Below are 114,684 nucleotides of genomic sequence, written 5' to 3' on the forward strand. Positions count from 1 at the left end.
ATAATTAAATAACAAATTATAGTGTCGCTCATCGTGAACCAGAAATAATAACCCGGAGCGTCACCATGCTGAAAACTGAAATGATCGATAAGCTCAATGCGCAAATGAACCTCGAGCTTTTTTCATCCCTCCTCTACCAGCAGATGAGCGCCTGGTGCAGCTACCACAGCTTCGAAGGTGCGGCCGCGTTTCTGCGTCGTCACGCTCAGGAAGAGATGACCCACATGCAGCGTCTGTTTGATTATCTGACAGATACGGGCAGCCTGCCGCGCATTGAAACCGTGGCATCCCCTTTTGCTGAGTATAATTCTCTCGATGAACTTTTCCGCGCCACCTACGAGCACGAGCAGCTGATCACGCAGAACATTAACGAACTGGTTCATGCGGCGATGACCAGCCAGGATTATCCAACCTTTAATTTCCTGCAGTGGTACGTCGCTGAACAACACGAAGAAGAGAAGCTGTTTAAATCTGTGCTGGATAAACTATCTCTGGTAGGGAAATCCGGCGAAGGTCTTTACTTTATTGATAAAGAACTTTCCACGCTAGATACTCAAAATTAATTTCTACGCGGTGCCGGTTTCCGGCACCGCGTTAATTTACCTTCCCTCCCCCGCATCGAAATACCCATTTTATTCCCTGTACGCCCTGTTTACGTCACGCCTGAGCGTCGCCCCACGTGATAGAATTGCCGGCAGCGCGATGCGTAAACTTTTCATTACACCACTTGTAACGGTGATTTGACGAGTTACGGCTTTTCCCTTACTCTGCGCCGCAGATTTTGTCGCGGTTAAGCATTGTTGTAGAGGAAAGCGTGAAAAACAGAACCCTGGGAAGTATTTTTATCGTCGCCGGAACGACGATTGGCGCAGGAATGCTGGCCATGCCGCTGGCAGCCGCGGGCGTGGGATTTGGCATGACCCTGCTGCTGCTGGGTACGCTCTGGGCGCTGATGTGCTACACCGCCCTGCTGCTGCTTGAGGTTTACCAGCACGTCCCCGCCGACACCGGTCTGGGTTCGCTTGCGTCGCGCTATCTGGGACGCTACGGCCAGTGGATAACCGGCTTTAGCATGATGTTCCTGATGTACGCCCTGACCGCCGCCTATATCAGCGGCGCCGGGGAACTCATCGCCTCCAGCGTCAACGACTGGTTTGGCTCTGACATTACCCCTGCGACGGGCGCTATCTTCTTTGCGCTCATCGGCGGCGGCGTGGTCTGCGTGGGTACATCGCTGGTCGATCTGTTTAACCGCTTTCTGTTCAGCGCCAAAATTCTCTTCCTGATTATCATGCTGGTGCTGCTGGCCCCGCACGTGCACAAGGTCAACCTGCTGACGCTGCCGCTGGAAAAAGGGCTGGCGCTTTCCGCGATCCCGGTCATTTTCACCTCGTTTGGCTTCCACGGCAGCGTGCCGAGCATCGTCAGCTATATGAACGGCGATATCCGCAAGCTGCGCCGCGTCTTTGTTATCGGCAGCGCGATCCCGCTGATCGCCTATATTTTCTGGCAACTGGTGACGCTGGGCAGCATTGACTCTTCAACCTTTATTGGGCTGATGGCGCAACACGCCGGCCTGAACGGTTTTCTGCTGGCACTGCGCGAGGTTGTTACCTCCCCGCACGTGGAGCTGGCGGTACACCTGTTTGCCGACCTGGCGCTGGCAACCTCGTTCCTGGGCGTGGCGCTCGGCCTGTTTGATTACCTGGCCGACCTGTTCCAGCGTCGCAATACCGCGGCCGGACGGTTGCAGACGGGGGCCATCACCTTCCTGCCGCCGCTCGCTTTTGCGCTGTTTTATCCACGCGGGTTTGTGATGGCGCTGGGGTATGCGGGGGTAGCGCTCTCTATCCTGGCCCTGCTGCTCCCTTCCCTGCTGGCGTGGAAAAGCCGCCAGCAGCATCCTCAGCAAGGGTATCGCGTGGCGGGAGGAAAACCGCTGCTGTGCGTTGTGTTTGGCTGCGGGGTGGTGATTATTTTGGTGCAAGTGTTGATTGCAGCCGGGATGCTGCCGGAAGTGGGATAACAAAGGTTTAAGGGGAAACTATCCGCTTTCATAGGGAAAGATTCCCCTTTAATAAATCCCTTATATCCTGATCATAACCATCCGGTGTGCTGTCGTTAAAATCATTTGTTCATTCATCATCACATCCCCATGTGCTCATAAGCTTTGTCACCATAATACCAGGTAAACAATGCCCCCATCCCAAGGAATAAACCTATTAACAGAACCGCCATTATCGTTATAAACCAGCCGGACAGAGTTTTACCGGCTTCATCAACGCTGGCAATGCTTAACATCAGCCCAAAAAACAACATCAGACCGCCAATCCCGCCAGCTTGCCACGGCAGCGTATATCTTTTTTCTTCGGGGTAATCGGGTTGGCAGGTCAACCGGGAGGATAGCGCGGCCATGGCAAAATGGTTCTGTGCGGACGCGGCCACAAGCTGATCGCCCTGCCCATACATAACCGCATCAGCGGCCAGCGCCAGCATCAGCCACTGATAACCGGCAGAGCGCTCACCGAGCGATGCCTCAAGCTCCAGCCTGTCCGGCACTAAGTTGTTCTCGTCCAGCACTTCCAGCAGCGGATACTTCTCTGTGCGGGATAACCCGGTATACCAGAGTTGCTTAGGCTTGCTGACGGTTTCTGTCCTCAGATAAACGGGCACTTTACTTTCTACGTCTGTGACACCCGTCATCGGCTGATAAAAATAAACCGGTTTTTCTCCTGCTGTTTTGACGTAGTCGTTCGTGAAGAAAAGTGCCGTAACATTTTCCATCTGTTTAGATGCTTCTTCGTCAGAATGCAGATCGACACAGATAAGCAGCCGTTGAACGACGTAGCTTTTCGACAGATTTAGCCATTCCGTGACTTGCGTATAGTCCGGGCATTCAGGTAAAAAAGTGATTTTCTTCGTCGCGATCGCAGAACGTTCAAGCATGCGCCGGAGTTCATCGCTACAGGATTCATCCCCGCCTCGAACCCACACCAGCGCTTCAATCTGCTGGTATCGAGAAAGTTTCCCTGCCATGGGCTCCAGAACGCGGGATACTGCCTGCCCGGCCTTCGTGAAATCGAACGATTCTTCCAGCTCGGTTTTCAACGGCATTTTAGCGGCCAGCGGAAACTCTCCCTCAAGTTTCAGCATTCTCAGTGCCAGTTCCTTTGTTGCCTTTGGTGGAGTGAGTACGGACCAGCCAGCAAGGGTAATGTTCCCCCTGGCGAAGCTGACAACCTTATATTCCTGCCGGGCGGCAATCAGCAGCCTCGTTTCCATGTAGTGCCTCATGCCGTGATACACGACAGACCACATCTGAACGAACCCCGTCAGAAAAACAACCGGAATAACCGCGGACTGGGCAAGAAAATCGAGATCTACATGTTTATTACCCGGCCAGGTGACTGTCCGAACAGCAATACAGATAATCACGACGATCACATATAAGATAAAAACTGCCATTTCCCGCCGCTCACCAGCGGGTCATTGAGTGGAATTACGCCGTTCATTAGTATCCTTTCCTTCCTGCATCCATATCGCAACGCATATGATCCCAGCCGGTGTAGCCTTTTACTTCCGGTATTTTGTCAGGCTGATTTTGCCAACTGGCCTGAAGTTCCTGAACGGTATCTTTTAGCCCTTGTTTAGTCATATAAACCATTCCCCAGGCCCACCCCGCAGTTCCGGGTTTTATATCTCCTTTTGTTCCATCCTCAAGCTCATATTGAATGCCCGCCCCTCCAGGCAAAATACGCGGGTCATCAAACGGTTTTGACGACATATACAGCCGGTGTTTCGTCTGTAAAAAACCCTGATCGTTGACGACGGTGAAAGAAATAATATCGTCGTAAGGAGGTGATGAATCACCATTAGGTTCATTTTCGCTGGGAGCAAACGAAGAAGGATACCAGGTTTGCCCATAATCTTTCGAAACCATAGCCCCAGGAGAATCCCAGGTCGGAAGCGCAATGTAACGTTCTGATGGATGCACATATTTTTTGGTAAATATCCGGTAAAACTGGCTGACTGGCTCCGTGTGGATACCCCGCTGTGTATCCGTGTACCAGAGTTCACCCTCGCAGTCCCATCCCTTCAGCTCCAGATAACGATGGTCATCGAACCGGTACACCACCTGCGTGGGCGGCTCTGAGGCATTGCAACCTGCGGCCTCCAACACTGCCGCCAGGGCAATACCTGCTATACGTTTTATCTTCATGCTTGTCTCCCTGTCACGATTCCCACCACTCTTTAGCACGCGCAATCCCCAGCTCTCGGTCAGATTTTGCCTTCGGCATGTCCCATTGCAGATTTGCGACTTCCTGATTGCCCACGGCTAAATCACGGGACGGGATGACTTTTGTGGCATTGTTAAACTGGTTGACCACGCCAAAATCGTCTGTAGGTAAAGCACCTTCTGGCTTGTTCATATGGTATTTGGTTGGCGCATCTGGTAGTTTTCCCGTCCGGTAATAATCTACATCTGGCTTGAATCCATTCAACGGGTCACGCCAGTCGGCACGGTGCAACAGGTCTTCCCAGAATTTACCCGCTTTATAGTCGAATGCCCGGCACTGGCCGATTGCCAGGTCAAACGCCATCGCATGAGACGGCGCGTACTCACTCGCCACAATAGAAGAATGCTGGCTGTAACTGACTGGATCTGCCTTCATCCATTCCTTTTCCAGTTCGTCGCGGGGACGAAGCCAGGTCAGCGTGACGTTCAGAAAGTCCTTCGTTCCTGTCACCACCCCACGAATCACCCTGGTGTCATACCCGATACGCTCTTTCATCCCGAGTGTTTCGACCTGCAGCTCATCGTTTGTCAGTATATGGCCGGGACTCCAGCTGACGCCCTGGTAACGGCTGACGGCATACGTGGCGCTCTCCGTCAGTTTGATGGTATGGGCTTTTGCAGAATACGAAATGTAAGCGTCAGGGCTGTCCGGGTCGATATAATACGTGTACGGTTTGTCACTCGTTTTAGGATCATTATCCGGATGGTTATTCTGCCCCTGAAGTGCAAAGATAAACGTCTCAGGCAGCTCTTCACCGTTCACGACAACACCTGATCCTGACGTGGGGTAACTGGTATTCGCGAGGCTGCTGTAACCCGCATCCCCCGTCATGCGCTTAGGCAAAGTAAACTCTTCTCCTGTCGGAGCCAGCCCAACCTCACCATGCTGATAAAAAACTCTCTGATATAAGTTTGGGATACCGGTGGCGATGGTTTTGGGGATGCCCCGCCAGCCGAAACCCTGAACGTTTGTCAAAGACACAACACCATCATCAGGGCAGAAGTAGTTATAGACTTTCCCGTTATTATCCCGGCAAAACCTGGCGTCTTTGCGCAATGGATTATCGGACGGTTTACGCAGCGTACAGGCCCCTTCCATTTCCTTCAGCGCAGCGTCATCAAGCACACCGCCTTTGTAATGCGTTGCCATCAGCCGACAGAAATTTTTAAACGTATTCTGCCGGGCTTTATCTGTCTGGTGGTGGCCTGGCTGAATATTTTCCGCGGAGCGGGATTCCAGTGAATACGGGGAATGATTCAGGATGACACAGTTCGCAGGATCATAACCCGCCTGCTTCACCAGCATATTGGCGAGCATGGTGATGATGGTGCCCTGGCTATGCGCCACTACGTTAATCACATCGTTTCTTGTCACCAGTGGTTCACGTATTTGCAGAATCAAATCAGCGAGGCGCTGAGCGGCAAAAAACTGGTAGATGCGGTGCGGGTTTTCGTAAATAGGATGAGTGAAGTCCCCGTTATTTGCGTGTAATGACAAAAAACCGACGGCAGACAGAGCCACCCCTCCCGCCCCCGGCCCCAGCATGTCGGGAATATTGGTTGTGGCGTTCGCGAAGGTGCCGCCCCCTTTGGCAAAGTTCGCTTCCAGCGCATTACCAAAGTTATCGTTCTGGTACTTAAACGCACCTTTTCCGTCATTACCCAGATCGGCTTTTTTATCAGCATTATCTTCCTGATAGGCATCGTACGGCAGGTGAGCCTGGTCTTTCAGCTTACCCACTTCATCCCGGTACCGCTTCTGATCTGCTTTATAGTCGTCATGCGTAACCGGCTTATACCCCCAGTAAAACGGGATAACCGGTGAACGGCCGGGACGGGTGATTCTGTAGTCCCCCCATTCATGGGTGTAAAAATCTGTGCGGCCAAGACGTTTACTCAGGCCCGCGATAATGCCCTTCTCCTGGTTCTGGTACGCTTCGCCTACATCATTCACGCCGTGGACCAGAATAACGATCCCCGGCATCGGGCGCGGTACGCCCACACGGCAGGTCTGAGCGACTTCCCCCAAATCCCTGTGTACAGGAATATCCCCTTCTGATATTACCCGTGGCGCATACGGGCTTTTTCTGGCTTCCGTCATTCCATTAACTCCATTTTGTAGGTATCCAGGTCATCGGCATCGAGTAACGATGAATGACCGTTGCTGTCCCTAACGCCCTCAACCACGTTTCCGGCCGAGCTGGTCAGCCTGAATTTTTTGTTTGCGAGAATTTGTTCCGGGTCATCTCCGGCGTGCAGCAGGTAGCGGAATTTGAATGCGCCCTTATTGAACGGCGGGACCGTGACCTGCGCGCTTTCCGGACCGTCATACTTCAGGTTGGGTCCTTTCAGTTCGATTCCCGTTGGCGAGAAGATGGTGACCAGTCCGTTCGGACTGACTCGGATCCCGCCACCGCCTCAGACCAGCTGTATGCCCTGTTTGGCGCTGCCGTTCAGCTGCCCGGCGGTGCTCGCCATCGTGAAATCTTTCTGCGAGAGCATGTGCATGGCACCACGCTGGGCCTGCGTCGTGATATCCCCGGCACCGGCAATCATCTGGATGCCGAGCTTGCGAACGAACAGCGAGAGTTTTTCCCCCACGGCCAGCGAGAATTTTTTCACCACGTTCACGCTGGCATCCTGACCTGCTGTTGCGATCAGGTCTTTCCCGGCGGACAGCTGCAGGCTCTGCGGGGTGACGTGCGCGGCACCTTTTTCGGCATACGCCAGAATGCCCGGCCCTGTCAGCTGGCTCAGCACCCGGGACAGCTGGTTTTGCCGATCGGTATCCACATTCCCGGCACCGGCCGTTAACGCGCTTTGTTGCAGCGTCATCGCCAGCGACAATGCTTTTTCCAGCTGCGCGATGGCGGCCGTCATATCCAGCTGTTGGCCCTGCGCGCGGGGCTGGGCCTCTGTGGTAATGAGTACCCCTTTGGCGGCACGCAGCGCCATCCAGTCATCGGTGCGGGCTTCCACGCCCTGCCCGCGTTTTTTCCCCGTGGAATCGACCAGGTGGCCGACGCTGACCTGTCCCTTGCCGTGCTCCGTGGAAATCTTGATATGTTCCTCACCCCGGCGATCCTCAAGGCGGATTTTGTTCGAGGCGGCCGTGCGGATCACGTTGCGGGTATCGTTGCGGTTTGTGACCAAATCCGGATGGCTGCCGTCATGCATGACGTGCGCGATATACGGCCTGTCCGGGTCGCCGCCTTCAAAGGCGACTGCCACCTCCGTTCCGTCCAGCAGCGGGAAGTGAAAACCAAACACATCCCCGCCGTACGGTCTGCCCAGACGCATCAGCGCACTTTCAAAGCCGTCACGTTTTTCATCAAGGTCAAAATCAAACTTCACGCGGTAGCGGCCCTGTGCATCGACTCCGGCATACGTGGGATCGCGATTAATGGCCGCCACGCGGCCGGGCACGGTTCCGGCTATCACCGGACGCGGCAGATAGTCCGGACGGTAGCTGTAGCCGTGCAGATAGGGAATGCCCTTCAGGATGGCGCGATAGTGCTCCGCGCGGCTGCCGGAGAGCGTCATCGTGGTGACAACGAATCCGGGCTTAAATCCGGCAGGAATATCGCCTGTCAGGTTAAACATCACGCCCGGCAGCAGTTCCGGATCGCTGGTCGTCAGCCCCAGCACGCTCTGATTGTTCAGCAGACGCTCATAGCGCAGGCGCGCGTAAAACGTAGCCGTTTCCGCCTCCTGTCCATAAAAGTCGCCTTCATTCAGAAAATGATCGGCGTAGTGATACTCTTTGCCGCGGGTTATCCCGTCAGGAATGCCGTTGTCAGTAAGGGTTTTATCCGCCTGCGGAGAAAACGGATCGCGATAGTTGTAGGTGCGGACCAGCACGTTTTCGGGAATGAGCTGGTAGCGCTCTTCGAGCCCGGTAACATACTCTTCATGACTGGTCATGCCCGAATTACGGACGTATGGCAGCTTTTTATCGCTGAATACGTAGCGACGGCCCCCGTCGCCAAAAATCACCACCGTTTCGGCCGGTACCTTGTCGTGATTTTCAAAGCGAAACCAGATCCCGACTTCGTCCAGCAGGCGGCGGATAAACTGGAGATCGGTTTCTTTCCACTGGATAACCATTTCCCGCAGCGGATAGCTGAAGCTCAGCTGGTCGAAATCGATGTTGTAACCCTGAAAATACCCGCTGTCCTTCATTAACTTCGTGACGAGCTCAGGCACGGTCATGTCCATGTACACGGCCGAACGGTAATTTCGGTCCATCAGCGCCAGTTCATGCTCCAGCACACACTCATACAGCGTTTCATCGGCGGACGACTTCAGACGGGAAAATGACGTGATTACGCCATTTATCTGCCGCACCGGCAGCCAGGGATCCTGATGATGCCAGCCTGCTCTCGGATTCGGGGCACGCAGAATAAACTCGGCTATCTGGTTAAGGACGTCTTTAACCGCGATGTTCGGTGTTGGGCTGGTAAAGCGAATAGTATAACGGTAAGGTTTACTGAGTTCTTCTTCCCCGCTAAACGAGTGAACATCAGATAAAACGGTTTTATTTCTGGGAAAATAAAGTAAATAACGATTCAGTGTATCCTGATATTGAACCGTGTCTGATTGCCCTGCCATCGTCAATTATCATTTTGAACAACCGATAAGGTTAATCAAAATATACGCCTGGAGACCGAACATTAAAACCTTATTTCACAGAAAGGGATAAAGGATTTAATTTATTCAACACGCAAATAATCGCAAAATAAACATTCATGAATTAAATGAAAAGATAAAATAAATACCAGAAAGATATATGACAATCCAAGAATACAACTAAGCACTTCGGGGTGTAGAGATCAAAGATATTCGATGAGCAACAATAGACATTCAGCTTATTCACGGTCTGATACGCCTTGCCATATAAGGGGCCTCGACGGCCCCTTATCTCGTTCACAGGTTAAGAACGTATTACCTTCTACTGGTCTTAAGGTGAACGAACAAAGCCACAAAAATGTTTCAGTGCAAACAGCAGCTCTTAAACTTCTTCCCGCTGCCGCAAGGACACGGATCGTTACGCCCGACCTTCGTGCCGTTCACCGTCGGCTTCTTCGCTTCCGGCTGCTGCGGGTTGTTTACCCAGTAGTTATACAGGCGCAGCGCCGCAGGCTGGATGCTTTCGATGCTGGAGATGTACTCCTCTTCGGACAGTTCATCCAGCTTCTCGCTGTTCTCTTCCGTCCCGTGCAGGGCAATCACGTCAAGATCGGCCTTCAGGGCTTCCGGCAAGGCTGACCAGTCCGTCAGCGCCACGCCGCGCATATAGCCATAGCACCACTCTTCCACCACGGTATAGCTCTCACCGTCCACGTCGTTATAGCCGAACATCGGTTCAAACTGATCCGGGTACTCGCTCAGGCGCTCGGCAATATCGTTCATGTGCTTAAAGCAGAGATCGATAAAACGGTTCATCTCACGATCGTTTTTCCAGCGCGGAATGTACTTCTCGCCACCCCACACCGCCACCAGCCAGGCATCTGGCTCAACGACAACAGGACCGGAAAGCACTGCGGTAAGCATGCCGTCCAGTTCGGACACGTCAATCACGGACGCGTCATCATGACCGTAAGACATTAACGTCTCTTCAAGCCACGCCATTTCGCTTTCATTCAATGGGCCTTCAGTCATCGCTGATACTCCTGCAAAAAAGGAAACGATCCTAACACATATCTCACGCCTCTCCGGGCTGAAGTTTAGGTCTTTATTGCTGCAAAAACGTGCAAATCGTGACCTTTGCACAACTTATGGGCTTTATTGTTAACGATATGTGATCTCCGCTGTAATTTCTTCTCCTCCCGCAAGGCGGCATAACGCGGCGCTCTATACTCAAACATGTCGCAAGCTCGTCAATGGGTTAACCATTCTGGCAACATTTTTGCTTAACGTTCTTCGCGCGATCCTGCGCAGGGAAATCTCGCCGTATATGCAGGATGCCGTCTGTATCTTGTTCGTTTAGTGCATTTTGTTCTTGCTCGTGTTTCGGATTGGCTGCGCCGTCGGGCGTTCGGGTTTACGCCGTGGTGCAAAAACCTCTTTGCTAAGGAACATAATAATGTCGCTGAAATTAATCAGAACTCCTCTTTCTCTTGTGTTGGCCGGTTGTCTGGTGACGGCGTTTTCCGCCCGGGCAGATATTGTGATTGGCGTGGCCGGGCCGTTTACAGGTCCCAATGCGACCTATGGCGATCAGTACTGGCATGGCGCAACGCAGGCCGCTGAAGATATTAATGCCGCAGGCGGTATTAATGGCGAGAAGATCAAACTGGTTCAGGGGGATGACGCCTGCGAGCCCAAGCAGGCCGTCGCCGTCGCCAACCGTTTAGTTGACCAGGATAAAGTCAACGCCGTGGTCGGCCATTTCTGCTCCTCTTCCACCATGCCCGCCTCCGAGGTGTATAGCGATGCGGGCATTATCGCCATCACCCCAGGCTCGACTAACCCGCTGATCACCGAACGCGGCATGAGCGACATGTTCCGCATGTGCGGCCGCGATGACCAGCAGGGCCAGGTGGCCAGCGACTTCATCATCGACAAGCTGAAAGCCAAGCGCGTGGTCATCATTCACGATAAAGACACCTATGGTCAGGGTCTGGCTGACGCCACCAAAGCGGCGCTGGCGAAACGCGGCGTTCAGGATGTGATGTATGAGGGGTTATCCCGCGGTGAAAAAGACTTTAACGCGCTGGTGACGAAGATCGGCGCGCAAAAACCGGAGGTCGTATTCTTCGGTGGCTGTCACCCGGAAGCCGGCCCGCTGGTTCGCCAGATGCGTGAACAGGGCGTGCAGGCGAAATTCTTCTCCGGCGACTGTATTGTCAACGAGGAGATGGTGACCGCCGCGGGTGGCCCGCAATACACGAACGGCATTTACATGACCTTCGGTAAAGATCCGCGCCTTATCCCGGACGGTAAAGCGGTTATCGAGAAATTCCGCGCCGGTAAATTCGAGCCGGAAGGTTACACCCTTTACTCCTATGCCTCCGTACAGGCCATAGCCGCGGCCTTCAAGGCCACCGGCGGCAAGGACTCCGCCAAAGCCAGCGAGTGGCTGAAAGCCAATTCCGTCGACACGGTGATGGGCAAAAAAGCCTGGGACAGCAAAGGCGATCTGAAAGTGTCTGACTACGTGGTTTACCAGTGGGACGACAAAGGAAAATATAAGGAAGTGCAGTAACGGGACGGAGTCACGCTCAACGTCGGCGGGTTTGCCCGCCGGCGCGTAATAAACATCAGTCTGCGCGCTTCGCGCAGCCTATAAAACGAGCGCGCTAAGATGAGTACATTCTTCCTGCAACAGTTAATCAATGGTTTAACGCTGGGCTCCGTCTACGGTTTAATCGCCATCGGCTACACCATGGTGTACGGCATTATTGGGATGATCAACTTCGCCCACGGCGAAGTGTATATGATCTCCGCCTATCTCTGCGCCATTGGCCTGGCGCTGCTCTCGTTCTTCGGTCTGCAGTCGTTCCCACTGCTGATCCTCGGGACGCTGGTGTTCACCATTGTAGTAACCGGGGTGTACGGCTGGACCATCGAGCGTATCGCCTACAAGCCGCTGCGCAACTCCACGCGCCTGGCGCCGCTGATCTCCGCCATCGGCATGTCGCTTATCCTGCAAAACTACGCTCAGCTGAGCCAGGGTCCGCGTCAGCAAGGAGTGCCGACCATGCTGGACGGCGTGATTCGCCTGCATCTGGGCGACGGGTTCGTACAGATAACCTACACCAAAGTGTTTATTCTGGTTGCCTCGTTTGCCGGCATGCTGGTGCTCACCTGGATTATCAACCATACCCGGCTGGGCCGGATGTGCCGCGCGGTACAGCAGGATCGTAAGATGGCCTCCATTCTGGGCATTAACACCGACCGGATCATTTCGCTGGTCTTTGTGATCGGCGCGGCGATGGCCGGTCTGGCGGGGGTGTTGATCACCATGAATTACGGCACCTTTGATTTCTACGTCGGGTTCGTGATCGGCATTAAAGCCTTTACTGCAGCGGTGCTCGGCGGCATCGGCTCCCTTCCCGGCGCCATGCTCGGTGGCCTTATCCTGGGCGTGGCGGAAGCCCAGTTCTCAGGCATGGTGAACTCGGACTATAAAGATGTCTTTTCGTTCGGCCTGCTGGTCATGATCCTTATTTTCCGTCCCCAGGGCCTGCTTGGGCGCCCGATTGTGGCCAAAGTGTGAGGGAGAGAATGATGACATCACACGGTTTTTCACTTAAACGCTGCATGCTGGACGCGATTTTTTCCGGACTGATTGCGCTGATTATTTTCGGCCCCATTGCGGGCGTGGTGCTGGACGGGTACAGCTTTAACTTCGCCGGGCAACGGCTGGCCTGGATGGTTGGCATCGTCATGTTCGGGCGTTTTCTGTTGAGCGTCTTTTTAGGTACCGCCGCGGGCGCCCGTTTCCAGGCGCGCTTCGAAGCCGATAGCGCGGGCGTATATGTCCGGCCACCGGAATATAAAAGCCGCATGCGCTGGATTATTCCTTTGGTAATTGCCCTTGCGATTTGCTTTCCGTTTGTCGCCACTAAATATGTGCTGACCGTCGCCATTCTCGGGCTGATCTACGTGCTTCTCGGTCTGGGGCTGAATATCGTCGTGGGTCTGGCCGGCCTGCTGGATTTGGGATATGTCGCGTTCTACGCAATTGGGGCGTACGGTCTGGCGCTGGGATACCAGTATCTCGGCTTAGGCTTCTGGAGCATGCTGCCGCTGGCGGCAATCATGGCCGCCGCCGCAGGCGCCCTGCTCGGTTTCCCGGTACTGCGCATGCACGGTGACTACCTTGCCATCGTCACCCTCGGGTTCGGGGAGATCATTCGCCTGATACTGAACAACTGGCTGACCTTCACCGGCGGCCCAAACGGCGTCTCGGCCCCTCCCCCCACCTTTTTCGGTCTGGAGTTTGGACGACGCGCGAAAGAAGGCGGCGTGCCCTTCCACGAATTTTTCCACCTGACCTACAACCCGAACATGAAGTTTATTTTTATCTACGCGGTACTGTTCCTGGTGGTGATGCTGGTGCTCTATATCAAGCACCGCCTGACGCGGATGCCGATTGGTCGGGCGTGGGAAGCGCTGCGTGAAGACGAAATTGCGTGCCGCTCGATGGGGCTGAATCATGTTCTGGTTAAGCTCTCCGCCTTTACGCTGGGCGCGTCGACCGCGGGCATTGCCGGGGTGTTCTTCGCCACCTATCAGGGGTTCGTGAATCCCACCTCCTTTACCTTCTTTGAATCGGCGCTGATCCTCGCCATTGTGGTGCTGGGCGGGATGGGCTCGACGCTTGGCGTGGTGCTGGCCGCCTTTGTGCTCACGGTAACGCCGGAACTGCTTCGCAGTTTTGCCGAGTACCGCGTCCTGCTGTTTGGCATGCTCATGGTGGTGATGATGATCTGGCGTCCGCGCGGTTTGATCCGCATTAACCGCAGCGGGTTTGCCGTGCGTAAGGGCGTCGCGCCATGAACGGAACGATATTACGCGTTGAACATCTGATGATGCACTTCGGCGGGATTAAGGCGCTAAACGACGTCAACCTGGACGTGCAGCGTGGCTCAATTACCGCCCTGATTGGGCCAAACGGGGCGGGGAAAACAACCGTGTTTAACTGCCTGACGGGCTTCTACAGGGCCTCCGGCGGCAACATTTTATTTAATACCCGCCATAAAACGACCAACGTTATTCAGGTGCTCGGACAAAAATTCCAGCCGGGAGACTGGATTAACCCCGCGCAGTTCGGGCAGCGTCTTTTCTACAAAATGTTCGGCGGAACGCATCTGGTCAACCGCGCAGGGCTGGCGCGCACGTTTCAAAATATCCGTCTTTTTCGCGAGATGTCTGTCGTAGAAAACCTGCTGGTTGCGCAGCATATGCGCGTTAACCGCAATCTGCTTGCCGGGATCTTAAATACGCCGGCATACCGGCGGGCGGAAAGCGACGCCCTGGACAGGGCCTTCTACTGGCTGGAAGTGGTGGATCTGGTGGAGTGCGCCAATCGCCTGGCGGGAGAGATGTCGTACGGCCAGCAGCGGCGTCTGGAAATTGCGCGAGCAATGTGCACCGGGCCGGAAATGATCTGTCTGGATGAACCCGCCGCCGGGCTTAACCCGGTTGAAACGCATAAGCTCAGCAGCATTATTCGTTTTCTGCGGGATCATCATGACATCACGGTATTACTGATTGAGCATGATATGGGGATGGTGATGGAAATTTCGGACGACATTATCGTGCTCGACCACGGCGATGTCATCGCCAGAGGTAAACCCGAGCAGATCCAGCATGACGAAAAGGTTATTGCCGCCTACCTGGGTACGGATGAAAGCGAGGTCACCCTATGAGCGAACCGCTGCTGGCATTTCGCGAGGTGGATGTGTTTTACGGCGTCATTCAGGCGCTGAAGCAGGTCTCACTCGAGGTGAATAAGGGGGAAACCGTGGCGCTGATTGGCGCAAACGGCGCGGGTAAATCGACATTGCTGATGTCCATCTTTGGTCAGCCCCGCATCCGCAGCGGGCAGATCCTGTTTAGTGGTGAAGATATCAGCCATAAATCCACCCACTACGTCGCGTCCGGCGGCATTGCGCAGGCGCCGGAAGGCAGACGAATCTTCCCGGATATGACCGTTGAAGAGAATCTGCTGATGGGGACCATCCCCCTCGGCAGCCAGTTTGCCGCTGAGGATATGCAAACCATGTTCGACCTCTTCCCGCGCCTCAAGGAGCGACGCAAGCAGCGCGCGATGACCATGTCCGGCGGGGAACAGCAGATGCTGGCGATCGCCCGAGCGCTGATGAGCCGTCCGAAGCTGCTGCTGCTGGATGAGCCCAGCCTGGGCTTAGCCCCGATTGTGGTGAAACAGATCTTCCAGACGCTGCGCGAGCTGGCCCGCAGCGGTATGACTATTTTTCTGGTGGAGCAGAATGCGCATCACGCGCTGAAGCTTTCCGACCGCGGGTATGTGATGGTGAACGGACAGATCCGGCTGAGCGGCAGCGGTGAAGAGCTGCTGGGGAATCAGGAGGTGAGGAAGGCGTATTTAGGTGGGGTGTGATTTGATATCTGCCAAATGGGCTGATTCCGTGATGGATCATTTCGGCACATATGGGATAGAAGAACGGGAGTATACGTTAGTCGATATCGCCTCTTTGTTTGGATTGCTTCCGGCAATTCTTACAGGTTTGTTAGTAAGAAACGTAGTAAAAAGAATGTGATTTATGAGCCTTCAGGCTTAGCCGCGAAGGCTTTTTTGACCCGGAAACGCAAAACCCCGAAAGTTGGATACCTGACTTTCGGGGTTCACTTCATTTCGGTGGTTACACGATAACGTCGTTAAATAAAACTATCGTCGTCATTGCTGTAGTCGTCATCTACATCGTCATTCTGCCAGACGTCGTTATTACTGCCTAACGGATCGTTCTGGTTGAGGAAACGGGTGTCAGAGATGTTATTAACGTCGCCGTATTGATTACCGACAAACGGTTCGCCACCGACGGGCATTGTCGGTTCTTCGATGATGTTCACGATCTCTTCCGGCCGCGACTGATGGAACATGCTGGTAAGCATCTCGGCAAGCGCTATGCCACCGGCCACGCCAGCGGCTGTCTGGAGCGCGCCAGCCATAAAACCGCCGCCGCGAGTAGCTGGCGCCCGAGAGTAATCCTGCGCCGGTGGCTGTTGCGGCTGGGCATTCCAGCTGTTGTCAGGCTGCGGGTTACTTTTCCCGCCACCAAACAGGCCGCCGAGGAAACTGCCGCCCGTCGAGGGTTTGCTTTTTTGCGCGGCTAATTCGCTTTCAAGCTCCTGAACCCGGGCCTGCAGACGTTTCAGCGCCGCTTCCTGAATCAAAATTGACTGCGCCATATAGTAGGTGGCAGCAGGTTGCTGTCTGACAAATTCAGCGATCTGACGCTCCGCATCTGCATCCCGTTGGCTGTTTTGTTGTCCGGCCTGTTTAAGACGCTCGAAAAGGCCGTTGATAAGCTGCTGTTCTTCATATTGCATGACAATAACCTTCCGCTCTCCAGGGTGGATACCAACCAGTTTATCAGCGGCGGCAACCTGTGTCTGACGAGTGAAATGTTTGTTTAAGATTGGTTGCAGGTTAGCTGAAAATCGCCCTGCTTTCTGGGATTTTTATTAGAGAGTCAGGCTTAGCATTCTGGTATGGCAGCAAATTCTCTGGTACAGCAGGATCGGGATGATGATGAGATACGCTCACTTCGCGCTAAACTGGAGGCACAAAAAAACCACCTTTCGGTGGTTTCACGACACTGCTTATTGCTTTGATTATTCTTTGTTTCCCATGGTAGCCGGAGTGGGACTTGAACCCACACAGCGCGAACGCCGAGGGATTTTAAATCCCTTGTGTCTACCGATTCCACCATCCGGCCAGGGAAGAAAGTGGAGGCGCGTTCCGGAGTCGAACCGGACTAGACGGATTTGCAATCCGCTACATAACCGCTTTGCTAACGCGCCGTAAAACTTTTCAAACTGACACCCGCTACTGCGCATGTCTTTAATCTGGAGCGGGAAACGAGACTCGAACTCGCGACCCCGACCTTGGCAAGGTCGTGCTCTACCAACTGAGCTATTCCCGCATGTCATCAAGTAAACATCTAACCACTTGATTTCATTATCGTCCGGCTTGCTGTGCCGCCGTTCGATGCGTTGCATTCTACTGATATGACGTTATGAGTCAACGTTATTTTTTGTATCCCCGGATCGTTTGCTGAAAATTACGGCGAAACGATCACTGATCAAGCAAATCCCCGCGCGCAGCGTTCAAATATTGCAGCATTGACCACAACGTCAGCACTGCCGCCACCCACAGGAGGCCAATCCCCGCCCACTCAACCCAGGCGTTTGGACGCCAGAGCATCCAGACCAGCGCCGCCATCTGCGCCGTCGTTTTCACTTTGCCAATCCAGGAGACCGCCACGCTGCTGCGTTTCCCCAGTTCCGCCATCCACTCGCGCAGCGCAGAGATAATGATCTCGCGGCCGATCATGGTGGCCGCAGGCAGCGTCACCCACCAGGTGTGATAGTGCTCGGCCACGAGCACCATGGCGATCGCGACCATCACTTTGTCCGCCACCGGATCGAGGAAGGCGCCGAAACGGGTGCTTTGATTCCAGCGGCGCGCCAGGTAGCCATCAAACCAGTCTGTTACCGCTGCGATAAGGAAGATCAACGCGCAGGCAAAGGGTGCCCAGACAACCGGCAGGTAAAATGCCAGTACAAAGAACGGGATGAGTACAACACGAAAGAGGGTGAGCAACGTAGGGATATTATATTGCATAGTGACGGTAACTATTTGTTGTCAGTAAAATTTAGCTCTATGTTGCTACAGAGCCCTCAATGTTTCAACGAGTAGTAGATCTTTTCTGCCAGCCCTTGCGAAATACCCGGCACTTTTGCAATTTCCTCCATGCTGGCGTTGAGTAATCCTTGCAATCCGCCCATATATTTCAGCAGCATCTGGCGACGTTTTGGCCCCACGCCTTCAATCGTTTCCAGGCTACTGGTGTTTTTCACCTTCGCCCGTTTTTTGCGGTGACCGCTGATGGCATGATCGTGTGATTCATCGCGAATATGCTGGATGACGTGCAGCGCCGGGGAGTCCGGCGCCAGGCTGAAGCCCTCGCCTTCCGGCTCGAAGAACAGTGTCTCCAGACCGGCCTTACGATCTGCCCCTTTTGCGACACCCAGCAGCAGCGGATGGTTTTTATCCCAGCTGACATCAAGCGATTCAAATACCGCTTTCGCCTGGCCGAGCTGCCCTTTCCCGCCGTCAATCAGGATCACATCCGGGATTTTGCTCTCTTCTATGGCTTTACCATAGCGACGACGCAGCACCTGATTCATGGCCGCATAGTCATCACCTGGCGTGATCCCGGTGATGTTATAGCGGCGATACTCGGCTCGCAGTGGGCCATTCGCATCAAACACCACGCAAGACGCCACCGTCTGTTCCCCCATCGTGTGACTGATGTCGAAACACTCCATCCGTTTCACTTCCGGAAGCTTCAGCAGCGCCGCCAGGGCCGTTAATCGCTGGTTCACCGTCGACTGCTGCGACAGCTTAGTGGTGAGTGCCGTCGCTGCGTTGGTTCGTGCCAGCTTCAGATAACGCGCACGATCGCCGCGCGGTTTTGTTTGAACATTGACCCGACGGCCCGCCAGTTCAGAGAGCGAATCGGCCAGCAGGGTTTTATCGTCAAGATTAAAATCGAGGAGGATCTCAGAAGGCAGCGTGCGCATCTGGCTTCCCTGCAGATAGAACTGGCCGACAAAGGTTTCCACCACTTCACCCAGTTCGGTACCGCCGGGCACTTTCGGGAAATAACTGCGGCTGCCGAGCACTTTGCCCTGGCGAATAAACAGCACGTGCACGCAGGCCATCCCGGCGTCAAAGGCTACGCCGATGACGTCGAGATCGTCACCGGTATTCGAGACAAACTGTTTCTCAGTGACTCTGCGCACCGCCTGGATTTGGTCGCGGATTCGCGCGGCCTCTTCGAACTCGAGTGCGGCGCTGGCTTTTTCCATGCGCGCGATCAGCTGCGTTAAGACCTGATCGTCTTTTCCGGCTAAGAACAGGCGCACATAATCCACCTGCTGGGCATACTCTTCTTCACTTACCAGCCCTTCCACGCAGGGCCCCAGGCAGCGTCCAATCTGGTACTGCAGGCACGGGCGCGAGCGGTTACGATAAACGCTGTTTTCACACTGGCGGATCGGGAAGATTTTTTGCAGCAGCGCCAGCGTTTCACGCACGGCATAGCCGTTAGGGAACGGCCCGAAGTATTCGCCCTTAGCGTGTTTTGCACCGCGGTGCATGGCGAGGCGCGGATGGGTGTCGCCGCTCAGAAAAATAAACGGGTAGGATTTATCATCACGCAGCAGAACGTTATAGCGCGGCTGGTAGAGCTTTATATAGTTGTGCTCAAGCAGCAGCGCTTCTGTCTCGGTGTGCGTGACGGTGACATCAATATTCTGAATGAGTGAGACCAGCGCTTCGGTCTTACGGGAGGCCAGGTTACTGCGAAAATAGCTGGAGAGGCGTTTTTTAAGATCTTTTGCCTTCCCCACGTAGATAACCGTACCGCCAGCGTCATACATGCGATAGACGCCAGGCTGGCTGGTTACGGTTTTCAGAAATGCTTTTGAATCGAACACATCACTCACTGACTTAACAACGTCTCCGCATTACACAAACCGTGCCGAATGGCCAGGTGCGTCAGTTCAACGTCACCATGAATGTTCAGTTTACTGAACATCCGGTAACGATAGCTGTTCACCGTTTTCGGGCTAAGATTCAGCTGTTCCGAGATCTCATTTACCTTCTGACCTTTGGTGATCATCAGCATAATCTGCAATTCACGCTCGGACAAACTGGCAAACGGTGATTCGGTTTTCTCGGGCTCGATCTGACTCAGCGCCATCTGCTGGGCAATGTCGGAAGCTATGTAGCGCTGTCCGGCAAACACGGAACGGATTGCATTGACGACTTCCTGCGGCGCAGCACCTTTACTCAGGTACCCCGCTGCACCCGCCTGCATCACTTTCGCGGGCAGTGGGTTTTCGGTATGCACGGTCAGCATGATGACTTTGGTATCAACAAATGTACGCGCGATTTTGCGTGTAGCTTCAAGACCACCGATACCGGGCATGTTCATATCCATCAGTACCACATCGGCCGAGTTTGTGCGGCACCATTTTACCGCATCTTCGCCGCAGCACGCTTCACCGGCAACTTTAATACCTTTAATATCTTCAAGAATGCGTCGTATCCCTGCGCGCACCAGTTCGTGGTCATCAACAAGAAGGACGTTGATCAAAGGAAATGTCTCCAGAATAGGGATAACGCTACTGAGTGATAATTTGGTTTATATTAACGGTTTTCCTCGCAAGATTAAAACGTTAAAAAACCGGCTATTCGATTTTGCTCTCGTTTTTGGAAATTAGGCTGTACAGTCCGTGGAAAAAGAGACCATGCATTCAGGGCTTTTGCAGCTTTTTTTAAGCATCTGTATTCAAAAAGTTACAAAAAACTTGCAGGCTTTTCCTGCAAAAAAACAGATCTCAAATTTTTGTAACAATAATTAACGGCAAGCGAGCCGGGCATAAACAATTAATAGCCTTTAACGGCGGTTAAGTTTACCGGTACGTTCTGTTTACGCAATTAAACATCCACGTAAAAGTACAAAAAACAACCACTGCATTTTTTGCTTCAGCTTGTGGTATACTCCGCCGCCTTGACTTTCGTCGTCGCGCTTTAGCGCCGTTTAATAATGAGGAAAATAAATGAGCACACCTGAATTTGCCACTGCGGAGAATAACCAGGAACTGGCACAGGAAGTAAACTGCCTGAAAGCATTGCTAACGTTGATGCTGCAGGCGATGGGCCAGGCTGATGCCGGTCGTGTGATCATTAAAATGGAAAAACAAATCGCGGAGATGGAAGACCAGGCTGAATCTGCGGTATTTGCTAACACCGTTAAGCAAATTAAACAAGCCTACCGCCAGTAACAAAAAACGGCTGGATGCAGTGCATCCAGCCGTTCCCTCGTCTGTCACGCAGAACGTATTATCCTGTCAGATCAGCCCCGTTGCCGCCGCGTAACACGCAATCTGGGTTTTGTTAGGCGCATTGAATTTCTTCTGCATATTTTTCTGATGGAAGTTAACGGTATTCTCAGAGATAGAGAGAATGATCGCTATTTCCGCTGACGTCTTCCCTTCCGCAGTCCATTTCAGAATTTCGCGCTCGCGTTTGCTGAATTTCATTTCGGGTGGCATGACCATCTCATCTTCAAAACGCACCAGAGAAGTTAAGGCCATTTGCACAAGCATTTGCAACCGCAGTTCTATTTCCTCACGGGCAAAAGGCCCTTCCAGTAGACTAGTACGAGAAACAGACAGGAAGCCAAGCGCATGATTAGGCAACATCAGACACTGCGTTATTCCCTCGCGTAAACCGTGGTCCTGCGCGCTGTGCCATAATTCCTGCGCGTCAGCGAATAATGCGTCTGTCCAGGGTAAATGACCCTGAATGAAATTCTCCGGTTTTAAGACGGGATCAATAGCGAAATAGTTCGCGGATTGATATTGCGCCATCCACTGCTTTGGGTAAGTGGTATGCACAGAGATCTTAGGCCGGGTAAACGGCACGGGATGGCGCACGCAGAGCGCGTAACAATCGAATTCAAGCGTCTGAGTTTGTCGCTGTAATTCCTGATATACCTCGTCGACACAGGTCAATTCCTGAAACCGGAGGGAGCAATCCCGTCGCCAGGTGAAAAAGTCTGAATCCTTCATACTTACTAAATGAAGCCTCTGAAAAAATAATCATTATTATGGTGAATATAACCTAACACATAAAACTTTTTTCTAACTACAAAATATCGGCAATAGCACAATTAACTTTACTATTGATAAGGTTTATCCGAGCTGGATGGAATAAAAAAACAAACGACAGCCCCCTAAGGGAGAATAATTTGCTCCAGCCTAAATTTCTGGAGCAAATTAGTGCAAAAATGCTACTGCATAAGGAATTTTTCAAGGAACTGACGGGTTCGCGGCTGTTGAGGGTTAGCGAACAGGCTTTTCGCCGGCCCCTGCTCCACAATCCGCCCCTGATCCATGAAGATGGCTCTGTCAGCAACATCGCGTGCAAAGCTCATTTCGTGCGTCACGATCACCATCGTCCGTTTTTCCTGCGCCAGCTGGCGAATGGTGTTCAGCACCTCACCCACCAGTTCCGGATCGAGCGCAGAGGTCGGTTCATCAAAAAGGATCACGTCAGGGCGCATAGCCAGCGCGCGCGCTATCGCCACACGCTGCTGTTGTCCGCCAGACAGACGGCGCGGATAGCTGGTCTCTTTCCCCGCCAGCCCAACTTTGGCGAGCAGTTCACGAGCCCGCGCAGTCGCTTCCTCTTTTGGCTCACCTTTAACGATAACCGGCCCTTCGATAATGTTCTCCAGCACCGTGCGGTGCGGGAAGAGGTTAAAGTTCTGGAAAACGAAGCCGACATGCTGGCGCAGACGGCGAATCAACCCTTTCTGCTGGCTGATGGATTTCCCGGTATCAATCGTTATGTCCCCTACCCGAATGGTGCCACCTTCCGGCTGTTCTAACAGGTTAATACTGCGCAGCAGCGTCGTCTTTCCCGAACCGCTCGGTCCGATAATCGCCACCACTTCACCCTGCTCGACTTCAAGATCGATCCCGTGGAGCACCGTTTGACCGTGGAATTTTTTCACCAGGTTTTTGACGTCGATAGCACTCATTTTGGATCACGCTCCTGGCGGTTAAGCTGGTTTTCGAAGTAGTTTTGCAGAGCAGACAGCACCGTCGCCATCACCCAGTAAATCAGCGAGGCGGCCAGATACATGGTAAAGACTTCAAGCGTGCGCGAAGTAATGAGCTGCGCCTGACGGAACAGTTCCGGTACCTGAATCGTTGCCGCCAGGGACGTATCTTTCACCAGGCTAATGAAGCTGTTACTCAGCGGTGGAAGCGCCACGCGTGCCGCCTGCGGCAGAATGGCTCGACGCAGAGTCTGCCATGGCGTCATCCCGATACTGGCCGCCGCCTCCCACTGCCCTTTGTCAATGGAGGAGATCGCTGCTCGCAGGGTTTCTGACGTGTACGCCGCGGTATTGAGCGACAGACCAATCATCGCTGCCGGAATCGGATCCAGCTCGATACCAAACTGCGGCAAACCGTAGTAGATCATAAAGAGCTGGGCGATAAGCGGCGTGCCGCGAAATACGGAGATATAAAAGCGCGCCAGCCAGCGTACCGGCAGGATGGGTGACATGCGCATTAGTGCCAGCACAAATCCCAGCACCAGCCCGAAGAACATCCCGCCGATACTGAGCTGTAACGTAAATACCGCACCTTTTAGCAGATACGGCAGAGAATCAATAACCAGTTGAATACTTTCTTGCATTATTATTTTTCGACCTGATTTTTAGACATGAGGATGGTAGGCAAACAGCGCAGGCGCCCCGCCGGTATGGACAAATAAAATCGGCCCTTCATCCTTAAAGCGTTTCTGCGCAATGCCGTCAATCAGTCCGGCCATCGCTTTGCCGGTATAGACCGGATCGAGCAGTATCCCCTCGAGGCGCGCCAGCAGCTTCACCGCTTCCATGCCCTCTTCGTTAGGCGTACCGTAACCCGGCGCAAAATAGTCGTCCCAGAGCAGAATATCGGCCTTTGCCTTCAGCTCCAGCTGCGCGGCTACCGCCTGCTGTAAAGTGACCACTTTTGGCTTCTGGTCCGCGACGCTGCGGGACACCGTCACGCCAATCAGCTCGATGTCCGGCAGCAGTTGCTCCAGCCCCACCGCCAGCCCGGCATGCGTGCCCGCGCTGCCGGATGCGACAACCACGGAGGAGAGACTCACCGCACCCTCGCACTGCTGCGCGATTTCCAGCGCACTTTCCACATACCCCAGCGCGCCCAGCGCGTTCGAGCCGCCGACGGGGATAACGTAGGGGCGGAAACCCTGCGCTTCCAGACGCGTCGCCAGCTCATCGAGCTGAGCGGTCGGGTCGGTCAACGCATCGACCATCTCAACCTGCACGTTAAACAGGTCCAACAGCAGGCGGTTGCCGTTGGTGAGATAGTTTTCTGCCCGCGTGCCAATCGGGTTTTCCAGCAATGCCACGCAGTGGAGTCCGAGCTTTGCCGCCACTGCCGCCGTCTGACGAACGTGGTTGGACTGGATAGCCCCGGCGGTAATGAGCGTATCCGCGCCTTCGCGCAGTGCGTCAGCCGCCAGAAACTCCAGCTTGCGCAGCTTATTGCCCCCCATCGCCATCGGCGTCACGTCATCACGCTTAATAAAAATATCGCGGCCTAAATAATCAGAAAATCGCGGCAGGTACTCCAGCGGCGTTGGCGCGCCGATAAACTCCAGGCGGGGAAAGCGCGTTAAATTCTGTAGTGGCATGGGTTCTCCGGTAACTCAGACAAAATGTGATATTTTTCATTATGCACGCAGACGCGTAAGAAATAAAAAAGGCGCTTTTAAAAGCGCCTTTTTTTACGTCAAAAGACTTATTTGGTTACGTCTGCACCGAACCACTTCTCGGAGAGCGCCTTCAGGCTGCCGTCTTTTTGCATGTCAGCAATCGCGGAATCAATCGCTTTGACCAGGTCTTCGTTACCTTTACGAACGGCAACGCCGGATTCCTGACGAGAGAACGCATCACCCGCTACTGCCAGGGTATTGTTGGTTTTCTTCACCAGATCCAGCGCGGCCAGGCGGTCAACCAGAATGGCGTCGATACGGCCCACGCGCAGATCCTGGTATTTCGTCGGGTCATCATCATAGGTACGGATATCCACGCCCTGCACGTTCTGGCGCAGCCATTCTTCGTAGTTGGTACCCAGACCGACACCGACTTTCTTCCCTTTCAGATCCGCAGCCGTTTTGATGGAGCCTTCGTTGCCTTTCTTCACCAGCGCCTGAATACCGGACACGGTGTACGGCGTAGAGAAGTCATATTTCTTCTTACGCTCGTCAGAAATGGTCACCTGATTAATCACCACATCAATACGTTTGGAATCCAGCGACGCCAGCATACCGTCCCATTTGGTCGGTTTCAGTGACGCTTTAACGCCGAGGTGCTTCGCCAGTTCTTCAGCAAACTCCACTTCAAAACCGGTCAGCTTACCGTCATCGCCCTGGAAGCTGAACGGAGGATAGGTTCCTTCCAGCCCGACCAGCAGCGTACCGCGCTCCTTCACTTTATTCAGCAGGTTTTCTGCGGCGAACGTTTTCACGCTCATGCCCGCAACCAGCGCAACGGCCATAACACCCATCAGCGCCTGACGACCCAGAAGTGCAAATTTCATAAATACCCCGATATAGTGGAATTTTTACGTAGTGTAGAGAAATCGCCTGCCACGTCAAAGGCGACTGCGCTACATCTTATTCTTTTTTAATATATATCAGAAGTTGTTCCGGCGTGGGCTTTCTGCTTTATGGCACCCGGCATTTGCACCTTGTATTGCGCATACTTGCGCAGCGCAATTCGGTAGTTGTTGGTGCTGGTCGCAGGCAGCCACGGCTCCAGATTTTCATCCAGATAACCGGTTTTAAGCAGATCGCGAGAAATATTGTTTACGGTCAGATGTTGCCCAAGGCGGCGCAGGCGAACGACATATTCGCGAACGGTGCCGTGGCTCATCTCCGTTTGTTCAAACAGAAACTGCTTGAAGCCGATAATATCGAAGAAGTCGCTTTGCTCTTTGCAGTGGAGATCACCACAGAAACGGCAAAGCGCCACCCACTCTTTTTGCTCTTCGAGCCATGCTGCTTCGTCCATCAACGTGTCGAGACGCGAAATCGCAATCTTATTGACGATTTCGCCCCGGCGAACCAGCGTGATACGATCGAGTAACTTGTTACAGTGGGCGCAATGCGTCTGGCTGTGTTTAAAGTCTTTCAGGTAGCGGCTTAAAGGCCGTCTTTTAGATTGCTGCACCGTCATGATAACTCCTGGTTGTCAATACGTTGTGCGGCATTTTTAAGGTGAATCAATCACCTATAACTTACCCAGCTTGGTTCGTAAGCGTTTAATGGCCTGGCTGTGCAGCTGGCTTACCCGCGACTCTCCCACCTCCAGAACAGCGCCAATCTCTTTGAGGTTAAGCTCTTCCTGGTAATAAAGGGTCAATACCAGCTGTTCGCGTTCAGGCAGAGCTTCAATAGCCTCCATGACGCGCTGGCGTAAATTCCCTTCCATTAAATGGTGTAACGGGTTTTCCTGCTGGTGCTCGTCCGTCACCAGCTCGATGCTATCGCCATGCTCTTCTCGCCACTCGTCATAAGAGAAGAGTTGGCTATTATTGGTATCGAGCAACATCTGACGATACTCTTCAACAGCAATGCCAAGACGTTCCGCCACTTCGGTTTCCGTTGCGTTACGTCCCAGTTCCTGTTCCAGCTGCCCCATCGCATGCGCCACTTCGCGCGCGTTACGGCGAACACTGCGCGGCACCCAGTCGCGGCTGCGCAGCTCGTCCAGCATCGCACCACGAATACGCTGAACTGCGTAAGTCGTAAATGCCGTTCCTTGCAGAGCGTCGTATCGGTCAACTGCATTCAATAACCCGATACCGCCCGCCTGTAGCAGATCGTCGAGTTCCACGCTCGCCGGCAAGCGCACCTGGAGGCGCAATGCTTCGTGACGCACCAGCGGGACATAACGCTGCCACAGCGAGTGTTTATCCATTACACCTTCAGCGGTATAGAGTGAATTCACGATAAACAGCCCTGCGTTAGTTGAGTTATCGGCATGATTATCCGATTCTGCAGGGCGTTCAATTGGATGAAAAAGGGGGATAAAGTGAGGTTATTCTGAGGTTGCCCACAACAGGGGCAACTTTTCTGCCTAAATTAACAGTTGTAACAATGAAAGATCGTCGCCCAGTTTGACGCTATCTATATGTTGATGAAAGAGCTTTCCCGCTTCCTGATTATGCTGGCTAAGGGAGTGGAAGCTGTAAATAACATCAATGATATTATCTTGTTCAATTTTCCCCGCCACGATCGCCTGACCGGCAAGTAACGTTTTAAGAAAATAGAACTCCGCAACGATTAAATAAAGGTTATTCAACATGCTGCGGCCATTGTTCTGCGGGAAGCCCTGCTCCCACAGTTTGTATTTAAAAAAGTTCTTAAATAAATGGTCATTGGTGGCAAGGTAACTGCCCGCTACATCGCGCCAGACGGACTCGATGTTCTCCATGACCTTCTCTGCCGGCACGGTGTCACCCGCAGACTCAAATTGTTGATAAAGCTGAGTAAAATAACGGTTTAATACCGCACCGCCGCGGGCTGTCACTTTCTTCGTGAAGTAGCTCTGGATGAGCGAAATTAACGCGAACTTCAGACTGTAGTTCTGATTAAAACCGCCTAATTCCGTTTTGATTTTACCGCTCACCAGTTCGTTAACCAGCGAGAAATAGACCGTTTCGAGCGTGCCGATATTCTCTGCGATATTATCGAGCTTTTCAGCCACCATCAGGAATTTCACTACGGCGTAAACCTGTTCTTCAACGCTGACGCCCTCAACGCTGAAAATATTCTGGCAGAAGAGATTGATGACTTTTGCCTTTAAATCAATCATCGGCGCAGTATTGACGTCCTGCTGGACGCTGATGGATTCCATCATCGACATAGACTCCCGATCGTTCAACAGAAGTCGGGTCACTTCCGGACACGAGAGGTTCAGCGATTTTTCGATTTCATTTTTATAGACCCGGTTTGTCCGCGGAAACGACGAACAGGTTGGGCTTAAGGCCTGGGCACCCATGGCGCTATGAATAGAACAGAGTTTTTCCTTATCCATAAACGGGCAGTTTTTACTTTCCGTATGGAAAATCACTTCGCCCCAGTTGCCATACTGTTTTTTGGTGACTTTTATTGCCGTTTTCGCCGTATGACGAATGGCGGCATTTTTACTGTTCAGATAGCGATTAACGGAGGATTTATCAAACGCGATGGTCCAGCCCTGACAACAATGTTCACGGCATTCCCCACCGACACATGAAAAATCTGCGACCAGCTTTGGTTGAGTGACACTGATTTGTTTCACAGGCGGATTCTCAAATAGCAGAGATAAAAAAACCCCGCCGAAGCGGGGTTTCACGCGTAAAATTAACGCAGCAGAGACAGAACGGTCTGTGGAACCTGGTTTGCCTGAGACAGAACAGAAGTACCAGCCTGCTGCAGGATCTGCGCGCGGGACATGTTGGAAACTTCAGTTGCGTAGTCAGCGTCCTGGATACGGGACTGAGCAGCAGACAGGTTGGTAGAGGTGTTGTTCAGATTGTTGATTGCAGAGGTGAAACGGTTCTGCACAGCACCCAGTCCTGAACGAGCGGTATCAACTTTAGCGATAGCTTTGTCGATGGTGTCCAGGTCGGTAGCGGTCATTGCTTTCAGGTCGATAGCGTTCACGCCCAGAGTAGTAGAGTCAGCTTTAGCGCCGCTCAGATCCAGGTCGATGGTGTCGCCATCGTTCACGCCAACCTGAATTTTAACTTTACCAGTACCACCACCAGCAGTACCGTCCAGCAGTTTGATGCCGTTGAAGTCAGTTTTGCCCGCAACTCGGTCGATTTCAGCCAGACGAGCGGTAACTTCATCCTGCAGAGAAGCCAGGTCAGTCGTGCTGTTGGTGCCGTTGCTTGCCTGAACAGCCAGCTCACGAACACGCTGCAGGTTGTTGTTGATTTCGTTCAGAGAACCTTCAGCAGTCTGCGCCATGGAGATACCGTCGTTGGCGTTACGTGCAGCCTGGTTCATGCCTTTGATCTGAGAGGTCATGCGGTTTGCAATCGCCTGGCCAGCAGCATCGTCTTTCGCGCTGTTAATACGCAGACCGGAAGACAGACGCTCGATAGCAGTGCCCAGAGAAGACTGAGATTTGTTCAGGTTGTTCTGAGTGGTCAGGGACAACAGGTTAGTATTGATAACTGCCATAATTTTGTTTCCTTCAAAAATTGGGTTTTAGGTCCGGTGCCTAACACTCACAGCGTCTCTCACCGTCAACAAGGTTATCGACGGGTCCCCAAAAGACTTTAGAATCAATTTTCAAAAAATTACAACACACTGATTATTAATGATTTTATTTTTAAAAAAACAATTAAGGTCTGCCAGAGGCTTATTATTTACGCTTTTTTAACGCGCAAAGAGATGACAAAAAAGGCACACACTTATTCGTGTTTTCAATGCACGGATAATGACCCTAAAGTGCAATCCTTTCATTTACCCCGCCAGGACGTGCCTATTCTTTGGATTATTTTTTTCTCACGATCGTAAACTTTTGCTTTAAGAGGCCGATAAGAGTCCTGAACTACTTTCGTATTTTAAGGAAAATATGCATGGCTACTATCAGTAACCTCGGGATAGGTTCTGCAGGACTCGGGGATTTATATAATCAGTTGGATGCAGCAGAAAGAACCAAGCTGACGACGATTACTTCCCAGCAATCAACGTATAACGCACAGTTAAGCGCTTACGGCAAACTGCAGAGCGCCATGACATCGCTGCAGACTGCCACCGCTGCACTGGGTAAAGCAACCACCTGGAACTCAACGTCCGTTAGCAGTACCAACACGGCCTTTACCGCCACGACAACGGCTGACGCGTCCGTGGGTTCCTTTGTTGTCAACGTCAACCAGGTTGCCAAGGCACAGGCACTCACTACCGGCTCCTATGCAAACAACACGGATCTGCTGGGCGATACGACAGGTACGACGCGTAAAATCACCATCACCCAGCCGGGCACGAAAACGCCTTTAGAGGTCACCCTGGCGGATGGCGATACGTCTCTGGCCGGGATCGCGAGCGCCATTAATAAAGCGAACGGCAACGTCACCGCCAGCGTCATTAAAGCGAAAGACGGCGATTACCGCCTGATGCTGTCATCTAAAACCACCGGTACGGATGGTGAAATGACGATCAGCGTCACTGGCGACGATAAGCTGCAAAACGCAATTGGTTACAACTCCACCACAAAAACGGGCGCACTGACGGTTAACACCGGAGCTCAAAACGCGATTGTGGTAGTGAACAGCATTTCGATTGAGCGCCAGACGAATACCATTACCGATGCCCTGCCTGGCGTGACTTTCTCGCTGAAAGCAGAAAGCAAGGCAGATGAAACATTAGAGGTGACTCGCGCAACGGATGCTAACCAGAAAGCGATCACCGACTGGGTCACTGCGTATAACTCGCTGCAGTCCACCATTAACAGCCTGACGAAGTATGTTCCGGTTGATGCAGGCGCCGGCAGCCAGTCAGCCAGCAACGGGGCACTTGTTGGCGATGCAAACGTGCGCGGGATCCAGTCTCAGCTGCGCGGCCTGCTGACCGAAGTGCAGAGCGGCTCGGTACAGATCATGGCCCAACTGGGAATTACCCAGGACCCGGTAAAAGGTTCTGACGGTACCGTCGGTAACCTGAAAGTCGATACCGATAAGCTGAAAAAAGCGCTGACCGATAACCCGAACGCCGTACAGCAGTATTTTGTCGGTGACGGAAAGAAAACCGGTATGGCCACTCAGATGAACAACACGCTGACTACCATGCTCAGCACCAGTACCGGCAGCGCCGGGGTGATCCAGAACGCGAAAGACGGGATCAACAAAACGCTAAAAACTCTGGGTGAGCGTTACGATGCTATGGAAGCCACTATTGATGCCACCATGGCGCGTTACAAAACCCAGTTCACCAGTCTGGACGTATTAGTCACCAAAATGACCAATACAGCCAACTACCTGACCCAACAGTTCTCACAAAAATAGTCGTAGCCTTCAGGAGTGGATATGTATAAGACCTCTGGTGTTCAATCCTATCAGCAGATAGGAGTCGAAAGCGCAGTCATGAATGCCAGTCCACACCAGCTGATTGTCATGTTGTTCGACGGGGCGCATAGCGCCCTTGTTCGTGCGCGTTTGTTCATGGAAGCCGGACAAATTCGTGAGAAAGGCGAAGCGTTAACGAAAGCCATCAATATCATCGACAACGGTTTAAAAGCAGGACTGAACATGGAGGTTGAGAGCGAGTTGTCCGGTAATCTTGCCTCCTTGTACGAATATATGGTTCGACGTTTGTTGCTGGCGAATGTCAGTAACGACGTAGACGCAATTGTTGAAGTCGAGGGTTTATTAAACAACATTGCGGATGCGTGGAAGCAAATCGGCCCCAATGCGTCCTCTATTTCAGGATAATTTTGATGAATAATCCCAGCGCAGCGCTTAGCCACTGGCAGGCGTTACATGCTCAGAGCATTGCTATGCTCAATCTCGCACATTCTGGTCAATGGGATGCGCTTATCGAGCAGGAAATGCATTACGTTCAACTGGTGGAAAAAATTTCTCAGACCCCCATCATGTCATGCCCTCCGGCTCAGGTTGAGCAAGCGCGTGCGCTGCTGGAAATGATCCTTGAAAATGAGAATGCGCTAAAGGCACTGCTGAAAGTCCGCATGGACGAACTGCGCAATCTGATTGATCAAACCGGTAAACAGCAATCCATCACGTCTACCTATGGAAAGCTGTCAGGGAATATTCTTTATCCAGAAAGTTTGACCCGCGACACACAACTATGATTTCTTCATCCATACTCCAGAAGTCTGCCAATGGCTTCTGGAGCAAGGATGATGAAAAACCCCACCCTGTTACAATGTTTTCACTGGTACTACCCTGCTGGCGGTGAATTGTGGCGTGAGGTCACGGCGTTAGCTCCCAATCTTAACGAAATCGGCATCAACATGATCTGGCTGCCGCCCGCCTGTAAAGGGGCATCCGGCGGGTATTCTGTCGGCTATGACACCTATGACCTGTTCGATCTTGGCGAATTTGACCAGAAAGGCAGTATCGCCACGAAATACGGCGACAAGGCGCAGCTGCTGGAGGCCATTGATGCCCTCAAAAGCAATGAAATTGCCGTGCTGCTGGACGTGGTGGTCAACCACAAAATGGGCGCCGATGAAAAAGAGCCCGTGCGCGTTCAGCGCGTGAACGAGCAGGACCGCACGCAAATCGATGACGAAGTCATTGAGTGCGAAGCCTGGACTCGCTACACCTTCCCTGCCCGAGCCGGGCAGTACTCACAGTTTATCTGGGACTACAAATGCTTCAGCGGCGTCGACCACATTGAAAACCCCGATGAAGACGGCATCTTTAAAATCGTCAACGACTACACCGGCGAAGGCTGGAACGATCAGGTTGATGATGAGATGGGCAACTTCGACTACCTGATGGGCGAAAATATCGACTTTCGCAATCACGCCGTGACCGAGGAGATTAAATACTGGGCCCGCTGGGTCATGGAACAGACGCGCTGCGACGGTTTTCGTCTGGACGCCGTCAAGCATATTCCCGCCTGGTTTTACAAAGAGTGGATTGAGCACGTCCAGGAAGTCGCCGACCAGCCGCTGTTTATCGTGGCGGAATACTGGTCCCATGAGGTGGATAAACTTCAGGCCTATATTGACCAGGTCGAAGGCAAAACCATGCTGTTTGATGCCCCTCTGCAGATGAAATTCCACGAGGCGTCACGTCAGGGACGGGATTACGACATGAGCCAAATCTTCACCGGCACCCTGGTAGAAGCCGATCCGTTCCATGCGGTCACCCTCGTCGCGAACCATGACACCCAGCCTTTGCAGGCGCTGGAAGCCCCGGTCGAAGCCTGGTTTAAACCGCTGGCGTACGCGCTGATCCTGCTGCGGGAAAATGGCGTGCCGAGCGTCTTTTATCCGGATCTCTTCGGCGCCAGCTATGACGACGCGGGAGGCGACGGTGAAACGTACCATATAGATATGCCCGTCATTGAGCAGCTTCACGAGCTGATCCTCGCGCGCCAGCGTTTTGCCCACGGCGTGCAAACGCTGTTTTTTGACCATCCTAACTGCATCGCCTTCAGCCGCAGCGGCACGGAAGACGATCCCGGCTGCGTGGTGGTGCTGTCGAACGGGGACGACGGCGAGAAGGTGATTTGCCTGGGGGAAAACTACGGCAACAAAACGTGGCGGGATTTTCTCGGCAATCGCGAAGAAACCATCACCACGGCGGCGGATGGCGAAGGGACGTTTACCTGTAATGGGGGAAGCGTCAGCGTTTGGGTAATAGAGGATGCGCTGTAGAACGGGAAACGTGCGGCCTGATGCCCTCACCCCGTCCCTCTCCCACAGGGAGAGGGCGCAAACACCAAAAACGGCAACGAGGTTGCCGTTTTGCGTTTACCCTTAGGGTAGTTTACTCTCCAGCGGATTCTTGCTCAGGTAATCGGCACACTCAACCGTTGGACGGTCGACCTTCTGCAGCTCCAGCCCGTCGTACTCAAGTGTCGATCCCTCACGCTCCAGCGGATAGATATCCAGCTTACGCGTCACGTTGTAATAACTGTCTGAACGCAGCATGATTTTACCCGGCACGGCAATCACGCGCTGCCACTGACGGCAGTCCAGCGTATCGCCCTCTTCCGTCACCACCAGCGTGGCAATCGCCTTCGGGCTGACCATGTTGCTCTGGGGCCCTTTCGACTGCCAGTATCCCGCCAGATTTGCCGGGACAGGATGCTTGATCACGTCGTTATAGTTATCGACCTGAACGCACCCGGTCAGTGCCAGCAGCGCGCCAGCAATTGCTATTTTTTTCATCATCTTTCCTGCATTCGAAGAAAAAAATATTGTGGCATTAAAGCGCTGCGGCTGCCAGCGAAGATCGACAGGTCTGAAACTATACCTATCACGCACTCCCCTGAGGCTCCTGTCTACCACTTGCAGACAAAAACCCCGGTTATATGGGGTTTCGCAAGGAGTCTGAAGGATAACTAATACAGGCTAGAGACGAACGTGTTTATCGGCTCCGGCAACAAATCCTGCGGGTGATCGCCACCGAAGGTAGCCCACTTGCTTTTGCCGTTGATAATGGTCGATGCTACCCGATTATTGGATTCAGCATTATAAACAGTGATTTTCACTTCAATCTTGTCAGGAATGCCAGACCACTCAGTTGCGCGATCTTCCCAATGCAGTATCTGCGGAACCACATAATATCCGCGGCTGATTGAATGGTTAGCTTTCAGACATGTAACATCATCACAGTCAGCAAAAACAGTAACATTATCGGAATGCCGTAAAAATGCCGCTTTTACAGCGTCGGCCGTTGCTCTGCCAGAACCTGAATATGTGTGAGTCTCATAAACGCCATCAGTTGGCTGAGAAATCACAACCGAGACATCTTTTACCAGGTGCTCTGTACGCTCCTGAATATTATTTGTGCTGTATTTAGCGGAACAACCTGCCAGTAAAATTGCGGAAGAAACCAGAAACGCTCTTTTCACTTTTCTATCCCTGTAAAATAAAGGAGTTACATTTTATCAGGGCAGTCCCGGTAAACATAAATCTGCATCATGAAGACGTAACATAACGCGAGATATGAACCAGAGAGTTCAGTTCTGGAAGGCAAATGAACAGATGAGGCACCTGTCCAGAACCAAAACGAAGAGGATTTGCCCCGCTCATGCCCCACATCGTGGGTAGGGGCGGTTATTAATTATAAATATCATTAGGCTAGTTAACCTAAACCTGCATCCCCATCACTTCCTGATACGCCGACACCAGCTTGTTACGCACCTGGATCCCCATCTGCAGGGAAACCGAGGCTTTTTGCAGATCGGTCATCACATCATTCAGCGCCACGCCCGGCTCACCGAGGGTGAACTTCTCAGCCTGAGTGCGCGCTGCGGTCTGGGTATCACTGATACGGTCAAGAGCGGCATGCAGTTGCCCCGCGAAGCTGATGCTCGGCTGCTGATCTGCCACATTCTGATTACGGGCCGTCATCGCCGTTGCCTGCAACTGACTGATTACCCCTTCAATGCCCTGTATAGCCATGACTCTCCCCTGGATGGTTTTTTACGCGGTCAAGACTAACAGCTTGTCAATAAGATAATGGCGGTAAATAGCATGAAAAAACCAGGTTATTTGACGCATAGAAAATCACGAATCATCAAATAATGGCAGGGCCATCAATATGGAACTTTTGTCGTGTTTGCCGACCCGGGAGTCAGTTTTGTTTCTCTACACGAATAACGTAAACCACCAGGATTTAAGAGGTGCGCAATGAGTGCAACAGCATCGACAGCGCCGCAGAATAAATCACTCGAGTGGATGAACCGCCTTCGCGCGAATCCTAAAATCCCGTTGATCGTGGCAGGCGCTGCCGCAATTGCGATCCTTGTAGCGATGGTCCTGTGGGCGAAAAGCCCTGATTACCGGACGCTCTACAGCAACCTTTCCGATCAGGATGGCGGCGCCATCGTCACCCAGCTTACCCAGATGAACATCCCATATCGCTTTGCCGATAATGGCGGTGCGCTGGAGGTCCCGGCCGATAAGGTGCACGAACTGCGTCTGCGTCTGGCTCAGCAGGGGCTGCCGAAAGGCGGCGCGGTGGGCTTTGAGCTGCTGGATCAGGAAAAATTCGGTATCAGCCAGTTCAGCGAGCAGGTGAACTACCAGCGTGCGCTGGAAGGTGAGCTGGCCCGCACCATTGAAACGTTAGGCCCGGTGAAGAGTGCCCGCGTGCACCTGGCGATGCCTAAACCTTCTTTATTTGTCCGTGAACAGAAATCACCTTCAGCTTCCGTTACCGTGAACCTTGAGCCTGGCCGCGCGCTGGACGAAGGGCAAATCAGCGCGGTGACGCACCTCGTTTCCAGCGCCGTCGCCGGCCTGCCGCCGGGTAACGTGACGCTGGTAGACCAAAGCGGTCACCTGCTGACGCAATCCAATACCGCCGGTCGCGATCTGAATGATGCGCAGCTGAAGTATGCCGCCGATGTCGAAAACCGTCTCCAGCGCCGTATTGAAGCCATCCTCGGCCCGGTGGTGGGTAACAGCAACGTGCACGCGCAGGTTACCGCGCAGATCGACTTCGCGAACAAAGAACAAACTGAAGAACAATACAGCCCGAACGGCGATGCGGCTCAGGCGGTGATGCGTTCACGCCAGATCAATTCGAACGAACAGATCGGCGGTGCCTACCCGGGCGGCGTGCCGGGCGCGCTGTCTAACCAACCTGCCCCGGCTAACGCGGCGCCGATCTCTACGCCGCCGGCCAATCAGCAGAACGGTCAGCAAAATAATCAGCAGACCACCTCAACGACCAATAACGCCGGTCCGCGTAGCAGCAGTCGTAACGAAACCACGAACTACGAAGTGGATAGAACGATTCGCCACACTAAACTGAACGTGGGCGATATTCAGCGTCTTTCCGTCGCGGTAGTGGTGAATTACAAAACGCTGGCGGACGGCAAACCGCTGCCGTTGACTGCCGAGCAGATGAAGCAGATTGAAAACCTGACCCGTGAAGCGATGGGTTACTCCGAGAAGCGCGGCGATACCCTCAACGTGGTGAACTCACCGTTCAACTCGGTTGATGAGACCGGCGGTGAACTGCCGTTCTGGCAACAGCAGGCGTTTATCGACCAGCTGATGTCCGCAGGACGCTGGCTGCTGGTGCTGATTGTCGCGTGGCTGCTGTGGCGTAAGGGCGTTCGTCCGCAGCTTCAGCGTCGTGCTGAAGCCGAAAAAGCGGCTCGCGAGCAGATGTCTGCGCGTCAGGAAACGGAAGAAGCGGTTGAAGTTCGCCTCAGCAAAGATGAACAGATGCAGCAGCGTCGTGCTAACCAGCGCATGGGCGCTGAGGTCATGAGCCAGCGCATTCGCGAAATGTCAGATAACGATCCGCGCGTCGTGGCGCTGGTCATCCGCCAGTGGATGGGTAACGAACATGAGTAATACGCTTACGGGCACCGATAAAAGCGTCATCCTGCTGATGACCATTGGCGAAGATCGTGCGGCAGAGGTGTTTAAACACCTCTCCCAGCGAGAAGTGCAAATTCTCAGTGCGGCCATGGCCAACGTGCGTCAGATCTCCAACAAGCAGCTGACCGAAGTGCTGGCAGAGTTTGAACAGGAAGCCGAACAGTTTGCCGCGCTGAACATCAACGCCAACGACTACCTGCGCTCCGTGCTGGTCAAGGCGCTGGGCGAAGAGCGTGCCTCCAGCCTGCTGGAAGACATTCTGGAAACGCGCGATACCGCCAGCGGTATCGAAACGCTCAACTTTATGGAGCCGCAGAGTGCCGCCGACCTTATCCGCGACGAGCACCCGCAGATTATCGCCACCATCCTTGTCCACCTCAAACGTGGTCAGGCGGCCGATATTCTGGCGCTGTTCGAAGAACGCCTGCGTCACGATGTGATGCTGCGTATCGCGACCTTCGGCGGCGTCCAGCCGGCCGCGCTGGCGGAGCTGACCGAAGTGCTGAACAACCTGCTCGACGGTCAGAACCTCAAGCGCAGCAAAATGGGCGGCGTAAGAACGGCGGCGGAAATCATCAACCTGATGAAAACGCAGCAGGAAGAGGCCGTCATTACGGCGGTTCGCGAATTCGACGGCGAGCTGGCACAGAAAATCATCGACGAGATGTTCCTGTTCGAAAACCTTGTCGAAGTGGACGACCGCAGCATCCAGCGCCTGCTCCAGGAAGTGGACTCCGAGTCGCTGCTTATCGCCCTCAAAGGCGCCGAGCAGCCGCTGCGCGAGAAGTTCCTGCGCAACATGTCTCAGCGTGCGGCCGATATCCTGCGCGACGACCTTGCCAACCGCGGCCCGGTTCGTCTGTCTCAGGTGGAAAACGAACAGAAAGCCATTCTGCTTATTGTTCGTCGTCTGGCGGAAACCGGCGAGATGGTGATTGGCAGCGGAGACGACACCTATGTCTAATGAGCTGCCCTGGAAGCGCTGGACGCCGGACGATCTGGCGCCTCCCCTCTCCGAGTTCACGCCGGCCGTCATCGCAACCGAAGAGCTTGACCCGGACGTCGAGCAGCCCGAGCTGACCGAAGAGGAGCAGCAGGCCCAGATGCTGGCGCAGCTGCAAATGCAGGCGCACGAGCAGGGCTATAACGCCGGTCTGAACGAAGGCCGCCAGAAAGGCCACGAGCAGGGGTATCAGGAAGGTCTGGCGAAAGGGTTAGAGCACGGTATCGATCAGGCGCGCCAGCAGCAGGCGCCGATCCATGCCCGCATGCAGCAGCTGGTCAGCGAGTTTCAGCACACCCTGGACGCGCTGGACAGCGTGATTGCCTCGCGACTGATGCAGATGGCGCTGGAAGCCGCGCGTCAGGTTATCGGCCAGACCCCCGTGGTGGATAACACTGCGCTTATCAAACAAATTCAGGGGCTGCTTCAGCAGGAGCCGCTGTTCAGCGGGAAACCTCAGCTGCGCGTCCATCCGGACGACCTGCAGCGCGTTGAAGAAAGCCTGGGCGCGACGCTTAACCTGCACGGCTGGCGTCTGCGCGGCGATCCGTCGCTACATCACGGCGGCTGCAAAGTTTCTGCCGATGAAGGCGATCTGGATGCCAGCGTCGCCACCCGCTGGCAGGAACTGTGCCGCCTGGCGGCACCGGGAGTCGTCTGATGACCGCGCGCCTCACCCGCTGGCTCACCACGCTCGACAACTTTGAGACGAAGATGGCGCTACTGCCATCTGTTCGTCGTTATGGGCGACTGACGCGCGCCACCGGTCTGGTTCTCGAAGCCACCGGCCTGCAGCTTCCGCTCGGCGCGACCTGCGTCATTGAGCGTCAGGATGGTCTGGAAACGCGTGAAGTTGAAAGCGAAGTGGTCGGATTTAACGGCCAGCGCCTGTTCCTGATGCCGCTTGAAGAGGTGGAAGGCATTCTGCCCGGCGCGCGCGTGTATGCCAAAAATATTTCTGGCGACGGGCTGCAAAGCGGGAAACAGCTGCCGCTTGGCCCTGCCCTGCTGGGCCGCGTGCTGGACGGCAGCGGGAAACCGCTCGACGGACTGCCCTCCCCGGACACCACCGAAACCGGCGCGCTGATCACCCAGCCGTTCAACCCTCTGCAGCGTACCCCTATCGAGCACGTGCTGGACACCGGCGTGCGCCCGATTAACGCCCTGCTGACCGTGGGACGTGGACAGCGTATGGGCCTGTTCGCCGGCTCAGGCGTAGGCAAATCCGTCCTGCTCGGCATGATGGCGCGCTATACCCAGGCCGACGTGATCGTCGTGGGGCTGATCGGCGAACGTGGTCGCGAAGTAAAAGACTTTATTGAAAACATTCTGGGTGCGGAAGGCCGCGCCCGCTCGGTGGTGATCGCCGCACCGGCAGACGTGTCGCCGCTGCTGCGCATGCAGGGTGCCGCGTATGCCACCCGTATCGCCGAAGATTTTCGAGACCGCGGCAAGCACGTGCTGCTGATCATGGATTCCCTGACCCGTTACGCGATGGCGCAGCGTGAAATCGCGCTGGCCATCGGTGAGCCACCGGCGACCAAAGGCTACCCGCCTTCGGTCTTCGCCAAACTCCCTGCGCTGGTGGAACGCGCGGGGAACGGCATCAGCGGCGGCGGATCCATCACCGCGTTCTATACGGTACTGACGGAAGGCGATGACCAGCAGGACCCGATTGCCGACTCCGCGCGCGCGATCCTTGACGGTCATATTGTGCTGTCGCGTCGTCTGGCCGAAGCCGGACACTATCCGGCCATCGATATTGAAGCCTCTATCAGCCGCGCAATGACGGCGCTGATAACCGAGAAGCACTACGCCCGCGTGCGTAACTTCAAACAACTGCTTTCCAGCTTCCAGCGCAACCGCGATCTGGTCAGCGTGGGGGCGTATGCCAAAGGCAGCGACCCGATGCTCGACAAGGCGATTAGCCTGTGGCCGCAGCTGGAAGCATTTTTGCAACAAGGCATTTTTGAACGCGCCGACTGGGAAGATTCAATTCAGGCACTGGAGCTGATTTTCCCGCAGGTGTAACACAGGTGGAGGGCGAAGGTCATGGCGCAAAACAGCGCGTTATCAACGCTGAAAGATCTGGCTGAAAAAGAAGTTGATGATGCCGCATTGCAGCTAGGCGCAATGCGACGCGGGTGCCAGCAGGCTGAAGAACAGTTGAAGATGTTGATCGACTATCAGCATGAATATCGCACCAACCTCAATACCGATATGACACAGGGCATTGGCAGCCAGCGCTGGATTAACTATCAGCAGTTTATCCAGACGCTGGAGAAGGCGATAGATCAGCATCGCCAGCAGCTTAACCAGTGGACCCAGAAAGTCGATACCGCGCTGAATTTCTGGCGCGAGAAGAAGCAGCGACTGCAGGCCTGGCAGACTTTACAGGACCGACAGATCGCGGCAACGACCCTGGCGGAAAACCGTCTGGATCAGAAGAAAATGGATGAGTTTGCCCAGCGCGCATCAATGAGGAAACCGGAATGATCACACTGCAACAACTGCTGATGAGCGACAGCGACCTGTCAGGCGGCACGCAAACGGGGAAAGGCACCGACGGTGCACAGGACTTTCTCTCTCTGCTGGCGGGCGCCCTCTCGGACGCAACGGGCAAGGGCAAAGATGCGCCGCTGACCCTGGCTGACCTGAAAGCCGCCGGCAGTAAACTGTCAAAAGTGGCTCAGGACGCCAAAGGGGATACCACCCTGCAGGCCAAAATCGCCGACCTGCTCTCGCACCAGTCCGCGCTGAACGGCAATGAAACGTCGCCCGTCACGTCGCTTGATACGCTGGTTTCCGGGCTAGTACCGCTGTCTAAGGGTGACGCGCTCAAGACGCTCAATGCGGCGAACAGCAAAGATGACGGTAAAAGCGAGCTGAGCGAAGAAGAGCTTGCCGGATTAAGCGCGCTGATGGCGATGCTACCGCACCAGCAGACCAGCACTTCACACGCGGCAGGCAGTGATGGCGTTTCCGCCACCTCGACGCTGAACTCCGCGGCGCTTTCAAACGTCGCGGGCCAACCATCCCTGAACGCGGCTACGGGAAGCCACGATAAAGCGCAGCTTTCTGGGTCTTATCAGAGCCAGGTGAAAAATAACGACCCGGCCCTGCAGGGCAACGCGCCTGCTACACCGGCCGTGGCCGCGTCGGCAGAGAAGCAGGAGCTCGCCAGTTCGTCCTCTTCATCATCACCAACGGCCACCCTGGCACCGATTATATCCAGCCATGCGACCAGTCAGACGGCCGCCACCGTCGCCACCGCACCGGTATTAAGCCAGCCTCTGGGGACCCACGAATGGCAGCAGTCCCTGAGCCAGCACATCACCCTGTTCACTAAGCAGGGCCAGCAGACGGCAGAGCTGCGCCTGCACCCGGAAGATCTGGGTCAGGTGCAAATTTCGCTTAAGCTGGATGATAACCAGGCGCAGCTGCAGATGGTCTCTGCGCACAGCCATGTTCGTGCGGCACTGGAAGCCGCGCTGCCGGTACTGCGGACCTCACTGGCGGAAAACGGTATTCAGCTTGCCCAGAGCAGCGTCAGCAGCGAGAGCTTCGCCGGGCAGCAGCAGTCCTCATCCCAGCAGCAGCACCAGGCTTCGCGTTCCGGCAACACCGGCAGTTTTAATGAAGAGAGCGATGAGTTACTGCCTGTTCCTGCCGCCCTGCAGTCCGCAGCGCGCGGTAACAGTGCCGTAGACATCTTCGCCTAAACGCCAGAGGTAGCGTGATTATCCCCGTCTTTTCCACGCTTTGACGACAGCAGGACACGGGATAATCACCTTATTAAGCTGTACCGAAACAGGAAGCTCGTATCAGATGACTGACTCCGCTATCACCAAAAAAAGTAAGCGTTCCATCTGGATCCCGCTGCTGGTGTTGATCACGCTCGCCGCCTGCGCTACCGCGGGCTATAGTTACTGGCGTATGCAGCAGGAACCGACCACCGCTGCAGCCAAAGCTGAAGCACCTCCTCCGCCGGCTCCAGTGTTCTTCCCGCTGGATACCTTCACCGTCAATCTGGGTGATGCGGATCGCGTGCTTTACGTTGGCATTACGCTGCGCCTGAAAGATGAAGCCACCCGTTCACGTCTGAACGATTACCTTCCTGAAGTGCGTAGCCGCCTTCTGCTGCTGTTCTCTCGTCAGGACGCTTCGGCGCTGGCTACCGATGTGGGTAAGCAAAAGCTGGTCGACGCCATTAAACAAACGCTGGCGACCCCGCTGGTAAACGGCCAACCTAAGCAGGAAGTCACTGACGTTCTGTATACAGCATTCATTCTGCGGTAACGACATGGGCGACAGTATTCTTTCTCAGGCAGAAATCGATGCGCTGCTCAACGGCGACAGCGATAACAATGATGATCCGCAACCGGGTATTGGCGGCGATAGCGATATTCGTCCCTATGACCCGAATACTCAGCGTCGCGTGGTACGTGAACGTCTGCAGGCGCTGGAGATCATTAACGAACGTTTTGCACGTCAGTTCCGTATGGGGCTGTTTAACCTGCTGCGTCGTAGCCCGGATATCACGGTCGGTGCGATCCGCATTCAGCCGTACCATGAGTTTGCCCGCAACCTGCCGGTGCCGACCAACCTTAACCTGATTCATCTGAAGCCGCTGCGCGGCACCGGTCTGGTGGTGTTTTCGCCAAGCCTGGTGTTTATCGCGGTGGATAACCTGTTCGGCGGCGACGGGCGTTTCCCGACCAAAGTAGAAGGTCGCGAATTCACCCACACCGAACAGCGCGTCATTAACCGCATGCTGAAGCTGGCGCTGGAGTCTTATAGCGACGCGTGGAAAGCGATTAACCCGCTGGAAGTTGAGTACGTCCGTTCTGAGATGCAGGTGAAATTTACCAATATCACCACCTCCCCGAACGATATCGTCGTTAACACCCCGTTCCACGTGGAGATCGGTAACCTGACCGGCGAGTTCAACATCTGCCTGCCGTTCAGCATGATCGAACCGCTGCGCGAGCTGCTGGTGAACCCGCCGCTGGAGAACTCCCGCAACGAAGACCAGAACTGGCGTGAAAACCTGGTCCGCCAGGTCCAGCATTCGCAGCTTGAGCTGGTGGCGAGCTTCGCCGATATCCCGCTGCGGTTATCTCAGATCCTGAAATTACAACCCGGTGATGTTTTGCCGATAGAAAAACCCGACCGCATTATTGCCCATGTGGATGGTGTCCCCGTGCTGACAAGCCAGTACGGCACGATTAACGGTCAGTATGCGTTACGCGTTGAGCACTTGATCAACCCGATTTTGAATTCGCTGAATGAGGAACAGCCCAAATGAGTGACATGAACAATCCGTCCGATGAGAACAGCGGAGCACTGGACGATCTGTGGGCTGACGCGTTAAACGAGCAAAAAGCACCCCCGGCCAAAAGTGCAGCGGATGCCGTATTCCAGCAGCTCGGCGGCGGTGACGTCAGCGGCACGCTGCAGGACATCGACCTGATTATGGATATCCCGGTTAAGCTGACCGTTGAGCTGGGACGCACCCGCATGACCATTAAAGAGCTGCTGCGCCTGACGCAGGGTTCCGTGGTGGCCCTTGACGGTCTGGCCGGCGAGCCGCTGGATATTCTGATCAACGGTTATCTGATTGCCCAGGGTGAAGTGGTGGTGGTTGCCGATAAATACGGCGTACGCATCACCGACATCATTACCCCGTCTGAACGTATGCGTCGTCTGAGCCGTTAAGCATGAAAACCCAGGCAACAATATCACAGCCTTCTGCCGTTCCCGGCTCGCCTCTGCTCCAGGTGAGCGGGGCATTGTTCGGTATTATTGCCTTTATTCTTATTGCCGCCTGGCTGGCGAAGCGCTTTGGCCTGGCGGGTAAAACCGCCGGTGCCCGCGGCCTGAAGGTCAGCGCGAGCACCACGCTGGGGCCACGCGAACGCGTGGTCATCGTCGAGGTAGACGATGCGCGTCTGGTTTTGGGCGTAACGGCCTCAAACATCAGCGTATTACACAAGCTGCCGCCCGCCCCTGCTGTGGTGGACGAGCGCGCAGACGCCCCTGCGGATTTTCAGTCCGTTTTGAAGAGTTTGCTTAAGCGTTCCGGGAGATCCTGATGCGCCGTTTGTTATCCCTGACGCTTGCGGGCGTTGGCCTGTTTGCTCCCGCGGTCTATGCACAGCTGCCCGGTCTGGTCTCCACCCCTCTCGCAGGCGGCGGACAAAGCTGGTCGCTTCCGGTGCAGACGCTGGTATTCATCACCTCGCTGACGTTTATTCCGGCTATCCTGCTGATGATGACCAGCTTCACCCGCATCATCATCGTCTTTGGTCTGCTGCGAAACGCGCTGGGAACCCCTTCAGCCCCACCAAACCAGGTTCTGCTGGGGCTGGCGCTGTTTTTGACTTTTTTCATTATGTCGCCGGTTATCGACAAGATTTATACCGACGCCTATCAGCCGTTCAGCGAAGACAAAATCTCCATGCAGGAGGCGCTGGATAAAGGCGCGCAGCCGCTGCGGGAATTTATGCTGCGCCAGACCCGCGAAGCCGACCTGGCCCTCTTTGCCCGCCTGTCCAACACCGGCGAGCTGCAGGGACCGGAATCAGTGCCAATGCGTATTCTTCTGCCTGCCTATGTTACCAGCGAGCTGAAAACCGCATTCCAGATTGGCTTTACCATCTTTATTCCGTTCCTGATTATCGATCTCGTGATCGCCAGCGTCCTGATGGCGCTCGGGATGATGATGGTGCCGCCCGCGACCATTGCCCTGCCCTTTAAGATCATGCTCTTTGTACTGGTCGACGGCTGGCAGCTGCTGGTCAGCTCGCTGGCGCAGAGTTTCTACAGTTAAGGAACGGCAATGACACCCGAATCGGTCATGATGATGGGCACGGAAGCGATGAAAATCGCGATTGCCGTTGCCGCGCCGCTGCTGCTTGTCGCGCTGGTTACCGGTCTGATTATCAGTATTCTGCAGGCCGCCACGCAGATTAACGAAATGACGCTGTCATTCATCCCTAAAATCATCGCCGTGTTCGTGGCGATTATCGTGGCCGGGCCGTGGATGCTGAACCTGTTGCTGGACTATATGCGCAACCTGTTTACCAATCTGCCGTACATCATCGGCTGACCTGACGATGCTGCACTTCACCAGCGACCAGTGGGTTCAGTGGCTCGGCGTCTACTTCTGGCCGATGCTGCGCATCATGGCGCTGATCTCCACCGCCCCCATTCTCAGTGAGAAATCGATACCCAAGCGCGTCAAGGTGGGGCTGGGGATTATCATCTCCATTATCGTCGCGCCCTCTCTTCCCCCCGTGGATATTCCGATTTTCTCGGCGAATGCGGTGTGGGTGGCCTTGCAGCAGGTGATGATTGGCGTCGCCGTCGGCTTTACCATGCAGCTCGCCTTTGCCGCGGTGCGTACCGCAGGAGAACTTATCGGCCTGCAGATGGGACTATCGTTCGCCACGTTTGTCGATCCCGGTAGTCATCTCAACATGCCCGTGCTGGCGCGCATTATCGATCTGCTCGCCATGCTGCTGTTCCTGTCGTTCAACGGCCATCTCTGGCTTATCTCCATGCTGGTAGATACGTTCCATACGCTACCGATTGGCGAAAATCCGGTGAACAGCAACGCTTTCCTGGCCCTCACCCGAGCGGCGGGGCTAATCTTCCTGAACGGGCTGATGCTGGCGCTGCCGATCATCACCCTGCTGCTGACCGTCAACCTGGCGTTAGGTTTACTCAACCGAATGGCACCGCAGCTTTCAGTGTTTGTCATTGGTTTTCCGCTGACGCTGACGGTTGGGATTTTATTAATGTCATTACTGATGCCACTTATCGCTCCCTTCTGTGAACATTTATTCGGCGAGATATTCAACCTGTTAGCGGATATTGTCAGCGAGCTGCCACGCAAATAATAGCCCTCACTGTTGATATTGTCTTTCTGAGGATATTCCTAAAATAAAACGCGTAAAACATCTTCCAGGATATATCTGACGCGGTTTAATTGTTTCTAACCATCTCACAATACTTAATATTTACTTTACTTTAAGAAGATTCCTGGCAAATTATACGTAACTTTACGGGATAGTGAGTCCGCCTGAAAGTCTTTGTCATGCTCACAGGTTTATTATTTTTTTCCATCCCGTATGGCTGTTTTGAGCTCTCAGGCAGATGGTGAATTATCGTTACGCATTGAGTGAGGGTATGCCATGTCAACGATCATTATGGATTTATGCAGCTACACCCGGCTAGGGTTAACCGGGTACCTGGCAAGCAGAGGGGTAAGAAAGAGAGACATCAACGATGCACACACCGTTGACGAACTCGCAGCCGCTTGTGACGAACTAAAACCAGGCGTGGTGTTTATTAATGAGGACTGTTTCATTCACGATCCAGCCAACAGTCAGCACATTAAGCAAATCATTAATCAGCATCCAAAAACCCTGTTTATTGTTTTTATGGCGATCGCGAATATCCATTTCGATGAGTATTTGTTGGTCCGTAAAAATTTATTGATCAGTTCTAAATCGATTAAACCCGAGTCGCTGGATGACATTCTGGGTGATTATTTGAATAAAGAAGTTAAAAATGTAGGAGCGGTTAACTTACCCACCTTATCATTAAGCAGGACTGAATCAAGCATGCTGCGAATGTGGATGGCGGGACAAGGAACTATTCAGATCTCTGACCAGATGAATATTAAAGCGAAAACCGTTTCGTCACACAAAGGAAATATTAAAAGGAAAATTAAAACGCATAATAAGCAAGTGATCTACCACGTGGTACGCCTGACCGATAATGTGACGAACGGGATTTTCGTCAACATGCGTTAGTCGCTTAAGACCTGTGCACCCTACCTTTGATCTCTGGCCTGGCCAGAGATTTTTGCTTCTGTAGAGGGTGTCGGGCACGCGCTGTGCTACCCGACGCCGTGCTATTCCGCCTTCTCGACAAAAATGCCGTCCGGATGCCCCAGTTCGTTAAAAAACCAGATGCCGAGCGGGTAGTCTTCAAGCGATACCAGGTACATTGTGCCTTCGCTAAACTCTTCAATTGCCAGCACTACACCCGGGCGGCGCGGCCCTCCGTCCGTTTTAACGGTTACCCGATCGTTGACCTTCATACATTCCTCCTCTGGTTTTGAGCCAGTGTAGAACAAAACGCAAAAACGCACATCGCCGCCCGGCGTGAATGGCGTTTTTATGCACAGTCTATACTTACCGTTGGACACGGCTGAAAGAGGAACCCCGTAATGAAGACCGATAAAGAGTACAGTGACACCATCAAGCGCGAAGTCGAGGTGGATGTCGATGCCCTGCTGGCCGCCATCAATGAGATCAGTGAGTCAGAAGTCCGCCGGTCGGACGATAATTCGGACCGCGTCATTGTCAACGGAAGGGATTATCACACCTATCGCGAGCTGGCGGAGGCCTTCGAGCTTGATATTCACGACTTTAGCGTGTCTGAAGCCAATCGGTAGGGCGAAAAAAATCCCGGTCATGGGGATGACCGGGATCAAAACATGCTTATGCAAGAAGCACTTGAAAATTCGTTACACCAGGAAATCTGATGTACATGCCACACTATCCCCAACGAATTTGGCTGACAAGCATATATTCTTACGATGAATATAATATTTTTAACATAATGCTTTCCGTTATGAGCAATAACACGCGCCGAATGCGGGTTTGCCAGGGGCATCCCTCTTTTCTCCGGTTTTCGCCTTAATTATTTTTTAGGAATTTTCTTAGATCGAGACGCATCTGTTACCAGGAGTCGCTATGCCTTCACTGCAGGATACATTGCTGATTTTCTCTGACCTGGATGGTTCACTGCTGGATATTCACACCTATGAGTGGCAACCCGCCATGCCCTGGCTGGACAGGCTGCTGGATAATCAGGTTCCGGTCATTCTTTGCAGCAGCAAGACCGCGGCAGAGATGCTCGATCTCCAGCTGGATCTGGGGCTTGAAGGCTTGCCTTTTATTGCCGAGAACGGCGCGGTGATTCAGCCTGACGTGCGCTGGAATAAGGTTCAGCGCCAGATCAGGGGGATGACGCACCGGGATATTCGCCCGCGAATCGAGCAAATCCGCCTGCAGACGGGCTATAAATTCACTACTTTTGACGATGTTGATGATCATGTTATCAGCGAGTGGACCGGACTGACGCGCTACCGTTCGGCGCTTGCCCGCAAGCATGAAGCGTCCGTCACGCTCATCTGGCGCGATACCGACGAGAAAATGGTTCAGTTTGAAGAAGAGCTGGCGAGTGTCGGCCTGAAATGCCTGCAGGGGGCGCGTTTCTGGCATGTTCTGGACTCCCGCTGCGGCAAAGACGTTGCGGTGAACTGGCTGATTGAGCAATACCGCGAGCAGGAAGAGATTGAACCCACCACGCTGGGGCTCGGCGACGGTCCCAATGATGCGCCGCTGCTCGACAGCGTTGACTTCGCGGTAGTGATTAAGGGCATTAACCGCCAGGGCATCACGCTACGGGACGATAACCCCGCCCGGGTTTATCACACCCGGCAGCCCGGCCCGGCGGGCTGGCAGGAGGGGCTGGATCACTTCCTGTCCTGATCCCGCCAGACGACACGGTTACGCCCGCTCTGTTTGGCCTGATACAGCCGGGCGTCCGCCACGGACTGTAGCTGTTCAAACTCGTAGTTACCCGCTTCATCCGCGCTGCTGACCCCCAGCGACGCGCTGACGCGCAGGGTCGTGCTCTTCTTCACCAGGATCTCCTTACTGTTGATCCGGCAACGTATACGCTCCGCGACGCTTCTCGCCTCCTCCAGACCGATCCCCGGCAGGACGACGCAAAACTCTTCCCCGCCTACGCGCCCTGCCACATCATTCTTGCGTAGCGCGCTGGCAATCAGTCCTGCCGTGTGGGAGAGCACTTTATCCCCGGCCTGATGGCCGAAGCGGTCGTTGATGTTTTTAAAGCAGTCGAGATCGATCTGAATCACAGAGAACGGCAGCGACTGCTGCCGACAGGTTTCCGCCAGCAATTTTGCCCGGTCGAACAGCGCGCCGCGATTATTCAGCCGCGTAAGCGGATCATGCCAGGCCTGCCACTGGAGCGAGTGCTGAAGCGTGTACATGTTACTCACCATGCGGCGGATCACCAGCCACGAGATCAATAGCATGGCGGTAAAGAGCGCCCACAGCAGCGCCAGCACGATGCTGATGCTGCCGAAGTCGTCCTGTACCCCTTCGTGCAGGGTATGGATCCGCAGGACGACGCCGTCGAAGTGATCGAGACGTTCCCAGCTGACAAAACGGCTTCCGAGGCGGATCCCGCCGCCAGTAGCGTGCTCTATAGCCTGCGCAATCTGCGCCGTTTCGCGTTCGTCAAAATGGTTAACCACGTTTCCCGTACGGGCAGAGGTGGCAATCATATTGAGCCGGGTATCGTACAGCTGATACTCCCCTTCCGTTCGGTCTTCCGTCGCATCGGCCAGCAGGCGCTGCATCGTGCTAAGCGTAAAATCCATCGCCACGACGCCATACCAGTAACGATCGAAATAGATGGGAACGCTGGCGGTGATCGTACGTTCATCATTGGTCCAGGATGACGGGGTAGAGATAAACCAGCGCACCGCGCGAGCGCGATTGTTCCGCTCTGACTGCTGGGTAAACCAGGGCTGCGTGACCAGATGGTAATAGCGGGAGGTAATATCCCCCGCCTGGTCCGGCGTATCCGTGGAAAGGAAAAAACCGGCACGAGAGACGTAGATCACCCGCTCTTCCGTTTGTGCTCTCGACGACGCCAGCCTGAGAAGATACCCCACTTCGAGCGCGGCAGAAATTTCATGACTGATGCGCTCAGCGTCCCGATTCAGAAGCGTGGTTTTATCCACGAACACATCCGAGACCCCGTTTATGGGAAGCGTGCGCTTTTTATCAACGGCAATCTGCCAGGTTGGAAGCATGCGGACGGTATTAAAGCGTGATACCGCATCCTGTAAGACTTCAAAGGCCAGCGGCGTCTCGATCGCATCATGCATGCCCTGACGGAAAAACAGCATCCTGTCCACGCTGTTCTGCAGTTGCCGGTCCAGAGAACTGGCCACCGTATCCAGATGATTGCGCTGGCTGGAGATGTAGGCCTCTTCCAGTACCACCACTTCACGCCAGGTCAGTAGAGTGGAAAATACCAGAACCACCAGAAAACAGAGATTAACAATCAACCCCGGATTGCTACGCTTATGCAGCCACTGCAAAAAAGATTGTCTTACAACAAAGGTATCGCGCTGCACACACACTCCCTGATCGCTGCTTTCACCCGGTACTTGAGATAAAAACGCCCGGCAAAGCCGGGCGTTATGTGATTAAGCCTTGTCCCGCTGGTGCTGCCCGTCCCCCGGCTGAAGCTCATCTTCACGAAATGCTTCCCGCTTGATGCCATAGCCATCGTGCCACCGACATTCCACCATTCCGCTGGAATAGCCGGTCACAATCATACGTGGGCCGCCCTTCTTAGGCTTAACTTCATCACTGACCAAAAAGACCATACCTGCCTCCTGTATCAGGGTGAAACTGTTTCAATTTAGACGAGGAATGGTCTTTTTGCATCCCACAGCGGGTAACAATTAGTGCGACGTGCCGCGTATTTTTTCAACCAGCTTCACCGCCGCAACCACGATAGCGCCAATGATAAAGCCCAGCACCAGATTCAGCAGCGTGGGCAGAATTGCGGCAACAAGAGCCCCCTGCGCCGAGGAGAAATGTTCGATAGCATGGTGCAGCGGCGCGATACCGTGAACCACGATCCCGCCGCCAACGAGAAACATCGCCAGCGTGCCTACCACCGACAAACTCTTCATCAGCCACGGGGCCAGCACCAGCAGGCTTTTGCCGATGCCTCTTGCCACCGCGCTCGTTTTCTCTTCCAGCCAGTAGCCAATATCGTCCAGCTTGACGATCAGTCCCACCAGGCCGTACACGCCGACCGTGACCAGAATCGCGATGCCGGAGAGGATCAGGACCTGATTCAGGAGCGGCGCGTCAGACACGATGCCCAGCGTAATGGCGACAATTTCCGCGGACAGGATAAAGTCTGTCCGAATGGCGCCTTTGACCTTATCGCGCTCGAAGGTTTTCGGATCCTGCGCGGCCAGCGCTTCAAGACGCTGCTGGCGCACCTCCGGCGTATCGCTCTGCTTGCGCGCGCTAAAGGAGTGCAGCACCTTCTCCACGCCCTCGAAGCAGAGAAACGCCCCGCCAATCATCAGCAGCGGCGTGATGGCCCAGGGAATAAACGCGCTGATCAGCAGCGCCAGCGGCACCAGAATCACCTTGTTCAGGAAGGAGCCTTTCGCCACGCCCCACACCACCGGCAGTTCACGGTTAGCCCTCACCCCACTCACCTGCTGGGCGTTAAGCGATAAATCATCGCCCAGCACGCCTGCGGTTTTTTTCGCCGCCAGTTTCCCCATCACTGAAATGTCGTCCAGTAAGGTCGCAATATCATCCAGCAATGTTAATAAGCTACTTCCTGCCAAAATCGTAATCCTTCATTTTTTGGTAATTAAGTGAATAGTATGGAGCAAAAGCGCAAACCCGGAAACACCCACCTCGCGTCAACAAAAAATTCACATCTGCCACACAATTAAAGGACTCGCCAGCGCGATAGTTTTCGCGTTTACTATCAGCGACCTTTTTATTTCGTCGTGAGGGATTATGCGTTTCCGGCAATTGCTACCGCTCATCGGAGCACTCTTTTCGCTGTACATCATCTGGGGTTCAACCTACTTTGTTATTCGCATCGGCGTGGAGAGCTGGCCGCCGCTAATGATGGCGGGCATTCGCTTCCTCTCGGCGGGCATCCTGCTGCTGGCTTTCCTGCTCCTGCGCGGGCATAAGCTTCCCCCGCTGCGCCCGATGCTGAATGCCGCCCTGATCGGCCTGCTGCTGCTGGCGGTGGGAAATGGGTTTGTAACGATTGCCGAGCACCAGAACGTACCGTCCGGGATCGCCGCCGTGGTCGTTGCCACCGTACCGCTGTTTACCCTCTGCTTTAGCCGCCTTTTTGGTATCCGCACCCGCAAGCTGGAATGGCTGGGGATTGGTATTGGCCTTGCCGGCATCATTCTGCTGAACAGCGGCGGTAACCTGAGCGGGAATCCGTGGGGCGCAATCATCATTCTGATTGGCTCGATGAGCTGGGCGTTTGGCTCCGTCTACGGTTCGCGTATCGAACTGCCGACCGGCATGATGGCGGGCGCGATTGAGATGCTCGCCGCAGGGATTGTACTGCTGCTCGCCTCCACGCTGACGGGAGAAAAGCTGACGACCCTGCCGCCGCTGTCGGGCTTTCTGGCGGTAGGCTACCTGGCGCTGTTTGGTTCTATCATCGCCATTAACGCCTATATGTTCCTGATCCGCAACGTCTCCCCGGCCGTCGCAACCAGCTATGCCTACGTCAACCCGGTCGTGGCCGTGCTGCTCGGAACAGGACTGGGGGGAGAAACCCTCTCACCTGTGGAATGGATTGCTCTTGGGATCATCGTGTTTGCCGTCGTGCTGGTCACACTGGGCAAATATTTACTGCCCGCAAAACCGGTGGTCACGCCTTGCGAGGTGGAGAAACCTTAAGCAGGTGAATACCCTGTGTGTCGATCTGCGCGGTCTGACCGCCGCTGCAGATCCACTCTTCCAGCCGTTCGCTCAGATCGGTATCATTCAGCTTTAATCTGCCTCTCAGCGCACACTCCCAGACGATCAGTACCCGCCAGCCCTGCGCAATCAGTGCGGTGAGATCCCGGCTGTCACGCTCGACGTTCTTGCCAATTTTATCCAGCCAGAAATCGGTGCGCGTCGCGGGGACTTTAAACAGATAGCAGTCGTGGTGATGCCAGAAACAGCCGTGGGTAAAGATGATGCACTGCCAGGCGTCGATGACGAAATCGGGACGCCCCGCAAGCGCGGGATCCTGCACGCGGAAATCAAACCCCGCCTGCGTCAGCAGCCCGGCCAGGCGCTTTTCGATGGCGGTGTCACGCGTGCCGATGGCACGCATATTTTTGCTGCGCGTGGCCTTATCGTGAACATCCGTCATTGACGGCCTCACCCTGACGGAGCGCCACCGCCTGTCTGATGCGCGAGGCCAGCAGTTTTGCCACGGCCGCGAACGCGGGAACCACCACCGAGTTACCAAACTGGCGGTACGCCTGAGTATCCGAAACCGGAATGCGGAAGCGGTAACCCTGCGGGGTCTCAAATCCCATCAACCGGGCGCATTCCCGCGGCGTTAAGCGTCGCGGACGGTGACGCTGGTTGTGCGGATCGTCGAAATCTTGTTCACCCAGCGCCTTGTCCCAGCCTCTGTCGATCAGGATCTCTGCCCCATCCTTATAGTAGCGAGCAGACAACGTACGGGTCACGCTGTGCGGATCGTTGGGGTTTACCATCCCAAAACCGAAGCCGTTGCCCTTCGCCTGATGTTTCTTGGCATAGCGATAGAGGTATTTCCACAGCACCGGGGTGAGAATAAATTTCGCGTCAACGACAGGTTCCAGCAGGTCGGCAACGGTAGGACGCCGCTCGGGATACAGAGACGGGATATCCCGAAGGGTAAAATCCCCCTTGAGATTGAGATCGCGGCGGAACCCCACCATCACGATACGTTCGCGATGCTGGGGCAGGAAATGTTTTCCATCAATGATTTTGGGATCGTCCGCGCCCATATCCTGTGAATCAGCCACGTCATACCCCAGCTCGTCCAGGGTCTGCATGATAATGCGGAAGGTTTTTCCGCCGTCGTGGCTCTTAAGATTTTTGACGTTTTCCAGCACAAAGATGGCCGGGCGGCAGGCGTCAATGATGCGCGCCACATCAAAAAACAGCGTTCCCTGAGTATCGCAGGCAAAACCGTGGGCGCGTCCGAGGGCATTCTTTTTGGAGACACCGGCCAGCGAGAAGGGCTGACACGGGAAGCCGGCCAGCAGCACGTCATGCGCCGGGATCGTCTGTCGAATGTGCTCGGCGGCGTGTTCATCGCTCACGCCGCTTTTATGGCTCAGAGTGACATCGCGGATGTCCGCGTTGAAATGGTGCTCGTTCGGATCGCAGTACCAGTTAGCCTTGTAGGTTCGGACGGCATGTTTGTTCCACTCGCTGGTAAACACGCACTGTCCGCCAATAGCTTCAAAACCGTGTCGGATACCGCCGATACCGGCAAACAGATCGATAAAGCGGAAGGCATAGTTCGGATGCGCGGCAGGAGGACGCGGAAGCAGGTTTTGCAGATAACGAAACTCGCCTTCGCTCAGGCGACGCCCTGCGCGTTCGCTGGTCAGAAGACGCTTAAGGATCGCCGGGCTCCAGTGGCTCTCGCCGTGCGCCACCAGCAGATTGGCCAGCGTTTTAGCATCATAGATATCCAACAGCTGGCGCAGCAACGCCTGCACCGTTGCCGTTGATTTCTCAGCCTGCTCGGGCGCGGGCTCTGTCACTGATCGATTTTCCTGCATTCTTTTAACCGGAGAGTAAAGACTGGGAACAGATTACCACAGTTCAGTTGCGCAAACTGCGACGGAAGCGGCTCAACACCTGGCTATCCAGCCCGATGCAGTCGCCGTGTAATTCGGCACTGAGTTTCGCCATAAACTGGATCAGGAAATCGGCATTGTGGCGAGCCAGCTCGCGGCCCATTTCCGTTTGCATTGTATCAGGCAATCGCAGCAGCTTGGTCTGAAAATGGTCGAGGGCAAACGCACGGTCGTCAAGGATACGCGCATCGGCAAAGGGATCGTCTGCATCAAAAAGCGGCACGCCCAGCGCGCCCGAGACGGCAAAAACCCGCGCCAGGCCGATAGCGCCTAACGCTTCCAGCCGGTCTGCGTCCTGCACGATTTTGGCTTCCATGCTCTGCGGCGCAATCCCGGCGCTGAAGCTGTGCGCCTCAATCGCGTGCGCGACGGCGGCGATATGCTCTGGTGGAAAGTCCGGGAAGTCGCGGCGCAGAATGTCACACGTTTTAAGTGCGGCGAGCCGTGACGACTGGCTGCGTTCGGGATGGTTTTTCGGCAGGCTGACAATATCGTGGAAATAGCATGCGGTCAGGATCACCAGCGGCTCCACCGCCTGGTCAGCCATAATTTTTTGCGCCGTCATCCAGACCCGACGAAAATGCGAAATATCATGTGCGGTATCGTCGGTGCTGTGGTTTTCCTCAAGCCAGCGCTCAAATCGCTGCTGCCACCGGGCAAGTTCCATCGTCATATCCTGTTGTTTAAAAGAGAATCAATTATAACATAGCCGAATTAAATCAATCTAAAAATAGAACCACGAAATACTTAATAATAATTACACCGTATAAATTCAATGAATTAATTCACCAGAAAAATAAAGAGATTACTAGAAATATTTGGCAATATTTCATAGGGTTTAATTACATTTATTTTTGAAACTAAATAACATCTCCTGGAATAGTATCAAGCCTGTAATTGCGGAGGGTGATTACATATATTCATATAAATTATACTTGAAGGGAATATATAATGAAAAGAAAAGTTCTGGCAATTGTGGTACCCGCTTTATTAATGGCAGGCGCAGCCAATGCGGCTGAAATGTACAACAAAAACGGCAACAAAGTTGATCTGTACGGCAAAGTCGATGCGCGTCACACCTTCTCTGACAACGCTGGCGACGACGGCGACGAAACCTATGTACAGATTGGTTTCAAAGGCGAAACCCAGATCGCTAACGACCTGATCGGCTACGGTCAGTGGGAATACAAAACCTTCGCTAACGATACCGAAGGCGCGGGTGACAAATCATTTAACCGCCTGGCATATGCTGGTCTGAAATATGGCGAATACGGTTCATTTGATTATGGCCGTAATTACGGCGTCGTGTACGACGTTGAAGCCTGGACCGATATGCTGCCTGTATTTGGCGGTGACTCTTACACCTGGACCGATAACTTTATGAATGGTCGTGCTAACGGTCTGGCAACCTATCGTAACCAGGATTTCTTCGGTCTGGCTGAGGGTCTGAATTTCGCGCTGCAGTATCAGGGTGCGAATGAAGGCCAGGATGCAACAGAAGATCAGGAAGGCACGAAAAACGGCCATGATGATGTTCGTTTCCAGAACGGCGACGGCTTCGGCATGTCTACCACCTATGATTTTGACTTCGGTCTGAGCCTGGGTGCGGCATATTCATCTTCCGACCGCACGAACAAACAGGTTGCATACGGTGCAGGTAACTACAACCGCTACAGCCCATATGCAGGTGGCGAACGCGCTGAAGCCTGGACCATTGGCGCAAAATATGATGCGCAGGGTGTTTACCTGGCCATGATGTATGCAGAAACCCGCAACATGACGCCATATGGTAATTTTGGTATCGCCAACCAGACTCAGAACTTTGAAGCCGTCGCACAGTACCAGTTCGACTTTGGCCTGCGCCCGTCTCTGGCATGGGTTTACTCCAAAGGTAAAGACATTGGCGGCAATGATTACAACCCAGGTAATACTTACGACTATGTTGATCAGGATCTGGTGAACTATGTAGATGTCGGTATGACCTACAGCTTCAACAAAAACTTCTCGACTTACGTTGATTATAAAATCAACCTGCTGGACAACGATGAAAGCTTCTACGAGGCCAATGGCATCTCAACTGATGACATCGTTGGCGTAGGCATGACCTACCAGTTCTAATTCCCCAAAATACCAAAGGCCGCAATTGCGGCCTTTTTTATTTCTTCACTATCTCTACTACGGTGCTTCCTGCAGCGCCACGCGGATAAAACCGTTATTCTGCGCCAGCAGCTCATGGGCCTTCCACGCATCCAGCCCTGTCAGCACCATCAATACCGCCGTTTTACAGTTATGGTTACAGCTCGCCAGCGCGGTTTTTGCCTCCGTCCGGCTGCATCCCCCCGCTTCCATCACAATGGCGATTTGCCGTTCAGTCCATTTGGTCGTGCTTGCCTCAAGATCCACGCGCAGGTTGCTGTAAACCCGTCCGGTTCGGACGGCCAGCCCGGTGGCAATCATCGAGAGGATCATTTTTTGCGCGATCCCCGCTTTAGTGTTGATATAGCCTGCGACGACGTCGGCCCCCAGCTCCGGAGCGATAACCATGCTTGCCAGCTGCGCGGCTTCACTGTGCGCATCACCGGTAATAATGGCGACCGGTGAACCCAGCGACCACGCATGGCGCATTGCCCCCCAGACCCACGGCGTTTTTCCGCTGACGGTCACGGCCAGCATCATATCGTATTCACCAAACTTGATGGCCTGCAGATCGGCAACGCCGCGCTCGTAGCTCCCTTCCCCTTCTTGTGCCGTAACGGCCATCACAGGGGTTTTACCCGGCGCATATTCATCGGCAACCTGTTGCGCTACACGCCCTGACGGCCCCGCGCCAACAACGATCAGGCGACCGCCGTGGCTGAGCGTCGCGGCGGCGTTGTCGACCACGCGGGCAATAGTATCTAAACAGGGGGTAATAGCAGCAGAAATGAGTGCATCATCCTGGTGAATGACTTTCAGCATGTCCAGCGTGGACAATCTATCAATATTCATCGTGCTGGCGTGCCGTCTTTCCTTGACCGAACCGGTAAGCATAACGCTCATAAACAGCCTCCTTATTATGAGTACCCACACACTATAAAGTGTTTTATATAGATGACCTGCGAGGAGGGTCACGAAAAGAGGACCAAATCCACGCCTTTACATGGCTTTAAGAAAAGCGCGTCATCGGCGATAATTACCCCTTTCTTAATCATCGCGGAGTGTTGATGAGCGATTTGCAGCCTTTCCTTACGACGCGCAAGCGCCCCATGAAGCTGAACACCCTGGTCACGCTGATGGTGTGCGCGATTATTGCCTCTGTGCTGCTGGTGGTTTTTGCGCTCTACTCCGTGCAAATCACCCGGGCGACCCGCGATGATGTTAAAGATACGGCTCTGGGTATCGCCAGAACGCTGGCCAACAGCCCGGAGATCCAGCGTGGCCTGATGCAGCCACCGCAGGCGGATATCATTCAGCCCATCGCCAAAGCCGTCACCCAACGCAACGATCTGCTGCTCACCGTGGTGACCGACATGCGGGGGATTCGCTACTCGCACCCGAACGAAGCCCTCATCGGCCTGCACTTTATTGGCAACGACCTGGAGCCTGCGCTGGAAGGTAAAGAGAATGTCTCCGTAAACCGTGGCGCCCTCGCGGAAGCGCTTCGCGTCTTCACTCCCGTTTACGACAGCCAGCACGACCAGATCGGCGTGGTGGTGGTCGGTATCTCCCTCAAAAAAGTGGAAGATCAGATTGCCCGCGGGCGGCTAAACGCCGTCTGGACCATTTTGTTCAGTATTTTTATGAGCTCGATGGCGATTTGGGGTCTGGTGCGGGTACTGAAACGCATCCTGTTCGGGCTCGAACCTTACGAAATTTCCGCCTTGTTCGAACAGCGTCAGGCAATGCTGCAGTCGCTTCGCGAGGGGGTGCTGGCCGTCGATATTCACGGGCGCGTGACGATGATCAACCAGACCGCCAGAGAAATATTGCTTCTCCCCTCCGGCAAGCAGACCGAAAACGCCAGCGCGCCCCTGCTGGCCAGCCTGCGCGAAGTTTCAAAGACGGGCGTCGCGCGTCAGGATCAGGAGATCAGCTGTAACGGGCGTCTATTGCTGTGCAACATGGTTCCCGTTAAAAGTCAGGATCGGGTGATCGGCGCCATTACCACCTTCCGTGATAAAACGGAAATCAGCCAGCTGATGCAGCGTATTGATGGCATGGTTAATTACGTCGACGCCCTGCGCAGCCATACGCACGAGTTTATGAATAAACTGCATGTGATCCTGGGCCTGCTGCACATGAAGCGCTACGACAAGCTGGAAGAGTACATCATCCAGACGGCACATAATTACCAGACGGATATCGGTACGATACAGAGCAAGGTAAAATCCCCGGTTATCGCCGGGTTCCTGCTGGGTAAAATCAATCGGGCGAAAGAAGCGGGCGTCACCCTGACGCTGGCGGATGAATGCCAGATACCGGATAGCGCGAGCGAAGAGCAGGTCGCGGTGCTGATCACCGTGCTGGGTAACCTCATTGAAAACGCGCTTGACGCGATGGAAGGACAGCAGGAAGGTGAGATCGGCCTGCTGCTGCATTATCAGAACGGCTGGCTCAGCTGCGAAGTCAGCGACGATGGCCCCGGCATTGATCCCGCTCAGCTGGAGGCTATTTTTACAAAGGGCTTCTCAACAAAAGGTGAAAACCGCGGCGTTGGGCTGTTCCTTGCTCGCCAGCAAATCCAGAACCTCGGCGGCGATATCACCGTCGAGTCTGAGCCAGGCGTATTTACCCAATTTTTTGTTCACATCCCCTGGGATAGCGAGAGGAATATCGCGTGATAAATGTATTAATTGTCGATGATGACGCCATGGTAGCCGACCTCAACCGTCTGTATGTCAACCGTGTTGAAGGTTTTAGCTGCTGCGGCGTCGCCTCCACGCTAAACCAGGCCGAGGCCATCATTAATAACCCCAGCCAGCCTGTCGATCTGGTGCTGCTGGATGTCTATATGCAGCAGGATAACGGGCTGGATCTGCTGCCCGTTATTCGCGCATCCGGTCGCCCAATCGATGTGATTATGATCTCGTCGGCTGCCGACGCCGCCACGATCCAGACTTCCATTCACTACGGCGTGGTGGATTATCTGATCAAGCCGTTCCAGTTCCCGCGCTTTGAAGAGGCGCTTAACGGCTGGAAGGCAAAGCATAGCCTGATGGGTTCGCACCAGTATTATGAACAGGCCGACGTCGACCGGCTGATCCACGGCGGGGCACCGGAGCTGGCGGACAGTAAAAAGCTGCCGAAGGGGTTAACGCCGCAAACGCTGCGCACGATTTGCCAGTGGATTGACGCTCACCCGGAGACGGAGTTTTCTACCGATGACCTGGCAAACGCCGTCAATATTTCCCGCGTGTCCTGTCGCAAATACCTGATTTGGCTCGCGCAAATCAACATTCTGTTCACCAGCATTCACTACGGCGCCACCGGGCGTCCGGTGTATCGCTACCGTCTCCAGCCGGAGCAGACCGGCTTGCTCAAGCAATACTGTCAGTAACGCGGTAGTCGTTATCCAGCAGGGTAAAGCGGAAGTGGTGCATTGATGAGATCACCACTTCTTTTGTTTTGGTCACAAAAATCGCTTCAATATCGGGGCGCGCGCGCAGGGCGGCACAGCCCTTCTCTACCCCCATGCCGTACATCAGCGTGGTCCAGATATCGCCGTCGATGGAATCTTTTGAAATGATGGTCACGCTGTCCAGCTCGTTGTCCAGCGGATACCCGGTGCGCGGATCGAGAATATGGTGATAACGCCTGCCGTTTTGCTCAAAGTAGCGCTCGTAGGTTCCCGACGTCACGACGGAGAGGTTCTCTACGGTCATCGTGCCGATCAGCGCATCACCGGCGAACGGTTTTTTCAGCCCCACGCTCCAGCCCCCTTCCGGTGAGCCTAACGTCTGAATGTTTCCACCGAGGTTGATCAGCCCCAGCTCAGCGCCCTCTTTATGCAGGTAATCACGCACCCTGTCGGCGATATAGCCTTTGGCAATGGCCCCCAGATCGATCTCCATCCCCGCTCTGGTCAGAAACACGCTGCTGCTGGCCTCATCAAGGAGGACATCTTCAGGACGGGTTATCGCCAGCAGCGACGCGATTTCATCGGCAGGCGGAACGCTGTCCCCCTGAAAGCCAATTTTCCAGCGCTTCACCAGCGGACCTATCGCCAGATTAAAGGCGCTGTCCTTGAGCAAACTTGCCGCTTTTGCACAGCGGATCAGATCAAACACCGGCCGGCTGACGGTAACCGGATGCTGGCCAGCTGCATGGTTGATGTCCATCACCTGCGAGTGCGCGCGGTTGACGGTAAGCAGATCTTCATACTGTTTGATCAGGCGAAACACGCGGGACGCGAGGGCTTCATCGTGGGAGAAGAGTTTCAGGAGAATGGGTGAGCCCATCAGGACGGCGGAGTAGCTGTAAACGCGATGGCTATCAGGCATAGCATGAGTCCTCAGATGTAGCCCCGGCAGGCACCGCGCCGCCGGGGAAAATGCCGGATAGCGCTGGGCGTATCCGGCCTACAACACAGGGGTCTTACTGCTTTTTCGAACGCATAGCCGCCTGATGTCCTGCAAGCGTACCAAAAATAATGATATCTGCCACTGCGTTACCGCCGATACGGTTACCGCCGTGGATCCCGCCGACCACTTCACCGGCCGCAAACGCGCCTGGCAGCACGTTGTGGTTGCTGTCCAGCACGCAGGTTTCGGTGTTGATGGTCACGCCGCCCATGGTGTGGTGCACGCCCGGCGCAATCTGAATGGCGTAGAACGGCCCTTCGTTGATTGGCGCGCGCAGCGCGGTGGTACGACCAAAATCGTCATCGTACTGTTTCTCAACGAAACCGTTGTAGCGTTCCAGGGTCGCCAGGAAAGCGTGGTGATCCATACCGAGCGCTTCCGCCAGAGCTTTTGGCGAGCTGGCGCTGGTCACGAAACCTTTGGCGATGTACTCATCCGCGGCTTTGTTTTTGGCACGTACGTGCTCGTCAAAAACGATGTATGCGTATTTCTCCGGCAGCGCGATGATTGACGCCGAGACCTTATCTCGGGTCGACATTTCGTTATAGAAGCGCTCCCCTTTCTGATTGACCAGAATCGCCCCGCCGCCGCGAATGGATTCGGAAATCAGGTACGAGGTGTTCTGCTCAACGGTTGGGTGAATTTGAATTTCGCCCATATCCACGGTACCCGCCCCGATGCGCTCCAGCAGCGCGATACCGCCGCCGGTTGCCCCTTTGTGGTTGGTGGTGACGAACCCTTCCAGATCCGGACGGTATTTCACCACCATCTGGCTGTTGGCGCTGAAGCCGCCGGTGGCAACAATCACGCTTTTGGTTGCCACGGTGACGGTTTCGTTCTCTTCAGTGGTCAGACGTACGCCGGTCACTTCGCCGTTCTCGAAGATGATGTCGCTGACGGAGGTATCCAGCATCACCTCGATGTTGCGTTTGTTGACGTTACGCACCAGGCCGCTGATGAGATAGCCGCCCACCGCTGAACCGTCTTTTGGACGGTGAGTACGGTCGATGCTCATCCCGCCGGTGGTGGTGATGTCGTTCAGCATGATGCCGCGCGTGGCCAGCCACTCAATTGCCTGCGGCGCGTTCTCGACGAAGCGGCGCAGCAGTTCCGGGTTGTTCTTGTTGCCGCCGCCTTTCAGGCTTTCCTGATAGAACAGCTCTTTGCTGTCCTGAATGCCCTTCACGCGCTGGAAACGGGTTTCGGCGGCGTTCATACCGGCGGAGGCTTTAATGGTGTTCCCGCCGATGGTCGGCATTTTCTCGACAATCAGCACGCTCGCGCCTTCGTCGTGCGCCTGGATCGCCGCCGCCAGACCGGCGCCGCCGCTGCCGACCACGACCACGTCCACGCTGCGGGTTTCGTTCGGGTCAACGCCCTCTTCCGCGGCCAGCGCTTTGCTGGATTTCAGCATCGCTTTCGAGACCGCTTTCTTCACCGCCTCGCTCTGGCTGGTTGCGCCGGTGATGGCATCCACGTGCGGGGTGTTGGCATCCAGAATGCGGGTACGGATCTCTTCAAAGCTGGTCACAAACTCAACGTCTTCGCTCGGGCCGGAGGCCAGCTCGATGTCCGCAATGCGGTCGGTCTCCAGGCTGACGTTGATCACCAGCTCGTTAGCGTCATCCTGCACTTTCTCAGCAAAGGTACCCGGTTTGAATTTGGATTCGCCCATGCTCATGTCGCGGATCATCGCTTCTACCAGCGAGAAGCGCCACAGCGGTTCAGGAATGTTCAGCGCCTCGCGCTGGGTGCTGTCCATAAACAGCTCAAGGCTTTCGCCCGCTGCAATGCGGTCGGTCCAGTCAGGGTACGCAATGGTCGCACGACCCACGGCAATCAGGTCGTAACCGTGGTCCAGCGCTTCATTCACGTCTGAAGCATTCACCACGCCGCCCACGCCCATGACCGGAACCTGCGCCAGCGTTTCAGAACGCATCGCGCAGTATTTTTCGATAAGCGGGGTGGGATCCTGGGTGTCGACAATAGAAGGACGCAGGGTCGCGCCGACGGAGAAGTGCAGATAGTCCACGCCGCGCGCCGCCAGTTTTTCCAGCAGGTACATGGTGTCGTCAAAGCGGATGCCCGGGACTTCCATCTCTTCAGGGGAGAAGCGGTAGCCAATAATAAACGCGTCGTCCGCGTACTGGCGCACCATTTTGTGGGTAATGTCCAGCACGGCCAGCGGGAACTTCGCGCGGTTATCGCGACTGCCGCCCCACTCGTCGTCGCGCTGGTTTGAATTCGGGGAGTAGAACTGCTGAATCAGATAGGTGTTCGCCCCGTGGATTTCCACGCCGTCGAAACCGGCCTGGATGGCTCGGCGCACCGCCTCACCAAACTTGCCGATCATGCCTTCCACTTCTTCAGCGGTCAGAGCAACCGGCGTTGCGGCACCTTCACGCGGCGCGGCTACGGCGCTCGGGCCAACCGGGGTACGGCCACCAATCAGTTTTGGGTCGACCATGCGGCCGCCGTGGTAGATCTGCAGCAGCGCCTTAGAACCTTTGGATTTGATGGCCTCCGCGATTTTCGCCAGCCCGGCAATTTTCTCATCATTATCAATACCGATGGCACCCGGGAAGGCGAGACCGAGATCGTCGACGAAACAACACTCCACAATGATGGTGCCAATGCTGCCGGAACGGGCCCGATAGTACTCCACCAGCTCGCTGGTGACGGTGCCGTCAAAATAGCCGGTACAGGTTGTCATAGGGGCCATTAACAAACGGTTTTTCAGTTCAGTACCATTCGGTAATGTGAAGGGGCTAAGAATGCGTTCGTTAGTGCTCATAATAGAAACTCCAAACTTTTAAAAATTAAGAATTCGTTATCGGATTGATTTTTTATTTCGTCGTTATTTGCCGATGTCATGATATTAATATAATGATTTTTTTAGTTTCTAAAGTTATTACGTTAGTTAAAAAACTATTTAATCCCCTCGATAACACAAATAACACATTGGTGTTAGCGATTGTAATTCAGCCATTCACAATAATTTAAAATTCGTTAAATGATTAATGGTAAAACCAATTCACCAAAGCGATCTCAAAATCAATAAAAACAACTAACTACGAACACACCAAAATCTAACCTGTTAAAGAAATGATAAAAAATACGCGAAAAACACGCAATAACCACATACGCCAGAGTGGTTATTAATAAAAGCATAAAAATAACGCTGCAATTCTATTTTTTTGATCGCGATCAATAGTTATGGCATTCAAAGGCGCAATATAAAAACATCATCATTTTTTAATTTAGCGCACACGAAAACGCGTTAAATCGCTATTACTGAAAAAACACGAAAGCACCTTTAATAACTAAAAAAAGCAAAGAAACTTAAGAAAGTGTTTTTTCAGTGCGACCGAATTTTTGACAACTTAAGACGTGAAACTATGAATACAAAAACTGCTGTAACGCCCCCTGTGGCGAACCAGGCATCAAATGGAAACGCAAAACGATTGCTGATGATGGCGCTACCCGTCATTGTCGCCGTACTGCTGCTGTTTGTTCCCGTTCCTGAAGGCTTGCCGCCTTACGCATGGCACTACTTCGCCATCTTTGTCGGCGTGATCGTCGGTCTGATCTTCGAACCGCTGCCGGGTGCGGTGATCGGCCTGACCGGCGTGGTCGCCATCGCCCTGTGCAGCCAGTGGGTGCTGTTCAGCCCCGATCAGCTGGCTGACCCGAAATTCAAACTGGCGGGCGCCTCCTTTAAATGGGCGGTGAGCGGGTTTGGTAACTCTACCGTCTGGCTGATTTTCGGTGCCTTTATGTTCGCCGCAGGCTATGACAAAACCCGCTTCGGCCGCCGTCTGGCGCTGATTCTGGTGAAGTACCTCGGCCGTCGCAGCCTGACGCTCGGTTACGCCATTACGTTTGCTGACCTGCTGCTGGCACCGTTCACCCCGTCCAACACCGCGCGCAGCGGCGGAACCATCTACCCGATTATCGCTAACCTGCCGCCGCTGTACGGTTCAAAACCGAATGACCCAAGCGCGCGTAAGATTGGTTCATACCTGATGTGGGTGGCGATCACCGCCGCCTGTATCACCAGCTCAATGTTCCTCTCCGCCCTCGCGCCAAACCTGCTGGCCCTGGCGCTGGTGAAAAGTACGGTTGGGATTGATATCTCCTGGGGCACCTGGTTCCTCGCCTTCCTGCCGCTGGGTATCCTGCTGATTCTGACCATGCCGCTGCTGGCCTACTGGTTCTACCCACCTGAAGTCAAAGTGAATAACGAAGTGCCGCTGTGGGCGACTCGCGAGCTGGAAAAACTCGGCAAACTGTCCCGCAACGAAATTCTGCTGCTGGTGTTCGTGTGCTGTGCGCTGCTGATGTGGATCTTCGCCGCCGCGTGGATTGAGCCTGCCATGGCGGCCCTGCTCATCGTCGGTCTGATGCTGTGGACAGGCGTGCTGGAGTGGAACGATATCACCGGTAACAAGGCCGCATGGAACACCTTCGTCTGGTTCGCCACCCTGGTGGCACTGGCGGATGGTCTCTCCTCCACCGGCTTTATCAGCTGGTTAGGTCAAGAAGGCGGCCTGTTGATGAGCGGTATCTCTCCGGGCGTGGCGACCATCGTCCTGCTGCTGGCGTTCTACCTGCTGCACTACCTGTTTGCCAGCACCACCGCGCACACCACGGCGCTGCTGCCGGCGATGCTGACCATCGCCTCCACCATTCCGGGCATGAATATGGAAGTGTTCGTTCTGCTGATGGTGACCTCGCTGGGCGTGATGGGGATTATCACCCCGTACGGTACTGGCCCAAGCCCGATTTACTACGGTAGCGGCTACCTGCCAACCAAAGACTACTGGCGCCTCGGCACCATCTTCGGTGCCATCTTCCTGGCGGCCCTGCTGCTGATTGGTTATCCGTGGATGTCCATGATGTTCTGATTCCTGACCGCCGGACTTCTCCTCCGGCGGTTTTATTTTTGTGGAGCAATACTATGTCGAATAAACCGTTTTTTTATCAGAACCCCTTCCCTCTTTCCCATGACGACACCGAATATTACCTGCTGACCAAAGAGCACGTCTCTGTTGCCGAATTCGACGGTCAGGAAGTGCTGAAAGTGGAGCCGGAAGCCCTGACCCTGCTGGCGCAGCAGGCCTTCCACGATGCCGCGTTTATGCTGCGTCCTTCCCATCAGAAGCAGGTTGCCGCGATCCTGAACGACCCGGAGGCCAGCCAGAACGACAAATACGTTGCCCTGCAGTTCCTGCGTAACTCTGAAATTGCCGCAAAAGGCGTGCTGCCAACCTGCCAGGATACCGGCACCGCGATCATCATGGGTAAAAAAGGCCAGCGCGTCTGGACCGGCGGCGGTGACGAAGCGGCGCTGAGCCAGGGCGTGTATAACACCTACATTGAAGACAACCTGCGCTATTCGCAGAATGCGGCGCTGGACATGTATAAAGAGGTGAATACCGGCACCAACCTGCCCGCGCAGATCGATCTCTACAGCGTGGACGGGGACGAATACAAATTCCTGTGCATGGCAAAAGGCGGCGGTTCTGCCAACAAAACCTACCTCTATCAGGAAACCAAAGCGCTGATCACCCCGGCGAAGCTGAAAAACTACCTGGTTGAGAAGATGCGCACTCTGGGCACTGCGGCCTGCCCGCCTTACCATATCGCATTTGTGATTGGCGGTACGTCAGCGGAAGCCACGCTGAAAACCGTGAAGCTGGCTTCCACGCGCTACTACGACGCGCTGCCGACGGAAGGTAATGAACACGGCCAGGCGTTCCGCGACGTTCAGCTCGAACAGGAACTGCTCCAGGAAGCGCAGAACCTCGGCCTCGGCGCGCAGTTCGGCGGTAAATACTTCGCCCACGATATCCGCGTGATCCGCCTGCCGCGCCACGGCGCCTCTTGCCCAATCGGCATGGGCGTCTCCTGCTCCGCAGACCGCAACATCAAAGCGAAAATCAACCGCGACGGGATCTGGATTGAGAAGCTGGAACACAACCCGGGCCAGTATATTCCTGAATCACTGCGCCAGCAGGGCGAAGGCGACGTGGTGAGCATCAATCTGGACAAGCCGATGAATGAGATCCTGGCGCAGCTTTCCGCGCACCCGGTTTCTACCCGCCTGTCGCTGAACGGTACCATCATCGTGGCGCGCGATATTGCCCACGCGAAGCTGAAAGAGCTGCTCGACAACGGTGAAGAACTGCCGCAGTACGTCAAAGATCATCCGATTTACTACGCAGGCCCGGCCAAAACGCCGGAAGGCTACGCGTCTGGCTCGCTCGGCCCGACCACGGCGGGCCGTATGGACTCGTATGTGGACTTACTGCAATCCCACGGCGCGAGCATGATCATGCTGGCGAAAGGCAACCGCAGCCAGCAGGTGACGGACGCCTGCCATAAGCACGGCGGCTTCTACCTGGGCAGCATTGGCGGCCCGGCAGCGGTATTGGCGCAAAACAGCATTAAGAGCCTGGAATGCGTCGCGTATCCGGAGCTGGGAATGGAAGCCATCTGGAAAATTGAAGTCGAGAACTTCCCGGCGTTTATCCTGGTGGATGACAAAGGCAACGATTTCTTCCAGCAGATCCAGAACAAACAGTGCGCGGGTTGTTCACAGCGCTAGGTTGAGACAGGCCGGGTGGCGCAACGCTGCCCGGCAGTCGCAGACAGACATGCGCCTGCGTCATGTCACAAAACCGTGATATCAGCCACTTAGCAAAAAGTGGTGAATAAAAAATCAATTAATTGTTAAGTTATTGTTGTCATTAATTGTATTTATCCCGCGAAGGCTATTCATGCAAAATGTGCATCAGCCGATGCGGCATTTGCGCTTATCTATTTCCTCATCCTGATCCAGTTTTCAAAAACAGACGCGTAAAACGTCAACAATAAACTGGAGATAACCATGTTTTCCTCAACCTCACCTGCAACCGTACGCTCGAAAGCGGGCGCCATACTCCGCGTGACGTCCGGCAACTTTCTTGAGCAGTTCGATTTCTTTCTGTTCGGCTTCTATGCCACCTACATCGCCCACACGTTCTTCCCGGCGAGCAGTGAATTTGCGTCGCTGATGATGACCTTCGCCGTCTTCGGCGCGGGCTTTTTGATGCGCCCAATAGGCGCCATCGTGCTTGGCGCGTATATCGACAAGGTGGGGCGCAGAAAGGGGCTAATCGTCACGCTTTCCATCATGGCGGCGGGGACGTTCCTGATCGTGCTTATCCCCTCTTATCAAAGCATCGGTCTGTGGGCGCCGCTGCTGGTGCTGACGGGCCGTCTGCTGCAGGGCTTTTCCGCCGGTGCGGAGCTTGGAGGCGTCTCGGTTTATCTGGCTGAAATCGCCACGCCGGGCCGCAAAGGGTTTTACACCAGCTGGCAGTCCGGCAGCCAGCAGGTCGCCATTATGGTCGCCGCGGCGATGGGCTTTGCCCTGAATGCCCTGATGGAGGAGAGCGCCATTCGCGAATGGGGCTGGCGCATCCCGTTCCTGTTCGGCTGTTTAATCGTGCCGTTTATCTTTTTCCTGCGCCGCAAGCTGGAGGAGACGGAAGAGTTCAGCGCGCGCCGCCATCATCTCGAGATGCGCCAGGTCTTTAAAACGCTGCTTGGCAACTGGCAGGTGGTGGTCGCAGGCATGCTGATGGTGGCGATGACCACCACCGCGTTCTACCTGATCACCGTCTACGCCCCCACCTTTGGCAAAAAGGTGCTGATGCTCAGCGCCTCGGACAGCCTGCTGGTCACCCTGCTGGTGGCGATTTCTAACTTCATCTGGCTGCCGGTGGGCGGCGCGCTGTCGGATCGCTTCGGGCGCAAGCCGGTGCTGATTGCCATGGCACTGCTGGCGCTGGCGACCAGCTACCCTGCCCTGACGCTGCTGGCGAGCGCCCCCAGCTTCTCCATGATGCTGAGCGTGCTGCTGTGGCTCTCCTTCCTTTACGGCCTGTACAACGGCGCGATGATCCCGGCCCTGACGGAGATTATGCCTGCTGAAGTGCGCGTGGCGGGGTTCTCTCTGGCTTACAGCCTGGCAACGGCGGTCTTTGGCGGCTTTACCCCGGTAATGTCCACCGCGCTGATCGAATACACCGGTGACAAAGCCTCGCCTGGCTACTGGATGAGTTTCGCCGCCGTGTGTGCCCTGCTGGCCACGCTCTACCTCTACCGCCGCCGCGCGGTATCGCTGCAAAACACCGTCAAGTCACAGGGGGCAGTATGAAACGCACTTATCGCTTTACCGCCAGCGCGCTGGTGCTGGCGCTCCTGAGCGTGAATGCCTGTGCTCAGGACGTGAAGGTCATGATTTCAGGCGGCTTCAAGGCCGCCCTGGAAAAGCTGGCCCCGGACTATGAACGTCGGACCGGGGATAAAATTGTGATCATCCCCGGCCCCTCAATGGGCGCTACGCCGCAGGCGATCCCAAACCGACTGGCGCGCGGCGAGAAAGCCGACGTGGTGATTATGGTGGGCGATGCGCTGGAGAAGCTCGAAAAAGCCGGCCAGACCCAGCCGGGTTCGCGAACCGAACTCGCGGACTCCCCCGTTGGCATGGTGGTGAAAAAAGGGGCGGAAGTTCCTGATATCAGCAGCGAGGCGGCTCTGCGTAACACGCTGCTGCAGGCCAGCTCCATCGCCTACTCTGACAGCGCCAGCGGCAGGTACGTCAGCCAGACGTTGTTCAAAAAAATGGGGATTGAAAAAGAGGTGGCGGGTAAAGCGACAATGGTCGAGCGTATCCCGGTCGCCTCAGAAGTGGCGAAAGGAAAATACGCCGTCGGTTTCCAGCAGGTCAGCGAGCTGCTGCCGGTTCAGGGCGTCACCTTTATCGGGAAAATCCCGGATAATCTGCAGTACATCACGCGCTTCGCGGGTGCGGTCACCCGTCACGCAGAACATCCCGCGGAGGGGAAAGCGCTGCTGACCTATCTCGCCTCACCGCCCTCCAGGGCCGTCATCGAGAAGACGGGGATGATCCCCGTTACGTCCGGCGATACTGTTCGGTGATCTGCTTTTCCAGTTCAGCCGCAATGTAGGACTGGATACGACCCCGGCGCCGGATAAGCCCCACGGTGCGTTTCACTTCCGGCGCCACCAGCGGCAGATGCGTCAGAAGCGTGTGCTCTGACGTCGGCATCGACATGGCGGGAACGGCAGCAATGCCGATCCCCGCCTCTACCATGCCGAGCATCGTGGTAACGTGGCGCGTTTCGCAGACGCTGGGGCGTTCGGGAACGATATCCCCCAGCATCCGATCGAGCAGGTTACGGTTACCTGACGTTTTATCGAGGGAGATATAATCCTGCTGGTAAAAGGCCTGCCACGTCAGATGACTCTTCTGCGCCAGCGGGTGATCCTTTCGGCACGCCGCAACATAGACATCCTCCACCAGCGGGAAAAATTCGATTTCGGACGGCAGGTTTCCTGCGAAGCTGATGCCAAAATCCGCCTGGCTTCTGGCCACGGCGTCAATCACATTCCCCGCGCTGCTGTCGATGAGCTTAATGCGAACCCGCGGATAGCGAGACTGAAAGCGACGGATCACATCGGGCATAAAGTAACAGGCGGCGGATGGGACCGTGGCAACCGTGATCAGCCCCGTCCGCTCTTCGCTGACCTTATCGACATCCGCCAGCATTGACTCAACGTTGTCGAGCAGCTGCGCGGAGCGTTCAGCAAAGTTTTGCCCGTATAACGTTAAGGCCACGCGGCGGGTGGTACGGTCAAACAGCCGGTTTCCCAGCGCGGCTTCCAGCTTTTCAATCCTGCGGCTCAGCGCCGACTGGGATAAGCAGATAGATTCAGCAGCGACACGGAAGTTACCGTATTCCACTAACGCTCTGAAAGCATAAAGATCGTTAAGGTCAAAATTCACGGGCATGGCGTCTGGATGTCCTGTCAGGGAATACGCAACAAAGTCAAAAATAATAGCGTCTTATTGACCCACCGCAACCGGCGCGGTGGTGAAATACGTCAGAGCTCGTTGAGATGCAGGCGAATATACCCGGCGCGATCGGCAATGGCCTGCCGCTCCTCTTCCTTCATGTCCGCAAGCTGTTTAAAGACGATGCCCAGGCGGGGATTGTTACCCAGACGCGCCTGGTTGCGCGCAAAGAAATCCCAGTAAAGGGCATTGAAGGGGCACGCCAGCTCTCCGGTACGCTGGGTGTGCTGATACCGGCACCCCTGACAGTAATTACTCATCTTGTGAATGTACGACGCGCTCGAAACGTAGGGCTTACTGGCCAGCAATCCGCCATCGCCAAACTGGCTCATCCCGAGGGTATTGGGCAGCTCTACCCATTCAAAGGCATCAATGTAGACCCCCAGATACCATTCATGAACCGCCTGCGGCGACAGGCCGCTGAGCAGGCTAAAGTTCCCAATGACCATCAGGCGCTGGATATGGTGGGCGTAAGCCTCGGTGAGCGACTGTCCAACGGCATGCGCCAGGCAGCGCATCTGCGTCCTGCCGGTCCAGAACCAGTCCGGCAGCGGGGCGTGCTGGTCTAAGGCATTCAGCTCCCGATAGCCCGGCATCTGCGACCAGTAAATCCCGCGCACGTATTCCCGCCAGCCGAGAATTTGTCGAATAAACCCTTCAACGGCTGGCAGCGGCGCATGGCCCGAACGCCATGCCTGCTCGGCGGCAGCCACCACTTCCCGCGGATTAAGCATTTTGGTATTCAGCGCGAATGAAATTAACGAGTGGAAAAGAAAAGGCTCCTCCGCGTGCATCGCGTCCTGCCAGGCGCCGAACTGCGGGAGCACGTGAGCGATAAATTCATCCAGCCTTGCTTTGGCTTCCGAACGGTTGAGCGGCCAGCGAAAATTCCCGGCCTGCGGTTCGCCGAAGGTGTTTACGCCGCAGCGTTGGATCTCCGCCCATAAGGCTGAATAATCGTGGCTGGGACGCGCGTCTTCCGGCGCGGGCGGCTCGCCGGACCAGCGTTTGCGGTTTTCAGCATCAAAATTCCATTTTCCCCCTTCCGGCTCGCCTTCTGAGGTTAACAGTACGCCGTGCTGACGACGCATTTCCCGGTAAAAGTACTCCATTCGCCAGCTTTTGCGTGCTGAAAAGAACGCGCTCACCTGTTCACGGGTGGTGAAGAAATGCTCGCTGCTGACGCAGGCCGTTTCGACGGACGCCGCTTTCGCCCACGCCTGCAGCTGCGTATCCAGGCGCCATTCGTCGGGCTCCTGCCATATCACCCTGTCGGCGCCGTAATGCGCGACCAGCGCGTTGAGATTGTCTTCCAGCGCGCCGCGGTTTGAGCCGTCAGAAAGCCGGACATACCTCACCCGATGCCCCTTCTCTTTTAACGCAGAGGCAAACGCGCGCATGGCGGCAAAAATGGCGATCACTTTCTGGGCGTGATGAAGCACGTACGCGGTTTCTGCCCGCAGCTCCAGCATCACGTAAATGACGTTCGGATTGCAGGCATCAAACCAGCTGTGGTGCGGATTAAGCTGATCGCCGAGGATCAGGCGCAGTTCGGTCAACGGTGGCTCCTGCGACAGCGCTCGGAACAGTATTTGACCTCATCCCAGCATTTCGCCCATTTCTTGCGCCACGTCATGGGCCGCTGGCAGTGCGCGCACGCCCGGCTGGGCAGGTTCTGCTTGTTACCTTTGAAATCGCTCATCTTTTCAATACCGTACTGATTTCTTCACTGAACCTGTGGATGAAGGCTACGACAGACTTCACAAAATGAAGGTGATGCCCGTAAACCGCTACCCACCGCTACGTACGAATGATAGTTTATTCAGGCTGGAATTGTCGCAGTGAGCGATTTTCTGGCATCTTAACCGAACCTGACTTTCCCATTTTTGTTCAAGTGACGAGTTTGCGAGCAAAGCGATGATAAAGTGGCCCTGGAAAACGAATGAAGCTGGCCGGGATATGGCGCTGCCATGGGATGACGCGCTGACGATCCCGGTTCTGGCTAATCTTAAGCCGGATGAGCAAGCGAAACTGGTTCAGCTGGCGGATCGTTTTTTACAGCAAAAACGCCTGGTTCCACTGCAGGGTTTCGAACTCGATCCCCTGAAAAACGCGCGCATCGCCCTGCTTTTCTGTCTGCCGGTGCTGGAATTGGGTATCGAGTGGCTGGATGGCTTCCACGAAGTGCTGATCTATCCGGCCCCCTTTATCGTCGATGACGAGTGGGAAGATGACATCGGGCTGGTGCACAACCAGCGCGTGGTGCAGTCCGGACAAAGCTGGCAGCAGGGGCCGATTATCCTCAACTGGCTCGACATTCAGGACTCGTTCGATGCGTCCGGTTTTAATCTGGTTATCCATGAAGTGGCGCATAAGCTCGATACCCGCAACGGCGATCGCGCCAGCGGAGTTCCGCTGATCCCGCTTCGTGAAGTGGCCGGATGGGAGCACGACCTGCATGCGGCGATGGAGAATATCCAGGATGAGATAGACCTGGTCGGCGAAAGCGCGGCCAGCATTGACGCCTATGCGGCAACCGACCCGGCCGAGTGCTTTGCGGTGCTCTCGGAGTATTTCTTCAGCGCCCCCGAACTCTTCGCGCCCCGCTTCCCGGCGCTGTGGCAGCGCTTCTGCCAGTTTTATCAGCAGGATCCCCTGCAGCGTCTGCGGCAAAATGAGGAGTCTGGCGGCCATTCCTCCCGCCAGATCCATTAAGGTTTTTCAGCAGGGGTCCGCTCGGTTGACCGTACCCCTATGCTCAACGCTAAAAACAGCAATGCCATTCCCCATGCGGCCACCGTTAAAGACTGCTCGCCGTAAAAACGCGTCACCACGGGCACCAGCAGCGCGCTGACGCCGTAGCCTAACGTGTGGCTGGTGGCGATGACGCCCGCGCCTTTCCCTGTGGTCAGCCTGTCGTTCAGCAGAAGCTGGTAGCCCGGCGTGGCCATCGCCGCCCCGAGTGAAGTGATAACAATCCCCACGTAGAACAGCGTTAAACCCGCGACGGTCATCAGCCCAAGCCCTGCGACCATTAACACCGCCGCGATGCAGAGCAACGTCACCGGAGTGAAATGCTGCGGGCGGACCACCAGAAACTGCGCCGCGAGCGTGGCCAGCGCGGCCAGGCTCAGCAGAAGCGCAACATGATGGCTGATCTCCCGGGCGTTGCCCTCCAACAGGGGGCTAAGATGCGGTGACAGGCCAAGCTGCATCAGGCTGACCAGCGCCGCCAGCAGCAGCGCCAGCAGCAGGAACGGCAGCATCGAGGCCTGCAGCCGGGTCGCCTGGTGTGCGACCGGCGGCAGCGGCGGGTCTGCGGCTTCGCGAAGCACCAGCAGCAGCGCGATTAACGGCGCGATCGCCATCAGCCAGAGCGGCGCCACCGGGCTGACGCTGAGCATCAGCGCCGCCAGCGGCGGGCCGAGCAAACGTCCGCAGCTGAGGCCGGAGCTTATCGTCGCCAGCGCCGCCATTCTCTTCTCCAGCCCCGCGCGCTGAATCGCCCACGTCTGGGCCGCGGGCACCAGCCCCGAGACCGTCAGTCCGTAAAGCAGACGTGAAAGAATCAGCCCCGCCAGTCCCCAGACGGTATCCAGCCTCCCGGCCGCCATCGCCCAGACCACCAGCGCCATCACAACAAAACTGGCCAGATAGCCGCTCAGCGAGGCCACCATCACGGCCTTACACCCCCGCCTCTCGCTCTGGCGTCCCCACCAGGGCGACGCCGGTAAAAAGAGCATGGATCCGAACATCAACAGCCCGGCCCAGACCGAGAGCGATAGCCCGGTCAGGGTCACCAGCTGCGGGAGCATCACCAGCAGGCCGTTTTGCCCGATACCTAATAAACCCGCACATAGCGCCAGGGGCCAGTTGGCTTTTGAGGTGACGTTTTCGGTCAATGTTTCTGAGTCAGCGCGCATGAGAATGTGAACATAGTGTCAATAAATGTGTGGAAATTATGAAGTTTATGAAAACAAATATTGCAAAAATGGTTGCGACTGTAAACAGAATGAATATCATAACGAGAATTATTATCAATCACGGAATGAGGTACATCTATGCGTGCTCTGCCCCGCTCTGCCGGTACAGACGTTGCAGCCCAGTGTTTTTTGAATGCCCTGTTGCGCGAAACGAAGGACTGGCGCTATCTCCCCGCTACCGATGCGGATGCGTTACCGAACATTCATATCCCGCTGTCCCAAACCCAGGCGCTTCGGGTTCCGGTACGCTATTTCTCTCCCACCCAGCATCATCAGTACCGTTTCCCGGCCACGCTTATTCAGAGCAACAGCGATGTGGGTGACGCCGTCACATTCGATCAACTTGTTGATTTAATTCTTGAAAAGCCATCAGTAAAAGGCTCACTGGATGCCGATACGCTGGCGCGTTTTAAGCAGCGCGTTCTCGAAAGCCATGCGCACACCTGGCAGGCGATCGATCTGCGCCACGGCTGGGCAAACCTGCGCGATAAGCCGCTGACGTTTGCCGAAGCGGAACAGGCGCTGCTGGTCGGCCATGCGTTTCACCCGGCGCCAAAATCCCACGAGCCGTTCAACGAAACCGAGGCGCGTCGCTATCTGCCCGATTTCGCCTCCCGCTTCCCGCTGCGCTGGTTTGCCGTTGAGAGCACGCTCGTTGCCGGCGACAGCCTGAACGTCTCCCTGCGCGAGCGTCTGCTGCGCTTCGCGGCCCAGAGCGCGCCTGAGCTGCTCGGCCACTTCACCGACACCCGCTGGCTGCTGCCGATGCACCCGTGGCAGGCCGACTATCTGCTGGAGCAGGAGTGGTGCCAGCGTCTGGCGGAAAACGGTTCACTGCAGGACCTGGGCGAAGCGGGCGCGCCGTGGCTGCCCACCAGCTCCTCCCGCTCGCTGTACAGCGAGACCAACAGCGACATGATTAAGTTCTCCCTCAGCGTGCGCCTGACCAACTCCGTGCGCACGCTGTCGGTCAAAGAGGTTAAGCGCGGAATGCGCCTGGCGCGCCTGGCGAAAACGGAACGCTGGCAAGACTTGCAGGCACGCTACCCGACCATGCGCGTGATGCAGGAGGACGGCTGGGCCGGGCTGCGTGACGAAAGCGGCGTTATTCAGGAAGAGAGCCTGATGGCCCTGCGCGTTAATCTGCTGTTCGATACGCCAGACACCCAGACCAACGTGCTGGTGAGCCTGACCCAGGCCGCGCCGGACGGCGGCGACAGCCTGCTGGCCGCGGCGGTGCGCCGTCTCAGCCAGCGTCTCGATTTACCGCTCGCCCAGGCCGCCCGCTGCTGGCTGGACGCCTACTGCGACCGCGTATTGCTTCCGCTGTTCAGCGCCGAGGCGGACTACGGTCTGGTCCTGCTGGCGCACCAGCAAAATATCCTCGTTGAGATGCAGCAGGATTTCCCCGTCGGGCTTATCTACCGCGACTGCCAGGGCAGCGCGTGGACCGAAGGGGCCGACGCGTGGCTGAAAGAGACGGGCGAAACGGAGGTGGAAAACCGCTTCGGTGAGAGCCAGCTGCTGCGCTACTTCCCTTATTACCTGCTGCTGAACTCTACCCTTGCCGTCACCGCCGCCCTTGCCGCCGCCGGTTTCGACAGCGAGGAGAGCCTGATGTCCCGCGTGCGCGACGCGCTGGCCGAACTGCGCAGCACGGCGAAGCAGACCCGCTGCCTCGACTACGTCCTCGACAGCCCGACCTGGAACTGCAAAGGCAACTTCTTCTGCTACCTGCACGATCGCAATGAAAACACCATCGTCGATCCGGCGGTGATCTATTTCGACTTTAGCAACCCGTTTTACAAGGAGAAGGCGTAATGACCATCGCGAATATCGTCCATTCCGGCTACGGCTTTCGCTGCACCGCAACGGATCGCGCGCTGCCGCTGACGTTGGGTCTCGACGGCAGCGCGGTGCTTGAGCGTCTGAATGGGATCCCGGACGGCTGGCTGGTCGAAGCCCTCGATCAGCTGTTTGTTGCCGCACCCGCGCTGACCGGCATTACCCTGCCCTGGGCGACTTGGCAGGATGACCCCCAGGCGCAGGCGCTGTTTAGCCTGGCCCACGGGGACTATCTGGCACGCGAAACCTTCTGGCAGCTGCCGCTGTGGCTGAAAGGCGAACGGCCGCAGGCCAGCGGCGGAATGCAGTTTGATGAGAGCCGTCAGCTGTACTTCCCGCTGCGTCCTCACCGCCCGCAGGGCGAAGTGTACCGTCGCTACGATCCGCAAATTAAGCGCACCCTCAGCTTCCGTGTGGCCGACGTGGCGCTGGACGGCGAACGCTTTACCCAATGGATGAACAACCCGCGCGTGAACGCCTTCTGGGAGATGGCGGGCCCGCAGGCCGAGCAGGAAAACTACCTGCGCCGTCAGCTTGACTCCACCTACTGCTTCCCGGTGATCGGCTGCTTCGACGACCAGCCGTTCGGCTATTTTGAGCTCTACTGGGCGGCGGAAGACCGCATTGGCCGCCACTACCGCTGGCAGCCGTTTGACCGCGGGCTGCACATGCTGGTGGGCGAAGAGAACTGGCGCGGCGCGCAGTACATCCGCAGCTGGCTGCGCGGCCTGAGCCACTATCTGTATCTCGATGAACCGCGCACCGCGCGCATCGTGGCCGAGCCGCGCTTCGACAACCAGCGCCTGTTCCGCCATCTGGCCTCCGCCGGTTTCGAGACAATGAAAGAGTTCGACTTCCCGCACAAGCGCTCGCGCCTGATCATGAGCCAGCGCCACCGCTTCTTCAGCGAGGTGGGCCTGTGAACGCGCTCTGGCAGAAAGTGAACCGCGAAATGGTGGCGAAGATCCTCGCCGAGCTGGAATACGAACGCACCCTGCGCGCTGAGCCGGTTTCGTCGGACGGCTGGCGCATCGCCATGGGCAGCGAGTCCTGGCAGTTTCGCGCCACGCGCGGGATCTGGGGCTGGCTGCACATCGATCCTGCCAGCCTGTCCACCGCCAGCGGCGAGGCCGTCGAAGCGGAAAGCGCGCTGCTGCAGCTGGCGACGGTGCTGGAGATGAGCGACGCGCAAACGGCAGAGCATATGGAAGATCTCTACGCCACGCTTCGCGGCGACATGCAGCTGCTTCAGGCGCGTGAAGCGATGGACGCGGACGCGCTGATCCACCTCGACCCGGACGAATTACAGTGTCTGATGAGCGGTCACCCGAAGTTTATTTTCAACAAAGGCCGCCGCGGCTGGGGGCTGGACGCGCTGCGTCAGTACGCGCCCGAGTATCGCGGACGTTTTCGCCTGCACTGGGTTGCCGTTCAGCGGGAGCATCTGGTCTGGAGCAGCGACGCCGATTGCGACATACACACTCTGCTGGCCAGCGCTATGGACAACGCCGAGCGCGCCCGCTTTGACGCCCGCTGGCAAGCGCTGGGTCTCGACGACGGCTGGCTGCCGGTGCCGCTGCACCCGTGGCAGTGGCAGCAGAAAATAGCCGTTCATTTTCTGGCGCAGCTGGCGCGCGGAGAGATGGTTGAGCTGGGCGAGTTTGGCGACGAGTATCTGGCGCAGCAGTCCCTGCGCACGCTCACCAACGCCAGCCGTCGCGCGCCGTATGACATCAAGCTTCCGCTGACCATCTACAACACCTCCTGCTATCGCGGCATTCCGGGCAAGTACATTGCCGCCGGGCCGCTGGCTTCGCGCTGGCTGCAGCAGCAGTTCGCTACCGACGCCACGCTTGCCCGCTCTGGCGCGCAGGTGCTTGGCGAACCCGCCGCCGGTTATCTGTCGCATCCGGGCTATACGGCTCTGCCGAAAGCGCCCTACCGCTATCAGGAGATGCTGGGGGTGATCTGGCGCGAGAATCCGTCCTGTTATTTAGAAGACGGTGAACAGGCGGTGCTGATGGCCGCGCTGATGGAGACCGATAACGCCGGGCGCCCGCTGATCGACGCGTGGATTAAACGCTCGGGGCTAAGCGCCGACGCGTGGCTTGAAAAGCTGTTTGAGGCAACGGTGATCCCGTTCTATCACCTGCTCTGCCGCTACGGCGTGGCGCTGATCGCCCACGGCCAGAACGTGACGCAGGTGATGAAGGATTACGTCCCGCAGCGCATCCTGCTGAAGGACTTCCAGGGCGATATGCGCCTGGTGGATGAGGATTTCCCGCAGGCACAGACCCTGCCGGAACAGGTGAAAGCCGTCACGGCGCGCCTGAACGCGGATTACATCATTCACGACCTCCAAACCGGTAATTTTGTGACAGTGCTGCGCTTTATCTCGCGCCTCACGCTGCAATGCGGCGTGAGCGAAACGCGCTTCTACCAGATTCTGGCCGGGGTTTTACGGGAGTATATGGCGGCGCACCCGGATCTGGCAGAACGCTTCGCCAAATTCGATCTCTTCAAGCCGCAGATTATTCGCGTGATCCTCAACCCGGTCAAACTGACCTTCTCCGAACACGACGGCGGCAGCCGCATGCTGCCTAACTACGTCACCGACCTTGATAACCCTCTTTTTCTGGCCTCACGGGAGTCAGCGCAATGAAAACCTATGATTTCATCGGCATTGGTATTGGCCCGTTTAACCTCAGCATCGCCGCTCTGGCCGAAGGGCTGGACGGCTTTAGCTCGCTGTTCCTCGAGCGTAAACCGCACTTCTCCTGGCACCCGGGAATGATGGTGCCGGACTGCCACATGCAGACCAGCTTCCTGAAGGATCTGGTCAGCGCCGTGGAGCCCACCAACCGCCACAGCTTCCTGAACTACCTGGTGCAGCGCAAAAAGTTCTACCGCTTCCTGACCACCGAGCAGCGCACCGTCTCCCGCGAGGAGTTTGCGGACTACCTGTGCTGGGCGGCGGAAAACCTCACCAATCTGTCCTTCAGCCAGCAGGTGCAGCAGGTGAGCTTTGATGAGAAAAGCGGCCTGTTTGAGGTAGTGACCCAGCGCGACCGCTTCCTGGCGCGCCACGTCTGCGTGGGGATTGGCAAACAGATCAACCTGCCTGACTGCGTCACCGCGCAGGACGATACCTGCTTCCACGCCAGCGAGATGATGCTGCGCACGCCGGATCTCACGGGCAAGCGCGTCACCGTCGTCGGCGGCGGCCAGAGCGGGGCCGACCTGTTTTTGAATATCTTCCGCGGCGAATGGGGCCAGCCGCTGAGCCTGAACTGGGTATCGCGCCGCAATAACTACAACGCGCTGGATGAAGCCGCCTTTGCCAACGAGTATTTCACGCCGGAGTACGTGGACAGCTTCTCCACGCTGGGTGAAGAGGCCCGTCGTCAGATGCTGCACGAGCAGAAGATGACGTCCGACGGGATCACCACCGAGTCCCTGCTGGCGATTTACCGCGCCATGTACCACCGCTTCGAAGTGCTGCGTGAAAAACCCTGGGCACACCTGATGCCGTCCCGCTCGGTGACGGCCCTGACGCGCCAGGAAAACGGACATCGCCTGAGCATTCAGCATCACCTCGACGGCGGCCGCGAGCAGCTGGATAGCGACGTGGTGATTTTCGCCACCGGCTACCGCGCCGTGCAGCCCGCGTTCCTCGCGCCGCTGTCTCACCGCCTGCATCTGGACACGGACGAAGCCTTCTGCATTAACAATGATTTCACTCTCGAATGGGACGGTCCGCAGAGCAACCGCCTGTTCGCCGTGAACGCCGGGATGCACCGTCTCGGCATTGCCGAACCCCAGCTCAGCCTGATGGCCTGGCGCGCGGCGCGAATTCTTAATCGCGCGCACGCCGACGAGCCGTTTGAGCTGGCCACCACACCCGGCGTTATCCACTGGCGCACCACCACCAGCCCGGACAGCAGCCCGGTTTTTAAATCATTAGCAAAAACCACCGAGTACTGACACACACAATCAGGATCAACATAACAATGAAACGTTCTCATCTTTGGGTTTTAAATCCTTGCTTGCTTGCAATGCTTTCTACCTCTGCGTGGGCGGAAGAACAAAAGGAAGAAAATATCGTTGTCTCCGCCAGCCGCGCGCACCGCAGCGTGGCCGAGATGGCACAGACCACCTGGGTCATCGAGCGAGCTGAAATTGAGCAGCAGGTTCAGGGCGGGAAAGAGATTAAAGAAGTGCTGGCGCAGCTGATCCCGGGCATGGACGTCAGCAGCCAGGGCCGTACCAACTACGGCATGAACCTGCGCGGCCGCTCCATGATGGTGATGGTGGACGGCGTTCGCCTGAACTCGTCCCGCAGCGACAGCCGCCAGCTGGACTCTATCGATCCGTTCAACATTGACCGTATCGAAGTGATCTCCGGCGCCACCTCGCTCTACGGCGGCGGCAGCACCGGCGGCCTGGTGAACATCGTCACCAAAAAGGGCCAGCCGGATACCGAAGTTGAGTTCCAGACCGGGGCAAAAAGCGGGTTTAATAGCCACAACGATCACGATGAGAACGTGTCGGCAGCCGTAAGCGGCGGCAACGACAACGCCTCCGGTCGTCTGTCGGTGTCCTATCAGCGCTACGGCGGCTGGTATGACGGCAAAGGCAACGAGGTGATTATCGATAACACCCAGACCGGCCTCCAGTATTCCGACCGTATTGATGTAATGGGCACAGGCACCATCAACATTGACGATCGTCAGCAGCTGCAGCTGACGACGCAGTACTACAAGAGCGAGTCCGACGGCAAGCATGGGCTGTATCTCGGGAAGAACTTCTCGGCGGTAACGGGCGATGCGACCGCGTACAACAAAGATAATCTCGATTCTGACCGCGTACCGGGTACCGAGCGCCATCTGATTAACCTGCAGTATTCCAATACCGACTTCTGGGGCCAGGATCTGGTCGCGCAGATTTACTATCGCGACGAGAGCCTGACCTATTATCCGTTCCCGACCCTGACCAAAGGCGTGGTGAGCAGCATCGGCGCGTCCCAGCAGAAAACCGATTTTTACGGCGGCAAGCTGACGCTGAACAGCAAGCCGGTGGACGATTTAACGCTGACCTGGGGTGTGGATGCCGACCACGAAACCTTCGATGCCAACCAGCAGTTCTTTAACCTGAGCAAGGCTGCGGCGAGCGGCGGCATGGAGCTGGATAACGCCTACAACGTGGGCCGTTACCCGGGCTACAGCATCACCAACCTCGCCCCGTTCCTGCAGGCCAGCTACGACATTGACGCCATCACCCTGAGCGGCGGCGTGCGTTATCAGTACACCGAAAACAAGGTGGACGACTTTGTCGGTTACACCCAGCAGCAGGCCATCGCCACCGGGAAAGCCACCTCCGCCGACGCGGTGCCGGGCGGGAAAACCGATTACAACAACTTCCTGTTTAACGCCGGGATCCTCGGTCGCCTGACCGAACAGCAGCAGCTGTGGTTTAACTTCTCCCAGGGCTTCGAAATTCCGGACCTGGCGAAGTACTACGGCTCCGGCACCTATCAGCTCAGCAACGGTCACTATCGCCTGCTGAACAGCGTCAACGTGAACGATTCGACGCTGGACGGTATCAAGGTTAACGCTTATGAGCTGGGCTGGCGCTACACCGGCGATAACCTGCGCACGCAGGTCGCGGCGTATTACTCGCTCTCGGATAAAACCATCACCATCAACAAGACGGATATGACCATCAACCTGGAAGACGACAAGCGTCGTATCTACGGGGTGGAAGGTCAGGTGGACTATTTCTTCACCGACAGCGACTGGAGCACCGGTGCGAACTTTAACGCCATCAAGTCTGAAACGCGCGAAAACGGGAAATGGGAGAAGCTGACGGTTGACAGCGCCAGCCCGTCGAAAGCCAGCGCCTGGGTCAACTGGGCGCCGGGCGACTGGACCCTGCGCGTGCAGAGCACGCAGACCTTTGACGTGTCAGATTCCGACGGCAAGAAGATCGATGGCTATAACACGGTCGACTTCCTGGGCAGCTACGCCCTGCCGGTGGGTAAGGTCAGCTTCAGCGTGGAAAACCTGCTGGACAAAGACTACACCACCGCCTGGGGCCAGCGCGCGCCGGGGCTATATAGCCCAACCTACGGCGCTCCGGGGCTGTATACCTATAAAGGCCGCGGACGTACCTTTGGTCTGAACTACTCCGTACTGTTCTGATCCTGCGCGCCGCCTGCGGGCGGCGCATTTTGCTGTGTAATTTCAACGCGAATTTGCTATAAAATCAGCGATTTGCTGAAATTGTCGGCAAACGAAAGAAAAGTGCGTTTTCACCCTTTGACAAGGCGTACCGAGGTCGCTACTATGCGCCTCGTTCACACGATTCCTCTGTAGTTCAGTCGGTAGAACGGCGGACTGTTAATCCGTATGTCACTGGTTCGAGTCCAGTCAGAGGAGCCAAATTTGAAAAGCCTGCTTTTGAAGCAGGCTTTTTGCTTTTCTGCGTCTCGACAATTTTCTGGTGGTGCTGCGCTTACCAGACCTACGGAACTGTATGCCCGGTCAGCGCAGCGCCACTGGCGCAGTAAACCGCAGCTTTCATCATTTTTCCTCAGTCTTATTTTCGACTAGCGGAAAGCCCCATAACGCTCACGGCAGCCTGGCAATCACCTTAATCTCAAACTGGAATCCGTACAGCCACGTCACGCCGATCCCGGTCAACGTCGGGTAAGGCGCTTCCCCCCAATATTCTGGCAGGATACTCCAGATTGCGTCGAGGTTTGACTCCGGATCGACGACAAAGAGGGTAACGTCAACCACGTCATCGAACGTGCAGCCCGCAGCTGCGAGAACAGCATTAAGGTTATCGAATGCCAGCCGGATCTGCGCGTTGAGATCCTCTTCAGGCGAACCATCCTCCCGGCTACCAACCTGCCCCGAAACAAACAGGAAGCCGTTAGATTTGATTGCCGGTGAATACCGGTTGCGCTCGTAGAGCGCCTGCCGTCCGAAGGGAAAAACTGCTTCGCGCGTTGTCATGTTTGTACCTTTGTAATTGGGCGAAACCCGCCCGGTGAACATAAAGACACTTTACAGGCGCCAGATCGAGCGGATAAACAAGCGACTTTGTCCATCATTGTTTGTAATATCCAAACAATCGATGAAAAGAGAGGACAAGGGATGGATCGTTTCGATGCGATGCGCGCCTTTGCTCGCGTGGTGGAAGCAGGCAGTTTCACAAAGGCTGCCCAAACGCTTCATATGAGCAAAACCACGGTGACGCAGCTTATTCAGCAGCTGGAAGCGCGCCTGCGCGTCAAGCTGCTTCATCGTACCACCCGCAGGCTCGGCGTCACTCCTGATGGTGCGGTCTATTACGAGCGCGTCATCCGCCTGCTGGCGGACATGGAAGATGCTGACAACAGCCTGTCCAGCTCGGCGAAAGCGCCCAGAGGACGGCTGCGGGTGGACGTGCCCAGTCCACTCGCCCGCCTTGTGCTGGTGCCCGCGCTACCGGCTTTTCACGCGCGCTACCCTGATATCCAGTTCGACATGGGGGTGAGTGACCGGGTGGTGGATCTGATCGGCGATAACGTGGATTGCGTCCTGCGCGGCGGGGGAATCAATGACCAGTCCCTGATCGCACGCCATGTTGGCGATTTGCAAATCGGTGTTTACGTCGCACCGAGCTACGTGGAACGCCTCGGCGCCCCTGCGCACCCGCGAGAGCTGGAAAACACGGACCATCGCATAGTGGGATTCTTGTCCTCACGCACCGGTAAGATTGATCCTCTGGTACTGAACGGTGAGAGTGAACGTATTGAAATCACGGGAAGCTATGTGCTTGCAGTGGATGATGGCAACGCCTACCTCGAAGCCGGGCTCGCGGGATTAGGCGTGATTGCGCTACCCGTCTATATGGCGGCAGCGCATCAGGCATGTGGTTCCTTGATTCCGCTATTTGAAAACTGGCGTATTGATCCAATGCCCCTGTATCTGGCATTTCCGCCGAACCGCCACGTTAACGTCAAACTGCGCGTTTTTATTGATTGGATCGTTGAATTGATGCAGCAGCATGTCCCCACTTCTACCCATAAGTAACTGCATCTATTCGTTCATCACCGCGAGTGACGGTCATGCTGGCGGTTTTGAAGCAGGTTTTTTTGCTTTTCTGCCCTACAGTACAAACTCATAGTGCGAGCCATCCGGCAGCTCCACATCAAGCCGCAGCTTTCCGCCCGCCGCCTCAACGTAGCGCTTGAGAGAAGAGAGTTTCAAATCGCGCCCGGGCTTTTCCATTACCGCAACGGTAGGTTGCCTGATACCCAACGCCTGCGCCATTTCTACCTGCGTTTTTTGTACTTTCTCGCGTAACTCAGCAAGATGAATGTTGAGCAAAATATCCGTTGCTATCGCCTGAGCGCTGGCGACAACCTCCGGCTTTTCATCCGCTATAAGCTGCTCAAGGGTTCTTCCCATCGCGCTATTCCCTCCCTTTTAATGTATTCAGCCAGTGAGTGAATTCCCGGTCAGCAACGAGAAGCATCTCATCGTAGAATCGCCTTTCATTGCCGACCTTATTACCCGCACAAAGCACGATACCCGTGCGGTTTGGATCAAAGGCGAAAAACGCCCGCAAGGGATCGCCCTTACTCTGAATACGTAGCTCTTTCATGTTGCTGTGACGAGAGCCTTTAAGCGTATCAGCGTAGGGTCTCGATAAACCCGGCCCCTTCTCTCGCAAAACAAGCAGTGCTGCAAGTACGCTGGCGCGTTCGGTATCGTCAAGCGAAGTGAACCAGCGATCAAACCTGTCCGTCGTGTTAATTGCCCACACAAGGCCTCCCATCAAATATAGATCAAAAGCTATATACATGCAAAGCTATAGCGATGATTATGCAGAGATGGAAAAGCAGAATCTTGTGGGGTTACGGAAAGACTGAACGCGTGCCGGAGTAATTCTGTGTATCCCTTGTTGGATATTCATTTTGTTACGAGCAGCATCGAAAAAAGTTCAGCAGCCCGTCAACTGCCGCCAGACCGCCACCTCCTCATCCAGCCATGCGACAAAAAGAGCCACCTCCGGCTTCGTCTCCGTTGACCGCGCTGTCACCAGCCAGTAAGGCCAGGGATACGGCGCGGTAATGGAGGTTAGCTGGACCAGTTCACCCCGGGTGATGGCATCCTGAACCAGAGAGCGGCGCTCCAGCGCGATCCCTTTCCCGAGCCGAACAGCTTCGATAATGATATTGGAGTCGTTAATGCATAAACCGCCAGGCACGATCTCTTTCTCCAGCCCCGCATTCACGCACCACGTTTTCCACGACTCCATGGAAAAAATAATATGACTTTTTGCAATCTCAGCCGGCGTAGCGGGCAACACACCGTCGTTATAGCCAGGCGCGGCCACCACAATGAGTTCATCGGAAAAAAGGTACTGGCTTTCACTCCCTTCCCAGTTTCCTTTCCCCATCCGTATCGAGATGTCTATCCCCTCCTGCTGCAGGCTGGTGACCGTCAGGCTGGCCTGGATCCGAAGGGTGATAAGCGGATATTTCGCCCGAAAGCGTTCCAGACGCGGCAACAGCCAGTGGCATCCAAAAGACGGCACCATCGCCAGCGTCAGCTCCTGCTTTCTCGGTTTCACCTGTACAAGCCGGGTGGCATCCGCAATATGGTTCAACGCCTCGCGTACCTGTAAGGCATATAGCCGCCCTTCTTCGTTGATCTGCACCCCGCGTCCCTGACGGATAAAGAGCTTTACGCCCACCATCTCCTCCAGCAGTTTGATCTGCTGGCTGATTGCGGAATGGGTAACGTGGAGTTCTTTCGCCGCCAGCGTCACGCTGCCAAGACGGGCGACGGCTTCAAAGCTTCGCAAACTGGCAATGGGTGGAAAATCCGACATGAAAGCTCTCCCTTATCCGCGCTGGATGTATAACGGCAACTTGCCCACATGTCAGTAATACTAACCTTTACGGTAAGATACTGAAGATATTCGCCAGGAAGTTTATATTGTACTGTCTGTTCATCCTCTTCAATGACGCGTTATTTCACAGAGACAGGAAAACGGGAACGATGATTAAGCTTGTTGGCATGATGGATTCACCTTATGTACGGCGCGTGGCGATCTCCCTTGAGCTTTATGGCGTTGAGTTTGAAAGCCAGCCGCTGTCGGTCTTTAGCACTTTCGAAGCGTTCTCCCGAATCAACCCCGCGGTAAAAGCGCCCACGCTGATTCTGGATAACGGAGTACGTTTGATGGATTCGTCGCTGATACTGAATTATTTCGAGGCTCAGGCCGCACCCGAGCGGAGACTCCTGCCCGTCGCGCCGGATGCGCTGGCAAACGATCTTCAGACGCTGGGCTTTATCCTCGCCGCCGCGGAGAAAGCCGTGCAAAATGTGTATGAACACCACCAGCGCCCGGTGGAAAAGCAGCACGCTTTATGGGTCGAACGCATTACAACCCAGCTGCTGGCGGCCTGCAGGGAATGGAATGCCTTGCTGAAGACGCGTCCGGCCTCCGCCGCTCCCGATCAGGTTGCCGTCACGAGCACGGTTGTCTGGACGTTTATTCAGTCGATGATCCCGCACGTCGTTAACGCAGCGGATTTTAGAGAGATTCAGGCGGCTGCCGAATCATTTGAATCACAGGCGGTCTTTAAAAAATATCCGTTCAACTAAATGACGAGCCCGGTCAGTGCAGCGCTACCGGGCATACCAGCGCCTAAATCTGATAATCAATCGCCACTTCTTCCGGTTCCATCACCTGGCGTTTAATCTCATCCACCGACAGCCCGGCGTTGCAGAGCTCGATAAAGCGCCACACGTAGTTGCGCTGCAGCTGCCCGCGCTTCAGGCCAAGCCATACGGTGTTAGCGTCAAACAGGTGACGCGTATCAAGACGCACCAGGTTCCCGTCCTCGCGTTCTCCGCTGGACTGTTCCGCCACCAGACCAATGCCCAGACCCAGCTCGACGTAGGTTTTGATCACGTCAGAATCCTGCGCGCTCAGCACCACGTCCGGCGTTAGCCCTTTGCGGTTGAAGGCTTCATCAATACGCGAGCGTCCGGTGATCCCCTGGCGGTAGGTAATGAGCGGCCATTTCGCAATGTCTTCCAGCGTCAGGGGAGAGACCTGATTGAGCGGATGATCGACCGGGAGTAATAAGCTGTGGTACCAGCGGAACCAGGGGAAGGCCACCAGCAGCGGGTCGTTGCTCAGGCGTTCGCTGGCTATGCCGATATCCGCCCCACCGTTTTGCAGCAGCACTTCAATTTCCTGCGGCGTGCCCTGGATAAGCTCCAGACGGACGTCGGGGAAAAGTTCGCGGAAGGCTTTAATCACCGGCGGCAGGCTGTAGCGCGCCTGGGTGTGGGTGGTGGCGATGGTGAGTACGCCTGAGGCGTCATTGGTAAAGAGATCGGCCAGACGACGCACGTTGCTGGCCTCATTGAGGATCCGCTCAGCGATCGTGAGCAAAGCCTTACCCGGCTCCGTCATGCCGAGCAGCCGCTTGCCGCGACGGATAAAGATCTCTATGCCCAGCTCCTCTTCCAGCTCGCGGATATGGCGGCTGACGCCGGACTGAGAGGTATAAAGCATATTGGCGACCTCGGTCAGGTTGTAGTCCCGCCTGGCCGCCTCACGGATAATTTTAAGTTGCTGGAAATTCACGATTCACTCCGGCGCATCTGACATAGCTCTATTGTTAGAGTCAGCCGCGCTGCAGAACAAATAATAAAAACCAGCATCTTATGCTTTTATGGAATATCAGCTCACGAGCTGAAGTTCACGATTCTCAAGCGACGGCTTGCTGACCAGCGACATCAAAATCTCTTTTACCGCCTGCGCCTGCGGCGTCAGCGAACCGCGTGCAGACATGTTCAGCGACAGCGGCAGGCTCATGGAAGGCGTGGTGATGCGTGCCATCCAGCCGTTCGCCGCGCTGCACAGCGAGCGGGCTGCAGATTCTGGCAGAACCGTCACGCCCATTCCGCTGGCAATGGCTGCGGTCAGCGTGGAGATCGAGTCGATTTCACCGATGATTTTGGCCGTCAGACGGCGCAGGGAGAACGCTTCGTCCACGCGCACGCGCACGGCGCTGTAGTCGCGCGGCAGATAAAGATTCATCTCTGCCACGGCGGTAAGGTCTACGCTCTGGCCCGGACAGTCGCGGGTGCCCACGAGGTAGAGATCTTCTTTCAGCAGCGGCTGGCTGGTAATGCCGGCGACCGGGGAGCGATCGTAAAGGACCGCCATATCCAGCTGGCCGTTGAGCAGTTTGTCATTCAGCATGGAACCGCTGTTTTCGTGCAGGTACACCAGCACCTCAGGCAGCTCGGCGCGGACGGCCTGCAGCAGCGGCATGGTAATAGAGGACGCGGCCGTTCCCGGCGCCAGGCCGATAGAAACGTGCCCGCTCAGGGTCTGGCCCACGTTATTCACCGCCAGCTGCGCCTGTTCACACTGGCGGAGGATGGTGCGCGCATGGGTATACAGGATCTTACCTGCTTCCGTTGGCGTAACGCCGCGTTTGGTACGAATCAGTAACTGCTGATCCATCTCGCCTTCCAGAGTAGCCACCTGCTGGCTCAGCGCAGGCTGCGCGATATGCAGCACTTCTGCCGCTTGAGTCAGGCTGCCGATATCGACGATTTTTACGAAGTATTTCAGTCGTCTTAAGTTCATTTTGCCCCCTGTTCGAAATGCTGTGCCGGAACCGGCTGTCGTTGTTGAACAGGTTTTGCAATATGAATGCCACTTTTACCAGGCGGTCTGAATTGTTCGCTAAGCGCCTGAAAATAAGGAAACCTAATCATGAAGGGGAGTATTATTACCGAAACAGCAGTTTATGATCTGCCCCATTAGGGGTATATCCGCACCATGACGGTGCATTCCGCTGTCAAAAACATCACTTTGCCGATTTTGTCAGCAAACGATCAAAAGGCGTTGATCCACCCTTTGACAAGGCGAACGCAGGTCGATAATATGCGCCCCGTTCACACGATTCCTCTGTAGTTCAGTCGGTAGAACGGCGGACTGTTAATCCGTATGTCACTGGTTCGAGTCCAGTCAGAGGAGCCAAATTTGAAAAGCCTGCTTTTAAAGCAGGCTTTTTGCTTTTCTGTGCAAGGTAAATGCAAAACGGCAACCTTGTTGCCGTTTTTAGTGTTTGCACCCTCTCCCGTGGGAGAGGGCTGGGGTGAGGGCACCAGCCCCCACTATCCCCTCACATGCCAATCTTAACCGGCATCCCCGACCGCCGTTCCAGTTCGGCTCCTGCCCCCTCGTTTATCAGCTGCGTCCGCTGCGCGGCGGAGATGGGCAGCGGCACCTTCCGGGTTGATTCAAACTCCGCACGGTTACGTGATAATGGCTCGTGAACTTCCACCCATCGGCTGCCGTCCGGCTCCGTGGTCATCTTTACAGGCCGATCGATAAGCTGCACGCGGGTACCTACGGGAACGTTATCGAAAAGATACTTGATGTCGTTATTGCGCAGACGGATACAGCCCTGGCTCACCCGCAGCCCGATGCCGAAATTCGAGTTGGTGCCGTGAATGGCATACAGCCTTCCGATATAAATCGCATACAGGCCCATCGGGTTATCCGGCCCGGCGGGCACGAATGCCGGCAGCGTTTTCCCTTCCGCCGCATAGGCACGGCGCGTATTCGGCGTCGGAGACCAGGTTGGCCCCTCCTGCTTACGCTCAACGGCCGTCACCCAGTTACGCGGGGTTTCGCGCCCGGCCTGACCGATGCCGATGGGCAGCACTTCAACGGTATTGCCGCCAGGCGGGTAGTAGTAGAGGCGCATTTCCGCCGCATTCACGATAATGCCCTCGCGGGCGGTGTCAGGCAAAATCAGCTGCTGGGGTATAACCAGCCGGGTGCCGGGTTTGGGCAAAAAAGGATCCACCCCCGGATTCGCTTCCAGCAGGTTGCTCAGCCCCTGCCCATACTGCGCGGCAAAGGCTTCCAGAGGCAGCGTATTGCCTTCGGGAACGGTGATGATAATCGGGGTTCCCACCAGACGACTGCCTTCCGGCGGGAGTGTATAGGTTACGGCAAACGCGCCGGGTACAGCGGCACACAGCGTAAGGACGAACCAGGTCAGTCGAATCATAGTTTTCTGCGCTCAAAAAAGAGAAAGCCCGGACTCAGGCAGGCTTTCTCAGTTTACGCTATCACGCCTCGGTTTTGCGCCACCTGCGGGTCAGCACTTTCTCCGCCTCGACAATAAGGAACATCACAAAACCAATCAGGAAGGTGATGACCCAGTAGCGGAACGGCAGCGCTTCGGTGCCAAACAGCATCTGCATGAACGGTGCGTAGATAATAAGAAGCTGTAACGCCAGCAGTACGCCGCTCACGATCCAAATTCCTTTGTTCGCCAGCAGGCCTTTGCTCAGCGAGAAGCCATCATTAACGCGGCAGTTGAGCATGTAGAACCACTGCGCGGTCACCAGGGTTTGCAGCAGCACGGTGCGGATAAATTCTGCCGAGTAGCCGCGCGGCTGTAGCCAGGCTTCCAGCACGAAAGCGCTAATGGCAATCATCAGACCGACAAACACCACGCGCCAGATGGCATAGCCGTCCATCACATGGAGATTCGCCTTGCGCGGTGGCCGGTTCATGATGTCCTTCTCACCCGCTTCAAATGCCAGGCCAAACGACAGGGTCGCCGACGTCGCCATGTTCATCCACAGGATCAGGACCGGCGTCAGCGGGATCAGGTTCCCCGCCAGCAGCGCGATGATGATCAGCAGAGCCTGCGCGATGTTACTGGGGATAACGAACAGAATGGTCTTTTTCAGGTTGTCGTAAACCCGGCGTCCCTCGTGCACCGCGCTGGCAATGGTGGCAAAGTTGTCATCCGTTAACACCATGTCGGCGGCTTCCTTGGTCACTTCCGTCCCCTTAATTCCCATGGCGATACCCACATCCGCCCGCTTGAGCGCCGGGGCATCATTTACGCCATCCCCGGTCATGCCCACGACTTCCTGCTTACTTTGCAGGGCCTGCACGAGGCGGAATTTATCCTCCGGGCTGGTTCGGGCGAAAATATCGTACTGCTGCGCGGCATCGCTCAGCTGACGGTCGTCCATCGCCTCCAGCTCACGTCCGGTGATAGCGCTTGCGGCATTACCAATCCCCAACATTTGCCCAATGCTCATGGCCGTTTGCGGGTGGTCGCCGGTGATCATTTTCACGCGGATCCCGGCCTGCAGACAGTCGGCAATGGCGGTAATGGCCTCCGGACGCGGTGGATCCATCATTCCGGCAATGCCCAGCAGGATCACGCCGTTATGCAGGTCCGGATGATCAAGCTCGCGCTGTCCCTCGTGGGCAGGTTTCCAGGCCGCGGCCACCATGCGCAGACCTTCCCGGGCATACTCTTCAATCTTCCCTTCCCAATAGGGCTGATCGAACGGCTGCAGCCCGTCATTCGTCTGCTGGTACTGGCAGAGGCGGAACAGGACGTCCGGCGCGCCGGTGATTAAAATCGCCTCTTCATCGCCCAGCCGGTACAGCGTGGACATGTATTTATACTGCGAATCAAACGGGATTTTGCTGCGCATTTCGGTATCGAGCGGTGGGAGCGGAATTTTCGCCGCCAGCACCTTCAGCGCGCCCTCGGTTGGGCCCCCGGTGATTTTCCACAGCCCCTGCTCGTCTTTGATCAGCTGGCTGTCATTACAGAGATCGATGGTGCGAAGATAGCGTTCCAGCAGGGAACCCTGCGTCACGCTGACGGGTGTCGGGTCATCTACGGGGTGAATATTCCCCACCGGTTCGTAGCTGTCGCCCTCCACGCGATAGGTCGTGTCAGCGGTGATCACCGCTTTGACCGTCATTTCATTCATCGTCAGGGTGCCGGTTTTATCCGAGCAGATGACCGTCATCGCGCCCAGCGTTTCCACCGTAGGCAGCTTGCGAATGATGGCCTTGCGACGCGCCATGGCCTGTACGCCAAGCGAAAGGATGATGGAGATAATGGCCGGCAGGCCTTCAGGTACGGCGGCAACGGCGAGGCTAATAAGCGACAGCACCAGTTCAGAAACCGGCATATCCCGGAACAGGAGGCTAAAGACAAACAGCGCCACCATCATCACCAGGATAGTGATGAAGATGGTCTTACCGAGCTTATCCATCTGCACCATCAGCGGCGTGCGGTGCTTTTCAATGTCGGACATCATCTGATTGATGTGGCCCAGCTCGGTCTCGCCCCCGGTAGCCACCACCACGCCTTTACCGCCGCCGGAGCTGACGGTGGTGCCTGAGTAGAGCAGATTATACCGGTCACCTAAAGGCAGTTCCCCGCTTAACGCATCGCTGTTTTTCTCAACAACGGTGGATTCGCCGGTCAGGATGGCCTCCTCCACGCGAAGGTTATGCGCTTCAATCACGCGCAGATCGGCAGGGATACGATCCCCGGCACGGATCACCACGATATCTCCCGGGACCAGCGCCGTAGTGGGGATCGTTTCATGATTCCCCTGTCGTACCACCACGGCTTCGCTGGAGAGCATATTGCGAATACTCTGCAACGATTTTTCAGCATTGCTCTCCTGAATATGGCCAATCAGCGCGTTAATGATGGCAACCCCAAGGATCACAAACATGTCTACCCAGTGGCCCATAAAGAGCTTAAGCAACGCGGCCACCAGCAGAACGTAAATCAATACGTCGTTAAAATGCGCCAGGAAGCGCAGCCAGGCGGGTTTGCCCTTTTTTTGCGGTAACGCATTCTCACCGTGCTGCTGAAGTCGGGCTGATGCCTCTGTGCCGCTAAGGCCTTCCAGGGTGGAGTGGATATTCGACAGGGTTTCGTCAACGGTTTGTTGATAGTACGGACGTTCAGGTTTTCCTGTTTTCATCGTTCCTTCCTCAGGTTCTATTCAGAAATCACCTTGCTTCTCTGTAATTAACGAATAACGAAAACAGGAACATGTGCGTAACGAACAATACTTGCCGCCTCTGAACCTAACAAATGGGTTTGAATATTGGGATTGCGGGAGCCGACGATAATCGCGCCGACAGCAAGTTCATCCGCCAGCTTAATAACCTCATCACGAACATTCCCGCTACGGACGTGGAGATGAACCCGTTCTTCTGGCAGATTCAATTTTTTGACCAGGTCAGACAGCTTTTCTTTCGAATTATTAATCATATATTCATCCATTTTGCGCGCATCTGAAATAAAACCACGCGTCAGTTCGGCTGAAAATTTGGGCATGACGTGCAGCAGATGAATGTCACCCGATGCGCTTTGCGCCAGAAACTGTGCATGCTGCAACGCTTTATCCGCCAGGCTTGTCTCGTAGACATCCACCGGAACGAGAATGTTTTTATACATATCGAGCATCCTTTTTATAACCAACACGAGAGTGAATGAAGCAAAAAAACGCATTAAATGCAGGGACTTGCCCTTAATGCCAGTTACGGTAAAAAAAGATGATTAATATTAAACGTAGCACAGGAATATCAGGTTTAGCGCTTCCCCACTGATAATGGTTATTTAACATTTATCTTTTCGCCGACTATGCTCATAGTCAGCTACCGCTTCCGGCTCATGGAGGAATGTATGTATGGTTTAAGCCTGATCCGTCTGGGTATGTTTATTGCGCTTGCCATTATCGCCAGCACGGCGATTGGTTTATTTACCTATATGGTCGTCACTGTTCTGGCAGAATAGTGTCACCCCTGTCCAGGCTATGGAATAAATAAAACAGTTATTTATTAGGGGAATACAGTGAACCGCTACCTCTCTCTTTTACCGTTCGTTTTGTTAACGCTCACGGCGTGCGACCCGAAACCGAAGCAAGCCGCCCCCCTGCCCAGGATGGTAAAAGTGGCGGAGGTGACGGTTCCCGGTCACGCCCAGCAGCGAATTTTTCCCGCCCGCATTGAATCGGGTGATGCCACAGACCTTTCCTTCAAGCGCGCAGGTCAAATTGAAGCGCTCGATGTGCGTCAGGGCGCAGCCATCAAGCAGGGGCAACAGCTAGCCAGACTGAACGCCCGTGAAGCCCAGCAGCGGGTTAACGACAGACAAACGGCGGCGACGCTGGCCCAGAGGCAATTCGATCGATTCCAGACGCTGGCGGGCCGCCAGGCGATTTCGAAAGCAGAAATGGACGTGCAGCGTGCGAACCGCGATTCGGCGAATGCGGCGCTACAGATCGCCCAAGAAGAGCTGAATCAGATGACGCTCGTCGCCCCCTTCAGCGGGACGGCGGCCAGCGTGCATGTCCGAAACCATCAGGTGGTGTCTGCCGGTCAGCCCATCGCGACGTTAACCCGCACCGACCTGCTTGACGTGGTGTTCAGCATCCCTGAAAACCTGTTTAAGACCTTTGATATCCGTAACGCCCAGTATCGCCCGGTGGTGAAAATCAACGCCATGCCGGATCGGGAGTTTACTGCCGTCTACAAAGAACACTCGGGCAGCAGCGACAGCAACACCCTGACCTGGCAGGTGATACTGACCATGCCGCGCCCGGATGATTTTCCCACCGTCGGTGGCGTAAGCGGTACGGTGACCATCAATTTAAGCAACCTCCCGGCGGGCGCGGGCGATCAGGCGCTGGTCGTACCGGTTGAGGCAGTCTTTAACCCGGACAACAGCCCGCGCAATGAGCCGCACGTCTGGGTCGTAACGGGCGAAGGCGACGCGCTCCATCTTGAAGACCGCAAGGTCAGCGTGGGGCAAGTGAGTACCGAAGGCGTGATGATTACCAGCGGGCTTAAGGCGGGCGAGCGGGTGGTGGCCGCTGGCGTTGGGGAGCTTCATGCTAACCAGCCGGTGCGTATCTGGACGCGTGAACGGGGACTGTAATGGATATCTCTCGTCAATTTATTAATAACCCCGTTCGCGTCTGGCTAACGATCCTGCTGCTGGGCATCGGGGGTATTTTTGCCCTGTTGAATATCGGCAGGCTGGAAGATCCCGCCTTTACCATCAAAACCGCAGTGGTGGTCACCCACTACCCTGGCGCATCCGCTCAGCAGGTTGAAGAAGAGGTGACGCTTCCGCTGGAGAATGCCCTTCAGCAGTTGCCCTATCTGGATAACGTCAGCTCTATCTCCTCAAACGGCCTGTCGCAGATCACCGTGAACATTGCCTCGCGCTATCACTCGAACGAGCTGCCGCAGATCTGGGATGAACTGCGCCGCCGCGTGGGCGATGCCTCGCGTCTGTTCCCGCCCGGCGTCGTCACGCCCTTTGTGAATGACGATTTTGGCGACGTGTTCGGCTTTTTCTTCGCCATTTCCGGAGACGAATTCAGTAATCCTGAACTGGTGAGATATGCGGAGCAGCTGCGCCGCGAGTTAATTCTGGTCCCCGGGGTCGCGAAGGTCGCCATCGGCGGGGCCATTGGTCAACAGGTCAACATCGATATCTCCCTGACCAAAATGGCCGCGCGCGGCATTACGCTGAACCAGCTTTCCGCCCTGCTCAGCAGACTCAACGTCGTTTCCAGCGCCGGAGAAATCACCTCCGGCAGCGAATCCATTCGCCTGCACCCGACCGGTGAGTTCGGGAGTCTTGATGAACTGGCGGACCTCATCATCACGCCTTCCGGCACCGGGGCGGCGACGCGTCTGCGGGATATCGCCACGCTGTCGCGCGGGCTGAACGAATCGCCAGCCAGTATCTACCATGCCAACGGCAAAAAAGCCGTCACCATGGGCGTCTCGTTTATTCCCGGCGTGAACGTGATCGACGTGGGCCACGCGCTGGAGTCAAAGCTAAACCAGATGTCGGCGGAAAAACCGGCAGGCATACAGATAGACCTGTTTTACGATCAGGCAGCCGAAGTGGGCCATTCCGTTAACGGTTTTATTATTAACTTCCTGATGGCGCTGGCGATCGTCATCGGCGTGCTGCTGATCTTTATGGGCGTACGCAGCGGGATAATCATTGCGGTTTCTCTCGCCCTTAACGTGCTGGGCACGCTGCTGATTATGTATCTGTGTGGCATTGAGCTGCAGCGGATCTCGCTCGGGGCGCTGATTATCGCCCTCAGCATGCTGGTGGATAATGCCATCGTGATTGTCGAAGGAGTGTTGATTGCCCGACAGCAGGGCTCCCCGCTGTTAACCGCCGTGAACTACATCATCCGCCGCTCCGCCCTGCCGCTGCTGGGAGCGACGGTGATTGCCATCCTGGCGTTTGCCCCTATCGGGCTGTCGCAAGATTCCACCGGGGAATACTGTAAATCCCTGTTCCAGGTGCTGCTGATTTCCCTGATGCTGAGCTGGTTCTCTGCGCTCACCCTCACCCCGGTGCTGATTAAGTGGTGGTTGTTTAAAAACGACAGCGCGCCCGATAAAACCGACGAGTCAGATCCTTACGACAAACGACTCTACCGCGCCTACCAGCGCCTGCTTAACACGCTGCTGCACCATAAGGCACCGACTCTGGTAGTGATGACTGCGCTGCTGGCGGCGTCCATTTGGGGCTTCGGCGCCGTACGGCAAAATTTTTTCCCGTCGTCTAATACGCCGATTTTCTTTGTCGACCTGTGGCTACCCTACGGGACCGATATCAAGTGGACCGAGAAAATGACCGGCGATATCGAAAAAACCATTAACGGCCAGCCGGGGGTGGAGACCACCGTCTCGACCATTGGTCAGGGCAGTATGCGCTTTATTCTCACCTACAGCGGACAGCGGCAGTACGGCAACTATGCGCAGATCATGGTGCGCATGGACGACCAGCGCAACATCTCCGCCCTGACGCGCCACGTGGACGAGTACATCGCGCGAAACTATCCGCAGGTCAACGCCAGTACCAAACGCGTGATGTTTGGCCCCTCCGGCGACAGCGCCATTGAGGTGCGCATTAAAGGCCCCGATCCTGACCGGCTGCGCCTGATTGCCAGCCAGGTGGACGATATTCTGGCGCGCGACCCGGCCACGGGGAGCGTCAGGAACGACTGGCAAAACCGCAGCAAGGTGATCCGCCCACAGTACGTTGCCGCCCTGGGCCGCGAGCTTGGCGTGGATAAGCAGGACGTCGACAACGCGCTGGAGATGAACTTCTCCGGCAGCCGGGCGGGGCTGTATCGGGAAGGCAGTGACCTGCTGCCCGTGGTGGTGAGGCCCCCGGAAAGCGAAAGGCTGGATGCCAGTCACCTGAACAACGTGCTGGTGTGGAGCCAGACGCGGCAGCAGTATATCCCGCTGAGTAACGTCGTCAGCCGCTTCTCGCTGGAGTGGGAAGATCCGCTCATCCTTCGACGCGACCGCTCGCGGGTGCTGACGGTGCAGACGGACCCGGACCCGCTGAGCCAGCAAACCTCCGGAGACATTCTCGCCCGCGTGAAGCCGCAGATTGATGCCCTTAGCCTGCCACACGGCTACAGTATCGAGTGGGGGGGCGACGCAGAAAACTCCAGCGAAGCGCAGCAGGGGCTGTTCACTACGCTGCCGATTGGGTATCTGGTGATGTTTGTTATTACGGTGCTGATGTTCAGCTCGGTGAAAAATGCCGTCGCCATCTGGCTGACCGTACCGCTGGCGCTGATTGGCGTCACGCCGGGATTTTTACTTACCGGCATTCCCTTTGGCTTTATGGCGCTGATTGGCCTGCTGAGCCTGAGCGGGATGCTCATCCGCAACGGCATCGTGCTGGTGGAAGAGATCGAACAGCAGAAAACGCAAAAGGATCAGCACAGCGCGATCGTGTATGCCGCCACCTCGCGCCTGCGCCCCATCCTGCTCACCGCGTTCACTACCGTACTTGGCCTGGCTCCGCTGCTGCTGGATGTTTTCTTCCAGAGCATGGCCGTTGTCATTATGTTTGGACTGGGGTTTGCTACAATCCTGACGCTGCTGGTACTCCCCGTGATCTACGCGTGTTTCCATCGTAAGGACGAAGCCAAACAACAATGAATGCGACAGGGCTGAACATTATCAAAACGCTGGGCTGTATGACGGCGGTCACCTTCTTCACCATCTACAATACCTGGGATCATTATGATTATGACTATCACTGGATCCTGGGGTTTTTAACCTTTATCTCGACGATTGCCACACCGCTGTTTTTTGTGGTGTCGGGCTATCTCGACGGACAATCGCGGCACGGCACGCGCTGGCAGCTGGGTAAAATTAAAAGTCTGGTGATTGTTTTTCTGTTCTGGATAACGATCTACTACCTGTGGGAGCCTTATCAGCGCGGGTATTTAATCCAGCCCTGGTTCGTATTCGCCTTTGTGGTGATTTACACCTTCCACCCGGCGGTGGAGTGGCTTAGCCAGCGGCGAGCGCTGTTCTGCGGCGCGATTGCTGCCCTGCTGCTCTTTTCCTACGGATACGATCTGCTATCGGCGCTTTATCCTGAAACGCATGTCCTTTCGCTTTCACCGCAGTATCGGCTGTGGACGTGGCTGCTGTTTTATCTGACGGGGCAACTTTTCTGTGACCCGAAAATCGCCGAGTGGATTAGCCGCAAAAAAGTCGTCAGGGCGGCGGTTGTCGCCATCCCGTTTATTTATCTCTTCACCTGGTTTTACGAGCGCCACTTCTTCTTCGCGCTGTTCAAGGCGGACAGAAACGCCTTTATCCTCACCGGCTCTCAAATTTACATTTTGATCATCGCGCTGGTGATTGCGGCGAACGGCGTGCGCTTTCGCCGCAATGCTGAATTTAAGGAGTCTATTCTGGCCGCCATCAGCAAAACGATGACCGGCGTGTATATTGTGCACTACTCGGTGTTTCATCTGCTGACGGCGCTGATACCGGTGACCTCTCTCGGTATGAAGCTGGCGTTGATTGTGCTCACGTTCGTCACCTCTGTTCTGTTCTCCATGCTGGTATTGTCTAACGCCGTGGCAAAAAAGGTGATCACCCTTTAAAAGCCTAAGCGCAGCCAGGCAAAGAGCACGTTGCCGTTATTATATGTCCCGGGAATATAGGTGAACTGGACGGTAACGCGCTTATACCCGGCTGAAAACAGCGGGAAGATGAAGGGGAGCGGGACATAGTTTGCAAAATCATCTCGCGCCGTGATGCCCGCTGCGGCACCGAGCCCAAGGCGGAAATCTTTGGCATTATCCAGGTACCAGCCCTTCTCCCAGCCATACCCCATCGCGGGCTGCCATTCGTTGTGCGAGTCCTTGAACATCATCGCGAAAAGCGCGCTCCAGTTGCCCTCTTCGTTATAGCGGGAAACGCCCAGACCACCGCCCCATGGCATTTCATTGTAATTGTCCGTTTTTTCCTTGTCGTACATAAAGCGAGCGTGCCAGCTCAGAAACGGCAGGTACAGGTCGTAACGTTGGGGCTCTTCCCAGGTTTGTGAAATATCATCCGTCAGCGCATTCCACCAGCCGCTGATACGCTGTTCACCATAGACGTTGGGCTCCGCATGAAGCGGTGCGACGAATAAAAACAGAATCATCCAGAATGCCGAAAAGGTGCGTTGCATCATTATTCCCTCAGCTTAACTCACGCGGCGGTCACTATTACTGTAAACCATTCAGCCTTTAACGGAACCAGAAGACACAATTATCTCGCCGCAGGCGAAGATGAAATTTATTTATTCAGCGCCTTCCGGAAAGATAAAAACGTTTTCTCAGGCGTTTTGTCGCGGTAGTCTCATAGGTTCCGTTTATATGACGGGCGCAATGTGAGTGACCTTTTCTTATACCAATAATTAAAAATTAGTACGGACAGGACAACTATGGACTCCACCCTCATCTCCGATCGTCCCAACGAGGAGACACCTTCGCTCAACCGTGCCCGCCGCGCAGCCTTAGGCAGCTTCGCGGGTGCCGTCGTCGACTGGTATGATTTTCTGCTTTACGGCATCACCGCCGCCCTGGTCTTTAACCGCGAGTTTTTTCCCCAGGTCAGCCCCGCGATGGGCACGCTCGCCGCGTTTGCCACCTTCGGCGTCGGCTTTCTGTTTCGCCCGCTGGGCGGTGTGATCTTCGGCCACTTCGGCGATCGCATGGGCCGCAAGCGCATGCTGATGCTCACCGTCTGGATGATGGGGATCGCCACCGCGCTTATCGGTATTCTCCCCTCGTTTGCCTCTATCGGCTGGTGGGCGCCGGTACTGCTGGTCACCCTGCGCGCCATCCAGGGCTTCGCCGTCGGTGGCGAATGGGGCGGTGCGGCGTTGCTGTCCGTTGAGAGCGCGCCGAAGCACAGAAAAGCGTTTTACAGCAGCGGCGTACAGGTCGGATACGGCGTAGGCCTGCTGCTTTCCACCGGTCTGGTATCGCTAATCAGCCAGGTTACTACCGACGAGCAGTTCCTGAGCTGGGGCTGGCGCATTCCGTTCATCTTCAGCATCGTGCTGGTCATCGCCGCGCTGTGGATCCGTAACGGGATGGAGGAGTCGGCTGAGTTTGAAAAACAACAGCTGGAAAAACCGCTCGCCAAAAAGCGTCTGCCTGTGATGGAAGCGCTGGTTCAGCATCCTGGCGCTTTTCTGAAAATTATCGCCCTGCGCCTGTGCGAGCTGCTGACGATGTATATCGTCACCGCGTTTGCCCTGAACTACTCGACGCAGAACCTCGGTCTTCCCCGCGAGCTGTTCCTCAATATTGGCCTGCTGGTCGGCGGGATCAGCTGTCTGACTATCCCCTGCTTCGCCTGGCTGGCGGACAGGTTTGGTCGCCGTCGCGTTTACATCACCGGGGCGCTGATTGGCACCCTCAGCGCCTGGCCGTTCTTTATGGCGCTGGAGGCGCAGTCGATCTTCTGGATTGTCTTCTTCGCCATCATGCTCGCCAACATCGCTCACGACATGGTGGTGTGCGTGCAGCAGCCGATGTTCACCGAGCTGTTTGGCGCAAGCTACCGCTACAGCGGCGCGGGCGTGGGCTATCAGGTGGCAAGCGTGGTCGGCGGCGGATTTACGCCGTTTATTGCCGCCGCGCTGGTGACCTTCTCCGGCGGCAACTGGCACAGCGTGGCGATTTATCTGCTGGCCGGCTGCCTGCTGTCGGCGGCGACGGCGCTGCTGATGAAAGAGACGAGCCACGGCTGATCTCCCTTTTGTTTCACGGGCGTGTGACATACTATCGGGTAGAGTCGCACACCTGTGGAACAAGGAGACAGAGATGAATAATAAGGGCTCCAGCCTGACCCCGGCTCAGGCGCTGGAAAAACTCGACGCGCTGTATGAACAGTCCGTCAACGCGCTGCGCAGCGCCATTAGCGAATATATCGAAACAGGGAAACTCCCCGATCAAAAGGCCAGAACCGAGGGCCTTTTTGTTTATCCATCGCTCTCTGTGACCTGGGACGGCAGCGCCAGCAGTAATCCCAAAACCCGCGCCTACGCCCGTTTTACCCACTCCGGCTGCTACAGTACCACCGTCACCCGCCCTGCGCTGTTCCGCCCGTATCTAGAAGAACAGCTTACGCTGTTGTATCAGGATTACGGCGCGCACATTGCCGTTGAGCCCTCGCAGCATGAGATCCCGTATCCGTACGTGATTGACGGTTCGGCGTTAACCCTTGACCGCTCCATGAGCGCGGGGCTGACCCGCCACTTCCCGACCACCGAGCTTTCGCAGATTGGCGATGAGACGGCAGACGGGATTTATCACCCGGCCGAATTTTCTCCTCTGTCGCACTTTGACGCCCGCCGGGTCGATTTCTCCCTGGCACGTCTGCGCCACTACACCGGTACGCCAGTCGAACATTTCCAGCCGTTCGTGCTCTTTACCAACTACACCCGCTACGTGGACGAATTTGTCCGCTGGGGCTGCAGTCAGATCCTCGACCCGGAAAGCCCGTACATTGCCCTCTCCTGCGCAGGCGGGATCTGGATCACTGCGGAAACCGAAGCCCCCGAGCAGGCCATTTCCGACCTGGCGTGGAAAAAACACCAGATGCCCGCCTGGCACCTGATCACCGCCGACGGTCAGGGCATTACGCTGATCAACATCGGCGTGGGCCCGTCAAATGCCAAGACCATCTGCGACCATCTGGCGGTACTGCGCCCGGACGTGTGGCTGATGATAGGCCACTGCGGCGGCCTGCGCGAAAGCCAGCTGATTGGCGACTACGTGCTGGCCCATGCGTATCTGCGCGATGACCACGTGCTTGATGCGGTGCTGCCGCCGGATATCCCAATCCCGAGCATCGCCGAAGTCCAGCGCGCGCTGTACGACGCGACCAAAGAGGTCAGCGGCATGCCGGGAGAAGAGGTTAAACAGCGCCTGCGCACCGGTACGGTCGTCACGACGGATGACCGCAACTGGGAGCTGCGCTACTCCGCATCGGCGCTGCGCTTCAACCTGAGCCGCGCGGTGGCGATCGATATGGAGAGCGCCACCATCGCCGCGCAGGGATATCGCTTCCGCGTTCCGTACGGCACGCTGCTGTGCGTCTCCGATAAGCCGCTGCACGGCGAAATTAAGCTGCCGGGCCAGGCCAACCGTTTCTACGAAGGGGCTATCTCAGAGCATCTGCAGATTGGCATTCGCGCCATCGACCTGCTTCGGGCGGAAGGTGACAGGCTGCATTCGCGCAAGCTGCGCACCTTCAACGAGCCGCCGTTCCGCTAATCACGATAAGGAAAAACAATGTCCAGCACATCACCGCTCTCTGCCCTGCGCCACTGGCTTGAGGCCAGCCATCTCGACGGGATGATCGTCCCGCGCGCGGATGCCTGGCAGAGCGAATACTGCGCGCCGTACGACGAAAAGCTGGCCTGGCTGACGGGCTTTGACGGCTCTGCCGGCGTGGCGCTGGTGCTGAAAAACAAAGCGCTGCTGTTCGTCGACGGGCGCTATCAGGTTCAGGCCCGCGTTCAGGTCAATATGGATGAGGTTGAGATCCACCACCTGCACAACGAGCCGCTGGCTGAATGGCTGGCAGAAAACGTTGAGTCAGGCACGCGCATCGGTTTTGACCCGCTGCTGATGACCAACGCGGAGTTTGAGCAACTGTCTGCCACGCCGTGCGAGCTGGTGCCTCTGAAGGCCTCGCCGTTTGACACCTTATGGACCGATCGCCCTGCCGCGCCGGCGGGGCTTATCCGCGAAATGCCGGTTGACCACAGCGGAGAACGCAGCGCGGACAAACGTCAGCGCGTCGCCGCAGTGCTGGCCGCAAACAACATTGATTATCTCGCCGTTACCCTGCCGGATAACATCGCCTGGCTGCTAAACGTGCGCGGTGCGGATATCCCTTACAGCCCGGTACCGCTCTCATTTGCCCTTCTTGGACGTGACGGTCACGTTGAGTGGTTTGTTAACGACAATAAGCTCAGCGCCCTGCCTGACGGTGTGCGCAATGCGTTCACCATTGCGCCGCAGGATACCTTTATTGAACGCTGTCAGCAGATTGCTGAAGGCAAACGGGTGATGGTTGATGCCGATTCCGCGCCGGTTGCCCTGCGCTTCGCCGTTGAACCACGCGGAGAAATTGTCTGGCGGACCGACCCTATCACCCTGATGAAAGCCACCAAAAACCCGGTCGAGCTGGCAGGCTATCGCGAGTGCCATCACCGGGACGGTGCCGCGTGGGTTAACTTCCTCGCCAGGCTGAGCCGCGAAGTGCCGCTGCGCGAGGCGGCAGGGCAACCGCTCACCGAGCTGGACGCGCAGGCGCAGCAGCTTGCGTTCCGTCAACAGCAGCCGGGGTTCATCGAGCAGAGTTTTGCTACCATCTCCGCCTCTTCGAGCAATGCGGCGATGTGCCACTATCATTCGAGCGAGGCCAGCAATAAGCCCATCGGCCATGACCATTTTTACCTGAACGATTCCGGCGGCCAGTATGCTAACGGCACCACCGACGCCACGCGCACGCTGGCGTGGGGTAAGGTCGATCCGCAGCAGCGCCTGCACTACACCGCCGTGCTGAGAGGCTTTCTGTCGCTCATTACCCTGCAGTTCCCTTCCGGGACTCAGGGGCATCAGCTGGATGCGTTTGCGCGTCGCCCGCTGTGGGAGATGGGGCTGGATTACGATCACGGCACGGGGCACGGCGTGGGGCACCAGCTGCTGATCCACGAGAACCCGCATCGCATCGCCAAAAAGGTCAATCCGTGGCCGCTGGTGGCGGGCAATATCATGACTATCGAGCCGGGCTACTATCTGGGCGATAGCCACGGTATTCGCATTGAAAACCAGGTGGAGATTGTGGAGAGCCGTCCGGGGTTCTGCAAATTTGCCTCGCTGACGCTGATCCCGATCGACTTAAGTCAGGTTGAGCTGCATCTGCTGAGCGAGCAGGAAAAACAGTGGCTGGATGAATATCATCAGCAGGTACGTAAGGCATTGTCACCGCTGGTGGATAGCGATGCGCGTGAGTGGCTGGTTGAGGCGACGGCGCCGATTCCTGTGTAATTTCGTGCGGTCTGGTGCCCTCCCCCCAACCCTCTCCCACGGGAGAGGGTGCACACACTAAAAACGGCAACAAGGTTGCCGTTTTGCATTTGCCTTGCGCAGAAAAGCAAAAAGCCTGCTTTAAAAGCAGGCTTTTTAAATTTGGCTCCTCTGACTGGACTCGAACCAGTGACATACGGATTAACAGTCCGCCGTTCTACCGACTGAACTACAGAGGAATCGTGTGAACGGGGCGCATATTATCGATGCTCCCCCGGGATGTCAAAGGCAGAATGCACATTTCCGATCGTTTGCCGAATTATTCTCCACTTCGCGCAATTGTCAGGCACTCTTTCGCGGATATTTCCACAGCCAGCGCCCGCTGACCATCCGCCAGTAGAACAGCGCGCCCCGCACGGCCCAGTCGAGGAACATCCCCAGCCAGACGCCGACCACTCCCCATCCGAGCATTACCCCGAGCGTATACCCCACGACAACGCGACATCCCCACATGCCGAGCATCGATACCCACATCGCAAAGCGGGCGTCGCGCGCCCCCTTCAGCCCGGCGGGTAATACCCACGAGGCTGCCCAGATGGGCATAAAGGCCGCGTTGAGCCAGATGAGGATCTTAACGACCTCTTTAACGTCGTCTTCGTGGGTATAGAACGAAGCCATCAGCCCGGCAAACGGCGCAGTTCCCCAGGCGATCAGCGTCAGCCCAATGGTCGACAGCCAGAACACGTGCCGCAGCTGCCGCTCCGCCTGGCCTATCTGCCCTTTCCCGAGCCGTTTACCGGTGATAATGGTCGATGCCGACCCCAGCGCGTTACCCGGCAGGTTAATCAGCGAGGCGATGGAAAAAGCGATAAAGTTACCGGCGATAACGTCGGTCCCCATCCCGGCGACAAACATCTGCGTGAGCAGCTTCCCACCGTTGAATAACACCGATTCAATGCTCGCGGGAATGCCGATGCCCATCACTTCCCAGATAATGGCGAAATTAAAGGGACGGAAATAGCTTTTCAGCGTCAGACGCAGCGAGGGGGTAATCCCGGCCATCAGCACCCCGATGATGGCTGCCGCACCGATATAGCGTGAAATGGTTAAGCCCAGCCCGGCACCGACGAACCCCAGCCCCTCCCACGAGAACACGCCGTAGATCAGCACGCTGCTGATAATGATGTTCAGGATATTCATCCCGCCGTTGATCAGCAGCGGAATTTTGGTGTTGCCCGCCCCGCGCAGCGCGCCGCTGCCAATCAGGGCAATGGCTGCCGCTGGATAACTTATGACGGTCATCTCGAGATAGGTCAGCGCCAGGTCTTTAACCTCGTTCGTGGCCTCCCCGGCGACAAAATCGATAATCTCTTTACCGAAATAGTGGATCACCGCCGCCAGAACGATCGAAAAAATGGTCATGATCATCAGCGACTGGCGGGCCGCCTCGCGTGCACGTTTGGGATCCAGCTTGCCGAGGCTAAAGGCCACCACCACCGTCGTCCCTAGGTCTATGGCGGCAAAAAACGAAATCACCACCATGTTAAAGCTGTCCGCCAGTCCCACCCCAGCCATCGCCTCTTTCCCCAGCCAGCTCACCAGGAAGGTGCTCAGAACCCCCATCAGCAGAACGCAGGTATTTTCCAGGAAGATAGGCACGGCAAGAGGGGTAATTTCACGCCAGAACAGGACACGATAGCTTTTACGTTTTGCATACCATGGCGTGCGCGTTATCGCCTGGCGTAAGGAGGCAGTGACGTTCAAAATGGACCTTAGCGAAAAAAGTTGAAACTCCATTTCAAATGATGGGGGACAAATGCTAATCCTGCAAAGTATTTTCCAGAAAAAGATGTGTGGATTTACAACAAACTGACGACAGAATCAGCAATCAGTCGATTTTCCCTAAGATCAGGTTTGACAAAACTTTTTTCGCCGCTAAGATAAGCCTCCACAACGATTCCTCTGTAGTTCAGTCGGTAGAACGGCGGACTGTTAATCCGTATGTCACTGGTTCGAGTCCAGTCAGAGGAGCCAAATTTAAAAAGCCTGCTTTTAAAGCAGGCTTTTTGCTTTGCGGATGAGGGAAAATGAACGCTCTGTTTGTCTACGGCACGCTGCGCCCGGGCCACGCTAATGCGCATATTCTTGAAAACATCGGCGGCGAATGGCTGGCCGGTTCCGTATCCGGCACGTTTTACGAACGCGGCTGGGGCGCTGCGGCGGACTTCCCGGGAATTGTGCTCCACCCTGACGGACCCCGCGTTGAAGGCTATCTGTTTATCTCGGATAACCTTGCCGCACACTGGCAAATGCTGGACGAATTTGAAGACGGCTACGATCGGGTTGAGGTCACGGTAACCACCCTTGAAGGCAAGCAGTTTCAGGCCTGGATTTATCAGCTACAGCCGCGTTCTGAGTCATAAAAAAAGGCTCTCTGTCACCAGAGAGCCTTTTTCACCATTCGCTGCGATTACTCGCCTTTTGCTTCGCCGTTTTTGATTTCGCCCATCACTTTCAGCTTTTTAGAGATGTCGCGACGCTCTTTGGACAGCTCAGCGTTTTTGATGATGTAGTCATCAACGCGGTCTTCATAGTCGCTCTTCATGCTGGCGATGATGCCCTGAATAGCTTCAACGCTCATGCCTGGCTTGATGTAGTCGCTAAGGTTGTCGAGCAGTAGAACACGTTTCTGGTTGTCACGGATCTTCTTCTCAACGTCCTGGATTTCACGCTGCAGCTTGTTTTTGCGGCGGAACAGGCGGACGAATTCCAGAACATCCTGGAACGAAGGCTTGGTAGTTTCCATTTTTACACCCCTGATAATGTGAGATTCGGATTCGTTAAGGCAACCGTTGTAACAATAACCTTACTGACAGCGGCTGCGAATGACAATGAGTATATCGTTTAAAGCTATCATAACCCCAATTGCTGCTGAATCGAAGCAGCAGGCGTCACATACGCCTTTTATTTGCGCAGCGCCCGGCAAATAAGGTGCGATAACAGCTCAAGCTGCCGCGCCAGTTCCATGCTCAGCCAGACGTAGCCATGAATAGGCGTTTCCGCCACGTTATCGCTCTGGCGTTCGTTGATTAACTGCTTCAGCTCGGCGACGATCTCATTCAGCCGCTCGCTGTTGGCCAGTATCGGCTGCGGGTTGCCTTCATAGAGCGCATGGGCAATGGTCAACAGCGTTTGCTGCGTCATCTGCTGGGTCTCTTTGAGGGTCTGCGCGTTAAGCATCAAAAGATGGCTGGGACGCGAAGCCCAGTGGGCGTTGATTTGCAGTTCAAGCATGCACACCAGGTTGCGGCTTACCGTCTGGATGGCTTCGAAAATCGCTTTCTGAATACGGGTTTCTTTGCTGGCGGGCGTGATCAGGCCGCGCATTTTGACCACGTCGTTGAGGATCGTTTGCAGATGCTTTTCCAGCCGCGGGCGCTCGACCAGATTAGGAGAAAAACCGGCCTGATAGACGCGGTTAAAGGCGGTGACGTAGTTCGCCATCTGAATACGCCAGTGCAGAAAAGCGCGCTGCGGCCAGATACCGGTGAAGAGCATGGCCAGCAGTGACCCCAGGATAACATCCCCGCTTCGCCACAGCGCCGTGGTCATATCCCCGGCGGGTGCGCCAACCACCACCGCAAGCGTGATACCAATCAGCAGCGCCTGATAAGGACGCTTACCCAACGCCAGCCAGCCGCACAGGAACATGGCGGCACCGCACCATGCCAGCATCACGGGAAATGAGATGAGCTCCAGCTTCAGGGCAATAAGCCCGAGGGCCGAGCCTAACACCGTCCCGCCAATTCGCTCAAAGGCGCGCGGAACAACGTTCCCCCAAAACGAGATGGGTCCCATTACCACCACCAGGGTGATCAGCGGCCACGTCCCTTCCGGAACATCCAGCAAACGGACCAGTACAAACGTCAATACGAACGCCAGCGCGATGCGACACCCGTGCACCACGCGGTAATGTTTGTACAACCGAATTTCAAAAGGGGTTAATGATTTGTCGGGACGCACACCCGCTCTCCAGCTACACGGCAAATCACAATTGTACTGTGTTTTCAGCCGGGCGGATCGCTCCCGGCTGAAAAACCCTTCGTTTAGCAGGCTTAAACCGTTTTGTGCTCTACTGCGATAAACATTTCGATATCCCAGTAGCCGTCTGCATTGCCGTCATTGAGATAGCGTTCGAAGCAGGGTTTAAGCGCCATCTGGTACTTATTGTCCTGCAGCAGAGAGTTGAAGAACTGATACCACGGCGTGGCGAAGTCGTAGTTTTCCACGCGCGCCGTCGCCACGGCATAATCCCCGGCCGCGATTTCCGTCATCATGACGCCTTCGCTGTTTTCCGGGATAACGAAATCGTCCGGTACCGTAACGGCCGTATCGCAGCGCAGTTTTTCTGCCGGGACTTCATCGGGGTTATCGTAGTAGACCGCAACCCACTCCAGCGGCTCAATGTGGCGCCCGTCCACCCACATGACCAGCTGTTCAAAGCCCTGTTTTACCGTTTGTTCCCACGGTCCGACCAAATGAAAACCGGCAATCTTACGTTTCTGTTGCTGCTTGATGCTGTAGTCCATGCTGCCTCCATTTATTACTGTATATTTATACACTATAAAGCTGGATTACTATTATCGGCAAACGAGGAGTGTTTATTATGTGAGCAGACTCGCAACCCTGCCAGTCTGCCCATCAGCGGTTAAAGCGTGTGGTGGAGATAATCGCTCATGCGTGAGAACAGGCCGCCCTTATCAACGGCTTCCAGCGTCACCAGCGGCCAGTGTGCCACCACTTTGTCGCGATCGTAGAGCTGGATCTCCCCGACCCGCTGGTGCGCAGCAATCGGCGCTTCCAGCTCTTTTTTATCCAGCACGTATTTGGCTTTGATGTTCGGCACTTCCGCTTTCGGCAGGGCCAGCCAGAAGTCCTGGTCGGTGCCCAGTTTCACCTGCTCCTTATCGCCGTACCAGATACGCTCTGTCCCCACTTTTTTACCGCTATGCAGGATTTGCACCGTATCGAAGTTCTGCTGCCCCCAGTGCAGCAGTTTCCGGGCCTGGTCCTCACGCCCTTTCGGGCTGTCCGCCCCCATCACCACCGCGATTAAACGGCGCTGCCCGTCAACGGCGGACGCAATCAGGTTAAAGCCCGCCCCCGAGGTGTGCCCCGTTTTAAGGCCGTCCACGTTCATGGTTTTATCCCACAGCAGGCCGTTACGGTTTTGCTGGGTGATCCCGTTCCAGGTCAGGCTCTTTTCGCTGTACATATGGTAAAACTCAGGCTCGCCGTGGATGATGGCCCGGGAGAGGACGGCCAGGTCATAGGCGGAGCTGTGCTGGCCCGGCGCGTCCAGCCCGTGGACGGTTTCAAAGTGCGTATCGCGCAGGTTCAGCTTCTGCACGTAGTCGTTCATCATCTTCACAAACTGCGGCTGACCGCCCGCCACGTGATCGGCCAGCGCCACGCAGGCATCGTTGCCGGAATCGACTATCAGGCCGCGGCTCAGATCGCGCACGCTGACGCGATCGCCCTCTTTCAGGAACATCAGAGACGAGCCGTCAAAAACCGGGTTGCCTTTTGCCCAGGCGTCACGCCCTACTGTGACAATGTCGTCCGGCGTAATGCGATGGCTATCAATGGCCCGATCAACCACATACCCCGTCATCAGCTTGGTCAGGCTCGCCGGATTACGTTGTTGATGTTCGTTGCCCGCCGTTAAGATCTGACCAGTCGTGTAGTCCATCAGCACCCAGGAGCCAGCCTGAATGGCCGGAGGCTGCGGCGAAAAATCCAGCGGTTCGGCCGCAAAAGCAGATGAGACACTCGAAGCGAGTAAAGAAACAGCAATAAACAGACGGCGTTTCAACGGTATATCCTCAGGTCATTAAAAATCGATGACCTTTTTACGGGAGTTCTGATGTCGTTACCTGGCTTAATTGCAAAAAAATGTGACAGAGCACAGATTTTTCTCTGAAGCTGACGCGCAAATTTGCGACGCAGAGGTGCTTTTTATTCGGTCTGAACCGCACGATCGTTTACCATAGTGACGTCATTTTTTAACAGGATGGTATTACTGGTGTCTGACTCTGCCGCTCGCCCGACTTTTTTATTCCATGACTACGAAACCTTTGGCACGCACCCGGCGCTGGACCGACCGGCGCAGTTTGCCGCCATCCGTACCGACGACGAATTCAACATTATTGGCGAGCCTGAGGTCTTTTACTGCAAACCGGCTGATGACTACCTGCCGCAGCCCGGGGCGGTCATGGTCACCGGGATCACGCCTCAGGAAGCGCGGGAGAAAGGCGTTAACGAGGCAGAATTCGCCCGACGCATCCACGATCTGTTTACCGTCCCCAATACCTGCGTGGTCGGTTACAACAACATCCGCTTCGATGACGAAGTAACGCGCAACATCTTCTATCGCAACTTCTACGATCCCTATGCCTGGAGCTGGCAGAACCGCAATTCACGCTGGGATTTGCTCGACATCATGCGCGCCTGCTATGCCCTGCGTCCTGAGGGCATTAACTGGCCGGAAAATGAGGAAGGGCTGACCAGCTTCCGGCTGGAACACCTGACGCGCGCCAACGGCATCGAGCACAGCAATGCCCACGACGCGATGGCGGACGTCTATGCCACCATTGCCATGGCGAAGCTGGTGAAAAACGCGCAGCCCCGGCTGTTTGAGTATCTGCTGAGCCACCGCAGCAAGCAGAAGCTCATGACCCTTATCGACGTACCGCAGATGAAACCCCTGGTGCATATCTCCGGCATGTTTGGTGCCTGGCGCGGTAATACCAGCTGGGTCGCCCCGCTGGCCTGGCATCCGGACAACCGTAATGCGGTCATCATGGTGGATTTGGCGGGTGATATTTCGCCGCTGCTTGAGCTCGACAGCGATACCCTGCGCGAACGGCTTTATACCCCGAAAAATGAGCTCGGCGATCTGCCTGCGGTGCCGGTCAAACTGGTGCATATCAATAAATGTCCGGTACTCGCGCAGGCGAATACGTTGCGCCAGGAAGATGCGGACAGACTGGGCATTAACCGTCAGCACTGCCTCGATAACCTGAAAGTGCTGCGCGATAACCCGCAGGTGCGCGAGAAAGTGGTTGCCATCTTTGCCGAGGCGGAGCCGTTCGTGCCGTCTGAAAACGTGGATGCCCAGCTCTATAACGGTTTCTTCAGCGATGCCGACCGCGCGGCGATGAATATCGTTCTGCAAACCGAGCCGCGTAACTTACCGGCGCTGGATATTACTTTCGCAGATAAACGCATCGAAAAGCTGATGTTTAACTACCGCGCGCGTAACTATCCCGGCACGCTGGACGAAGCAGAGCAGGATCGCTGGCTGCAGCATCGTCGCAATGTCTTTACCCAGGAGTTTCTTAACAGCTATGCCCAGGAGCTGGAAATGCTTTATGGCCAGTATGAGGGGAATGCTGAGAAACAGGCACTGTTGAAATCCCTGTTCCAGTACGCTCAAGAGATTGTCTGAGCGAGGGGTATAAAAAAAGCCGGAGGCGATGTCTCCGGCTTTTTTTTTGCCCGATGGCGCTGCGCTTACGCGACGTCTTCGTACTGTGGAACCGGGTTACGGAAGCTCTTCGTAACGCAGGCCAGGTAAATCAGACCGATAGCACCCCAGATCAGACCCAGAACCATAGAGCTCTCTTCCAGGTTAATCCACAGCGCACCCACCGTCAGGGCGCCACACATTGGCAGCACCAGATAGTTGAAGTGGTCTTTCAGCGTTTTATTACGCTTCTCGCGGATCCAGAACTGAGAGATCACCGAGAGGTTAACAAAGGTAAATGCCACCAGCGCACCAAAGTTAATCAGCGCGGTTGCAGTCACCAGGTCAAATTTAATGGCCATCAGTGCGATTGCGCCAACCAGCAGTACGTTCCACGCCGGAGTACGCCATTTCGGATGAACGTAGCCGAAGAAACGGGTTGGGAACACACCATCACGACCCATTACGTACATCAGGCGAGAAACACCTGCGTGTGCCGCCATACCGGATGCCAGTACGGTTACGCTGGAGAAGATCAGCACGCCCCACTGGAAGGTTTTCCCTGCAACATACAGCATGATTTCAGGCTGTGATGCGTCCGGCTCTTTAAAGCGAGAGATGTCCGGGAAGTACAGTTGCAGGAAGTAGGAAGCCCCGATAAAGATCATGCCGCCAATCAGCGCGGTCAGGAAAATCGCTCTCGGGATCACGCGCTCGGCGTCTTTGGTCTCTTCAGACAGAGAAGAGATACCGTCAAAGCCCAGGAACGAGAAGCACAGGATGGTCGCACCGGTGATCATCGGCACAACGTGCGCGCCTTCAGACCAGAACGGACGGGTGCTGGCCAGCGTACCCGCGCCTTCACCGTGGGACACGCCGTAAATGATTAACCCCACGATAACCGCAACGATACCCATCTGCAGAATAACAATCAGGGTGTTGAAGTTCGCCACGGTCTTGATGCTGCGCAGGTTAGAGATGGTCATAAAGGCCACCAGCGCGACAACGAAGATCCACGATGGAACAGAAGGCACCAGCGCTTCGAAGTAAATTTTTGCCAGCAGAATGTTGATCATCGGCATGAACAGATAGTCCAGCAGAGATGACCAGCCCACCATAAAGCCAACCGCCGGGCTAATGGATTTCTGAGCATAGGTATAGGCAGAGCCTGCAGACGGGAAACGGCGAACCAGTTTTCCGTAGCTCAGCGCTGTAAAGAGAATGGCGACCAGCGCAAAGGCGTACGCCGTTGCAACGTGACCGTCAGTAAGGCCTGATACGATACCGAATGTATCGAACAGCGTCATCGGTTGCATATAGGCCAGGCCCATCATAACAACCGGAATCAACGTAAGCGTTTTACGTAATTCCACGCGAGAGGTGTTTGGAGTTGCGTTATGCGACATAGTTATTCTCCTTTACGGTGATAACCGCCACGTAAGCGAAAAATTGCCCCATTTGTTTCTTCCTCAGCGACAACAACTGTCGGATTTTAGTAAATATCTATCCGGTACGAAGCCCGGCCTCTTGGTTTTTAGTTTCGTTTCGTACATGCAAAAAAAAATAACCGACGCCTTTTATATCGTCGATTATTCATTTGGTTGCAGCGGCCGCATTTTGCCCCACTTCGGATACAAAAGGCAATACTTTGCAAAGCGCGGGTCGATTTTCTTTTTGCTAACTGGCTGATTTCTGGACGCCGGGCTGAGAGTAAACGGCGGCGATAGCACTATTTGCTAAAATTTCGTCCCGCCACCAGGCGCAGGCAAGCCCGGCAGTTTGTTCATTCCAGCCGACCCACACCGATTCATTACTGCTTTGAGCAAGTACCTGTTTTTCAACAAGCGCACCGCTGTCAATAAACCGCTGCGCCAGATAGCGCGGTAAATAGCCGCAGCCGAGGCCACTTATTTGCAGTTCCAGCTTGGTTTTAAAGTCGAAAACGGTAATGGCTTCCTGCTCATCAAGCAGCTGCGAGGAGACCGAGCATTCCGGACGAGAGCTGTCCCCGACCACGATTGCGCGGTAGCCTTTAATCACGCGACGGTTAAGCGGCTCGGGTTCCTGAGCCAGCGGGTGATGGGGCGCCACGGCAAATACCTGCTCCAGCACGCCCAGCCGGGCAAAACCAAATTCACTCAGTTGGGGAGGCTCATGGAGCGCACCGACGAAAATGTCCGCCCTGCCCTGCGTCAAGGCCTCCCAGGAGCCACCCAGCACACCGTTGATAAAGATAAGCCGGGTCACGCTGTGGTGTTGATAGAAGGCTTCAATCAGCGGCGTCAGGA

The 114,684-nt window shown here is 55.6% G+C and carries 104 protein-coding genes, 7 tRNA genes and 2 pseudogenes (1 of these 113 running past the window's edge); 56 read left to right on the forward strand and 57 right to left on the reverse strand.

Annotated elements, in window-relative coordinates:
- The first annotated feature begins 65 nt into the window (after nt 1-65).
- Entirely contained in the window at nt 66-563 is a 498-nt protein-coding gene (gene ftnA / locus ACOTZB_RS16015) for a non-heme ferritin (protein WP_421627752.1), read from the forward strand.
- Between the two features lie 251 nt (nt 564-814).
- A complete protein-coding gene (gene tyrP, locus ACOTZB_RS16020; protein WP_421627753.1) occupies nt 815-2,026 on the forward strand; it encodes a tyrosine transporter TyrP in 1,212 nt (403 codons plus the stop codon).
- 119 nt (nt 2,027-2,145) lie between these two features.
- On the opposite strand, the gene ACOTZB_RS16025 is transcribed toward tyrP, so the two are convergent.
- From ACOTZB_RS16025 to ACOTZB_RS16045, 5 genes are all read right to left on the reverse strand, one after another.
- Nucleotides 2,146-3,465, reverse strand: a complete 1,320-nt coding sequence (locus ACOTZB_RS16025) for a hypothetical protein (RefSeq protein WP_421627755.1) — start codon at nt 3,463-3,465, stop codon at nt 2,146-2,148.
- Nucleotides 3,466-3,511: 46 nt separating this feature from the next.
- Nucleotides 3,512-4,219 (reverse strand): T6SS immunity protein Tli3 family protein, encoded by a 708-nt coding sequence (locus ACOTZB_RS16030; protein ID WP_421627756.1) that lies wholly within the window; start codon nt 4,217-4,219, stop codon nt 3,512-3,514.
- A gap of 13 nt (nt 4,220-4,232) precedes the next feature.
- On the reverse strand, nt 4,233-6,398 hold the full coding sequence (locus ACOTZB_RS16035; RefSeq protein ID WP_421627758.1) for a T6SS effector phospholipase Tle3 domain-containing protein: 2,166 nt from the start codon (nt 6,396-6,398) through the stop codon (nt 4,233-4,235).
- 317 nt (nt 6,399-6,715) lie between these two features.
- Nucleotides 6,716-8,908, reverse strand: a complete 2,193-nt coding sequence (locus ACOTZB_RS16040; protein WP_421627760.1) for a type VI secretion system Vgr family protein — start codon at nt 8,906-8,908, stop codon at nt 6,716-6,718.
- A 381-nt stretch (nt 8,909-9,289) separates the two neighbouring features.
- Nucleotides 9,290-9,958 (reverse strand): YecA family protein, encoded by a 669-nt coding sequence (locus ACOTZB_RS16045; RefSeq protein ID WP_134866043.1) that lies wholly within the window; start codon nt 9,956-9,958, stop codon nt 9,290-9,292.
- Nucleotides 9,959-10,382: 424 nt separating this feature from the next.
- Here ACOTZB_RS16045 and ACOTZB_RS16050 point away from each other — a divergent pair, with 424 nt between their 5' ends.
- The 5 genes from ACOTZB_RS16050 to ACOTZB_RS16070 all read left to right on the forward strand — a co-directional run bounded on the left by ACOTZB_RS16050 (nt 10,383) and on the right by ACOTZB_RS16070 (nt 15,389).
- Nucleotides 10,383-11,504 (forward strand): branched-chain amino acid ABC transporter substrate-binding protein, encoded by a 1,122-nt coding sequence (locus ACOTZB_RS16050; RefSeq protein WP_421627761.1) that lies wholly within the window; start codon nt 10,383-10,385, stop codon nt 11,502-11,504.
- A 99-nt stretch (nt 11,505-11,603) separates the two neighbouring features.
- Nucleotides 11,604-12,518, forward strand: coding sequence for an ABC transporter permease subunit (locus ACOTZB_RS16055; protein WP_023312278.1), 915 nt, complete (start codon nt 11,604-11,606; stop codon nt 12,516-12,518).
- An 11-nt stretch (nt 12,519-12,529) separates the two neighbouring features.
- The gene (gene livM, locus ACOTZB_RS16060) at nt 12,530-13,804 is read left to right on the forward strand and encodes a high-affinity branched-chain amino acid ABC transporter permease LivM (RefSeq protein WP_134867363.1); all 1,275 of its coding nucleotides are present in this window, start codon (nt 12,530-12,532) and stop codon (nt 13,802-13,804) included.
- Nucleotides 13,801-14,676, forward strand: coding sequence for an ATP-binding cassette domain-containing protein (locus ACOTZB_RS16065; RefSeq protein ID WP_045356847.1), 876 nt, complete (start codon nt 13,801-13,803; stop codon nt 14,674-14,676). The genes livM and ACOTZB_RS16065 overlap by 4 nt, the downstream gene beginning before the upstream one ends.
- The gene (locus ACOTZB_RS16070; protein ID WP_223604375.1) at nt 14,673-15,389 is read left to right on the forward strand and encodes an ABC transporter ATP-binding protein; all 717 of its coding nucleotides are present in this window, start codon (nt 14,673-14,675) and stop codon (nt 15,387-15,389) included. Before ACOTZB_RS16065 ends, ACOTZB_RS16070 begins: the two co-directional genes overlap by 4 nt.
- Before the next feature lie 278 nt (nt 15,390-15,667).
- Here ACOTZB_RS16070 and ACOTZB_RS16075 read toward each other — a convergent pair whose 3' ends face one another.
- The 7 genes from ACOTZB_RS16075 to uvrY form a co-directional block, all read right to left on the reverse strand.
- Complete coding sequence (locus ACOTZB_RS16075) at nt 15,668-16,339, reverse strand: DUF2076 domain-containing protein (protein WP_421627762.1); 672 nt, start codon at nt 16,337-16,339, stop codon at nt 15,668-15,670.
- Between the two features lie 302 nt (nt 16,340-16,641).
- Nucleotides 16,642-16,728, reverse strand: a tRNA-Leu gene (locus ACOTZB_RS16080).
- A gap of 11 nt (nt 16,729-16,739) precedes the next feature.
- Nucleotides 16,740-16,813, reverse strand: a tRNA-Cys gene (locus tag ACOTZB_RS16085).
- A gap of 46 nt (nt 16,814-16,859) precedes the next feature.
- Nucleotides 16,860-16,935, reverse strand: a tRNA-Gly gene (locus ACOTZB_RS16090).
- 152 nt (nt 16,936-17,087) lie between these two features.
- The gene (gene pgsA, locus ACOTZB_RS16095; protein WP_008500348.1) at nt 17,088-17,636 is read right to left on the reverse strand and encodes a CDP-diacylglycerol--glycerol-3-phosphate 3-phosphatidyltransferase; all 549 of its coding nucleotides are present in this window, start codon (nt 17,634-17,636) and stop codon (nt 17,088-17,090) included.
- Nucleotides 17,637-17,692: 56 nt separating this feature from the next.
- Nucleotides 17,693-19,525 carry an excinuclease ABC subunit UvrC gene (uvrC, locus tag ACOTZB_RS16100; RefSeq protein WP_421627763.1) on the reverse strand — a complete coding sequence of 611 codons (1,833 nt, stop codon included), beginning with the start codon at nt 19,523-19,525 and terminating at the stop codon, nt 17,693-17,695.
- Complete coding sequence (gene uvrY / locus ACOTZB_RS16105) at nt 19,522-20,178, reverse strand: UvrY/SirA/GacA family response regulator transcription factor (protein ID WP_013096026.1); 657 nt, start codon at nt 20,176-20,178, stop codon at nt 19,522-19,524. Before uvrY ends, uvrC begins: the two co-directional genes overlap by 4 nt.
- A gap of 372 nt (nt 20,179-20,550) precedes the next feature.
- Here uvrY and ACOTZB_RS16110 point away from each other — a divergent pair.
- Together ACOTZB_RS16110 and ACOTZB_RS16115 are read left to right on the forward strand one after the other, a co-directional pair.
- Nucleotides 20,551-20,619 (forward strand): annotated as a pseudogene (locus ACOTZB_RS16110) (hypothetical protein); the annotation flags it as partial.
- 25 nt (nt 20,620-20,644) lie between these two features.
- On the forward strand, nt 20,645-20,869 hold the full coding sequence (locus tag ACOTZB_RS16115; protein ID WP_008500345.1) for a DUF2594 family protein: 225 nt from the start codon (nt 20,645-20,647) through the stop codon (nt 20,867-20,869).
- Nucleotides 20,870-20,935: 66 nt separating this feature from the next.
- Here the strand turns inward: ACOTZB_RS16115 and sdiA are convergent, their stop codons facing one another.
- The 9 genes from sdiA to ACOTZB_RS16160 form a co-directional block, all read right to left on the reverse strand.
- A complete protein-coding gene (gene sdiA / locus ACOTZB_RS16120; RefSeq protein ID WP_193806412.1) occupies nt 20,936-21,658 on the reverse strand; it encodes a transcriptional regulator SdiA in 723 nt (240 codons plus the stop codon).
- Nucleotides 21,659-21,879: 221 nt separating this feature from the next.
- Entirely contained in the window at nt 21,880-22,632 is a 753-nt protein-coding gene (gene tcyN / locus ACOTZB_RS16125; RefSeq protein ID WP_047652372.1) for an L-cystine ABC transporter ATP-binding protein TcyN, read from the reverse strand.
- Nucleotides 22,629-23,297: a cystine ABC transporter permease gene (gene tcyL, locus ACOTZB_RS16130; RefSeq protein WP_014884380.1), complete on the reverse strand. Its 669-nt coding sequence runs from the start codon at nt 23,295-23,297 to the stop codon at nt 22,629-22,631. The genes tcyN and tcyL overlap by 4 nt, the downstream gene beginning before the upstream one ends.
- Before the next feature lie 21 nt (nt 23,298-23,318).
- On the reverse strand, nt 23,319-24,305 hold the full coding sequence (gene dcyD, locus ACOTZB_RS16135; protein WP_421627764.1) for a D-cysteine desulfhydrase: 987 nt from the start codon (nt 24,303-24,305) through the stop codon (nt 23,319-23,321).
- Nucleotides 24,306-24,412: 107 nt separating this feature from the next.
- A complete protein-coding gene (gene tcyJ / locus ACOTZB_RS16140) occupies nt 24,413-25,213 on the reverse strand; it encodes a cystine ABC transporter substrate-binding protein (protein ID WP_047652374.1) in 801 nt (266 codons plus the stop codon).
- 86 nt (nt 25,214-25,299) lie between these two features.
- Nucleotides 25,300-25,851: a flagella biosynthesis regulatory protein FliZ gene (gene fliZ / locus ACOTZB_RS16145; RefSeq protein WP_008500339.1), complete on the reverse strand. Its 552-nt coding sequence runs from the start codon at nt 25,849-25,851 to the stop codon at nt 25,300-25,302.
- 54 nt (nt 25,852-25,905) lie between these two features.
- Nucleotides 25,906-26,625 carry an RNA polymerase sigma factor FliA gene (locus ACOTZB_RS16150; protein WP_014170714.1) on the reverse strand — a complete coding sequence of 240 codons (720 nt, stop codon included), beginning with the start codon at nt 26,623-26,625 and terminating at the stop codon, nt 25,906-25,908.
- A 129-nt stretch (nt 26,626-26,754) separates the two neighbouring features.
- On the reverse strand, nt 26,755-27,960 hold the full coding sequence (gene fliB, locus ACOTZB_RS16155) for a flagellin lysine-N-methylase (protein WP_421627767.1): 1,206 nt from the start codon (nt 27,958-27,960) through the stop codon (nt 26,755-26,757).
- Between the two features lie 62 nt (nt 27,961-28,022).
- Nucleotides 28,023-28,850 (reverse strand): flagellin, encoded by an 828-nt coding sequence (locus ACOTZB_RS16160; protein WP_421627768.1) that lies wholly within the window; start codon nt 28,848-28,850, stop codon nt 28,023-28,025.
- A 401-nt stretch (nt 28,851-29,251) separates the two neighbouring features.
- Here ACOTZB_RS16160 and fliD point away from each other — a divergent pair, with 401 nt between their 5' ends.
- From fliD to amyA, 4 genes are read left to right on the forward strand one after another with little or no spacing between them, the layout of a single operon-like run.
- Entirely contained in the window at nt 29,252-30,676 is a 1,425-nt protein-coding gene (fliD, locus tag ACOTZB_RS16165; protein WP_047741658.1) for a flagellar filament capping protein FliD, read from the forward strand.
- Nucleotides 30,677-30,697: 21 nt separating this feature from the next.
- The gene (gene fliS / locus ACOTZB_RS16170) at nt 30,698-31,102 is read left to right on the forward strand and encodes a flagellar export chaperone FliS (protein ID WP_033145898.1); all 405 of its coding nucleotides are present in this window, start codon (nt 30,698-30,700) and stop codon (nt 31,100-31,102) included.
- Between the two features lie 5 nt (nt 31,103-31,107).
- On the forward strand, nt 31,108-31,482 hold the full coding sequence (gene fliT / locus ACOTZB_RS16175; protein WP_033145899.1) for a flagella biosynthesis regulatory protein FliT: 375 nt from the start codon (nt 31,108-31,110) through the stop codon (nt 31,480-31,482).
- A gap of 51 nt (nt 31,483-31,533) precedes the next feature.
- A complete protein-coding gene (gene amyA / locus ACOTZB_RS16180) occupies nt 31,534-33,021 on the forward strand; it encodes an alpha-amylase (RefSeq protein WP_421627830.1) in 1,488 nt (495 codons plus the stop codon).
- Between the two features lie 102 nt (nt 33,022-33,123).
- Here the strand turns inward: amyA and yedD are convergent, their stop codons facing one another.
- The 3 genes from yedD to fliE all read right to left on the reverse strand — a co-directional run bounded on the left by yedD (nt 33,124) and on the right by fliE (nt 34,776).
- Nucleotides 33,124-33,537, reverse strand: a complete 414-nt coding sequence (gene yedD / locus ACOTZB_RS16185) for a lipoprotein YedD (protein WP_421627770.1) — start codon at nt 33,535-33,537, stop codon at nt 33,124-33,126.
- A gap of 173 nt (nt 33,538-33,710) precedes the next feature.
- A complete protein-coding gene (locus ACOTZB_RS16190) occupies nt 33,711-34,223 on the reverse strand; it encodes a DUF4823 domain-containing protein (RefSeq protein WP_121932027.1) in 513 nt (170 codons plus the stop codon).
- Between the two features lie 238 nt (nt 34,224-34,461).
- On the reverse strand, nt 34,462-34,776 hold the full coding sequence (fliE, locus tag ACOTZB_RS16195) for a flagellar hook-basal body complex protein FliE (RefSeq protein WP_008500329.1): 315 nt from the start codon (nt 34,774-34,776) through the stop codon (nt 34,462-34,464).
- Nucleotides 34,777-35,004: 228 nt separating this feature from the next.
- Between fliE and fliF the strand changes: the two genes are divergently transcribed.
- From fliF to rcsA, 14 genes and pseudogenes are all read left to right on the forward strand, one after another.
- Nucleotides 35,005-36,684 carry a flagellar basal-body MS-ring/collar protein FliF gene (fliF, locus tag ACOTZB_RS16200; protein ID WP_421627773.1) on the forward strand — a complete coding sequence of 560 codons (1,680 nt, stop codon included), beginning with the start codon at nt 35,005-35,007 and terminating at the stop codon, nt 36,682-36,684.
- Nucleotides 36,677-37,675, forward strand: a complete 999-nt coding sequence (fliG, locus tag ACOTZB_RS16205; RefSeq protein WP_023312301.1) for a flagellar motor switch protein FliG — start codon at nt 36,677-36,679, stop codon at nt 37,673-37,675. The genes fliF and fliG overlap by 8 nt, the downstream gene beginning before the upstream one ends.
- On the forward strand, nt 37,668-38,375 hold the full coding sequence (gene fliH / locus ACOTZB_RS16210) for a flagellar assembly protein FliH (protein WP_023312302.1): 708 nt from the start codon (nt 37,668-37,670) through the stop codon (nt 38,373-38,375). The genes fliG and fliH overlap by 8 nt, the downstream gene beginning before the upstream one ends.
- Entirely contained in the window at nt 38,375-39,745 is a 1,371-nt protein-coding gene (gene fliI, locus ACOTZB_RS16215) for a flagellar protein export ATPase FliI (protein ID WP_023312303.1), read from the forward strand. Before fliH ends, fliI begins: the two co-directional genes overlap by 1 nt.
- Nucleotides 39,746-39,766: 21 nt before the next feature.
- Nucleotides 39,767-40,210: a flagellar export protein FliJ gene (gene fliJ / locus ACOTZB_RS16220; protein ID WP_023312304.1), complete on the forward strand. Its 444-nt coding sequence runs from the start codon at nt 39,767-39,769 to the stop codon at nt 40,208-40,210.
- Complete coding sequence (gene fliK, locus ACOTZB_RS16225; RefSeq protein WP_421627775.1) at nt 40,207-41,436, forward strand: flagellar hook length control protein FliK; 1,230 nt, start codon at nt 40,207-40,209, stop codon at nt 41,434-41,436. The genes fliJ and fliK overlap by 4 nt, the downstream gene beginning before the upstream one ends.
- A 106-nt stretch (nt 41,437-41,542) precedes the next feature.
- Nucleotides 41,543-42,013, forward strand: a complete 471-nt coding sequence (gene fliL / locus ACOTZB_RS16230) for a flagellar basal body-associated protein FliL (RefSeq protein WP_023312306.1) — start codon at nt 41,543-41,545, stop codon at nt 42,011-42,013.
- Between the two features lie 4 nt (nt 42,014-42,017).
- Nucleotides 42,018-43,022: a flagellar motor switch protein FliM gene (gene fliM, locus ACOTZB_RS16235; RefSeq protein WP_023312307.1), complete on the forward strand. Its 1,005-nt coding sequence runs from the start codon at nt 42,018-42,020 to the stop codon at nt 43,020-43,022.
- Entirely contained in the window at nt 43,019-43,432 is a 414-nt protein-coding gene (gene fliN / locus ACOTZB_RS16240; protein ID WP_023312308.1) for a flagellar motor switch protein FliN, read from the forward strand. Before fliM ends, fliN begins: the two co-directional genes overlap by 4 nt.
- Before the next feature lie 2 nt (nt 43,433-43,434).
- On the forward strand, nt 43,435-43,809 hold the full coding sequence (fliO, locus tag ACOTZB_RS16245) for a flagellar biosynthetic protein FliO (RefSeq protein WP_421627778.1): 375 nt from the start codon (nt 43,435-43,437) through the stop codon (nt 43,807-43,809).
- Nucleotides 43,809-44,546, forward strand: a complete 738-nt coding sequence (gene fliP / locus ACOTZB_RS16250) for a flagellar type III secretion system pore protein FliP (protein ID WP_024909733.1) — start codon at nt 43,809-43,811, stop codon at nt 44,544-44,546. The genes fliO and fliP overlap by 1 nt, the downstream gene beginning before the upstream one ends.
- Nucleotides 44,547-44,555: 9 nt before the next feature.
- Nucleotides 44,556-44,825 carry a flagellar biosynthesis protein FliQ gene (gene fliQ, locus ACOTZB_RS16255; RefSeq protein WP_008500315.1) on the forward strand — a complete coding sequence of 90 codons (270 nt, stop codon included), beginning with the start codon at nt 44,556-44,558 and terminating at the stop codon, nt 44,823-44,825.
- 7 nt (nt 44,826-44,832) lie between these two features.
- Nucleotides 44,833-45,634: pseudogene (gene fliR, locus ACOTZB_RS16260) on the forward strand (flagellar biosynthetic protein FliR).
- Nucleotides 45,635-45,912: 278 nt separating this feature from the next.
- The gene (gene rcsA, locus ACOTZB_RS16265; RefSeq protein ID WP_008500313.1) at nt 45,913-46,536 is read left to right on the forward strand and encodes a transcriptional regulator RcsA; all 624 of its coding nucleotides are present in this window, start codon (nt 45,913-45,915) and stop codon (nt 46,534-46,536) included.
- A gap of 101 nt (nt 46,537-46,637) precedes the next feature.
- Here the strand turns inward: rcsA and dsrB are convergent, their stop codons facing one another.
- Entirely contained in the window at nt 46,638-46,826 is a 189-nt protein-coding gene (dsrB, locus tag ACOTZB_RS16270; protein WP_013097741.1) for a protein DsrB, read from the reverse strand.
- Nucleotides 46,827-46,955: 129 nt separating this feature from the next.
- On the opposite strand from dsrB, the gene yodD reads away from it, so the two are divergent.
- Nucleotides 46,956-47,183, forward strand: a complete 228-nt coding sequence (gene yodD, locus ACOTZB_RS16275; protein ID WP_008500310.1) for a YodD family peroxide/acid resistance protein — start codon at nt 46,956-46,958, stop codon at nt 47,181-47,183.
- A 301-nt stretch (nt 47,184-47,484) separates the two neighbouring features.
- Entirely contained in the window at nt 47,485-48,285 is an 801-nt protein-coding gene (locus ACOTZB_RS16280) for a mannosyl-3-phosphoglycerate phosphatase-related protein (RefSeq protein WP_421627779.1), read from the forward strand.
- On the opposite strand, the gene dgcQ is transcribed toward ACOTZB_RS16280, so the two are convergent.
- The 3 genes from dgcQ to ACOTZB_RS16295 form a co-directional block, all read right to left on the reverse strand.
- Nucleotides 48,270-49,970: a cellulose biosynthesis regulator diguanylate cyclase DgcQ gene (dgcQ, locus tag ACOTZB_RS16285; RefSeq protein ID WP_421627780.1), complete on the reverse strand. Its 1,701-nt coding sequence runs from the start codon at nt 49,968-49,970 to the stop codon at nt 48,270-48,272. The two genes, ACOTZB_RS16280 and dgcQ, sit on opposite strands and share 16 nt — an antisense overlap.
- Before the next feature lie 72 nt (nt 49,971-50,042).
- The gene (locus ACOTZB_RS16290) at nt 50,043-50,225 is read right to left on the reverse strand and encodes a YodC family protein (RefSeq protein ID WP_023312315.1); all 183 of its coding nucleotides are present in this window, start codon (nt 50,223-50,225) and stop codon (nt 50,043-50,045) included.
- 78 nt (nt 50,226-50,303) lie between these two features.
- Nucleotides 50,304-51,215 carry a DUF808 domain-containing protein gene (locus tag ACOTZB_RS16295; RefSeq protein WP_047652389.1) on the reverse strand — a complete coding sequence of 304 codons (912 nt, stop codon included), beginning with the start codon at nt 51,213-51,215 and terminating at the stop codon, nt 50,304-50,306.
- A 178-nt stretch (nt 51,216-51,393) separates the two neighbouring features.
- Here ACOTZB_RS16295 and yedA point away from each other — a divergent pair, with 178 nt between their 5' ends.
- Entirely contained in the window at nt 51,394-52,308 is a 915-nt protein-coding gene (gene yedA, locus ACOTZB_RS16300; protein WP_214576527.1) for a drug/metabolite exporter YedA, read from the forward strand.
- Here the strand turns inward: yedA and ACOTZB_RS16305 are convergent.
- The 3 genes from ACOTZB_RS16305 to ACOTZB_RS16315 all read right to left on the reverse strand — a co-directional run bounded on the left by ACOTZB_RS16305 (nt 52,280) and on the right by ACOTZB_RS16315 (nt 54,930).
- A complete protein-coding gene (locus ACOTZB_RS16305) occupies nt 52,280-52,771 on the reverse strand; it encodes a very short patch repair endonuclease (RefSeq protein ID WP_421627782.1) in 492 nt (163 codons plus the stop codon). The genes yedA and ACOTZB_RS16305 overlap by 29 nt on opposite strands.
- The gene (locus tag ACOTZB_RS16310) at nt 52,752-54,167 is read right to left on the reverse strand and encodes a DNA cytosine methyltransferase (protein ID WP_421627783.1); all 1,416 of its coding nucleotides are present in this window, start codon (nt 54,165-54,167) and stop codon (nt 52,752-52,754) included. Before ACOTZB_RS16310 ends, ACOTZB_RS16305 begins: the two co-directional genes overlap by 20 nt.
- Nucleotides 54,168-54,228: 61 nt before the next feature.
- Nucleotides 54,229-54,930 carry a phosphohydrolase gene (locus tag ACOTZB_RS16315; RefSeq protein ID WP_421627784.1) on the reverse strand — a complete coding sequence of 234 codons (702 nt, stop codon included), beginning with the start codon at nt 54,928-54,930 and terminating at the stop codon, nt 54,229-54,231.
- 284 nt (nt 54,931-55,214) lie between these two features.
- On the opposite strand from ACOTZB_RS16315, the gene ompC reads away from it, so the two are divergent.
- A complete protein-coding gene (gene ompC, locus ACOTZB_RS16320) occupies nt 55,215-56,381 on the forward strand; it encodes a porin OmpC (protein WP_337280216.1) in 1,167 nt (388 codons plus the stop codon).
- A 57-nt stretch (nt 56,382-56,438) separates the two neighbouring features.
- On the opposite strand, the gene ACOTZB_RS16325 is transcribed toward ompC, so the two are convergent.
- Nucleotides 56,439-57,302 (reverse strand): N-acetylmuramic acid 6-phosphate etherase, encoded by an 864-nt coding sequence (locus ACOTZB_RS16325; RefSeq protein ID WP_421627785.1) that lies wholly within the window; start codon nt 57,300-57,302, stop codon nt 56,439-56,441.
- Nucleotides 57,303-57,466: 164 nt separating this feature from the next.
- Between ACOTZB_RS16325 and ACOTZB_RS16330 the strand changes: the two genes are divergently transcribed.
- Both ACOTZB_RS16330 and dcuR read left to right on the forward strand, forming a co-directional pair.
- Nucleotides 57,467-59,083 (forward strand): sensor histidine kinase, encoded by a 1,617-nt coding sequence (locus tag ACOTZB_RS16330; RefSeq protein WP_368525912.1) that lies wholly within the window; start codon nt 57,467-57,469, stop codon nt 59,081-59,083.
- Nucleotides 59,080-59,799 (forward strand): two-component system response regulator DcuR, encoded by a 720-nt coding sequence (gene dcuR, locus ACOTZB_RS16335; RefSeq protein ID WP_395304110.1) that lies wholly within the window; start codon nt 59,080-59,082, stop codon nt 59,797-59,799. The genes ACOTZB_RS16330 and dcuR overlap by 4 nt, the downstream gene beginning before the upstream one ends.
- Here the strand turns inward: dcuR and ACOTZB_RS16340 are convergent.
- Together ACOTZB_RS16340 and ACOTZB_RS16345 are read right to left on the reverse strand one after the other, a co-directional pair.
- Nucleotides 59,780-60,742: an FAD:protein FMN transferase gene (locus ACOTZB_RS16340; protein WP_421627786.1), complete on the reverse strand. Its 963-nt coding sequence runs from the start codon at nt 60,740-60,742 to the stop codon at nt 59,780-59,782. The two genes, dcuR and ACOTZB_RS16340, sit on opposite strands and share 20 nt — an antisense overlap.
- Nucleotides 60,743-60,836: 94 nt before the next feature.
- Nucleotides 60,837-63,617, reverse strand: coding sequence for a flavocytochrome c (locus tag ACOTZB_RS16345; protein WP_421627787.1), 2,781 nt, complete (start codon nt 63,615-63,617; stop codon nt 60,837-60,839).
- Nucleotides 63,618-64,221: 604 nt separating this feature from the next.
- Here ACOTZB_RS16345 and ACOTZB_RS16350 point away from each other — a divergent pair.
- The 4 genes from ACOTZB_RS16350 (at nt 64,222) to ACOTZB_RS16365 (ending at nt 69,814) form a co-directional block, all read left to right on the forward strand.
- Nucleotides 64,222-65,730 carry an anion permease gene (locus tag ACOTZB_RS16350; RefSeq protein ID WP_421627788.1) on the forward strand — a complete coding sequence of 503 codons (1,509 nt, stop codon included), beginning with the start codon at nt 64,222-64,224 and terminating at the stop codon, nt 65,728-65,730.
- A 53-nt stretch (nt 65,731-65,783) separates the two neighbouring features.
- A complete protein-coding gene (gene fumA, locus ACOTZB_RS16355) occupies nt 65,784-67,433 on the forward strand; it encodes a class I fumarate hydratase FumA (protein ID WP_045356690.1) in 1,650 nt (549 codons plus the stop codon).
- A 282-nt stretch (nt 67,434-67,715) separates the two neighbouring features.
- The gene (locus ACOTZB_RS16360) at nt 67,716-69,029 is read left to right on the forward strand and encodes an MFS transporter (RefSeq protein ID WP_023336204.1); all 1,314 of its coding nucleotides are present in this window, start codon (nt 67,716-67,718) and stop codon (nt 69,027-69,029) included.
- Nucleotides 69,026-69,814, forward strand: a complete 789-nt coding sequence (locus ACOTZB_RS16365) for a substrate-binding domain-containing protein (RefSeq protein WP_421627790.1) — start codon at nt 69,026-69,028, stop codon at nt 69,812-69,814. The genes ACOTZB_RS16360 and ACOTZB_RS16365 overlap by 4 nt, the downstream gene beginning before the upstream one ends.
- On the opposite strand, the gene ACOTZB_RS16370 is transcribed toward ACOTZB_RS16365, so the two are convergent.
- The 3 genes from ACOTZB_RS16370 to ACOTZB_RS16380 all read right to left on the reverse strand — a co-directional run bounded on the left by ACOTZB_RS16370 (nt 69,789) and on the right by ACOTZB_RS16380 (nt 72,453).
- Complete coding sequence (locus tag ACOTZB_RS16370) at nt 69,789-70,688, reverse strand: LysR family transcriptional regulator (RefSeq protein ID WP_047652402.1); 900 nt, start codon at nt 70,686-70,688, stop codon at nt 69,789-69,791. The two genes, ACOTZB_RS16365 and ACOTZB_RS16370, sit on opposite strands and share 26 nt — an antisense overlap.
- 92 nt (nt 70,689-70,780) lie before the next feature.
- Nucleotides 70,781-72,310, reverse strand: a complete 1,530-nt coding sequence (locus ACOTZB_RS16375) for a cryptochrome/photolyase family protein (protein WP_421627792.1) — start codon at nt 72,308-72,310, stop codon at nt 70,781-70,783.
- On the reverse strand, nt 72,307-72,453 hold the full coding sequence (locus ACOTZB_RS16380; protein ID WP_071789391.1) for a DUF2256 domain-containing protein: 147 nt from the start codon (nt 72,451-72,453) through the stop codon (nt 72,307-72,309). The genes ACOTZB_RS16375 and ACOTZB_RS16380 overlap by 4 nt, the downstream gene beginning before the upstream one ends.
- Before the next feature lie 215 nt (nt 72,454-72,668).
- Between ACOTZB_RS16380 and mtfA the strand changes: the two genes are divergently transcribed.
- Entirely contained in the window at nt 72,669-73,466 is a 798-nt protein-coding gene (gene mtfA, locus ACOTZB_RS16385) for a DgsA anti-repressor MtfA (RefSeq protein WP_421627794.1), read from the forward strand.
- Here mtfA and ACOTZB_RS16390 read toward each other — a convergent pair.
- Nucleotides 73,463-74,674, reverse strand: a complete 1,212-nt coding sequence (locus tag ACOTZB_RS16390) for an MFS transporter (protein ID WP_421627796.1) — start codon at nt 74,672-74,674, stop codon at nt 73,463-73,465. The two genes, mtfA and ACOTZB_RS16390, sit on opposite strands and share 4 nt — an antisense overlap.
- 138 nt (nt 74,675-74,812) lie before the next feature.
- On the opposite strand from ACOTZB_RS16390, the gene ACOTZB_RS16395 reads away from it, so the two are divergent.
- The 6 genes from ACOTZB_RS16395 to ACOTZB_RS16420 all read left to right on the forward strand — a co-directional run bounded on the left by ACOTZB_RS16395 (nt 74,813) and on the right by ACOTZB_RS16420 (nt 83,019).
- Complete coding sequence (locus ACOTZB_RS16395) at nt 74,813-76,555, forward strand: IucA/IucC family protein (RefSeq protein ID WP_421627798.1); 1,743 nt, start codon at nt 74,813-74,815, stop codon at nt 76,553-76,555.
- Entirely contained in the window at nt 76,555-77,502 is a 948-nt protein-coding gene (locus tag ACOTZB_RS16400; RefSeq protein WP_047652407.1) for a GNAT family N-acetyltransferase, read from the forward strand. The genes ACOTZB_RS16395 and ACOTZB_RS16400 overlap by 1 nt, the downstream gene beginning before the upstream one ends.
- Nucleotides 77,499-79,241, forward strand: coding sequence for an aerobactin synthase IucC (iucC, locus tag ACOTZB_RS16405; RefSeq protein WP_421627801.1), 1,743 nt, complete (start codon nt 77,499-77,501; stop codon nt 79,239-79,241). Before ACOTZB_RS16400 ends, iucC begins: the two co-directional genes overlap by 4 nt.
- Nucleotides 79,238-80,563 carry a lysine N(6)-hydroxylase/L-ornithine N(5)-oxygenase family protein gene (locus ACOTZB_RS16410; RefSeq protein ID WP_059445033.1) on the forward strand — a complete coding sequence of 442 codons (1,326 nt, stop codon included), beginning with the start codon at nt 79,238-79,240 and terminating at the stop codon, nt 80,561-80,563. Before iucC ends, ACOTZB_RS16410 begins: the two co-directional genes overlap by 4 nt.
- 26 nt (nt 80,564-80,589) lie before the next feature.
- Complete coding sequence (locus ACOTZB_RS16415) at nt 80,590-82,779, forward strand: TonB-dependent siderophore receptor (RefSeq protein ID WP_045356712.1); 2,190 nt, start codon at nt 80,590-80,592, stop codon at nt 82,777-82,779.
- 164 nt (nt 82,780-82,943) lie between these two features.
- A tRNA-Asn gene (locus ACOTZB_RS16420) sits at nt 82,944-83,019 on the forward strand.
- A 189-nt stretch (nt 83,020-83,208) separates the two neighbouring features.
- Here ACOTZB_RS16420 and ACOTZB_RS16425 read toward each other — a convergent pair.
- On the reverse strand, nt 83,209-83,598 hold the full coding sequence (locus tag ACOTZB_RS16425) for a RidA family protein (RefSeq protein WP_059445031.1): 390 nt from the start codon (nt 83,596-83,598) through the stop codon (nt 83,209-83,211).
- Nucleotides 83,599-83,739: 141 nt separating this feature from the next.
- Here ACOTZB_RS16425 and ACOTZB_RS16430 point away from each other — a divergent pair, with 141 nt between their 5' ends.
- Nucleotides 83,740-84,660: a LysR substrate-binding domain-containing protein gene (locus ACOTZB_RS16430; RefSeq protein WP_421627803.1), complete on the forward strand. Its 921-nt coding sequence runs from the start codon at nt 83,740-83,742 to the stop codon at nt 84,658-84,660.
- Between the two features lie 75 nt (nt 84,661-84,735).
- Here the strand turns inward: ACOTZB_RS16430 and ACOTZB_RS16435 are convergent, their stop codons facing one another.
- From ACOTZB_RS16435 to ACOTZB_RS16445, 3 genes are all read right to left on the reverse strand, one after another.
- The gene (locus ACOTZB_RS16435; RefSeq protein WP_029741460.1) at nt 84,736-85,038 is read right to left on the reverse strand and encodes an XRE family transcriptional regulator; all 303 of its coding nucleotides are present in this window, start codon (nt 85,036-85,038) and stop codon (nt 84,736-84,738) included.
- Nucleotides 85,039-85,042: 4 nt separating this feature from the next.
- Entirely contained in the window at nt 85,043-85,396 is a 354-nt protein-coding gene (locus tag ACOTZB_RS16440; RefSeq protein ID WP_045356717.1) for a type II toxin-antitoxin system RelE/ParE family toxin, read from the reverse strand.
- 177 nt (nt 85,397-85,573) lie between these two features.
- The gene (locus ACOTZB_RS16445) at nt 85,574-86,467 is read right to left on the reverse strand and encodes a LysR substrate-binding domain-containing protein (RefSeq protein WP_045356719.1); all 894 of its coding nucleotides are present in this window, start codon (nt 86,465-86,467) and stop codon (nt 85,574-85,576) included.
- Nucleotides 86,468-86,637: 170 nt separating this feature from the next.
- Here ACOTZB_RS16445 and ACOTZB_RS16450 point away from each other — a divergent pair, with 170 nt between their 5' ends.
- Nucleotides 86,638-87,246: a glutathione S-transferase family protein gene (locus ACOTZB_RS16450; RefSeq protein WP_421627805.1), complete on the forward strand. Its 609-nt coding sequence runs from the start codon at nt 86,638-86,640 to the stop codon at nt 87,244-87,246.
- Nucleotides 87,247-87,289: 43 nt separating this feature from the next.
- On the opposite strand, the gene cbl is transcribed toward ACOTZB_RS16450, so the two are convergent.
- Nucleotides 87,290-88,240, reverse strand: a complete 951-nt coding sequence (gene cbl, locus ACOTZB_RS16455; protein ID WP_010432106.1) for an HTH-type transcriptional regulator Cbl — start codon at nt 88,238-88,240, stop codon at nt 87,290-87,292.
- A gap of 96 nt (nt 88,241-88,336) precedes the next feature.
- Complete coding sequence (nac, locus tag ACOTZB_RS16460; protein ID WP_047652425.1) at nt 88,337-89,254, reverse strand: nitrogen assimilation transcriptional regulator NAC; 918 nt, start codon at nt 89,252-89,254, stop codon at nt 88,337-88,339.
- 320 nt (nt 89,255-89,574) lie between these two features.
- On the opposite strand from nac, the gene ACOTZB_RS16465 reads away from it, so the two are divergent.
- Nucleotides 89,575-89,650 (forward strand) — tRNA-Asn (locus tag ACOTZB_RS16465).
- 145 nt (nt 89,651-89,795) lie between these two features.
- On the opposite strand, the gene ldtA is transcribed toward ACOTZB_RS16465, so the two are convergent.
- From ldtA to ACOTZB_RS16480, 3 genes are all read right to left on the reverse strand, one after another.
- The gene (gene ldtA / locus ACOTZB_RS16470; protein ID WP_421627806.1) at nt 89,796-90,692 is read right to left on the reverse strand and encodes a L,D-transpeptidase; all 897 of its coding nucleotides are present in this window, start codon (nt 90,690-90,692) and stop codon (nt 89,796-89,798) included.
- A 61-nt stretch (nt 90,693-90,753) separates the two neighbouring features.
- Entirely contained in the window at nt 90,754-93,447 is a 2,694-nt protein-coding gene (locus ACOTZB_RS16475) for a cation-transporting P-type ATPase (protein ID WP_421627807.1), read from the reverse strand.
- A 47-nt stretch (nt 93,448-93,494) separates the two neighbouring features.
- Entirely contained in the window at nt 93,495-93,926 is a 432-nt protein-coding gene (locus ACOTZB_RS16480) for a universal stress protein (RefSeq protein ID WP_047652428.1), read from the reverse strand.
- A 396-nt stretch (nt 93,927-94,322) separates the two neighbouring features.
- Here ACOTZB_RS16480 and ACOTZB_RS16485 point away from each other — a divergent pair, with 396 nt between their 5' ends.
- The 3 genes from ACOTZB_RS16485 to ACOTZB_RS16495 are packed head-to-tail and all read left to right on the forward strand — an operon-like array spanning nt 94,323 to nt 99,432.
- Entirely contained in the window at nt 94,323-95,408 is a 1,086-nt protein-coding gene (locus tag ACOTZB_RS16485) for an efflux RND transporter periplasmic adaptor subunit (protein ID WP_421627808.1), read from the forward strand.
- Nucleotides 95,408-98,470: an efflux RND transporter permease subunit gene (locus tag ACOTZB_RS16490; protein WP_421627810.1), complete on the forward strand. Its 3,063-nt coding sequence runs from the start codon at nt 95,408-95,410 to the stop codon at nt 98,468-98,470. Before ACOTZB_RS16485 ends, ACOTZB_RS16490 begins: the two co-directional genes overlap by 1 nt.
- A complete protein-coding gene (locus ACOTZB_RS16495) occupies nt 98,467-99,432 on the forward strand; it encodes an acyltransferase (RefSeq protein ID WP_126330291.1) in 966 nt (321 codons plus the stop codon). The genes ACOTZB_RS16490 and ACOTZB_RS16495 overlap by 4 nt, the downstream gene beginning before the upstream one ends.
- Here ACOTZB_RS16495 and pagP read toward each other — a convergent pair.
- Nucleotides 99,429-100,004 (reverse strand): lipid IV(A) palmitoyltransferase PagP, encoded by a 576-nt coding sequence (gene pagP / locus ACOTZB_RS16500; protein WP_032668488.1) that lies wholly within the window; start codon nt 100,002-100,004, stop codon nt 99,429-99,431. The genes ACOTZB_RS16495 and pagP overlap by 4 nt on opposite strands.
- 255 nt (nt 100,005-100,259) lie before the next feature.
- Here pagP and shiA point away from each other — a divergent pair, with 255 nt between their 5' ends.
- The 3 genes from shiA (at nt 100,260) to ACOTZB_RS16515 (ending at nt 104,889) form a co-directional block, all read left to right on the forward strand.
- A complete protein-coding gene (gene shiA, locus ACOTZB_RS16505; protein ID WP_421627812.1) occupies nt 100,260-101,576 on the forward strand; it encodes a shikimate transporter in 1,317 nt (438 codons plus the stop codon).
- Between the two features lie 73 nt (nt 101,577-101,649).
- On the forward strand, nt 101,650-103,104 hold the full coding sequence (locus ACOTZB_RS16510) for an AMP nucleosidase (RefSeq protein WP_047652434.1): 1,455 nt from the start codon (nt 101,650-101,652) through the stop codon (nt 103,102-103,104).
- An 18-nt stretch (nt 103,105-103,122) separates the two neighbouring features.
- Nucleotides 103,123-104,889 carry an aminopeptidase P family protein gene (locus ACOTZB_RS16515; RefSeq protein ID WP_421627814.1) on the forward strand — a complete coding sequence of 589 codons (1,767 nt, stop codon included), beginning with the start codon at nt 103,123-103,125 and terminating at the stop codon, nt 104,887-104,889.
- 142 nt (nt 104,890-105,031) lie between these two features.
- Here ACOTZB_RS16515 and ACOTZB_RS16520 read toward each other — a convergent pair.
- Nucleotides 105,032-105,107, reverse strand: a tRNA-Asn gene (locus ACOTZB_RS16520).
- A gap of 103 nt (nt 105,108-105,210) precedes the next feature.
- The gene (emmdR, locus tag ACOTZB_RS16525) at nt 105,211-106,665 is read right to left on the reverse strand and encodes a multidrug efflux MATE transporter EmmdR (RefSeq protein WP_152594377.1); all 1,455 of its coding nucleotides are present in this window, start codon (nt 106,663-106,665) and stop codon (nt 105,211-105,213) included.
- Nucleotides 106,666-106,826: 161 nt separating this feature from the next.
- Between emmdR and ACOTZB_RS16530 the strand changes: the two genes are divergently transcribed.
- Nucleotides 106,827-106,902: transfer RNA gene (locus ACOTZB_RS16530), tRNA-Asn, on the forward strand.
- A gap of 53 nt (nt 106,903-106,955) precedes the next feature.
- Complete coding sequence (locus tag ACOTZB_RS16535; protein WP_421627816.1) at nt 106,956-107,291, forward strand: gamma-glutamylcyclotransferase family protein; 336 nt, start codon at nt 106,956-106,958, stop codon at nt 107,289-107,291.
- A gap of 47 nt (nt 107,292-107,338) precedes the next feature.
- Here the strand turns inward: ACOTZB_RS16535 and ACOTZB_RS16540 are convergent, their stop codons facing one another.
- The 4 genes from ACOTZB_RS16540 to dacD all read right to left on the reverse strand — a co-directional run bounded on the left by ACOTZB_RS16540 (nt 107,339) and on the right by dacD (nt 110,743).
- Entirely contained in the window at nt 107,339-107,674 is a 336-nt protein-coding gene (locus ACOTZB_RS16540; RefSeq protein ID WP_115875767.1) for a DUF496 family protein, read from the reverse strand.
- Nucleotides 107,675-107,832: 158 nt separating this feature from the next.
- A complete protein-coding gene (locus ACOTZB_RS16545) occupies nt 107,833-108,891 on the reverse strand; it encodes an FUSC family protein (protein ID WP_193806343.1) in 1,059 nt (352 codons plus the stop codon).
- 92 nt (nt 108,892-108,983) lie between these two features.
- Nucleotides 108,984-109,457, reverse strand: coding sequence for a DNA gyrase inhibitor SbmC (sbmC, locus tag ACOTZB_RS16550; protein WP_047652438.1), 474 nt, complete (start codon nt 109,455-109,457; stop codon nt 108,984-108,986).
- A gap of 119 nt (nt 109,458-109,576) precedes the next feature.
- On the reverse strand, nt 109,577-110,743 hold the full coding sequence (gene dacD / locus ACOTZB_RS16555) for a serine-type D-Ala-D-Ala carboxypeptidase DacD (protein WP_032658759.1): 1,167 nt from the start codon (nt 110,741-110,743) through the stop codon (nt 109,577-109,579).
- Between the two features lie 198 nt (nt 110,744-110,941).
- Here dacD and sbcB point away from each other — a divergent pair, with 198 nt between their 5' ends.
- Complete coding sequence (gene sbcB / locus ACOTZB_RS16560; RefSeq protein ID WP_409241103.1) at nt 110,942-112,378, forward strand: exodeoxyribonuclease I; 1,437 nt, start codon at nt 110,942-110,944, stop codon at nt 112,376-112,378.
- Nucleotides 112,379-112,443: 65 nt separating this feature from the next.
- Here the strand turns inward: sbcB and ACOTZB_RS16565 are convergent, their stop codons facing one another.
- The 3 genes from ACOTZB_RS16565 to ACOTZB_RS16575 all read right to left on the reverse strand — a co-directional run.
- Nucleotides 112,444-113,802: an APC family permease gene (locus tag ACOTZB_RS16565; protein ID WP_010432055.1), complete on the reverse strand. Its 1,359-nt coding sequence runs from the start codon at nt 113,800-113,802 to the stop codon at nt 112,444-112,446.
- Nucleotides 113,792-113,854 (reverse strand): membrane protein YoeI, encoded by a 63-nt coding sequence (gene yoeI / locus ACOTZB_RS16570; protein WP_099458931.1) that lies wholly within the window; start codon nt 113,852-113,854, stop codon nt 113,792-113,794. Before yoeI ends, ACOTZB_RS16565 begins: the two co-directional genes overlap by 11 nt.
- Before the next feature lie 219 nt (nt 113,855-114,073).
- On the reverse strand, nt 114,074-114,684 hold the 3' portion of the coding sequence (locus ACOTZB_RS16575; protein ID WP_421627818.1) for a LysR substrate-binding domain-containing protein. 319 nt of this gene lie beyond the right edge of the window; 611 of the gene's 930 nt are visible here — the last part of the coding sequence; its start codon lies off the right edge, out of view — the gene reads right to left on this strand; its stop codon occupies nt 114,074-114,076.

Origin of the sequence: Enterobacter cloacae complex sp. SHL020, assembly GCF_049236945.1 — a bacterium.
Taxonomy (GTDB): domain Bacteria; phylum Pseudomonadota; class Gammaproteobacteria; order Enterobacterales; family Enterobacteriaceae; genus Enterobacter; species Enterobacter dykesii.

What these genes read in the sequence shown, in the direction of transcription:
- ACOTZB_RS16495 (WP_126330291.1), top strand. Translation starts at nt 98,467, where the DNA reads ATGAATGCGACAGGGCTGAACATTATCAAAACGCTGGGCTGTATGACG.
- rcsA (WP_008500313.1), top strand. Translation starts at nt 45,913, where the DNA reads ATGTCAACGATCATTATGGATTTATGCAGCTACACCCGGCTAGGGTTA.
- ACOTZB_RS16425 (WP_059445031.1), bottom strand. Translation starts at nt 83,598, where the DNA reads ATGACAACGCGCGAAGCAGTTTTTCCCTTCGGACGGCAGGCGCTCTAC.
- ACOTZB_RS16400 (WP_047652407.1), top strand. Translation starts at nt 76,555, where the DNA reads ATGACCATCGCGAATATCGTCCATTCCGGCTACGGCTTTCGCTGCACC.
- ACOTZB_RS16050 (WP_421627761.1), top strand. Translation starts at nt 10,383, where the DNA reads ATGTCGCTGAAATTAATCAGAACTCCTCTTTCTCTTGTGTTGGCCGGT.
- ACOTZB_RS16065 (WP_045356847.1), top strand. Translation starts at nt 13,801, where the DNA reads ATGAACGGAACGATATTACGCGTTGAACATCTGATGATGCACTTCGGC.
- fliL (WP_023312306.1), top strand. Translation starts at nt 41,543, where the DNA reads ATGACTGACTCCGCTATCACCAAAAAAAGTAAGCGTTCCATCTGGATC.
- ACOTZB_RS16450 (WP_421627805.1), top strand. Translation starts at nt 86,638, where the DNA reads ATGATTAAGCTTGTTGGCATGATGGATTCACCTTATGTACGGCGCGTG.
- ACOTZB_RS16035 (WP_421627758.1), bottom strand. Translation starts at nt 6,398, where the DNA reads ATGACGGAAGCCAGAAAAAGCCCGTATGCGCCACGGGTAATATCAGAA.
- fliN (WP_023312308.1), top strand. Translation starts at nt 43,019, where the DNA reads ATGAGTGACATGAACAATCCGTCCGATGAGAACAGCGGAGCACTGGAC.
- ACOTZB_RS16350 (WP_421627788.1), top strand. Translation starts at nt 64,222, where the DNA reads ATGAATACAAAAACTGCTGTAACGCCCCCTGTGGCGAACCAGGCATCA.
- pagP (WP_032668488.1), bottom strand. Translation starts at nt 100,004, where the DNA reads ATGCAACGCACCTTTTCGGCATTCTGGATGATTCTGTTTTTATTCGTC.
- fliD (WP_047741658.1), top strand. Translation starts at nt 29,252, where the DNA reads ATGGCTACTATCAGTAACCTCGGGATAGGTTCTGCAGGACTCGGGGAT.
- ACOTZB_RS16435 (WP_029741460.1), bottom strand. Translation starts at nt 85,038, where the DNA reads ATGGGAAGAACCCTTGAGCAGCTTATAGCGGATGAAAAGCCGGAGGTT.
- ACOTZB_RS16040 (WP_421627760.1), bottom strand. Translation starts at nt 8,908, where the DNA reads ATGGCAGGGCAATCAGACACGGTTCAATATCAGGATACACTGAATCGT.
- livM (WP_134867363.1), top strand. Translation starts at nt 12,530, where the DNA reads ATGACATCACACGGTTTTTCACTTAAACGCTGCATGCTGGACGCGATT.
- fliI (WP_023312303.1), top strand. Translation starts at nt 38,375, where the DNA reads ATGACCGCGCGCCTCACCCGCTGGCTCACCACGCTCGACAACTTTGAG.
- ACOTZB_RS16370 (WP_047652402.1), bottom strand. Translation starts at nt 70,688, where the DNA reads ATGCCCGTGAATTTTGACCTTAACGATCTTTATGCTTTCAGAGCGTTA.
- yedD (WP_421627770.1), bottom strand. Translation starts at nt 33,537, where the DNA reads ATGAAAAAAATAGCAATTGCTGGCGCGCTGCTGGCACTGACCGGGTGC.
- ACOTZB_RS16380 (WP_071789391.1), bottom strand. Translation starts at nt 72,453, where the DNA reads ATGAGCGATTTCAAAGGTAACAAGCAGAACCTGCCCAGCCGGGCGTGC.
- ACOTZB_RS16535 (WP_421627816.1), top strand. Translation starts at nt 106,956, where the DNA reads ATGAACGCTCTGTTTGTCTACGGCACGCTGCGCCCGGGCCACGCTAAT.
- ACOTZB_RS16325 (WP_421627785.1), bottom strand. Translation starts at nt 57,302, where the DNA reads ATGAGCGTTATGCTTACCGGTTCGGTCAAGGAAAGACGGCACGCCAGC.
- ACOTZB_RS16565 (WP_010432055.1), bottom strand. Translation starts at nt 113,802, where the DNA reads ATGTCGCATAACGCAACTCCAAACACCTCTCGCGTGGAATTACGTAAA.
- ACOTZB_RS16305 (WP_421627782.1), bottom strand. Translation starts at nt 52,771, where the DNA reads ATGACGGATGTTCACGATAAGGCCACGCGCAGCAAAAATATGCGTGCC.
- yedA (WP_214576527.1), top strand. Translation starts at nt 51,394, where the DNA reads ATGCGTTTCCGGCAATTGCTACCGCTCATCGGAGCACTCTTTTCGCTG.
- sbmC (WP_047652438.1), bottom strand. Translation starts at nt 109,457, where the DNA reads ATGGACTACAGCATCAAGCAGCAACAGAAACGTAAGATTGCCGGTTTT.
- fliZ (WP_008500339.1), bottom strand. Translation starts at nt 25,851, where the DNA reads ATGACGGTGCAGCAATCTAAAAGACGGCCTTTAAGCCGCTACCTGAAA.
- shiA (WP_421627812.1), top strand. Translation starts at nt 100,260, where the DNA reads ATGGACTCCACCCTCATCTCCGATCGTCCCAACGAGGAGACACCTTCG.
- ACOTZB_RS16330 (WP_368525912.1), top strand. Translation starts at nt 57,467, where the DNA reads ATGAGCGATTTGCAGCCTTTCCTTACGACGCGCAAGCGCCCCATGAAG.
- ACOTZB_RS16410 (WP_059445033.1), top strand. Translation starts at nt 79,238, where the DNA reads ATGAAAACCTATGATTTCATCGGCATTGGTATTGGCCCGTTTAACCTC.
- fliH (WP_023312302.1), top strand. Translation starts at nt 37,668, where the DNA reads ATGTCTAATGAGCTGCCCTGGAAGCGCTGGACGCCGGACGATCTGGCG.
- pgsA (WP_008500348.1), bottom strand. Translation starts at nt 17,636, where the DNA reads ATGCAATATAATATCCCTACGTTGCTCACCCTCTTTCGTGTTGTACTC.
- yodD (WP_008500310.1), top strand. Translation starts at nt 46,956, where the DNA reads ATGAAGACCGATAAAGAGTACAGTGACACCATCAAGCGCGAAGTCGAG.
- ACOTZB_RS16315 (WP_421627784.1), bottom strand. Translation starts at nt 54,930, where the DNA reads ATGGAACTTGCCCGGTGGCAGCAGCGATTTGAGCGCTGGCTTGAGGAA.
- ACOTZB_RS16030 (WP_421627756.1), bottom strand. Translation starts at nt 4,219, where the DNA reads ATGAAGATAAAACGTATAGCAGGTATTGCCCTGGCGGCAGTGTTGGAG.
- ACOTZB_RS16025 (WP_421627755.1), bottom strand. Translation starts at nt 3,465, where the DNA reads ATGGCAGTTTTTATCTTATATGTGATCGTCGTGATTATCTGTATTGCT.
- ftnA (WP_421627752.1), top strand. Translation starts at nt 66, where the DNA reads ATGCTGAAAACTGAAATGATCGATAAGCTCAATGCGCAAATGAACCTC.
- fliF (WP_421627773.1), top strand. Translation starts at nt 35,005, where the DNA reads ATGAGTGCAACAGCATCGACAGCGCCGCAGAATAAATCACTCGAGTGG.
- sdiA (WP_193806412.1), bottom strand. Translation starts at nt 21,658, where the DNA reads ATGAAGGATTCAGACTTTTTCACCTGGCGACGGGATTGCTCCCTCCGG.
- fliO (WP_421627778.1), top strand. Translation starts at nt 43,435, where the DNA reads ATGAAAACCCAGGCAACAATATCACAGCCTTCTGCCGTTCCCGGCTCG.
- ACOTZB_RS16395 (WP_421627798.1), top strand. Translation starts at nt 74,813, where the DNA reads ATGCGTGCTCTGCCCCGCTCTGCCGGTACAGACGTTGCAGCCCAGTGT.
- fliT (WP_033145899.1), top strand. Translation starts at nt 31,108, where the DNA reads ATGAATAATCCCAGCGCAGCGCTTAGCCACTGGCAGGCGTTACATGCT.
- ACOTZB_RS16490 (WP_421627810.1), top strand. Translation starts at nt 95,408, where the DNA reads ATGGATATCTCTCGTCAATTTATTAATAACCCCGTTCGCGTCTGGCTA.
- ACOTZB_RS16075 (WP_421627762.1), bottom strand. Translation starts at nt 16,339, where the DNA reads ATGCAATATGAAGAACAGCAGCTTATCAACGGCCTTTTCGAGCGTCTT.
- ACOTZB_RS16430 (WP_421627803.1), top strand. Translation starts at nt 83,740, where the DNA reads ATGGATCGTTTCGATGCGATGCGCGCCTTTGCTCGCGTGGTGGAAGCA.
- ACOTZB_RS16540 (WP_115875767.1), bottom strand. Translation starts at nt 107,674, where the DNA reads ATGGAAACTACCAAGCCTTCGTTCCAGGATGTTCTGGAATTCGTCCGC.
- ldtA (WP_421627806.1), bottom strand. Translation starts at nt 90,692, where the DNA reads ATGATTCGACTGACCTGGTTCGTCCTTACGCTGTGTGCCGCTGTACCC.
- mtfA (WP_421627794.1), top strand. Translation starts at nt 72,669, where the DNA reads ATGATAAAGTGGCCCTGGAAAACGAATGAAGCTGGCCGGGATATGGCG.
- nac (WP_047652425.1), bottom strand. Translation starts at nt 89,254, where the DNA reads ATGAACTTAAGACGACTGAAATACTTCGTAAAAATCGTCGATATCGGC.
- ACOTZB_RS16290 (WP_023312315.1), bottom strand. Translation starts at nt 50,225, where the DNA reads ATGGTCTTTTTGGTCAGTGATGAAGTTAAGCCTAAGAAGGGCGGCCCA.
- ACOTZB_RS16160 (WP_421627768.1), bottom strand. Translation starts at nt 28,850, where the DNA reads ATGGCAGTTATCAATACTAACCTGTTGTCCCTGACCACTCAGAACAAC.
- dcyD (WP_421627764.1), bottom strand. Translation starts at nt 24,305, where the DNA reads ATGCCACTACAGAATTTAACGCGCTTTCCCCGCCTGGAGTTTATCGGC.
- fliP (WP_024909733.1), top strand. Translation starts at nt 43,809, where the DNA reads ATGCGCCGTTTGTTATCCCTGACGCTTGCGGGCGTTGGCCTGTTTGCT.
- ACOTZB_RS16475 (WP_421627807.1), bottom strand. Translation starts at nt 93,447, where the DNA reads ATGAAAACAGGAAAACCTGAACGTCCGTACTATCAACAAACCGTTGAC.
- tcyN (WP_047652372.1), bottom strand. Translation starts at nt 22,632, where the DNA reads ATGAGTGCTATCGACGTCAAAAACCTGGTGAAAAAATTCCACGGTCAA.
- ompC (WP_337280216.1), top strand. Translation starts at nt 55,215, where the DNA reads ATGAAAAGAAAAGTTCTGGCAATTGTGGTACCCGCTTTATTAATGGCA.
- ACOTZB_RS16045 (WP_134866043.1), bottom strand. Translation starts at nt 9,958, where the DNA reads ATGACTGAAGGCCCATTGAATGAAAGCGAAATGGCGTGGCTTGAAGAG.
- ACOTZB_RS16515 (WP_421627814.1), top strand. Translation starts at nt 103,123, where the DNA reads ATGTCCAGCACATCACCGCTCTCTGCCCTGCGCCACTGGCTTGAGGCC.
- ACOTZB_RS16510 (WP_047652434.1), top strand. Translation starts at nt 101,650, where the DNA reads ATGAATAATAAGGGCTCCAGCCTGACCCCGGCTCAGGCGCTGGAAAAA.
- fliJ (WP_023312304.1), top strand. Translation starts at nt 39,767, where the DNA reads ATGGCGCAAAACAGCGCGTTATCAACGCTGAAAGATCTGGCTGAAAAA.
- sbcB (WP_409241103.1), top strand. Translation starts at nt 110,942, where the DNA reads ATGGTATTACTGGTGTCTGACTCTGCCGCTCGCCCGACTTTTTTATTC.
- tcyL (WP_014884380.1), bottom strand. Translation starts at nt 23,297, where the DNA reads ATGCAAGAAAGTATTCAACTGGTTATTGATTCTCTGCCGTATCTGCTA.
- ACOTZB_RS16480 (WP_047652428.1), bottom strand. Translation starts at nt 93,926, where the DNA reads ATGTATAAAAACATTCTCGTTCCGGTGGATGTCTACGAGACAAGCCTG.
- fliK (WP_421627775.1), top strand. Translation starts at nt 40,207, where the DNA reads ATGATCACACTGCAACAACTGCTGATGAGCGACAGCGACCTGTCAGGC.
- ACOTZB_RS16390 (WP_421627796.1), bottom strand. Translation starts at nt 74,674, where the DNA reads ATGCGCGCTGACTCAGAAACATTGACCGAAAACGTCACCTCAAAAGCC.
- ACOTZB_RS16070 (WP_223604375.1), top strand. Translation starts at nt 14,673, where the DNA reads ATGAGCGAACCGCTGCTGGCATTTCGCGAGGTGGATGTGTTTTACGGC.
- fliE (WP_008500329.1), bottom strand. Translation starts at nt 34,776, where the DNA reads ATGGCTATACAGGGCATTGAAGGGGTAATCAGTCAGTTGCAGGCAACG.
- ACOTZB_RS16280 (WP_421627779.1), top strand. Translation starts at nt 47,485, where the DNA reads ATGCCTTCACTGCAGGATACATTGCTGATTTTCTCTGACCTGGATGGT.
- ACOTZB_RS16055 (WP_023312278.1), top strand. Translation starts at nt 11,604, where the DNA reads ATGAGTACATTCTTCCTGCAACAGTTAATCAATGGTTTAACGCTGGGC.
- amyA (WP_421627830.1), top strand. Translation starts at nt 31,534, where the DNA reads ATGAAAAACCCCACCCTGTTACAATGTTTTCACTGGTACTACCCTGCT.
- emmdR (WP_152594377.1), bottom strand. Translation starts at nt 106,665, where the DNA reads ATGGAGTTTCAACTTTTTTCGCTAAGGTCCATTTTGAACGTCACTGCC.
- ACOTZB_RS16115 (WP_008500345.1), top strand. Translation starts at nt 20,645, where the DNA reads ATGAGCACACCTGAATTTGCCACTGCGGAGAATAACCAGGAACTGGCA.
- fliG (WP_023312301.1), top strand. Translation starts at nt 36,677, where the DNA reads ATGAGTAATACGCTTACGGGCACCGATAAAAGCGTCATCCTGCTGATG.
- fliM (WP_023312307.1), top strand. Translation starts at nt 42,018, where the DNA reads ATGGGCGACAGTATTCTTTCTCAGGCAGAAATCGATGCGCTGCTCAAC.
- tcyJ (WP_047652374.1), bottom strand. Translation starts at nt 25,213, where the DNA reads ATGAAATTTGCACTTCTGGGTCGTCAGGCGCTGATGGGTGTTATGGCC.
- ACOTZB_RS16365 (WP_421627790.1), top strand. Translation starts at nt 69,026, where the DNA reads ATGAAACGCACTTATCGCTTTACCGCCAGCGCGCTGGTGCTGGCGCTC.
- fumA (WP_045356690.1), top strand. Translation starts at nt 65,784, where the DNA reads ATGTCGAATAAACCGTTTTTTTATCAGAACCCCTTCCCTCTTTCCCAT.
- ACOTZB_RS16445 (WP_045356719.1), bottom strand. Translation starts at nt 86,467, where the DNA reads ATGTCGGATTTTCCACCCATTGCCAGTTTGCGAAGCTTTGAAGCCGTC.
- ACOTZB_RS16345 (WP_421627787.1), bottom strand. Translation starts at nt 63,617, where the DNA reads ATGAGCACTAACGAACGCATTCTTAGCCCCTTCACATTACCGAATGGT.
- fliS (WP_033145898.1), top strand. Translation starts at nt 30,698, where the DNA reads ATGTATAAGACCTCTGGTGTTCAATCCTATCAGCAGATAGGAGTCGAA.
- dsrB (WP_013097741.1), bottom strand. Translation starts at nt 46,826, where the DNA reads ATGAAGGTCAACGATCGGGTAACCGTTAAAACGGACGGAGGGCCGCGC.
- ACOTZB_RS16340 (WP_421627786.1), bottom strand. Translation starts at nt 60,742, where the DNA reads ATGCCTGATAGCCATCGCGTTTACAGCTACTCCGCCGTCCTGATGGGC.
- ACOTZB_RS16415 (WP_045356712.1), top strand. Translation starts at nt 80,590, where the DNA reads ATGAAACGTTCTCATCTTTGGGTTTTAAATCCTTGCTTGCTTGCAATG.
- ACOTZB_RS16360 (WP_023336204.1), top strand. Translation starts at nt 67,716, where the DNA reads ATGTTTTCCTCAACCTCACCTGCAACCGTACGCTCGAAAGCGGGCGCC.
- fliQ (WP_008500315.1), top strand. Translation starts at nt 44,556, where the DNA reads ATGACACCCGAATCGGTCATGATGATGGGCACGGAAGCGATGAAAATC.